The 115343-nt window shown below is 74.1% G+C and carries 88 protein-coding genes, 1 pseudogene and 1 riboswitch (2 of these 90 running past the window's edge); of the genes and pseudogenes, 46 read left to right on the top strand and 43 right to left on the bottom strand.

The features are described from left to right. The 14 genes from ACIOFR_RS04620 to hemC form a co-directional block, all read left to right on the top strand. On the top strand, positions 1-249 hold the 3' portion of the coding sequence (locus ACIOFR_RS04620; RefSeq protein WP_400992396.1) for a hypothetical protein. It extends 609 nt beyond the left edge of the window; only the last 249 of its 858 coding nucleotides appear in the window; its start codon lies off the left edge, out of view; its stop codon occupies positions 247-249. 278 nt (positions 250-527) lie between these two features. Next, the gene (locus ACIOFR_RS04615) at positions 528-1007 is read left to right on the top strand and encodes a hypothetical protein (RefSeq protein WP_400992395.1); all 480 of its coding nucleotides are present in this window, start codon (positions 528-530) and stop codon (positions 1005-1007) included. Next, a complete protein-coding gene (locus ACIOFR_RS04610) occupies positions 1001-1942 on the top strand; it encodes a hypothetical protein (protein WP_400992393.1) in 942 nt (313 codons plus the stop codon). The genes ACIOFR_RS04615 and ACIOFR_RS04610 overlap by 7 nt, the downstream gene beginning before the upstream one ends. A gap of 95 nt (positions 1943-2037) precedes the next feature. Further along, a complete protein-coding gene (locus tag ACIOFR_RS04605) occupies positions 2038-2772 on the top strand; it encodes an SAF domain-containing protein (RefSeq protein ID WP_400992391.1) in 735 nt (244 codons plus the stop codon). Further along, positions 2772-3911, top strand: coding sequence for a hypothetical protein (locus ACIOFR_RS04600; protein WP_400992389.1), 1140 nt, complete (start codon positions 2772-2774; stop codon positions 3909-3911). Before ACIOFR_RS04605 ends, ACIOFR_RS04600 begins: the two co-directional genes overlap by 1 nt. Beyond that, positions 3901-5514 (top strand): CpaF family protein, encoded by a 1614-nt coding sequence (locus ACIOFR_RS04595; protein ID WP_400992388.1) that lies wholly within the window; start codon positions 3901-3903, stop codon positions 5512-5514. The genes ACIOFR_RS04600 and ACIOFR_RS04595 overlap by 11 nt, the downstream gene beginning before the upstream one ends. After that, positions 5514-6503 carry a type II secretion system F family protein gene (locus tag ACIOFR_RS04590; RefSeq protein ID WP_400992386.1) on the top strand — a complete coding sequence of 330 codons (990 nt, stop codon included), beginning with the start codon at positions 5514-5516 and terminating at the stop codon, positions 6501-6503. Before ACIOFR_RS04595 ends, ACIOFR_RS04590 begins: the two co-directional genes overlap by 1 nt. Further along, a complete protein-coding gene (locus ACIOFR_RS04585; protein WP_400992385.1) occupies positions 6500-7384 on the top strand; it encodes a hypothetical protein in 885 nt (294 codons plus the stop codon). Before ACIOFR_RS04590 ends, ACIOFR_RS04585 begins: the two co-directional genes overlap by 4 nt. Before the next feature lie 41 nt (positions 7385-7425). Then, entirely contained in the window at positions 7426-7719 is a 294-nt protein-coding gene (locus ACIOFR_RS04580) for a hypothetical protein (RefSeq protein ID WP_400992383.1), read from the top strand. Next, on the top strand, positions 7716-8126 hold the full coding sequence (locus tag ACIOFR_RS04575) for a TadE/TadG family type IV pilus assembly protein (RefSeq protein WP_400992382.1): 411 nt from the start codon (positions 7716-7718) through the stop codon (positions 8124-8126). The genes ACIOFR_RS04580 and ACIOFR_RS04575 overlap by 4 nt, the downstream gene beginning before the upstream one ends. Positions 8127-8161: 35 nt before the next feature. Then, positions 8162-8563, top strand: a complete 402-nt coding sequence (locus ACIOFR_RS04570; RefSeq protein ID WP_400992381.1) for a TadE/TadG family type IV pilus assembly protein — start codon at positions 8162-8164, stop codon at positions 8561-8563. 21 nt (positions 8564-8584) lie between these two features. Then, complete coding sequence (locus ACIOFR_RS04565; RefSeq protein ID WP_400992379.1) at positions 8585-9076, top strand: hypothetical protein; 492 nt, start codon at positions 8585-8587, stop codon at positions 9074-9076. After that, complete coding sequence (locus ACIOFR_RS04560; RefSeq protein ID WP_400992378.1) at positions 9076-12741, top strand: LysM peptidoglycan-binding domain-containing protein; 3666 nt, start codon at positions 9076-9078, stop codon at positions 12739-12741. Before ACIOFR_RS04565 ends, ACIOFR_RS04560 begins: the two co-directional genes overlap by 1 nt. 66 nt (positions 12742-12807) lie before the next feature. After that, a complete protein-coding gene (gene hemC, locus ACIOFR_RS04555) occupies positions 12808-13743 on the top strand; it encodes a hydroxymethylbilane synthase (RefSeq protein ID WP_400992377.1) in 936 nt (311 codons plus the stop codon). An 87-nt stretch (positions 13744-13830) separates the two neighbouring features. Here the strand turns inward: hemC and ACIOFR_RS04550 are convergent, their stop codons facing one another. Then, positions 13831-14397, bottom strand: coding sequence for a DUF4240 domain-containing protein (locus ACIOFR_RS04550; RefSeq protein WP_400992375.1), 567 nt, complete (start codon positions 14395-14397; stop codon positions 13831-13833). A 105-nt stretch (positions 14398-14502) separates the two neighbouring features. Between ACIOFR_RS04550 and ACIOFR_RS04545 the strand changes: the two genes are divergently transcribed. Both ACIOFR_RS04545 and ACIOFR_RS04540 read left to right on the top strand, forming a co-directional pair. After that, positions 14503-15459 (top strand): zinc-binding dehydrogenase, encoded by a 957-nt coding sequence (locus ACIOFR_RS04545; RefSeq protein WP_400992373.1) that lies wholly within the window; start codon positions 14503-14505, stop codon positions 15457-15459. Between the two features lie 242 nt (positions 15460-15701). Next, positions 15702-17534, top strand: coding sequence for a hypothetical protein (locus tag ACIOFR_RS04540; protein ID WP_400992372.1), 1833 nt, complete (start codon positions 15702-15704; stop codon positions 17532-17534). Positions 17535-17645: 111 nt separating this feature from the next. Here ACIOFR_RS04540 and ACIOFR_RS04535 read toward each other — a convergent pair whose 3' ends face one another. The 4 genes from ACIOFR_RS04535 to ACIOFR_RS04520 form a co-directional block, all read right to left on the bottom strand. After that, on the bottom strand, positions 17646-19040 hold the full coding sequence (locus ACIOFR_RS04535) for a S8 family serine peptidase (protein ID WP_400992370.1): 1395 nt from the start codon (positions 19038-19040) through the stop codon (positions 17646-17648). Between the two features lie 181 nt (positions 19041-19221). Beyond that, complete coding sequence (gene fabG, locus ACIOFR_RS04530; protein ID WP_400992369.1) at positions 19222-19980, bottom strand: 3-oxoacyl-ACP reductase FabG; 759 nt, start codon at positions 19978-19980, stop codon at positions 19222-19224. A gap of 43 nt (positions 19981-20023) precedes the next feature. Beyond that, positions 20024-21211 (bottom strand): thiolase family protein, encoded by a 1188-nt coding sequence (locus ACIOFR_RS04525; protein WP_400992368.1) that lies wholly within the window; start codon positions 21209-21211, stop codon positions 20024-20026. 33 nt (positions 21212-21244) lie between these two features. Continuing rightward, the gene (locus tag ACIOFR_RS04520; protein ID WP_400992816.1) at positions 21245-22393 is read right to left on the bottom strand and encodes an acyl-CoA dehydrogenase family protein; all 1149 of its coding nucleotides are present in this window, start codon (positions 22391-22393) and stop codon (positions 21245-21247) included. 122 nt (positions 22394-22515) lie between these two features. On the opposite strand from ACIOFR_RS04520, the gene ACIOFR_RS04515 reads away from it, so the two are divergent. Then, on the top strand, positions 22516-23160 hold the full coding sequence (locus ACIOFR_RS04515) for a TetR/AcrR family transcriptional regulator (protein ID WP_400992367.1): 645 nt from the start codon (positions 22516-22518) through the stop codon (positions 23158-23160). A gap of 70 nt (positions 23161-23230) precedes the next feature. Here the strand turns inward: ACIOFR_RS04515 and ACIOFR_RS04510 are convergent, their stop codons facing one another. The 8 genes from ACIOFR_RS04510 to ACIOFR_RS04475 all read right to left on the bottom strand — a co-directional run bounded on the left by ACIOFR_RS04510 (position 23231) and on the right by ACIOFR_RS04475 (position 34123). After that, a complete protein-coding gene (locus ACIOFR_RS04510) occupies positions 23231-24532 on the bottom strand; it encodes a phosphotransferase (protein WP_400992365.1) in 1302 nt (433 codons plus the stop codon). A gap of 49 nt (positions 24533-24581) precedes the next feature. Then, positions 24582-25862 carry a nitric oxide synthase oxygenase gene (locus ACIOFR_RS04505; RefSeq protein WP_400992364.1) on the bottom strand — a complete coding sequence of 427 codons (1281 nt, stop codon included), beginning with the start codon at positions 25860-25862 and terminating at the stop codon, positions 24582-24584. Positions 25863-26091: 229 nt separating this feature from the next. Further along, complete coding sequence (locus ACIOFR_RS04500; RefSeq protein ID WP_400992362.1) at positions 26092-27513, bottom strand: sugar porter family MFS transporter; 1422 nt, start codon at positions 27511-27513, stop codon at positions 26092-26094. A gap of 216 nt (positions 27514-27729) precedes the next feature. Then, positions 27730-28701: an L-histidine N(alpha)-methyltransferase gene (gene egtD / locus ACIOFR_RS04495; RefSeq protein WP_400992361.1), complete on the bottom strand. Its 972-nt coding sequence runs from the start codon at positions 28699-28701 to the stop codon at positions 27730-27732. A gap of 128 nt (positions 28702-28829) precedes the next feature. Continuing rightward, positions 28830-29660 (bottom strand): ergothioneine biosynthesis protein EgtC, encoded by an 831-nt coding sequence (gene egtC, locus ACIOFR_RS04490; RefSeq protein ID WP_400992360.1) that lies wholly within the window; start codon positions 29658-29660, stop codon positions 28830-28832. After that, positions 29660-30997 (bottom strand): ergothioneine biosynthesis protein EgtB, encoded by a 1338-nt coding sequence (egtB, locus tag ACIOFR_RS04485; RefSeq protein ID WP_400992814.1) that lies wholly within the window; start codon positions 30995-30997, stop codon positions 29660-29662. The genes egtC and egtB overlap by 1 nt, the downstream gene beginning before the upstream one ends. A gap of 125 nt (positions 30998-31122) precedes the next feature. After that, complete coding sequence (gene egtA, locus ACIOFR_RS04480) at positions 31123-32751, bottom strand: ergothioneine biosynthesis glutamate--cysteine ligase EgtA (RefSeq protein WP_400992359.1); 1629 nt, start codon at positions 32749-32751, stop codon at positions 31123-31125. A gap of 133 nt (positions 32752-32884) precedes the next feature. Beyond that, positions 32885-34123, bottom strand: coding sequence for an aminotransferase class I/II-fold pyridoxal phosphate-dependent enzyme (locus tag ACIOFR_RS04475; RefSeq protein ID WP_400992358.1), 1239 nt, complete (start codon positions 34121-34123; stop codon positions 32885-32887). 376 nt (positions 34124-34499) lie between these two features. Between ACIOFR_RS04475 and ACIOFR_RS04470 the strand changes: the two genes are divergently transcribed. Beyond that, positions 34500-35156, top strand: coding sequence for an antibiotic biosynthesis monooxygenase (locus ACIOFR_RS04470; RefSeq protein ID WP_400992357.1), 657 nt, complete (start codon positions 34500-34502; stop codon positions 35154-35156). 66 nt (positions 35157-35222) lie between these two features. Here the strand turns inward: ACIOFR_RS04470 and ACIOFR_RS04465 are convergent, their stop codons facing one another. Next, complete coding sequence (locus ACIOFR_RS04465; protein ID WP_400992355.1) at positions 35223-35435, bottom strand: hypothetical protein; 213 nt, start codon at positions 35433-35435, stop codon at positions 35223-35225. Between the two features lie 118 nt (positions 35436-35553). Further along, positions 35554-35790 carry a hypothetical protein gene (locus ACIOFR_RS04460; protein ID WP_400992353.1) on the bottom strand — a complete coding sequence of 79 codons (237 nt, stop codon included), beginning with the start codon at positions 35788-35790 and terminating at the stop codon, positions 35554-35556. A gap of 98 nt (positions 35791-35888) precedes the next feature. On the opposite strand from ACIOFR_RS04460, the gene ACIOFR_RS04455 reads away from it, so the two are divergent. Both ACIOFR_RS04455 and ACIOFR_RS04450 read left to right on the top strand, forming a co-directional pair. After that, positions 35889-36653, top strand: coding sequence for a GntR family transcriptional regulator (locus ACIOFR_RS04455; RefSeq protein ID WP_400992351.1), 765 nt, complete (start codon positions 35889-35891; stop codon positions 36651-36653). 430 nt (positions 36654-37083) lie between these two features. After that, positions 37084-39078, top strand: a complete 1995-nt coding sequence (locus ACIOFR_RS04450) for a glycoside hydrolase family 6 protein (RefSeq protein ID WP_400992813.1) — start codon at positions 37084-37086, stop codon at positions 39076-39078. Between the two features lie 175 nt (positions 39079-39253). On the opposite strand, the gene ACIOFR_RS04445 is transcribed toward ACIOFR_RS04450, so the two are convergent. Together ACIOFR_RS04445 and ACIOFR_RS04440 are read right to left on the bottom strand one after the other, a co-directional pair. Beyond that, positions 39254-40420, bottom strand: coding sequence for a winged helix DNA-binding domain-containing protein (locus tag ACIOFR_RS04445; RefSeq protein ID WP_400992349.1), 1167 nt, complete (start codon positions 40418-40420; stop codon positions 39254-39256). Between the two features lie 121 nt (positions 40421-40541). Next, positions 40542-42308 (bottom strand): glycoside hydrolase family 15 protein, encoded by a 1767-nt coding sequence (locus tag ACIOFR_RS04440; protein WP_400992347.1) that lies wholly within the window; start codon positions 42306-42308, stop codon positions 40542-40544. Between the two features lie 172 nt (positions 42309-42480). Between ACIOFR_RS04440 and ACIOFR_RS04435 the strand changes: the two genes are divergently transcribed. The 11 genes from ACIOFR_RS04435 to ACIOFR_RS04385 all read left to right on the top strand — a co-directional run bounded on the left by ACIOFR_RS04435 (position 42481) and on the right by ACIOFR_RS04385 (position 56900). Beyond that, entirely contained in the window at positions 42481-43287 is an 807-nt protein-coding gene (locus ACIOFR_RS04435) for an SAM-dependent methyltransferase (protein WP_400992345.1), read from the top strand. Continuing rightward, positions 43284-45416 carry a putative bifunctional diguanylate cyclase/phosphodiesterase gene (locus tag ACIOFR_RS04430; protein WP_400992343.1) on the top strand — a complete coding sequence of 711 codons (2133 nt, stop codon included), beginning with the start codon at positions 43284-43286 and terminating at the stop codon, positions 45414-45416. The genes ACIOFR_RS04435 and ACIOFR_RS04430 overlap by 4 nt, the downstream gene beginning before the upstream one ends. Positions 45417-45804: 388 nt before the next feature. Beyond that, a complete protein-coding gene (locus tag ACIOFR_RS04425) occupies positions 45805-46635 on the top strand; it encodes a glycosyltransferase family 2 protein (RefSeq protein ID WP_400992342.1) in 831 nt (276 codons plus the stop codon). Then, positions 46635-47945, top strand: a complete 1311-nt coding sequence (locus tag ACIOFR_RS04420) for a glycosyltransferase (RefSeq protein WP_400992341.1) — start codon at positions 46635-46637, stop codon at positions 47943-47945. Before ACIOFR_RS04425 ends, ACIOFR_RS04420 begins: the two co-directional genes overlap by 1 nt. 6 nt (positions 47946-47951) lie before the next feature. Next, positions 47952-49199, top strand: coding sequence for a glycosyltransferase (locus ACIOFR_RS04415; RefSeq protein WP_400992340.1), 1248 nt, complete (start codon positions 47952-47954; stop codon positions 49197-49199). Next, positions 49196-50578, top strand: coding sequence for a lipopolysaccharide biosynthesis protein (locus tag ACIOFR_RS04410; RefSeq protein ID WP_400992338.1), 1383 nt, complete (start codon positions 49196-49198; stop codon positions 50576-50578). The genes ACIOFR_RS04415 and ACIOFR_RS04410 overlap by 4 nt, the downstream gene beginning before the upstream one ends. Beyond that, positions 50575-51543, top strand: coding sequence for a glycosyltransferase family 2 protein (locus ACIOFR_RS04405; RefSeq protein ID WP_400992337.1), 969 nt, complete (start codon positions 50575-50577; stop codon positions 51541-51543). Before ACIOFR_RS04410 ends, ACIOFR_RS04405 begins: the two co-directional genes overlap by 4 nt. Beyond that, complete coding sequence (locus ACIOFR_RS04400) at positions 51540-52364, top strand: polysaccharide deacetylase family protein (protein WP_400992335.1); 825 nt, start codon at positions 51540-51542, stop codon at positions 52362-52364. The genes ACIOFR_RS04405 and ACIOFR_RS04400 overlap by 4 nt, the downstream gene beginning before the upstream one ends. Further along, a complete protein-coding gene (locus ACIOFR_RS04395; protein ID WP_400992334.1) occupies positions 52361-54319 on the top strand; it encodes a glycosyltransferase in 1959 nt (652 codons plus the stop codon). Before ACIOFR_RS04400 ends, ACIOFR_RS04395 begins: the two co-directional genes overlap by 4 nt. Further along, the gene (locus tag ACIOFR_RS04390; protein WP_400992333.1) at positions 54316-55623 is read left to right on the top strand and encodes a family 16 glycosylhydrolase; all 1308 of its coding nucleotides are present in this window, start codon (positions 54316-54318) and stop codon (positions 55621-55623) included. The genes ACIOFR_RS04395 and ACIOFR_RS04390 overlap by 4 nt, the downstream gene beginning before the upstream one ends. 17 nt (positions 55624-55640) lie before the next feature. Continuing rightward, on the top strand, positions 55641-56900 hold the full coding sequence (locus ACIOFR_RS04385; RefSeq protein ID WP_400992332.1) for an ATP-grasp domain-containing protein: 1260 nt from the start codon (positions 55641-55643) through the stop codon (positions 56898-56900). Here the strand turns inward: ACIOFR_RS04385 and ACIOFR_RS04380 are convergent. Beyond that, positions 56869-58080, bottom strand: a complete 1212-nt coding sequence (locus ACIOFR_RS04380; RefSeq protein WP_400992331.1) for an FAD-dependent oxidoreductase — start codon at positions 58078-58080, stop codon at positions 56869-56871. The genes ACIOFR_RS04385 and ACIOFR_RS04380 overlap by 32 nt on opposite strands. A 157-nt stretch (positions 58081-58237) precedes the next feature. Beyond that, a complete protein-coding gene (gene ribA, locus ACIOFR_RS04375; protein WP_400992329.1) occupies positions 58238-58879 on the bottom strand; it encodes a GTP cyclohydrolase II in 642 nt (213 codons plus the stop codon). A 184-nt stretch (positions 58880-59063) separates the two neighbouring features. On the opposite strand from ribA, the gene ACIOFR_RS04370 reads away from it, so the two are divergent. Beyond that, positions 59064-59972 carry an NADP-dependent oxidoreductase gene (locus tag ACIOFR_RS04370; protein ID WP_400992327.1) on the top strand — a complete coding sequence of 303 codons (909 nt, stop codon included), beginning with the start codon at positions 59064-59066 and terminating at the stop codon, positions 59970-59972. Between the two features lie 3 nt (positions 59973-59975). After that, positions 59976-60734: a VOC family protein gene (locus ACIOFR_RS04365; RefSeq protein ID WP_400992326.1), complete on the top strand. Its 759-nt coding sequence runs from the start codon at positions 59976-59978 to the stop codon at positions 60732-60734. A 20-nt stretch (positions 60735-60754) separates the two neighbouring features. Here the strand turns inward: ACIOFR_RS04365 and lnt are convergent, their stop codons facing one another. Both lnt and cobN read right to left on the bottom strand, forming a co-directional pair. After that, positions 60755-62305: an apolipoprotein N-acyltransferase gene (gene lnt, locus ACIOFR_RS04360; RefSeq protein WP_400992324.1), complete on the bottom strand. Its 1551-nt coding sequence runs from the start codon at positions 62303-62305 to the stop codon at positions 60755-60757. 104 nt (positions 62306-62409) lie between these two features. Continuing rightward, positions 62410-66021, bottom strand: a complete 3612-nt coding sequence (gene cobN / locus ACIOFR_RS04355) for a cobaltochelatase subunit CobN (protein WP_400992322.1) — start codon at positions 66019-66021, stop codon at positions 62410-62412. 120 nt (positions 66022-66141) lie between these two features. Continuing rightward, positions 66142-66284, bottom strand: a riboswitch (cobalamin riboswitch). A gap of 95 nt (positions 66285-66379) precedes the next feature. Between cobN and ACIOFR_RS04350 the strand changes: the two genes are divergently transcribed. From ACIOFR_RS04350 to ACIOFR_RS04330, 5 genes are all read left to right on the top strand, one after another. Then, on the top strand, positions 66380-67582 hold the full coding sequence (locus ACIOFR_RS04350; protein ID WP_400992321.1) for a hypothetical protein: 1203 nt from the start codon (positions 66380-66382) through the stop codon (positions 67580-67582). Beyond that, positions 67579-68205: a precorrin-8X methylmutase gene (locus ACIOFR_RS04345; protein WP_400992319.1), complete on the top strand. Its 627-nt coding sequence runs from the start codon at positions 67579-67581 to the stop codon at positions 68203-68205. The genes ACIOFR_RS04350 and ACIOFR_RS04345 overlap by 4 nt, the downstream gene beginning before the upstream one ends. Continuing rightward, the gene (locus ACIOFR_RS04340) at positions 68202-69707 is read left to right on the top strand and encodes a precorrin-2 C(20)-methyltransferase (RefSeq protein ID WP_400992318.1); all 1506 of its coding nucleotides are present in this window, start codon (positions 68202-68204) and stop codon (positions 69705-69707) included. The genes ACIOFR_RS04345 and ACIOFR_RS04340 overlap by 4 nt, the downstream gene beginning before the upstream one ends. Before the next feature lie 387 nt (positions 69708-70094). Further along, a complete protein-coding gene (locus tag ACIOFR_RS04335; protein WP_400992317.1) occupies positions 70095-72092 on the top strand; it encodes an ATP-binding protein in 1998 nt (665 codons plus the stop codon). Between the two features lie 230 nt (positions 72093-72322). Beyond that, positions 72323-73684 (top strand): carotenoid oxygenase family protein, encoded by a 1362-nt coding sequence (locus ACIOFR_RS04330; RefSeq protein ID WP_400992316.1) that lies wholly within the window; start codon positions 72323-72325, stop codon positions 73682-73684. A 70-nt stretch (positions 73685-73754) separates the two neighbouring features. Here ACIOFR_RS04330 and ACIOFR_RS04325 read toward each other — a convergent pair whose 3' ends face one another. After that, positions 73755-73994 carry a hypothetical protein gene (locus ACIOFR_RS04325; RefSeq protein WP_400992315.1) on the bottom strand — a complete coding sequence of 80 codons (240 nt, stop codon included), beginning with the start codon at positions 73992-73994 and terminating at the stop codon, positions 73755-73757. Further along, positions 73987-74454: an ATP-binding protein gene (locus tag ACIOFR_RS04320; protein ID WP_400992314.1), complete on the bottom strand. Its 468-nt coding sequence runs from the start codon at positions 74452-74454 to the stop codon at positions 73987-73989. Before ACIOFR_RS04320 ends, ACIOFR_RS04325 begins: the two co-directional genes overlap by 8 nt. 118 nt (positions 74455-74572) lie before the next feature. Between ACIOFR_RS04320 and ACIOFR_RS04315 the strand changes: the two genes are divergently transcribed. Beyond that, the gene (locus ACIOFR_RS04315; RefSeq protein WP_400992313.1) at positions 74573-75649 is read left to right on the top strand and encodes a Scr1 family TA system antitoxin-like transcriptional regulator; all 1077 of its coding nucleotides are present in this window, start codon (positions 74573-74575) and stop codon (positions 75647-75649) included. A gap of 44 nt (positions 75650-75693) precedes the next feature. On the opposite strand, the gene ACIOFR_RS04310 is transcribed toward ACIOFR_RS04315, so the two are convergent. Beyond that, positions 75694-76485 carry a hypothetical protein gene (locus ACIOFR_RS04310; protein ID WP_400992311.1) on the bottom strand — a complete coding sequence of 264 codons (792 nt, stop codon included), beginning with the start codon at positions 76483-76485 and terminating at the stop codon, positions 75694-75696. Between the two features lie 191 nt (positions 76486-76676). After that, positions 76677-77099 carry a MerR family transcriptional regulator gene (locus ACIOFR_RS04305; RefSeq protein ID WP_400992309.1) on the bottom strand — a complete coding sequence of 141 codons (423 nt, stop codon included), beginning with the start codon at positions 77097-77099 and terminating at the stop codon, positions 76677-76679. A gap of 105 nt (positions 77100-77204) precedes the next feature. Here ACIOFR_RS04305 and ACIOFR_RS04300 point away from each other — a divergent pair, with 105 nt between their 5' ends. Beyond that, positions 77205-78110, top strand: a complete 906-nt coding sequence (locus ACIOFR_RS04300; protein WP_400992308.1) for an NADP-dependent oxidoreductase — start codon at positions 77205-77207, stop codon at positions 78108-78110. Here ACIOFR_RS04300 and ACIOFR_RS04295 read toward each other — a convergent pair. Both ACIOFR_RS04295 and ACIOFR_RS04290 read right to left on the bottom strand, forming a co-directional pair. Beyond that, entirely contained in the window at positions 78097-79194 is a 1098-nt protein-coding gene (locus ACIOFR_RS04295; RefSeq protein WP_400992306.1) for a Fic family protein, read from the bottom strand. The genes ACIOFR_RS04300 and ACIOFR_RS04295 overlap by 14 nt on opposite strands. Positions 79195-79279: 85 nt before the next feature. Continuing rightward, entirely contained in the window at positions 79280-79945 is a 666-nt protein-coding gene (locus tag ACIOFR_RS04290; protein WP_400992304.1) for a DUF6426 family protein, read from the bottom strand. Positions 79946-80142: 197 nt separating this feature from the next. On the opposite strand from ACIOFR_RS04290, the gene ACIOFR_RS04285 reads away from it, so the two are divergent. After that, on the top strand, positions 80143-80652 hold the full coding sequence (locus tag ACIOFR_RS04285; RefSeq protein WP_400992303.1) for a hypothetical protein: 510 nt from the start codon (positions 80143-80145) through the stop codon (positions 80650-80652). 36 nt (positions 80653-80688) lie between these two features. Here ACIOFR_RS04285 and ACIOFR_RS04280 read toward each other — a convergent pair whose 3' ends face one another. The 4 genes and pseudogenes from ACIOFR_RS04280 to ACIOFR_RS04265 form a co-directional block, all read right to left on the bottom strand. After that, the gene (locus ACIOFR_RS04280) at positions 80689-83496 is read right to left on the bottom strand and encodes a LuxR C-terminal-related transcriptional regulator (RefSeq protein WP_400992301.1); all 2808 of its coding nucleotides are present in this window, start codon (positions 83494-83496) and stop codon (positions 80689-80691) included. A gap of 421 nt (positions 83497-83917) precedes the next feature. Next, positions 83918-84016: pseudogene (locus tag ACIOFR_RS04275) on the bottom strand (IS3 family transposase); the annotation flags it as partial. Positions 84017-84239: 223 nt separating this feature from the next. Next, positions 84240-84428, bottom strand: coding sequence for a hypothetical protein (locus ACIOFR_RS04270; RefSeq protein WP_400992300.1), 189 nt, complete (start codon positions 84426-84428; stop codon positions 84240-84242). 265 nt (positions 84429-84693) lie between these two features. Continuing rightward, positions 84694-91368 (bottom strand): RHS repeat-associated core domain-containing protein, encoded by a 6675-nt coding sequence (locus ACIOFR_RS04265; protein WP_400992298.1) that lies wholly within the window; start codon positions 91366-91368, stop codon positions 84694-84696. Positions 91369-91795: 427 nt separating this feature from the next. Here ACIOFR_RS04265 and ACIOFR_RS04260 point away from each other — a divergent pair, with 427 nt between their 5' ends. Then, the gene (locus ACIOFR_RS04260; protein ID WP_400992296.1) at positions 91796-95698 is read left to right on the top strand and encodes a LamG-like jellyroll fold domain-containing protein; all 3903 of its coding nucleotides are present in this window, start codon (positions 91796-91798) and stop codon (positions 95696-95698) included. A gap of 177 nt (positions 95699-95875) precedes the next feature. Continuing rightward, positions 95876-96355, top strand: coding sequence for a hypothetical protein (locus ACIOFR_RS04255; protein ID WP_400992294.1), 480 nt, complete (start codon positions 95876-95878; stop codon positions 96353-96355). Positions 96356-96472: 117 nt separating this feature from the next. Here ACIOFR_RS04255 and ACIOFR_RS04250 read toward each other — a convergent pair whose 3' ends face one another. The 3 genes from ACIOFR_RS04250 to ACIOFR_RS04240 form a co-directional block, all read right to left on the bottom strand. After that, entirely contained in the window at positions 96473-97204 is a 732-nt protein-coding gene (locus ACIOFR_RS04250) for a VOC family protein (protein ID WP_400992293.1), read from the bottom strand. A gap of 263 nt (positions 97205-97467) precedes the next feature. Beyond that, positions 97468-99069 (bottom strand): alpha/beta hydrolase, encoded by a 1602-nt coding sequence (locus ACIOFR_RS04245; RefSeq protein ID WP_400992291.1) that lies wholly within the window; start codon positions 99067-99069, stop codon positions 97468-97470. Positions 99070-99407: 338 nt separating this feature from the next. Next, complete coding sequence (locus ACIOFR_RS04240) at positions 99408-100220, bottom strand: NAD(P)H-binding protein (protein ID WP_400992289.1); 813 nt, start codon at positions 100218-100220, stop codon at positions 99408-99410. Between the two features lie 86 nt (positions 100221-100306). Between ACIOFR_RS04240 and ACIOFR_RS04235 the strand changes: the two genes are divergently transcribed. Then, positions 100307-100801, top strand: a complete 495-nt coding sequence (locus ACIOFR_RS04235) for a winged helix-turn-helix transcriptional regulator (RefSeq protein WP_400992288.1) — start codon at positions 100307-100309, stop codon at positions 100799-100801. A 37-nt stretch (positions 100802-100838) separates the two neighbouring features. Here ACIOFR_RS04235 and ACIOFR_RS04230 read toward each other — a convergent pair whose 3' ends face one another. Then, the gene (locus ACIOFR_RS04230) at positions 100839-101843 is read right to left on the bottom strand and encodes a LysR family transcriptional regulator (protein ID WP_400992286.1); all 1005 of its coding nucleotides are present in this window, start codon (positions 101841-101843) and stop codon (positions 100839-100841) included. 239 nt (positions 101844-102082) lie between these two features. On the opposite strand from ACIOFR_RS04230, the gene snpA reads away from it, so the two are divergent. Then, entirely contained in the window at positions 102083-102730 is a 648-nt protein-coding gene (snpA, locus tag ACIOFR_RS04225) for a snapalysin (protein WP_400992284.1), read from the top strand. A 144-nt stretch (positions 102731-102874) separates the two neighbouring features. After that, complete coding sequence (locus ACIOFR_RS04220; protein WP_400992283.1) at positions 102875-103762, top strand: S41 family peptidase; 888 nt, start codon at positions 102875-102877, stop codon at positions 103760-103762. 41 nt (positions 103763-103803) lie between these two features. Here the strand turns inward: ACIOFR_RS04220 and ACIOFR_RS04215 are convergent, their stop codons facing one another. The 8 genes from ACIOFR_RS04215 to ACIOFR_RS04180 all read right to left on the bottom strand — a co-directional run. Further along, on the bottom strand, positions 103804-106131 hold the full coding sequence (locus ACIOFR_RS04215; protein ID WP_400992281.1) for a bifunctional polysaccharide deacetylase/glycosyltransferase family 2 protein: 2328 nt from the start codon (positions 106129-106131) through the stop codon (positions 103804-103806). Positions 106132-106166: 35 nt separating this feature from the next. Further along, complete coding sequence (locus tag ACIOFR_RS04210; RefSeq protein WP_400992280.1) at positions 106167-106685, bottom strand: hypothetical protein; 519 nt, start codon at positions 106683-106685, stop codon at positions 106167-106169. Positions 106686-106875: 190 nt separating this feature from the next. Then, positions 106876-108558 (bottom strand): LCP family protein, encoded by a 1683-nt coding sequence (locus ACIOFR_RS04205; RefSeq protein WP_400992278.1) that lies wholly within the window; start codon positions 108556-108558, stop codon positions 106876-106878. Positions 108559-108697: 139 nt separating this feature from the next. Further along, a complete protein-coding gene (locus tag ACIOFR_RS04200; protein ID WP_400992276.1) occupies positions 108698-109483 on the bottom strand; it encodes a cobalt-precorrin-6A reductase in 786 nt (261 codons plus the stop codon). Next, positions 109474-110232 (bottom strand): precorrin-4 C(11)-methyltransferase, encoded by a 759-nt coding sequence (gene cobM / locus ACIOFR_RS04195; RefSeq protein WP_400992275.1) that lies wholly within the window; start codon positions 110230-110232, stop codon positions 109474-109476. Before cobM ends, ACIOFR_RS04200 begins: the two co-directional genes overlap by 10 nt. Further along, positions 110229-111479 carry a precorrin-6y C5,15-methyltransferase (decarboxylating) subunit CbiE gene (gene cbiE, locus ACIOFR_RS04190; protein ID WP_400992274.1) on the bottom strand — a complete coding sequence of 417 codons (1251 nt, stop codon included), beginning with the start codon at positions 111477-111479 and terminating at the stop codon, positions 110229-110231. Before cbiE ends, cobM begins: the two co-directional genes overlap by 4 nt. Positions 111480-111990: 511 nt before the next feature. Further along, on the bottom strand, positions 111991-114840 hold the full coding sequence (locus ACIOFR_RS04185) for an AfsR/SARP family transcriptional regulator (RefSeq protein WP_400992272.1): 2850 nt from the start codon (positions 114838-114840) through the stop codon (positions 111991-111993). A 106-nt stretch (positions 114841-114946) separates the two neighbouring features. Then, a protein-coding gene (locus tag ACIOFR_RS04180) for a hypothetical protein (protein WP_400992270.1) crosses the window boundary here: on the bottom strand, positions 114947-115343 show its 3' portion. The gene runs 119 nt beyond the window's last position; the window shows 397 of its 516 coding nt (coding positions 120-516); its start codon lies off the right edge, out of view — the gene reads right to left on this strand; the stop codon is at positions 114947-114949.

The raw sequence follows: 115343 nt of genomic DNA, 5'->3' as shown, positions 1-115343 counted from the left end.
GGGGTGCCCGGGGCGGCGGCCGCGGTCGGTCCGCAGGAGCTCCAGGCGCCGGTGGAGGCGCAGTTGGCGTGGGGCGAGATGGCGGGCGGCACGGCGGCGGCCAGGCTGCTGACCCCGGGAGAGGGCGGGCGGTTGCTGATGCGCAATCGCGCGGCCGTGCGGGGCGCCTTGGCCGGATTGTCGCTTTCTGAAGAACTGTTGGCAGTTCTGTGGCGAGAAAGTGCCCCAACGGATCCACCTTCCGCGTAAGGTCAGAGGGCCCGGGGTGTTGCCGTGCCGGGGTGGGCTGGCGAAGAATCGATGGCCCCGCAGCAACACAGTGGGACGGCGGACGAGTTCTGCGGCCATGGTCACGGATGTGGCGGCCGCGGCGAGGTGGGGCGATGCGGCAGCGCGGAAATGTGTTGCGCCCTGGGGTGGTTGGGGTTGGTGGGATGGCTCTGCTGTTACTGCTGAGCGGGTGCGGCAGTAGCGGTTCCGCCGGTTCCGCGGAACGCCTGGGTACTCCTGTGGCGACTGTTCCCACCGTGAAAGGGGTAACCCCTTCGGGTGGTTCGGGTGCGGAGTCGGCAGCGCCGACGGACGGACCGGAAGGGGCGATCGGCCGGGTCGCCCTGAGGACGTATCAGAGCTGGTGGGCGGCACAGACCGAGACGTTCGGGCGCGCAGATTCGGACAGTTCCCAGCTCCAGGTCTACTCGTCGGGTCAAGCGTTGAGTCAGGCCGTGGCCTCCCTGCACCAGCTGCACGAGGCAAAACTTGTGATGATCGGTGCGCCCCGGAACTCTCCGGTTCTCAAGAGCCTTGATCTGACGAAGGATCCGCAGACCGCGGTGATCGAGGATTGCCTGGACGTGACCGGCTGGCACCAGGCCGATCCCGCCACCGGAGCGACCAGGGATCCCCGGGAACGGCTCTCCCGATATGTCGCGACCGTCGGTCTACGGAAGGCCGACGGCCGCTGGCTGATTGTGGACTTCCAACGCGAAGTGGGTCGGACATGTTGAAGTCGTTCTGGCGGCCGGTCGTCTGCCTCGTCGCCGCAGTCGGATTCCTGACCGCCGGGCTCGTCCCGGCCACGGCCGACGACCCCTCCGGGGAGTCGAACCCCTGCACCGTGCGCGACATCTGCGTGGTGATCACCGAGCCGGGCTCGACACCGAGTCCCGGGCACACCGGCGGCGGCTCCGGGGGCGGCTCGGGCGGGGTGCAGACCTGCAGCTGGAACGGCCAGGAGTGGCCCTGCTGGGACGACGACCTCGGCTGGTTCAGCTCCTCGGACGGCTGCTACTACCGGGCCTCCCAGCCGCAGCCGCCCGCCGGCGACCCGGCCTGGGCCGGCCACCAGCCCGCCGACGGTGCCGTCTACGAGGTGAACTGCCGCGGTGTCGGGGGCCAGCTGTCGACCAAGCCGCTGACCTTCTTCCCGCAGGCCCCCGGCGGAGCACCGCCCGAGACGCCGGCCCAGCTCGGCGCCCGGGCCTTCGCGAAGATCCACTTCGATGCACCCGAACTGCACGCAGCCCCCGAGGGCACCGCCGTGGTGGGCCTGCCGGTCTGGCTCTGGTACACCCCGACGGCGACCACCCGCGGCCCGCAGAGCGCCACCGCCAAGGGGCCGACCCTCACCGCGACGGCGACCGCGACCCTCAAGGAAGTCCGGTGGGACACCGACGACGGCGCCGCCGCAACGGTCTGCAAGGACCCCGGTACGCCGTACCGGGCGGGCGGCGACCCGAACGCCCAGCCGTCCTGCGGTCACGTCTTCCCGACCGGCTCGGCCCGGAAGCCGAACCACTCCTACGCCCTGACGGCCACCCTGGTCTGGCGGGTGGAGATCACCCGCTCCGACACCGGGGGCCGGATCAACGCGTTCGACTACGAGCGCCCCACCGACGTCCCGCTGCCGCTGCGGGTCGGCGAGGTCCAGGTCCTCAACTGAACCTCGGCACAGCCCAGTCCAGCCTCCGTACGAAAGGCCGAAGCCCGGTGGAGAACCGCACCATCCCGACGCCGAGCCCCGGCACCGCAGGGCTCGTGGCTGAGCCCGCGCGTCCGGCGCCGCGCACGCCGTCGCGCAACCTGGGTGCCCGGCGGCGGCGCCCCGCCGTGCTGGCGATGGCCGTGGCGCTGATCGCGGCCGGCGGGCTGGGCGGGGCCGTGCTGTACAACAGCAGTGGCCAGCGGATCGCCGTGCTGGTGGCGGCCCGGGACATCCCGATGGGGCAGACCATCACCGCGGAGGACCTGGTGGTGGCGCACATCGCCGGCGATCCGGTGCTCAAGTCGCTGGACGCCCGGGATGGTTCGCGGGTGGTCGGGCTGCGCGCCACCACGGACCTCCGGCGCGGGGCGCTGGTGCTGCCGGCCGACCTGACGGCCGATCCGGCCGTGCAGCCCGGCCAGCAGACGGTCGGCGTGGCGGCCAAGCGCTCCCAGCTGCCGGCCACCCGGCTGCAGCCGGGCCTCCAGGTGCTGATCGTCTTCACGCCCGCCAAGTCCGACCAGGCGGGGGTCCGCACCCCGGACACGCTGCCCGCGGTGGTCGCCGCGGTGGGCAAGCCGGACACCGACGGTTCCCAGGTGGTGGACGTCGCCGTGGGGCCCGCGGACGGGCCGCGGCTGGCGGCCTGGGTGGCGACCGGGGACTTCCAGGTGATCCTGGCGCCGCGCGGCGGCCAGGGCGCCGCTCCGGCCCAGCCCCAGGGCGGCGCCGGCCCGAGCGCCGGTGCCGGCCCCAGCCCCAGTGCCGGCAAGGGGAGTGGCGCCTGATGGCAGTGATCGCCGTCGTCGGTGGAACCGGCGCGCCGGGTGCCACCAGTACGGCTCTCGCGCTGCTGCTCGCCTGGCCGTTGCAGCACGGCCGGCGGGTGCTGCTGGCCGAGTGCGACCCGGACGGCGGCGCGGTGCTGGCGGGTGCTCTGGAGGGCCGGGTCGAGGCGGTGTACGGGCTGCGCAACCTGGCCGTCGCGGACCGGCGCGGGCTGCTCGTCCAGTCCATCTGGGACCAGCTGATCGACCTGTCGCCGGACGGCACCGGCGACCGGCTGCTGCTGCCGGGCCTGACCGACCCGGCCCAGGCGCCGGGGCTCGCGTACACCTGGGAGCCGCTGGTCGAGGCGCTGCACGCGCTGGAACCGCACGGGTACGACGTGATCCTCGACCTCGGCCGTTCCGGTGCGACCGGAGCCAGCGCGGTGCTGGCCCGGCGGGCCGACGTGGTGGCCGTCACCGCCCGGACGACGCTGCGCGGGCTGAGCGCCGTCCGGCCCCGGCTGGCCGCGCTGCGGGAGGACCTGGCGGCCGCCGGGGCGGGGGCGGACGCGCTGGGGCTCCTGCTGATCGCCGAGGGGCCGTACCCGGTCGCCGACATCTCGCGCGAGCTGGGCGTACCGGCACTCGGGCTGCTGCCGCACGCCCCGCGGACCGCCCGGGTGCTCTCCGACGGCGGGGACACCGCGGACCGGCGGTTCATCCGTTCGGAGCTGATGCGTACCGCGCGCAGCGCCGTCGACCGGATCCAGGACCTGGCGGCCCGGCGCCGCGAGCGGCTCGGCCACGCGGCTGCCGCCCCGGCGGGCGCCGCGGTCCCAGGCCCGGTGCCCGGGCCGGTCCCCGCGCCGGGGCAGGCGTGGGCGCCGCAGCCGCCCGGGTACGGCCAGGGCGCGTACCCGCAGCCCGGCCACCCCCAGCCGGCGTACGCCCAGCCGGCGTACGCCCAACCGTCGTACGCCCAGCCGGTGTACCCGCAGCCCGGGTACCCGCAGGCGCCCGACCCGCAGCCGCTCGCCCATCCGCAGCCGGCCGGGCCGCACATCGCGCCGCCCGCGGCACCGCAGCCGCCGGCCCCCGCGCCGTTCCCGACCCCGCAGCAGCCCGGGCCGTACGGGGAGGTGCTCCGTGCGCGCTAGCCCGCTGAACCCCGGCGTCAACAACGGCGTCAACCCCGGTGTGGGCGCCGGCGTGGGCACCGACCCCGCCGGGCTGCCCTGGGGCGCGCCGCCCCAGCCGCCCAGGCCGCAGCAGACGCCCACCGGCCCGGTGCGGCCCACCGCCCACGTCGCGCCCGCAGGGCCCGCCGCGCCCGCTCCGCACGCGGTGGCCGCGCTCCGCCCGGCCGCGGTCGGGCCCGCCGTCGACCCTCAGGTGGCCCGTGAGCTGAAGCGCCAGGTGGCGGCCGAACTGCACCAGCAGCTCTCCCGGTTGAACGACGGCGCGGCGGACACCGAGGTCGACCGGGCCGGGCGCCGCCAGCGCGGGCGGGCGCTGATCGAGGAGGCGGTCGCCCGCTGGTCCGACGCCTACGCGCAGACCCACGGCATCCCGCCCACCCGCGAGCAGGACCGGGCGCTCGCCGAGGCCGTCTTCGACCTCCTGTTCCGGGCCGGGCGGCTCCAGCCGTACCTGGACGACCCGGAGATCGAGAACATCCTGATCAACGGCTGCGACGACGTGTGGATCTCCAAGGTGCACCAGCCGCTGCGGCAGGTCCCGCCGGTGGCCGACACCGACGAGGAACTGGTCGAACTGCTCCAGGACCTGGCCCGCCAGCACGGCGGCGGCGAGCGTTCGCTGTCCACGGCGAGCCCGACGCTCGCCCTGCGGCTGGAGGGCGGGATGCGTCTGCAGGCGCTGACCGAGGTCACCCCCCGGCCGTACGTGGCGATCCGACGGCACCGGGTGGCCTCCGCGAGCCTGGCCGACCTGGTCGGCCTCGGCACGGTCGACCCGACCCTGGCGGCCTTCCTGGCCGCCGCGATCCGGGCCCGGAAGAACGTCGTGATCACCGGCACCCAGGGTGTCGGCAAGACCAGCCTGCTGCGCGCGATGGCCGCGGAGATCCCGCCGGACGAACGGGTCGGCACCCTGGAGTCGGAGTTCGAGCTGTGGCTGCACACCCTCGGTCACCTGCGCCAGGTGGTCCCGATGGAGGCCCGCGAGGGCAACGGGGAGCGGGTCGACGGCCGGGCGGCCGGCGAGCTGACGATCGGTGAGCTGATCCCGGCCGCGCTGCGGATGACGCTCTCCCGGATCATCGTCGGTGAGGTCCGCTCGGCCGAGGTCGTCCCGATGCTGCGGGTGATGACCAACGGCGAGGGCGGCTCGATGTGCACCCTGCACGCCCGCGGCCCGCAGATGGTGGTCGACCGGATCGCCGAACTCTGCCTGGAGTACGGCGCGCACATGACGGACACCCTGGCGTACCGGCTCACCGCCAACGCCGTCGACTTCATCGTGCACGTCGCGATGGTCGACGAGACGGCGGTCGGCGGGCGCCGGCACCGCTTCGTCTCGCACGTCCTGGAGGTCACCGGCCTCGGCGAGTCCGGCCGCCCCGCGATGAACACCGTCTTCGGCCCGCGCCCCGACCTGGGCGAGCCCCGGGCCGTCCCGCACACCCCGCCGAACTGCCTGGACGACCTGCGCCGGGTCGGCTTCGACGCCGGGCTGCTCCAGTCCGCGTACGGCAGTTGGGGCAGCCCGCTGAACCTGCGGATCGGAGGGCTGCGCTGATGCTGCTGTACGTGCTGTGCGGACTGCTGGTGGCGGCCGGCCTGGTGACCCTGGTGATCGGGCTGCGGGGCACCGCGGTGGAGCCGGTCGAACGCAATCCGCTGGCGGGCCGCGCCCACGTCCTGTGGTACGGCGCGCCCGGCTCCGCGTCGCCGGCGCTCGCCCGGCTGCGCCGGATCCAGCTGGCGGCGGCGCTGGCCGCGGCGCCACTGGGCTGGCTGTACACCGGCATCCCGCTGGTCGCGGTGCTGGTGGTGGCCGCCGTCTTCGGGCTGCCCTGGCTGTTCGGCGCCACCCGCTCCGACACCCGCCGGATCGAGCGGCTGGAGGCGCTGGCCGAGTGGACCCAGCGGCTGGCCGACGTGCTGCTGCTGGGGGTCGGCCTCAACCAGGCCATCCTGACCAGCCGCCGGACGGCGCCGGCGGCCCTGGAGGCGGAGATCTCCGACCTCTCCGCCCGGTTGCAGGCCCGCTGGCGCCCTGAGGACGCGCTGCGCGCCTTCGGTGACCAGCTCGCCGACGCCACCGCCGACAAGGTGCTCGCCGCGCTGCTGCTGCGGGCCGGGGACAGCGGCCCGGGCCTGGCCCGCGCGCTGGCCGACCTGGCCGGCTCGGTCCGCGAGGAGGTCCGGCAGCGCCGCGCCATCGAGGCCGACCGGGCCAAGCACCGGACCACCATCCGCTGGCTGGTCGGCATCATCCTGTTCGTCATCGTGGCGGGCAGCTTCAACACCTCCTACACCCGGCCCTACGGCACCGCGCTCGGCCAGGTGGTGCTGGCGGTGGTCGCCCTGGCCTTCGTCGCGGTGATCGCCTGGATGCGCTCGCTGGCCGCCCACGCTCCGCTGCCGCGGATCCTCGAACCCGACCGCCGCAGCAAGGCCGGCCGCCCCCTCGACGGCCGCCCGGCCGCCGAGCCGGAGCGGACGACCGAGCCCCGACCGAGGGACCCGCAGCACGAGGTGCCACAGCTCAAGGAGTTCCGGTGATCTCGCCCTGGGCCGTCCTGGCCGGTGCCGCCGCGGCGGGCGGCCTCGCGCTGCTCGCCGCCGAACTGCGCCCCGCCCCGCCGGACCTCGGGCAGGCCCTCGACCGGCTGCACCGCACCCCCGACCCCCGGCCGGAGCGCACGCCCGCCCGCGCCGCCTGGTACGACCGGATCGGCGAGGGCTCGCTCGGCCTGTCCTGGGTCCGCATCCCCCACCAGCAGCTCGCACTGATCGGCCGCACCCCGGCCCGGTTCATGGCGCACAAGCTGCTGTTCGCCCTGCTCGGCCTGGTGCTGCCGGGCTACCTCTCGGCGATGGCGGCCCTCGCCGACCTCCAACTGCCGCTCGCCGTGCCGCTGGTGGTCGGTCCGCTGCTGGCCGCGCTGCTCTGGTTCGTGCCGGACGGCATCGTCGGTGGCGAGGCCAAGGAGGCCAGGACGGAGTACCTGCACGGGATCGCGGCCTTCCTGGAGCTCGTCGCCCTGGAACGGGCCGCCGACAGCGGACCGGCCGAGGCGCTGCGCCGGGCCGCCGCCGTCGGCCGGGGCGCCGTGTTCCGGCGGCTGCGCGACGCCCTGGAACGCGCCGCCACCGACCGGCTGCCGCCCTGGGACGGCCTGGACGCCCTCTCCGTCGAGCTCGGCCTGACCCCCCTCCAGGACGTCGCCGACATCATGCGGATCTCCGGCACCGACGGCGCGGCCGTGTACGACACCCTGCGGGCCCGCGCCGAGGGGCTGCGCAGCGAACTCCTCGCCGCCGAACTGGCCCGGGCCAACACCGACAGCGAACGGATGGTGGCCCCCGGCACCGCGCTCACCCTGCTGATGACGGTCCTGATCGTCTTCCCCGCGCTGTACCAGATGCTGCAATCGAACTGACGCACCGTCCACGCACCCGCCCCCGTCCCGGAGACCACGCCATGACCCGGATCAGAATCCCCCTGACACCCCTCCTGACACCGCTCCTCACCGCCCTGCTGCTCCCGCTGCTGCTGCCCGTGCGGCACGGCGCCCCGGTCCTGCGGTACCGGCTCGGCCGGCTGCGCACCGCCCGGGCCGCCGGCGACCGGGGGGCGATCAGCATCGAACTGGCTCTCGCCGTGATCGTCATGGTGGCGATCGCCGGGGCCGTGCTGCTGGCGGTCAAGGCGCTGGCCGACAAGGCGACGGACAACATCCCGAAGGACCTTCCGCTGCCGGACAAAGCGGGATGATCCACCGCCCGCGCCTGTCGCGTCCGCCCGAGCGCGGCGCGGTCGCCCTGAGCCTGGCGATCCTCTTCCCCACCGTGATGTTCATCGTGCTGATGGTGGTCCAGGCGTCGCTCTGGTGGTACGCCAGCCAGGCCGCCGTCGCCGCCGCGCGCGAGGGGGTCGAGGCCGGCCGGGTCCGGGGTGCCACGCCGGCGGACGCGGACGCGCGGGTACGGGAGTTCCTCGGCCGGTTCGACAACCTGGCGCGGTTGGAGCGGGTGTCGCACGACCGCTCGGACGCGGAGAACATGGAGGTCGTCGTGGAGGTCAGGACGCAGTCGGTGCTGCCCTTCGTCGACGGCCGGACCATCACCCGCGCGGCCCGTGCGCCCCGCGAGCGCTTCACTGCGCCGGGAGTCACTCCGTGATCCGGCGGCCCGGCCGGGGTAGCGATCGGGGCAGCGTGGCGGTCGAAGTCGCCCTGCTGGCACCGGTGCTGGTGGCGTTCGTGCTGATCGTGGTGGCGGCCGGCCGGGTGCAGACCACCGCGGGGGTGATCGACGCCGCCGCCCGGGCGGGCGCCCGGGCGGCCTCGCTCGCACGGGACCAGGAGGGCGCCAGGGTGGCCGCCGCCGAGGCGGTGGCCGCGATGCTGGACGAGCGGCAGGTGAGATGCACGGTGGACACGGACAGGTTGCTCACGTACGGCACGATCAGCACCCCGACCGGGGAGGTCGGCACGGTGACCGCGCGGCTCAGCTGCGACGTGGCGCTCGGTGACCTGATGTATGTCGGCAGCGTGCCGGGGAAGACGACCGTGACCGGAACGTTCACCTCGGTGATCGACCGGTACCGCGGCAACTGAGCGGTTCGAGGGGGGATTTCGATGAGGGTCCGGGCCAACCGGACGCGGCGCCGCGGCAGCGGTGACGGCGGTGACGGCGGTGACGGCGGGGCCGGCCGCGACGGCGACCGGGGCGCGATCTCCACGTTCGTGGCGATCACCGCCGCCAGTCTGGTCGTGCTGCTCGGCATCGTGCTGGACCTCGGCGGCCGGCTGCGCACCATGGAGCAGACCGACGCGCTCGCGCAGGAGGCCGCCCGCGCGGCCGGCCAGCAACTGGACCGCCGCGCCCTGCTGGAGGGCCGCGGCTACCAGGTGCTGCAGGCCGAGGCGGAGGCGGCGGCCAACGCCTACCTGGCGGGCCGCAACCTGACGGTGCACGTCGACTTCCCCGACCCCCGGACCGTCTCGGTGCGCATCGACTCCACGTACGACACCAAGCTGCTCAGCCTGGTCAAAATCGACACCCTCCCGGTGCACGGGACCGGCAAGGCCGTCCTGGTGCACGGCGTCACGGAAGCGGAGAACGGCTGATGGCCGCGCGACGAGCCAACCACCACGCCCGCAACGCCGGTTCGGCCCCCGGCGGGCGCAGCCCGGTCCGGATCGGACCGGCCCGCCGGCGGCGTACCGCGGGGTCGGTCCTCGGCGCGTTCGGCGCCCTGACCGCCCTGGTCGGGCTGCTCGGCGCGGTGCCGGCCGTCCTGCTCTACGGCACCCTCGCGGTGATCGGCATGGGGGACCCGGTCGAGGGCGGCGTCGGCACCGTGCTGACCAGCCCGGACGACGGCCGGCTGTTCCTGTGGGCGCTGGTCGCGGTGGGCTGGGCGGCCTGGCTCTGCTTCGCGGGATCGGTGCTGCTGGAGATCCCCGCCCAGCTGCGCGGCCGGGTGGCCCGCCGGATCCCGGCGCTCGGCTGGAGCCAGCGGATCGCCGCCGGGCTGGTCGGCTCGGTGCTGGCCCTGCTCCCGGTGGCCGGCTCGGCCTTCGCCGCCGCACCGGCCCACGTCCAGGCGGTCGCCCCGGCGCAGTTGGCGGCCGCGCCGCAGTACGCGCAGCTGACCGCCGCACCGGCGGCCGCACCCGCCGCCGAACCGCAGGCCGGCTACACCGTCCGCGACGCGCGGCCCGCGGACAGCCTCTGGTCGATCGCCGAACGCCAACTCGGCTCCGGCGAGCGCTGGCAGGAGATCGCCAAGCTCAACCACGGCCGGGTGATGGACGGTTCGGGGGCGCGCTTCGACGCCGACCGGCCGATCCAACCGGGTTGGAAGCTGCTGATGCCGGCCGACGCCAAGGCCGACGACGCGCAGGGCCCGCAGGGCGGTGGGGCGCCGGCCGCCCAGCCGGCCCCCGCCGCGCCGCACGCCGGCGGGTCGGTGACCGTCCACGAGGGCGACACGCTGTCCGCCATCGCCCAGCGCGAGCTGGGCTCCGCCGAGGCCTGGCCGCAGCTGTTCGACGCCAACAAGGGTGCCCAGGCGCCGGACGGCGAACGGCTCACCGATCCGGACGTCGTGGTGCCGGGCATGGTCCTGGCGATCCCGGGCGCCCCCGCGGCCCCGGCGCCCGTCACGCCCCCCGAGGCGCCCGCGCCCACCCCGGCCCCCGCCCCCGAGTCGACGCCCGCGCCGGACCCGGCCCCCGCACCGGCCACCCCGGCCCCCGCGGCCAGCAGCCCGGCCCCGGCCTCCCAGGCCCCCGCCCCGCAGGCCCCCGCGTCCCCGGCCCCCGCCGAGAACGCCCCCGTCCCGGTGGCCGACCAGCACCGCGCCAAGCCCAGCGACGACTACTCGGTGGCCCTCGCCGCCTCCGGGGTCAGCGTGCTGCTGGCCGCCGTGCTGATCGGCTCGGTGGCCCGCCGCCGCGCCGACCAGCAGCGCGCCCGCCGCCCCCGGCACCGGATCGCGCTGCCCGCGGCGCCCGCCGCCGCCTTCGAGGCCGAACTGAAGGCCCGGCAGAGCAGCCCGGCCCTGGACCTCCTGAACCGCGCCCTGCGGACGCTGTCCCGCAACACCGTGCGCGCCGACAAACGGCTGCCCGCCCTGGTCGCCGCCCGGGTCACCCCCGGGCGCACCGTCGAACTCCACCTCGCCGCGCCGGCCGTACCGATCGCCCCGTTCCGGGCCGCGCACGCCCCGAACGTCTGGTGGTGCCCGGAGGACTCCTCCGAGCTGCTCTCCGCGCACCAGGCCGCCAAGGCCTCCTCGCCGTACCCGGCGCTGGTCACGCTCGGCAGCTCACCGGACGGCTCGGTGGTCCTCGCCGACCTGGAGACCGTCCGGCTGGTGCACCTGTCCGGCCACCCCGACGACGCCGGGGACGTGCTGCGCACCCTCGCCGTCGAGCTGGCCCACAGCCCGCTCGCGGACCGGCTCCACCTGCACCTGGTCGGCTTCGGCGGCGAGCTGCCGATCGCCGGGCCCGCCGTCGAACGGGTGCACCATCACGAGACGATGGAGGCCGCGCTGGCCGTGCTCGGCCCTCGGACGGCCAAGGCCCGGGCCACCCTGGTCGCCGCCGACGCGGCCAGCCCGCGGGAGGCCCGCAGCCGCGGTCACGCCGACGAGAGCTGGGTGCCGGAGATCGTCCTGTCGGCGCAGCCGCCGGCCGGGACCGTCCCCACCGAGCTGGGCCGGCTGCTCGACGGCCGCCCGCGGACCTGCTTGGCGGTGATCACCAGGGCGCCCGAACGCGGCGCCGGGCCGGTCGCCCGCTGGACGCTGCCGAGCACCGGCCAGGCCACCCTGCCCGGCCTGCACCTGTCGGTGGAGCTGCAGCGGCTCAGCGGCGAGGAGCTCGGCCACCTCGGCGAGCTGGTCCGCAGCTCCGGGGACACCCGCCAGTACCCGGCGCCGGACTGGACCCTGGACGGGCCCGGCGCCGATCTGGAGCCCGCCGAACTTCCCCTCCCCGTACCGGTGCTGGCCGGTGTCGGTGGCGCCGGGCCCGCTGCCGGGTCCGCGTCCGGCTCGGCGGCCGGGGCCGGGGCGAGGAGCGGCGGTACGGCCGAGGAGACCGGCCCGCGGCTGGTCGCCCGGGTGGTCGGGACCGGCGCCGGTCCGTTCGTGGGCATCGTCCCGGCCGGCCCGGCGCCGGCGCCGGTGACACCGGTGGTACCCGTCGTTCCGGCCGCCCCCGCGGTGCCGCAGCCGTCCCGGCACAGCGTCAACGGCCGCGGGCTGCAGGCCGTCCGCCCGTCCGGACCGGCCGCCGCGCCGCCCGCGCCGCCCGAGAGGCCCGAGCTGCCCGGCCCGGGGGCCGTCCCCGAACCTGCCCCCGAACCCACCCCCACCCATGAGCCCGCAGCCGACTCCGCAGCCGATTCCGGGGCCGCGCCCGCCCCGCAGACCCCGGCGGACCGTCCCGGCGGCACGCGCAGCGACAGCGGCGACCTGCTGGCCATCCTGCGCTCGCCGGAAGCCCACACCCCCCGCACCGCCCCCCGGATCCGCCTGCTCGGCCCGGTCGACGTGCTCGGCGCGGTCGGGACGGCCGAGCCGGCGACCCTCCCGCACCTCACCGAACTCGCAGCCTTCCTGGCGCTGCGCCCGGGAACCGACCACACCGAGCTCGACCGCGGCCTGCACCCGGGCGCCGCCCACCTCGACCCGCACCCCACCGCGGCGGGCCACGCCGTCAACCCGCTGCCGACCAAGCTCGCCGCACTGGCCGAGTGGCTCGGCAGCTCCGCGGACGGCCGCGCCTTCCTCCCCGCCGACCAGGCCGAGGGCTACACCCTGGCCCCCACGGTCAGTTGCGACTGGGACGAGTTCCGCAGCCTCTACCGGCGCGGCATGCGCAGCACCAGCAGCACCGCCGACGCCGCCCTGGCGCACGCCCTCGCGCTGGTCCGCGGCGCGCCGTTCGCCGAGGCCGCGCCCGGCGCCTACGGCTGGGCCGAGGCCGAACGCCAGGACATGCTCGCCGCGATCGTCGACACCGCGCACGAACTCGCCGCCCGCCGCCTCCAGTACGGCGACCACCGCACCGCGGAGGCCGCCATCTTCCGGGCGCTGGCCGTCGCCCCGGAGGTCGAACTCCTGCACCGCGACCTGTTCTACGCCTACGCCTCGGCCGGCGCCCGCGACCAGCTGGTCCGCGCCGTCAACCGGCTGGACGCACTCAGCCGCCGGACCGGGCGCCAGCTCGACCCGGACACCGTCGCCCTCCTGCGTGACCTGCTCTCGGGCGGCTGACCGCGCGGGACCCGCCGCCGACCGGCGGGTTCATCCGCAGCGGATCTGACGGTCTATCATCGCGCCATGGCATCCGCTGAACTGATCCGGATCGTGTCCCGCTCCTCCCCGATGGCGCTGGCCCAGGTGGAGCGGGTACGGGCCGAACTGGCCGCGCTGCACCCCGGGATCGTCACCGAGGTGGTGCCCGTCACCACCTCGGGCGACCGCTGGATGGGGGATCTCGCCGCGCTCGGGGGCAAGGGCGCGTTCACCAAGGAGGTGGACGCCGCGCTGCTGGCCGGCGAGGCCGACCTCGCCGTGCACTGCCTCAAGGACGTGCCCGCCGACCGCCCGCTGCCGGCCGGCACGGTGTTCGCGGCCTACCTGCGCCGCGACGACATCCGGGACGCCCTGGTCCATCCGGGCGGGCTGACCCTGGACGAGCTGCCCACCGGCGCCCGGATCGGCACCTCCTCGGTGCGCCGGATCGCCCAGCTGGCCGCCTCCCACCCGCACCTGGAGTGCGTGCCGATGCGCGGCAACGCCAACAGCCGGCTGGCGAAGCTGGACGCCGGCGAGGCCGACGCGCTGCTGCTCGCCGTCTCCGGGCTGGAACGCATCGAACTGCCGGACCGGATCAGCGAGATCCTCCCCGTGGACGTGATGTGCCCGCCGATCGGCGCCGGCATCCTGGCGCTCCAGTGCCGGGAGGACGACAGCGCCACGATCGGGACGGTCGCCGGGCTCGGCCACCGAGACACCTGGCGCGAGGCGACCGCCGAGCGGATGTTCCTGCACGTCCTCCAGGGTCACTGCAACTCGCCGATCGCCGGGTACGCCAAGGCCGAGCCGGACGGCCGGCTGTCCATGCGCGGACGGGTCTTCTCGCCCGACGGCAAGCGGATCCTGGACGCCCACGAGTGGGCCGGCGCGCTGGACCCGGAGGACCTCGGCACCGCCACCGCCCTGGCCCTCAAGCGGCAGGGCGCCCAGGAGCTGATCGGCGGCATCCCGCACTGACGGCATCCCGCACCGACCGCAACGCCGCAGTGACGGTATCCCGCACCGACCGCGGGCCGGGCGCCCGCGGTCGGGCGAGGGCGTCGCTCACGCGGGCCCGCGCGGCGGGAACAGCGCGGTGAGCCGCGGCAGCGCCGCCGGCCCGGCCGCCGCCGGCTCCTCCTCGGGCTCGGGCCACAGCGGGCTGTCGTCGTCCAGGGCGGCGACGGCGTCCTCCAGCCCCTCCTCCCCGGTGGCCCGTTCGTACGCCTCGGCCGCCGCGTAGTCGAGCACCTCCCACTCGGGCCACTCGTCGTTGGTCCAGGTGTCGGGGTGGCGCCCCGCCAGCCGCCGCACCTCCGGGACGTCGGCGAGCGAGTCCGGGTCGGTGACGGCCCGCCGGAAGGCGTCCCGGCCGAGGCCGACCAGCCAGGCCTGGAAGTACCAGAACCCGTCGTCGGAGCACCGTCCGCCCTGGATCACCCGGGCTGCGGCCAGCAGGCCCGGGCCGCCGGCCGGGACGCGCAGCTCGTCCAGCCTGAGCTGGAAGGCGACGATCTCCTCCACGGGCCGCCGGGCGAGCCGTCCGGCCAACCAGTCGGCCCGCAGGCAACCGACCGGGCTGTGCCGGCGGGCACCCTCGATCAGGGTCCAGAACGCGTTCTCGTCGGTCATACCGGCACTCTCGCCGCAGGCACTGACAGCGGGCACTTGACCTCAACCCGACTTCAGGTCGCAGGATGGCGCACCTGAGTGCCGAACGATCAGGTCGGGAGCGTCATGCGTGCAGTGTGGTTGAAGGAGTTCGGCGGGCCCGGGGTGCTGGCCGAGGGCGAGGCGGCGCGACCGGTGCCAGGACCGGGGCAGGTGCTGGTCGAAGTGGCGTACGCGAACACCACGTTCGTCGAGACGCAGTTCCGGGCGACCGGCCGGGGGCCGTTCACGGGCCGGCCCCCGCTGGTCCTCGGGAACGGCGTCGGCGGGGTGGTCGTCGAGGCCGGGCCGGGTGCCGACCCGGAGCTGGTGGGCCTTCGGGTGATCGCCTCCACCGGGGGCTCCGGCGGGTACGCCGAGTACGCGCTCGCCCCCGCCGACGGGCTGTACGCCGTGCCCGAGGGTCTCGCCCTGGACGCTGCGGTCGCGCTGCTGGCCGACGGTCGGACGGCCGTGCTCCAGCTCGACGCCGCCGCCGTCAAGCCCGGTGACCGGGTGCTGGTGGAGGCGGCGGCGGGCGGGGTGGGCAGCCTGCTGGTGCAGCTCGCCCGGGCCGCCGGCGCCACCGTGGTCGCCGCCGCCGGTGGCGAACGCAAGCTGGCCATCGCCCGGGACCTGGGCGCGGCCGAGACCGTCGACTACCGGCGGACCGGCTGGACGGAGCACCTCCCGCCGGTCGACGTGGTCTTCGACGGCGTCGGGGGAGCGGTCGGCCGGGCCGCCTTCGAGCTGCTGCGGCCCGGCGGACGGATGGTCAGCTACGGCCTGGCGAGCGGCGAGTGGGCCGGGATCGGCGAGGACGCGGCGGCGGCCCGCCAAATCACCCTGCTCAGCCCGGTGCCCTCGCCCGGGCTGGTCCGCCGGGCCACCGCGCTCGCGCTCGGCGAGGCGGTCGCGGGGCGGCTGCGGCCGCTGATCGGGCAGCGCTTCCCGCTTGCCCGGGCGGCCGACGCGCACGCCGCGATCGAGTCCCGGGCCACCCTCGGCAAGACCCTGCTGGAGGTCCGCCCCGGCGCCGTCTGACGGCCGCTCCGCTCCGGGCGGCGGCGCCCGAGCGGCCCACGGCCCGTCACCTCCGGCCGGACCGGGCGGATCCGGGGCCCGTCGGGGACGCCGCCGTCCACCTCGTCCGGGTGATCGCGGACCCGGCCTGGCTCGGTCCCGGGAGGACCCCTTAGGGTGGCGAGCAGGCGTGGCTCGGATGCCACAGTGGACAGCGGGACGTCGCGCGGCGGCGGGCGGGGCGGTGACCGGTAGTGGCGGACGTGACGACGACGCCTGGCGGCGGCGAGTGGCGGCCCTTCGGCCTCGACGAGACCGTGACCGTGCCCAACGCGACCCCTGACGAGCCGTTGGCGGAGCGCACCCTGCCGCTCCCCCCGCCGCAGATCCCGCCGCAGCCGCCGACCGCCCCCGCCGCGGCCGCCTCCACCGGCTGGACGACCACGATGCCCGTCCTCCAGCTCCCGCCGCCGCTCCCGCCGACCGCCCCCGGGCCCGCGCCCGTACCGGGCCCCGCCGGCGCGCCGGAGCAGCCCGGCGGCCGGGCGCCGCGCGGCCGGATCCTGGTCGTCGAGGGCGGTTACGGCGGCGGCCGCCGGCCCTGGGGCCGCGGCGGCTCGGGCCAGGCCCCGGTGCTGTCGGCGATGCTCGCCGCCGTCCCGCCGCAGATGCTGCTCGCCGCCGACGGCGTCGACGCCGTCCACCTGCCCGGTGCCAGCGACCCGCAGAGCGTGCTCGCCCACCTGCGGGCGGCCTCCCGGCACCCCGGCCCGCTGCTGGTGCACCTCGGCGGGCACCTGGTCGCCGACCGCCGCAGCGGCCAGCTGCACCTGACACTGCGGGACGCCAAGGCGGGCGAGAGCCTGCCCTGGCAGGCCCTCGCCGCCGAGCTGCGGCACCGGCCCGCCGAGTGGGACACCCTGGTGATCGCCGACCTGAGCGCCGACCAGGCGGCCATGCCGCAGGTGCAGAGCGCGATCACCCCACTGGTCGACGGCGTCCCGCTGTGGGCCGCCGTCAGTGTCGACCCGGAGCAGATCGGCACCTTCACCCGGGCCCTGATCGAGGCCCTGCACGGCGGCCGGCCCGGCCTCGAAGCGGTGCTGACGCCCGAGCAGGTGCGCCAGCAGGTGCACTCGGTGCTGCGCGCCGACGTGGTGACGGTGACGGCGCACGCGCCCGACCGCCCGATCTTCCGCAACACCGCCCGGCAGATCGGCGGCGGCGAGCCGCGCCCGTACGAGGGCCCGCGGCCGGCGGCCGTCATGCCCAAGCCGCAGACCCGGGTGGTCCGGCCGACGGCCCGCCAGCCCGAGCCGCCCGTGCCGCCGCGGCCCACGCCCGAGCAGGCCCGACGGGCCCGGGTGCCGGTCTCGCTGTTCAAGCCGGACGTGCCGCTGACGCCCCGGCGGATCCGCCCGGTCACCCTGGAGAAGACCGTGGGCGACCCGGCCGCTCCGGCGGTCACGCTCGCCAAGACGGCCGCCGCCGCGGCACCGCCGCCGGTGGTGCGGCTCGACAAGCCCTCGGTGCCGGCGGACCGTGCCGCGGGCCCCGCCGGGGAGCAGGACGCCGAGCGGCCCGCCGACGCGCCGGCGGTCGACCCGGTGGCGGTCTACCGCGAGGAGATCGGCCTGATCGTCCGGTTCGCGGACAACGGTGACCACGCCACGGCCGGCGGCCTCGCCCGTGACCTGGAGGAGCGGGCGGTGGCGGCCTTCGGCGCCGTCGCACCGCTGGTGCTCCAGGTGCGCCAGGTCCGGGCGCACGTCTCCCGGCTCGCCGGCCGCCCGGCCGCGGCCGCCGACCTGTACCGCGAGGTCGCGCTGACCCTGCTGCGCACCGAGGGCCCGGACCACCCGGACACCCAGCAGGCGGCCACCAACGCGGAGGCCTGCTGGCGGGCGATCAGGAGCCCGGCCGAGGCGATCGGCGTGGCGCCGGACATCATCGAGCTGCGGGCCCATCTGCCCGGCCCGGACGGCCGCAAGCTGCGGGCCTCCGAGCGCTACCTGCGCCAGCTGGTCGAGGCCAGGGCGGCGGCCGAGGCGCTGGACGAGGGGACCGCGGAGCCGGCTTCCGCCTTCGGGGACTGACGGCGGTGGGACCGACGGCGGTGGGACCGACGGCGGTGGCTGCGCGGCCTGCCACGGGTGCGCCTGCGGGGCGCGGCCCGGAGTGCTCCGGTCCGCGCCCCGCGGCGTGGCTCAGCGCCCGGCGAGCGAGTGCACGAACCGGTTGCCGTCGATGGTGCCGAGGCCGGACGCCAGGTCGTAGCCCTTCGTGGCCTGGTAGCCCGTCACCACGTCCCAGGAGTTGTCACCGGTGGTGACGTCGGTGATGCCGCTCCACTGCGGGGGCAGCGCCGCGAGCCCGTACAGGCGCCAGTTGAGCTGCCCGAGTCGGTGCCCGGCGAGCTGGTCGGCCAGCGCGACGATCCCGGAGAAGATCGGGGTGGCCTCGCTGGTGCCGCCGGTCAGGTGCCAGCCGACCCGCGCCGGGTCGTAGGACTCGTACGTCCAGGCGGCGCCGTCCACGGCCGCGCTCATGCTGATGTCCGGGGTGCCGCGGTGGTTGCCGGTGACCTTGGCGACGCCCAGCTGGTACCAGGGGCGGGGGAAGACGCCGGAGACGCCGCCGCCCGCCGCGCCGTAGTCGTCGTGCCAGACCTTGTCGGGCGCGGTGCGCTTCCCGTCGTTGTCCAGGGTCAGCTGGGTGCCGCCGACCGAGGTGACCAGCGGGTCGGAGGACGGCCAGGAGTTGACCTTGTACGGGTACAGGTCGCTGCCGTTCTCCATCGCGTCGGTCGCCCCGGCGTCGCCGGAGGCGGCGAGCACGGTGACGTTCCGGTCGGCGGCCGCCTGGAAGGCGTACCGCAGGTCGGTCAGGGACTTGAAGTCGCCCTGGGCGAAGCCGGGGAAGGTGTTCTCGGTGGCGCCGAAGCTCTGCGAGATGACGTCGGCCCGGCCGGACTTGATCAGGGCCTTCTCGGCGTCCATCATCTCGGGCAGGCCGGTGACGCCCTCGGTCTCGGCGACGCCGGTCTCCACCAGGACGATGTGGGCGTCGGGCGCGACGGCGTGCGCGTACTCGACGTCGAGGGTGGTCTCGCCGGCCCAGCCGGTGTGCTCCCCGTTGGTCGGGTCGAAGGGCGGGACGTTGCCCCACTTGACCACCTCGACCTGGGTGTCCGGGATGCCCCACTGCTTGTCGAAGACCTCCAGGTCGTGCTGGATGGTCGGGGAGCCGAAGGAGTCGACGATGACGATGGTCCGGCCCTTGCCGGTGACGCCCTCCCGGTAGAGCGGCCCGAGGTTGTACGCCGTCCGGTACTGCAGCGGCGAGTAGCAGTGGATCGCGAGCTTCGCCACGCAGTCCGAGGTCGATATCGGTGCGGCCAGCGCCGCCCGGCTGATGTGGCCGCTGGAGGCGGGCCGCACGTGGACCGCGGCCCGCCCGGCCGGGCCGGCGGCCACGGTGGCGGTCACGGTCTGCGCGGTGGCGGTGGCGCCGGTGAGGGCGGTGGCCCCGACGGCGAACAGCGCCAGGGCGCGTGCGGTGACGGAGCGTCGGGGACCCGCGGTGGCGGGGGTGATGCCCATGGGACTCCTCGGGAGGGTGGGGCCGGCCGAGCCGGCCGGCCCCCATATCCCATCGGCCGGGGAGCGGGCGTTCCATAGTCAGAGCGGGGCCGTCCGGATGGTCCCAGCAGGCCACGCGATGAGGTAAAGCGCAGCCCTGCACTTGGTAACCGGCCTGCTCAGCCCGTGAGCTGACGATGGATCAGCGAGCGCCGCCGTTCACGTAGAGGGTCTGCCCGCTGACGTACGAGGAGTCCTCGCTCGCCAGGAAGGCGACCACCGAGGCGATCTCCTCCGGCTGCCCGACCCGCCGCAGCGGGGTGCGCTCGGCGACCTGGGCCTGGTGCTCCTCGGCCGACGCGCCGACCCGCTCGGCGGTGGCGGCCGTCATCGAGGTGGCGATGTAGCCGGGGGCCACCGCGTTGACGTTGATGTTGAACGGCCCGAGCTCGATCGCCAGGGTGGCGGTCAGGCCCTGGATGCCGGCCTTGGCGGCGGCGTAGTTGGCCTGGCCGCGGTTGCCCAGCGCGGAGCGCGAGCTGAGCGAGACGATCTTGCCGTACTTCTGCGCGACCATGTACTTCTGCGCCACGTGGCTGCAGTTGTAGGCGCTGGTCAGGTTGACCGTCAGGACGGCGTCCCAGTCGCCCTTGGCCATCTTGAAGAACAGGTTGTCCCGGGTGATGCCGGCGTTGTTGACCAGGATGTGCAGCCCGCCGAGGTCCGCGGCGAGGGCCGCGAAGACCGCCTCCACGGCGTCGTAGTCGGCGACGTCGCAGCCGTACGCCCGGGCGGTGCCGCCCTTGGCGGTGATCGCGTCGACGGTCTCCTGCGCCCGCTCGGCGGTGAGGTCGAGCACGGCCACCGCCGCGCCCTCCTCGGCCAGCCGTCGCGCGGTGGCCGCGCCGATGCCCTGGGCGGCGCCGGTCACGACGGCGACCTTGCCTGCGAAACGAGTCACGGAATTCTCCTTGCTGGATCTGGCTCTGGCAGGATCTGGGGGTTCAGGCGTTCTCGACCAGGACGGCGGTGCCCTGGCCGACCCCGACGCACATGGTGGCCAGGCCGCGCCGGGCGCCGGTGCGGCGCATCCGGTGCAGCAGGGTGGTGAGGATCCGGGCGCCCGAGCCGCCCAGCGGGTGGCCGAGCGCGATCGCGCCGCCGGACGGGTTGACCAGCTCGGGGTCGAAGCCCAGCTCCCGGACGCAGGCGAGTGCCTGGGCGGCGAAGGCCTCGTTGAACTCGGCCTCCTCGACGTCCCCGACCGACCAGCCCAGGCGGTCCAGCACCTTGCGGGTGGCGGGCACCGGACCGATGCCCATGACATCCGGGTGGACGCCCGCCGAGGCACCCGCCGCGTACCGGCCGAGCGGCTCCAACTCCAGCTCGTTCAGAGCGTGTTCACTGACCAGCAGCAAGGCGGCGGCGCCGTCGTTCATCGGTGAGGCGTTGCCCGCGGTGACCGTGCCGCCCGGCCGGAAGGCGGGCTTCAGCCCGGCGAGCCGCTCCAGGGTGGTGTCCTCGCGGATGGACTCGTCCTGGGTGACCGTCACTCCGTCCGGCCGCTCGACCGGCAGCAGCTCGGCGTCGAAGTGGCCGTCCTTGCGGGCCGCCGCGGCCCGCCGGTGGCTGCGCAGCGCGAAGGCGTCCTGGTCCTCGCGGCTGACGCCGTACCGGGCGGCGACCTCCTCGGCGGTCTCGCCCATCGACAGCACGCCGTGCAGGTCCTTCATCCGGGGATTGGTGAGCCGCCAGCCCAGCCGGGTGTCGAAGGTCTCCATGCGGTGCGGCAGCGCCTCGTCCGGGCGGGGCAGCACGAACGGCGCCCGGCTCATCGACTCGCAGCCGCCCGCGACCACGATCTCGGCCTCGCCGGAGCCGATCGCCCGGGCGGCGGTGGTGACCGCCTCCATCCCGGAGGCGCACAGCCGGTTGAGGGTGGCGCCGGGCACCGACTCGGGCAGCCCGGCCAGCAGGGCGGCCATCCGGGCCAGGTTGCGGTTGTCCTCGCCGGCCTGGTTGGCGGCGCCCCAGTAGACGTCGTCGATCCGGGCCGGATCGAGACCGGGTACGGCGTCGAGCAGGCCGCGCAGCACGGCGGCCGACAGGTCGTCGGGGCGGACGGTGGACAGTGCACCGCGCAGCCGCCCGATCGGGGTGCGGCGGGCGGCGGCGAAGTAGACAGGGCGCACTTCTTCGGGCTCCTTATCCGGGCGGGATGGTTCTCAGAACGCGCTGACGCCGGTCAGGGCCCGGCCGATCAGCAGTTTGTGGATCTGGCTGGTGCCCTCGTAGAGGGTCATCACCCGGGCGTCGCGCAGCAGCTTGCCGACCGGGTACTCGTCGATGAAGCCGTAGCCGCCGAAGACCTGGAGCGCGTTGTTGGCGGCCCGGACGGCGGCCTCGCTCGCGTACAGCTTGGCGACCGAGGACTCGGTGGCGTAGGGCAGTCCGCGCTCGATGTGGTCCGCGACCCGCCAGGTCAGCAGGCGGGCGGCGTCGACGTCCACGGCGATGTCCGAGATCAGCTCCTGGACCAGCTGGTGGGAGGCGATCGGCGCGCCGAACTGCTCGCGCTCCCTCGCGTACCCGACCGCCGCGTCCAGGCAGGCCTGGGCGATGCCGACGCAGCCCGCGGCGACCGACATCCGGCCCTTGGCCAGTGCGGACATCGCCACGCCGAAGCCCTTGCCCTCGGCGCCGAGCCGCGCGCCGTCGGGGACCCGGACGGCGTCGAGGTGCAGTTCGGCGGTGGCCTGGCCGCGCAGGCCGAGCTTGCCGTGGATCAGCGTCCGCCCGAAGCCCGGCAGGCCGGTGGGGACGAGGAAGGCGGTGATGCCGCGGTGGCCGGGCTCGCCGGTGCGGGCGAACACCAGGGCGACGTCGGCCCAGGTGCCGTTGGTGATGAACATCTTGCTGCCGGTGATCAGCCAGTCGTCGCCGTCCCGGACGGCGCGGGTGGTGAGGTTGGCGGCGTCCGAACCGGTGCCGGGTTCGGTGAGGGCGAAGCACCCCAGTGCCTCGCCGGAGGTCAGCCGGGGCAGCCAGTGGCGCTTCTGCTCCTCGGTGCCGTGCGCGTTGACCGACTTGGCGACCAGGCCGAGGGTGACCGAGACGATCCCGCGCACCGCCGAGTCGCCGCGGCCCAGCTCCTCCAGGACCAGGCAGTACGCGAGGTGGTCGCCGCCGCTGCCGCCGTACTCCTCCGGGATGGTCAGACCGAGGAACCCCAGCTCGGCCAGCTTGCCGACGACCGCGCGGTCCACGGACTCGGCGCGGTCCCACTCGGCCGCGTACGGGGCGATATCGCGGTCGGTGAAGGAGGCGGCCAGTTCGCGGACGGCGGCCTGTTCCTCGGAGAGTTCCAGGTTCATGGCGGCGGACACCTCGATAAACTAGCGCTGCAAGTTTTATCCGGACTCTAACCCGCGCCGCCCCCGCTGCAAAGGGCCCCTGCCAGAATGTCGACCGACCCACCCGACCGGAGGACGCGAGCGTGGCCCGACCCCGCACACCCCTGCTGAGCCGCGAGCGCATCGTCACCGCCGCGCTCGCCCTGGTCGACGCCGAGGGCCTGGACGCGCTCTCCACCCGCCGGCTCGCCACCCTGCTCTCGGTCAGCGGGCCCTCGCTCTACAACCACTTCGCCACCAAGGACGACCTGCTGGACGCGGTGGTCGACAGCGTCATGGGCGAGGTCGACCTGTCGATGTTCGCCGGCGGCGCCCCCTGGCACACCGCGCTGCGCGACTGGGCCCGCTCCTACCGCGCCGCCCTCGCCGCGCACCCCAACGTGGTCCCGGTCCTGGCCCAGGGCCCCGGCCGGCGCCCCAACGCGCTACGGCTGGCCGACGCCGTCTTCGGCTGCCTGGTCGACGCCGGATGGCCGCGCGGCCAGGCCACCCGGATCGGCGCGCTGATGCGCTACTTCATCACCGGCTCGGCGCTCGGCTCGTTCGCCGCGGGCTTCCCCGAGGACGCCAAGCTCTACGCCGCCGACTACCCGCACCTCGGCGAGGCCCACCTGCTGGCGGAGCACCGGCGACGGATCGACGAGGGCGCCTTCGAGACCGGCCTGGAGGCCCTGCTCGACGGCCTCGACCTGCGCTTCCGGCGGCTGGACGAGGCCGCGTCGGACTGACGGCGGCCCGTGCCGGGTGGTTGCCTGTCCGGGCGATGGCGGATCCGGGTGGTGTGACAGTCGGGAGGCGCTACAGCCGGGTGGACGACGCCAGGGCCGCCCGGATCTCCGAGGCGGGGTCGCCCTCGTGGTAGATCCGCTCGCCGGCCTCGATCCCGTCCAGGAACTCCTGGTACCGCACGGCGTACGACACGTGCATCAGCGGCTCGGCGAGCACCAGCGCCCGCCGCGGATCGCTGCCGGGGACCAGCCCGGACCAGGCGCGCACCCAGGCGTCCCGGACGTCCGCCCACCGCGCGGAGCCGAGGAAGTCGCGGGGGCGCAGCCCGTCGAGGGCCGGGTGCCCGAGGTGTGCGTCCGAGAAGTCGACGGCCACCGTCCGCCGGCCGTCGGAGCGCCAGTTGCCGGGGTGGAAGTCGCCGTGCAGCACCGTCACCGGCAGGCCGCAGGCGTCCAACCGCTCGACCAGCAGGGGAAGTTCGTCGGCGAGCCGGTCGGCGGCGGCACGCTCGGGGTTGGTCAGGCCGGTGGTCGCGCCGGTGGTCGGGCCGGTGGTCAGCAGCTCCCGGAACCGGCCGACCAACGCGTGCGGGGAGCGGTCCGGAAGGCCGGGGATCGCGGGCCCGCCGGCCAGCGCAGCCTGCGCCGCGGCCCAGCGGCCCACCACGGCCAGCATCGCGTCCTGCGGTACGCCCCAGCAGTCCTCGCCGGGGACGTGCTCCAGCAGGATCCGCCGCCCGTCCGATCCCAGCACCACCGGGACCAGCCCCGGGTCGACGGCGCCGAAGGCGGCGATCACCGAGGCCTCGTCCACCGCGAACCGGGGGGTGGTCTTCAACCAGGCCGGCCCCGCCGCGGTCGGGATCCGGAACAGACCGGAGAGGTTCCAGCTCTTCACCTGCGCCACCGGTCCGGTCGCCGGGCGACCGCGGTCGGCGAGCGTCCGGCCGGCCCAGTCCAGGGCCGAGCGCAGCCCGTCCGGGGTGGCCCAGTCGGCCCGCAGCGGGTCCTCCGCGGTCGGCGCGCCGGTCGGCGTACCGGTCGGGGCGTCGGTCGGGGCGTCGGTCGGGGCGTCGGCATCGGTGGGGGTGGCACCGGTCGGGGCACCGGCGCCCGTGGCGGCGGGCCGGTCCGGGCGGCTCAGCGCCTCGGCGTGGTACGTCACCAGTCCGCCGCGGGGCGGCTCGCCGCCCTCCACCGAGAGCAGCCGCAGCACCATCACCGGCACGCCGTACGCGCGCTCCAGACGGACCGTCACCTCCTCGACCTCCGGCCACCGGGCGGACTCCACCGGGAACGGACCGACCACCCCGAACCGCTCGCCCCGATGCGTCACCAGCACCCTCACGGTGCGCCCCGCCGTCTCCGTCACCGGGGCATTCTCGGCCGCACCGGAGGCGGTGGCCACCGATTTACCGCGGTCACCAGGGCTCCCGCGGGAGGAAGGCCGGCCGGAGGTCAGGGTCCACCGGGTCGTAGTAGCGGTGGTAGACGGGGGTGAGACCGCCCGAGACCGGCGGCACGATCCAGCTCCAGTCCGTCGGGGTCGGCCGGCCGAGCCGCTGCTCCTGGGCGATGTGCCTCAGGAAGCGCTCGGACTCGGTGTGGTGGTCCGCCATGGTCACCCCCGCCTCCTGGAAGGAGTGCAGCACCGCGACGTTGAGCTCGACCAGCGCGCGGTCCCGCCACAGCGTCCGGTCGTGGGAGGTGTCGAGCCCGAGCCGTCGGGCCACCTCGGTGAGCATGTCGTACCGGTCGGCGTCGGCCAGGTTCCGGGCGCCGATCTCGGTGCCCATGTACCAGCCGTTGAACGGCGCGGTCGGGTAGGCGATCCCGCCGATCTCCAGGGTCATGTCGCTGATCGCCGGGACGGTGTACCAGCGCAGGCCCAGCTCCGCGAACCAGCCGTGGTCGGGGTGGCTCAGCCACACCTCGCGGACCGCGTCGTCCGGCAGTTCGTACCAGCGGGGTTCGGTGCCCGGCCCCGGCTGGATCAGCAGCGGGAGCACGTCGAACCGGCCCTCGCCGCTCTTCCACTCCACCCGCTTCGCCCGGTCGGTCAGGTCCGCTCCGGCCGGATCGCCGACCACCGTGCCGTCGGGTCGCCGGTGCCCGGCGTAGCGCACCAGTTGCTGGTTGAGGATGCGGGGCGCCGGACGGCCCGGCCGGTCCGGCGCGAACACCGAGATCACCGGCCGGATCCGGCCGCCGTTGCCGGCCGCCCTGAGGTGCTGGAAGCACTGCTCGGCCATCTCGTCCGGTGAGTCGACGTGCCGCAGGTCGCGCACCAGCAGGCTGCGCCAGTAGAGCCGTCCGATGCAGCGGGCGGAGTTGCGCCAGGCGACCCGCGCGCCGAAGGCCAGCTCCGCGGGGGTGTGGCGGTAGCCGCCGGTGCGGTCGATCTCCGCCAGCACCTGGCGGATCCGCTCCTGCGGGTCGCCCGAGGCGGGCTGCTCGTGGTGGAACCGGCGGACGAACTCCGTCGCCTCGGCCGCCAGGCGAGCCGGGCCGTGGGGCGCGGGCGAGCCGTGGGGGTTCGGGTTGCTGGTGGGGCCGGTGGGGCCAGTGGGCCCGCCGGGGCTGCTGGTGCCGCTGGTGCCGTCGGGGCCGGGACGGAGATCGTGGCCGTCGTGCCGGGGGTGGGCGTAGGGGCAGACCCCGCCCGGAGCTGACTTGCGCGTACGAAGCCGACTGAAGATCAAGAGCACATCCCTCCTGACCACATGGGTACCGGATGTCCGTTCCCGGCCGCACCGAGTGAGCGATTCGGCCCCGCCCGACGCCCCTGCGGCGCTAGGCTCCCCGGACGCGGGCCGTCCGGCCCGGCCGGAGCGGGGACGCCGAAGGGCGCCCGCCGACCGGCGAGCGCCCCCGGGGCCCGTCCGCGGCCCCTCCCTGGTTTCGGGTTCGGGCCGGGTGCCGGCCGCGGCGTCAGCCCATGTCCTCCAGCCGGACGCCCTTGGTCTCCTTCACGAACCTGGCGACGAAGAACACCGATCCGAGCGCGAACGCGGCGTAGATCGCGTAGGTCGCCGAGAGGTTCCACCGCGACAGCGACGGGAAGCTGACGGTGATCACCCAGTTGGCGATCCACTGCGCCGAGGCGGCCACGGACAGGGCCGCGGCCCGGATCCGGTTGGGGAACATCTCGCCGAGCATCACCCAGACCACCACGCCCCAGGAGAGCGCGAAGAACAGCACGAAGGCGTTGGCGGCGACCAGCGCCACCGTGCCCTGGAGGTCCGGGACGGAGACGTCGTCCCCGCTGCCGGTGGCGTAGGAGAAGGCCCACGCCGCGGTGGCCAGCGACACCGCCATGCCGACCGAGCCGACCAGGGCCAGCGGCTTGCGGCCGATCCGGTCGACCAGCAGGATCGCGATCACGGTGCCGACGATGTTGATGATCGAGCTGGAGAAGCTGATCAGCAGCGAGCTGCTCTGGTCGACACCGACCGACTGCCAGAGGATCGACGAGTAGTAGAAGATCACGTTGATGCCGACCAGCTGCTGGAACACCGACAGGCCGATGCCGGCCCAGACGATCGGCAGCAGGCCGAACCGTCCCCCGAACAGGTCGCGCAGCTGCGGGCGGTGGTCGGCGGCGATCAGCGCCTGGATCTCCTCGATCCGGGCGTCGGTGTCGATCGCGCCGCCCTCCACCTCGCGGAGCACCGAGCGGGCCTCGTCCAGCCGTCCGGCCGAGATCAGGAAGCGCGGGGACTCGGGGATCAGCGCGGCCAGGACGAAGTAGGCCACGGCCGGTACGACGCAGATGCCGAGCATCCACTGCCAGGCCTCCAGCCCCAGCAGCTGCCCGCGGGTGTCACCGCCGGCGGCCTCCGCGAGCACCCAGTTCACCAGCTGGGAGATGGCGATGCCGAGCACGATCGCGGCCTGCTGAAAGGAGGCCAGCCGCCCCCGGTAGCGGGTCGGGGCCACCTCGGCGATGTAGGTGGGGGCGATCACGGACGCGATGCCGATCGCCGCGCCGCCCAGCACCCGCCAGCAGGCCAGGTCCCAGGCGGCGAACGGCACCATCGAGCCGACCGCGCTGACGCCGAAGAGCACCGCGGCCGCCTTCATCACCCGGATCCGCCCGTACCGGTCGGCGAACCGGCCGGCCAGAGCCGCGCCCACCGCCGAGCCCAGCAGCGCCGAGGAGACGATCAGACCGGTCACCCCGTCGCCGACGGCGAACCGGCCCTGGATCCCGGAGACGGCACCGTTGATCACCGAGCTGTCGTAGCCGAACAGGAAGCCGCCGAGGGCGGCGGCGGCCGTGATGAAGATGACGAACCCGAGCCGGTCGAAGGGCTGGGCCTCCGCCTTCACGGACTGTTGGGTGACGCTCACAATGCGACTCCTGAGTACTCAACATTGAGCTTGGCATCGAGAGCGTAGCCCGTGATGATTCAACTCATGCACTCAGGATCGGGATTTTAGGGGTCTATCGGCGGTGTGCTTGTTCAAGGCTTGAAGGGGTAGGCGACCCCGGCGGGGTCCGGCCAGGGGCTTCCGGGCTCGGGAACCTGCGTTCGGGGCCGCCTACCGATCAGAGCCGGATCCCGTTCAGTTCGGCGTGGCCAGGGACAGTCCGAACCGGCCCTGCTCGTCCGTCCACCACTCGGACAGCCGCAGGTCGGCAGCCGACAGCTCGTCCGCCACCCGGGTCCGGCGGAACTTGGCCGACACCTCCGTCCGCATCTCCTCGCCCGCCTCGAAGTGCACCGCGAGGTCCAGTGCGCGGATCTTCACGCTCTGCGCGCGGGTGGAGCGCAGCCGCATCTCGATCCACTCCTGTCGGGCGTCCCAGAGTGCGACGTGCTCGAAGTGCGCCGGGTCGAAGTCGGCGTCCAGCTCCCGGTTGAGCACGGCCAGGACGTTCTTGTTGAACGCGGCCGTCACCCCGGCCGAGTCGTCGTACGCCGCCACCAGGACCTTCGGGTCCTTGACCAGGTCCGTCCCGAGCAGCAGGAAGTCGCCGGGCTCCAGCATGCCGCGCAGCCCGGTCAGGAACTCGGCCCGCTCGGCGGGCAGCAGGTTGCCCAGCGTGCCGCCCAGGAAGGCCACGATCTTGGGCCCGGGACCGGTCGGCAGCTCCAGGCCGTGGGTGAAGTCCGACACCACGGCGTGCACCGCGAGCGCCGGGAACTCGACCGCCAGCGCCTTCCCGGCCGCGTCCAGCGCGCTCTCGCTCACGTCCACCGGGACGTAGGTCCGGAGCGTCCCCAGTTCCCGCAGGGCGCCCAGCAGCAGCCGGGTCTTCTCGGAGGAGCCGGAACCCAGCTCCACCAGGGTGCCGGCCCGGGTGATCGCGGCGATCGCCCGCGACCTGCTCATCAGGATCTCCCGCTCGGCCCGGGTGGGGTAGTACTCGGGCAACCGGGTGATCTCCTCGAAGAGCTCGCTGCCCCTCGCGTCGTAGAACCACTTGGGCGGCAGGGTCTTGGGACTCGCCGTCAGACCGTGCTGCACGTCGTGCCGTAGTGCGTGGCTGAAGTGGTCGGCGGGCAGGAAGCGGGTCAGATCGTAGGAGCTCACGCCGGATCGTCCTCTCAACTTGTCACTCATTTCTCGTCACTCGCCTCTCGCCGTTCACGTGCCGATCGGTCTCGCTTCCGGGTACCCGGAACCCGGCTCCCGGAACGCGCCCATCCGTGCGGCGCTGGTCAATTCGGTCTGATCGGTCGGATGTCGACACCGCTGCGGTCGGCGGTCAGCAGGGACCCGTCCGGTACCGGTGTCCAGCCCGGCCCGTCGTCACCGGGCTCCGAGGCGACCAGGACCGTGCGGCCCCCGCCGGGCCCGGTGCCGTGCGGTTCGGCGCGGTGGGTCGTGGTTCGGGTTTGGGCTTGGGTGTGGTGGGGCTCGCTGCGGTCGGGCCCGGTGCGGTGGAACAGGGTGTCGCCCCAGCTCGTCGCGGCGATCGCGACCCCGTCGGTCAGCAGCAGGTTGAGCCGGGCCTCGCCGTACCGGGCGAGGGTCCGGACGGTGTCGTCCAGGGCCTCGCCGGGGGTCGCCCCGGCCCGCAGCCGGTGCAGCACCAGGGCCCACACCAGGGCCGAGTCGCTGCGGGCCTCCAGCGCGAGCAGCTCCGCCGGCGGCAGCGAGGCGGCGGCCTTGTCGTACCGCTCGGGCCAGCCGGGCAGCGCGCCGTTGTGGCTGAACAGCCAGCGCCCCTCGGCGAACGGGGCCGCCGCACCCTCTCCGGCCGCACAGCCCGCGGTGGCCGAGCGGACGGCGGCCAGCAGCGCCCCGGTGCGGACCACCCGGGCCAGGTCGGCGAACGACGGGTCGGCCCAGATCGGCCCGGCCCGCCGGTACCGGGCGGGGACGGCGTCGCCCTCCGCGTACCAGCCGACGCCGAACCCGTCCACGTTCACCGTGCCGTAGCGCTGCGAACGCGGCGCCCAGGACTGCCGGTACAGCCCGAACGGCGGATCCACCACCAGCTCCTGGATCGGCACCGGATCGCCCAGGTAGGCGAGGTGGCGGCACATCAGCTGCCACCCCGGGGCCCGGCCGGTGCCCCGTCGTCGACGGAGCGGGCGGTGCGGAAGCCGGCGAAGATCTGGCGGCGGATCGGGTAGTCCCAGTTCCGGAAGGTGCCGCGGCAGGCCACCGGGGCCACCGCGAACGAACCGCCGCGCAGCACCTTGTACTCCGGCCCGAAGAAGACCTCCGAGTACTCCCGGTACGGCCAGGCCCGGAAGCCCGGGTACGGCAGGAAGTCGCTGGCCGTCCACTCCCACACGTCACCCATCAACTGCCGTGCACCGCAGGGGGACTCGCCCGCCGGGTAGCTCCCGACCGGGGCGGGCTGGAGGTGGCGCTGACCCAGGTTGGCGTGTTCGGGCGCGGGGGAGGCGTCGCCCCACGGGAACCGGCGGGACCGGTCGGTCGCCGGGTCGTGCCGGGCGGCCTTCTCCCACTCCGCCTCGGTCGGCAGCCGCCGGCCCGCCCACCGGGCGTACGCGTCCGCCTCGTACCAACTCACGTGCAGGACGGGCTCGTCGGGCGGGACCGGCTCCACCGTGCCGAATCTTCTGCGCAGCCACTGACCGCCCTCCCGGGTCCAGAACAGCGGCGCGACCAGCCCGGTCCGCATCCGGTGCTGCCAGCCCTCGGCCGTCCACCAGCGCGGCTCCCGGTACCCGCCGTCGGCGATGAACCGCTGGTAGGCGGCGTTGCTGACCGGAGCGGTGTCGAGGTGGAAGGCCGGCAGGTCGACCCGGTGCGCGGGGCGCTCGTTGTCCAGCGCCCACGGCTCGGTGTCGGTCCCCATGGTGAACGGCCCGGCCGGGACGAGCACCTCGGCCGGCAGGCTCCCGGTGTCCGCGGGGGCGGCGGGCGGCGGCGCGGTCAGCGCGACCGGGCCGCGGCGCAGCTGATGGGTGATCAGCATCGTCTCGTCGTGCTGCTGCTCGTGCTGCGCGATCAGGCCGAACGCGAAGCCGTCCGTGAGCAGCGGTGTGCCCTCCAGGGGGCTGGCCGCCAGCAGGTCCAGCACCCGGCCGCGGACCTCGTGCGCATAGGCGCGCGCCTCCTCGGGCGGCAGCAGCGGGAGTGTGGGGCGCTCGGAACGGGGGTGCTCGAACGCGTCGTACAGCGGGTCGATCTCGGGGTGCATCGGGTCGCGGCCGCCGACGTTGCGCAGCAGCCAGAGCTCCTCCTGGTTGCCGATGTGGGCCAGGTCCCAGACCAGCGGCGACATCAGGGGGGAGTGCTGGGCGGTGAGGTCGTGGTCCTCGACGCAGTCGGTCAGCCCGGCGGTGCGGTCGCGGGCGGCGATCAGCTCGTCGGCGATCAGGTCGCGCAGCGCGGCGGGGGTGAGGATGCCGGTGGTGCCGGCGGTGGTGCTGGTGCTGGTGGCGGTCGGGTCGGGGGTGGGGGTGCCGGTGGTGGTCGGGTCGGCGGTGGTGCTGTCGGCCGCCGTCGTGGTCGGCCCGGGTCGGTCGGTGTTCAGCACGGTGCGGCCTCCTCGGGTACGGGCAGGGCACCCGTTCGCAGGGCGTCCAGCTGGTCGTCGGCGGGGCAGCGGCCGCGGGCGGGGTAGCGCTCGGCGAACGCCGTCAGGCGGTCCCGCAGCAACTCGGTGCCCTCGCGCCGGGCGAGCGCGCGTTCGGCCGCCCCGAAGCAGGCGAGGGCGGCGCGGCGCAGTTCGGGGTCGGCCATGCCGAGCACGGCGGCCCGCTGCCAGAGGGCGTTGCGGGGGGCGTTCACGGTGTAGTCGACATGCGCGGCGGCGCGAGCGTTCACGGATCCCCGGACGTTCGCGGAGCGGTGACCGTTCACGGGGTGGTGAATGCCTGCGGAGGAGTGAACGTTGCGCTGGTCGTGAGCGTTCGCGGGCGGCCGGCCGTTCACGGTGTCGGAAGCGTTCACGCTGCCGGGAGCATTCACGCCGCCGCGATCGTTGCCGGCTGCGCGATCGTTCACGCTGCCGCGACCGTTCACGCCGTCGCGATCGTTCACCCCGCCGGGAGCGTTCACCCCGGCTCGACCGTTCACGCCACCGCCAGCGTTCACGCCGCCGCGCGCGAGCCCGCCACCGCGACCGTCGTCCACCGCGGCGAGCGAGTGCAACCGCTCCAGCGCGGCGAACGCCTCGTCGGCGGCGACCGGGTCCTCCAGCAGCGCGCCGACCAGCGCCAGCGGGGTCAGCCAGCCGTCGCCGGGCTGCGCGTCCAGCATCCGCAGCTCCAGGTGGCCGCGCGGCCGGACCGGAGGGAACAGCGTGGTGCGGTGGTAGTCCAGGTCGGCCAGCGTGGCGGGCCGGTCGCCCGCGCCGCGCAGCCAGTCCCGGAAGGTCAGCCCGGTCGGCGCCGTCCACGGCTGCCCGTCCGGCCGCTGGACGCACAGCACCTGGGCGTCCAGCACGTACCGCGCCCATGCGGCCCGCGGGTCACCGTCCGGCGGCGGGGCCAGGGTGCGGCTCGGGTCCATCCGCGACCAGACCATCTGCCGGGTCGACCGGTAGCCGGTCGGGCGGCCGTCCAGCAGCGGGGAGTTGGCGAACGCGGCGACCAGGACCGGGCCCAGCTGGTGCACCAGGCGCCAGCGGTCCGCCAGGGCCTGCGGGCCGGTTTCGGTACCGGCGTCCACGCTGACCTGCACCGATGCGGTGCCGCACATCATGATCCGGCCCCACGGCCCGGCCCGGTCGAAGTACTTCTCCATCGCCACGTACCGGGGCTGGGCGAGCTGCATCCGCCGTTCCCGGGCGAGCGGGTCGGTGCCGCTTCCGGTGAGCCGGAGGTCCTGGGTGGCGAAGGCGGCGCGGAGGGCGGCCTGGTCCCGCAGCAGATCGTTCGCGCAGCGGGCGGGTCCCTCGGCGGGTAGGGAGCTCAGCTCGACCTGGCCGCCGGGTTCGTGTGTGAGGTTGGCACCCGCGGGAAGCAGCGGGTTGTCGGGAGTGCCGGGCAGGGCCGCCACGGCGGCAGCCGTCCGGCCGGGGTCGATCGGGGCGTCCGGACATCGGCTGTCATGGACGAACCACTCGGTCTCGACCCCGATCAGCCGGGGAGGACCGATCTTGAAACAGATGCCGGCCAGATGTTCTTCGGCCGACGCCTCGGTCAGCGGTGTCACGCTGAGTGGCGGTTCTTGCTCCGCCGTGACCTGGTGCGGGCGTGCGGGTATCACCGGACTCACCATCCTCGGTTCGCGGTTTGCGGCCCGGTTGTTCCTGCTCAGTCTGCAACGGGGCAAACCTCGCCGCCCCTCAGAGTCTTTCCGTGCAGGTCAGCCGGGTGAGTGCGAGCCGCAACCGGCCCAGCGGCAGCGCGTAGTTCAGTCGGAGGCCGCCGAGACCGGCTCGGCCGAACTCGGAACCGTCCGACAGTTCGACGTCACGTTCGGTGAGCAGCTGCTCCCGGACCCCGGCGGCCGTCCGGCCCTCCGACCCCGCTGTCCGCCCCGCCGTCCGCCCCTCCTGCCCGGCCGACCCGCTCTCCGGCCCCGCCGCCCAACCGTCCAGTCCCGCCGCCCGGGCCAGTCCGGCGCCGTCCAGCCACAGCAGGTACGAGGCCTGCGGCCGGACGGTCACCGCTCCACCTAGTGCGCCGACGGCGAGCTCGCGGGCCTCCGTCAGGTGCTTGAGGAGGCCGTCCAGCCATTCCTCGCCCTCGGCCAACGCGGCCTGCTGGACCGTCTGTTCCAGCAGGCCGCCCTCCCAGAGGCCGTGGCCGGCCATCACCGCGGTCAGCCGTTCGCGCAGGCCCTCGTCCGGGACCAGGGCGAAGCAGGAGGGGATGCCGGAGGTGTTGAAGGTCTTGCCCACCGAGTTGAGGGTGACGGTGTGCCGGGCCGCTCCGCCGGCCACCGCGACGGCGACCGGATGCCGGGCGCCCGCGTCGGGGTGGGTCAGGTCGCCGTGGACCTCGTCCGAGATCAGCAGGCCTCCGGACTCCGCGGCCAGTTCGGCCAGCGCCCGGATCTCCGTGTGCTGCCAGAGCTGCCCGGACGGGTTGTGCGGGCTGCTGAGCAGCACGACCCCCGGCCGGGGCCGGGCGAACTCCGCCAGCGGCAGCCGGTAGCCGTCCGCGTCCCGGGCGTACGGCACCTCGCGGTGCGCCAGCCCGGCCGCCCGGCACAACTGCCCGAACCCACCCCACTCCGGCGACCCGAACACCACCGGTGCGTCGGGCGCCGCCTCCAGCAGCAGCCGGACGGCCGTCCGGGGGCCGAACGGCAACAGCATCACCCAGTCCGGATCGACCTCGACGGCGTGCCGACGGCGGTACCAGTCGGCCACCAGCCGCCGCCCGCCCGGGTCGCAGACGGTGTACCCGAACGCCCCGTGCCGGGCCCGCGCGGCCAGCGCCTCGCCGATCGCGGGCGGGCCGGGGAGGTCCATGTCCGCGAGGCCGAGTGCGATCCGGCCGGCACCGGCGCGGGCCCACTTGCTGCTGCCCGTACCGCTGCGGTCGAACGTCCCGAACATCCCGAACGCCTCGAACACGGCTGCTCCCTCCGGTCGGTGCCCTCGCCGGGCTCACGCTACCCGCGCCTACCCGGACCAGCGGGGACGCACGCGCGCGTAGGGCATCGCGGCTCCCCCCGTACCCAGGCGGGCCTCCCGCACGGCGGTGACCGCGAGCGCGACCCGTGACCCGTGAACCGCGACTCGCGACCCGTGACCCGTGAACCGCGACTCGCGACCCGTGACTCGCGACCCGCGACCCGCGACCCGTGAACCAAGACCGTCTGCCGGACGCCGACGGTGCGGGACCGCGCGAGCGCGTACCCTGCCGGTCTGATCGGGCCGGGGCCGGGCACGGCCCCGGCCGGCCGGTGGACTGGCCGGGTGGACGATCGACCGGATGCGGGGGAGTGGCATGGCCGTGCTGGAAGGTGTCGAGAGCGCCGCGGGCGACGAGGTCACCCTGTTCGTGGCCCGGCGGGTGGACGCCGGGCACGAGGACGCGTTCGAGCACTGGGCCCGGGGCATCCTCGGCGCCGCGTCCGACCACCCCGGCAACCTCGGCACCGGACTGCTCCGGCCTGCCGAGCCGGGCGCCCCCTGGCACCTGCTGCTGCACTTCCGGGACGCGGACTCGTTCACCGCCTGGCAGCGCTCGCCCGCCCGGGCGGCCTGTTTCGCCCGGGTGGACGGTCACCACGTCGAGGTGGCCAGGCGTGAACTCCACGGTATGGAGGGGTGGTTCGCGACGACTCCGGCCGGGGCGCGGCGCACGCCCCCGGCCCGCTGGAAGATGGCGGTGGACCTACCTCGCCCTGCCGGCGGTCACCCGTCTGCTCCGGCGCTGGCTGTTCCCGGCCTGACCCCGGCCCCACCCGCACCACTCACACCACCCGCACCGCCCCCCGCACCTCCAGCCCCACCTCCAGCCCCACCTCCGGTCCCAGCCCCGCCCCGCGCCCCGACGAGCCCGGCCCGCCGACGGCGCCCCCGCCCGCCGCCGCAGCCCCGGTGCCCGTCGACCGCCTCCGCCCGGTCGTTGATCGGCCCGACGGGGCGCCCGAGCACGTAGTCGCCGCAGTCGACGCAGTACCCCATGGTGGGTGCGGGGACGTTCGGCGCGCCGGCGCCCTTCCGTTCAGGCACGGGGCCGCCCCTCGTCGACGTACCGGCGGGCGCGGATCCACTGCTCGGCGCTGCCCCGGAGCGGGTAGCGCTCCAGTTCGCCGGCGGTCTCCACCCAGGCGCCGTCCTGGTGCAGGTCGCGAATGCCCCACATCCGGCGGCCGCGTTCGTCGGGTGGGAGCCGGTCGACCTGATACCGGCCGGGTTCCCAGCGCTGTGGGGTCATGGCGTGCCTTCCGGGGTCGATCCGGCGACGGCGTGGACGGAAGGGGCGTGGACGGAAGGGGAGTGGACGGGCGGGGCGTGGACGGGTGGGGAGTGGACGGGTGGGGAGTGGGAGACGGTCATGAGTCCTCCTGGATCTCGACCCAGATCTGGGTCGGGCCTGCGGCGTCGGTCGCGCCCCACCGGTCGGCCCCGGCGACGGCGTTGAGGATGTCGGCCCAGCGTTCGGGGCCGCAGCCGACGGGGACGGGGGCACTGATGCGCAGGCCGGTGCCGACCGGCTGCGCGACGGCGATCTCCCCGGTGGCCTGCTCGATGGCGCTCCGCAGCGCGGCCGCGCGCACACTGATCTCCACCGCTCTCCCCTATAAGTACGGTCAAACCGTATCGATAGAGTAGTCCTACTCGCGCTACCGTGTCACCCAGGTCAGACCGATGCAGTAGAGAGGACGCCGTGACGGACACCCCGCCGTACCTCCGTATCGCGGACGAGCTTCGCGCCCGGATCGTCGACGGAGGCGTCGTCGCGGGTGAGCGACTCCCGTCGATCAGCGAACTGGCCGAGGAGTACGGCTACTCGGGCGGTGTCGCCCAGCGGGCGTACGGCATCCTGATCGAGGAGAACCTCGTGGTCGCCCGGCCCGGCGCCGGGTACTTCGTCCAGTCGCAGGAGGCGCCCAAGGTGCTGGTGCGGCATCAGCGGGTGGGCGCGGGGCAGGGATCGCCCGTCAAGGCGATGCTCGCCGAGCAGGGCGTGGCCGCCACGCGGCGGACCGAGTCGGCCACCGCCAGGGCGGACGCGGCGATCGCCGCCCGGCTCGGCATCGCGGTGGGCGACCCGGTGGTGCACACCGGCTACGTCCACCTCGCGGACGGTGTGGCGGTGCAACTCGCGGACTCCTGGGAGCCGATGGCCGTCACCGGCAACAGCCTGATCGTCCTGCCGGAGGCCGGTCCGCACGGCGGCATCGGCGTGGCGGACCGGATGGCCGTCATCGGGATCGAGGTCGGCCTCCCGGTCGAGCGGGTGAGTGCCCGTCAGGCCACCCGTCAGGAGGCCCAGCGGCTCGGCGTCCAGCCGGGCGCGGTGGTGCTGGCCGTCGAGCGCACCCACTACGACCGGGCGTCCGGCCGTCCGGTGGAGACGGCCGACATCGTGCTGCTCGGTTCGCGCTGGATCGCGGAGTACGGCAGCCGGCCCCGGCCCGGTACTTCCTGATCCGGGCGTTCCGTCCGCCGGGCGGCGGATCGATGGGGGAGCGCTCCCACTCCCGCAAAGGCTTCATTTCCTGAACTCTGCCGCACCACTTGACGATTGACTGCGTGCATGGCTTGATAAGCCATGAGCTCGGGACCCCGTCCGGGCTGCGGAAGCGCGTCGCACCGCAGTCGGACGAAGCGTCAGTCCCGTGCTCACCCCGACCGGTTGACGCCCGGTTGTCGGGCGAAAGTGGGAGCGCTCCCACGCCCTGAGCCCCACACCCCCACGTCCACGCCCCCACGCCCCCACGCCCCCACGGCACAGCGCCACCACGGCACAGCGCCACCACGGCACAGCGCCACCACGCAGCCCACCGCACAGCCTGGATCCACCCCCACCCGAAAGGATCCCGTACGTGCCATCCCACCTCCTGCGCGGACTCCGTTCCGTGCTCGCCGTCTCGGCCCTCGCCGTCACCGCCGCAGGCCTCGCCCCGGCGGCCACGGCAACCGGGCACGCCGCCCACGCCGCCCAAGCCGCGCACGCCGTCCAGCCCGCCCAAGCCGATCGAGCCGCCCAACTCGCCGCCCGCGTCGACAACGCGTACGCGGGCGCCGGCGTCTACGTGAACCCCGAGTGGTCCGCCCACGCGGCGGCCGAGCCCGGCGGCAGCGCCGTGGCCGGCCAGCCGACGGCCGTCTGGCTGGACCGGATCGCCGCCATCCAGGGCGGGCCGGGCGCCATGGGCCTGCGGGCCCACCTCGACGCCGCCGTCACCCAGGCGGCGGGCCGGCCGTTCGTGGTGCAGCTGGTGATCTACGACCTGCCGGGCCGCGATTGTGCCGCCCTCGCCTCGAACGGCGAGCTCGGTCCCACGGAACTCCCGCGCTACAAGGCGGAGTTCATCGACCCGATCGCGGCGATCCTGGCCGACCCGGCCTACGCCGGGCTGCGGATCGTGAACACCGTCGAGATCGACTCGCTGCCCAACCTGGTGACCAACGCGGGCGGCACGGCCACCGCCACCCCGCAGTGCGACACCATGAAGGCGAACGGGAACTACGTCAACGGCGTCGGCTACGCGCTCGGCAGGCTCGGCGCCGTCCCCAACGTCTACAACTACATCGACGCGGGCCACCACGGCTGGCTCGGCTGGGACTCGAACCTGGACCCGACGGTGCAACTGCTCCACCAGGCGGCCACCTCGGCGGGCAGCACGGTCGCCGACGTCCAGGGCTTCGTGGTCAACACCGCCAACTACTCGGCCCTCAGGGAGCCGAACTTCACCATCGACGACTCGGTCAACGGGACGTCGGTGCGGCAGAGCAAGTGGGTCGACTGGAACCGGTACGTCGACGAGTTGAGCTATGCGCAGGCCTTCCGGCAGCGGGCGGTCGCGGCCGGCTTCGACGCCGGCGTCGGCATGCTGATCGACACCTCGCGCAACGGCTGGGGCGGTACCGCCAGGCCCGCCGGGCCCGGTCCCAGGACCAGCGTGGACGGCTACGTGGACGGCGGACGGATCGACCGCCGGTTCCAGTCCGGGAACTGGTGCAACCAGTCCGGCGCGGGTCTCGGCGAGCGTCCGGCGGCCGCCCCGCAGCCGGGGATCGACGCCTACGTCTGGGTGAAGCCGCCGGGCGAGTCGGACGGCGCCAGCTCCCCGATCGCCAACGACGAGGGCAAGGGCTTCGACCGGATGTGCGACCCGACGTACACCGGCAACCCCCGCAACGGGAACCAGATGTCCGGCGCGCTGCCGAACTCCCCGCTGGCCGGGCACTGGTTCTCCGCCCAGTTCCAGGAGCTGGTCCGCAACGCCTACCCGCCCCTCGGCGGCAGCGGCGCGGACACCACCGCGCCGAGCGTCCCGGCCGGGCTGCGCTCGACGGCGGTCACCGCCTCGGGCGTGTCGCTGGCCTGGACGGCCTCGACCGACAACGTCGGGGTGACGGCGTACGACGTCTACCGCGGCGGGGTGCTGGTTGGCTCGACCGCCGCCACCTCGTACGGTGACACCGGCCTGAGCGCCGCCACCGCGTACGGCTACACCGTCCGGGCGCGGGACGCGGCGGGCAACGCCTCGGCGCCCTCGGCGGCCCTCGTGGTCACCACCTCCGCGGGCGGTGGCGGCGGCAACGCGGGCTGCTCGGCGAGCTACGCCGTCAGCAGTGACTGGGGCGCCGGGTTCAACGCGAACGTCACCGTCACCAACACCGGCACCAAGGCCGTCACGTCCTGGCGGGTGACCTGGAGCTGGGGTGGGAACCAGCAGGTGACCAACCTCTGGAACGGCGGGCTGAGCCAGAGCGGTCAGGCGGTCACCGTGGTCGACGCGGGCTACAACGGCGCGATCGCACCGGGCGCCTCGGCGGGCTTCGGCTTCGGGGCGAACTACTCCGGCGCCAACGCGGCCCCGACGCTCACCTGCACGGCGAGCTGACCCACCGCACCGGCCGACCGCACCACCGCACCGCACCACCGCCCCACACCGCCCCACACCGCCGCACCACCGCCCCACACCGCCGCACCGCCGCACCACCGAAGGACGGCCCGGTCCCGCACCCCGCGGGACCGGGCCCCGGCCGTCACGCCCCCCCGTCACGCCCCGCCCCCCGTCACGCCGACAGCCGGCGCTCCAGCGGCGTGCGGAACCGGGGCGTGATCCGGGTCGTGCCGACCCAGGCGCCCAGCCGGGCCGCCTCCGCCCCGATGGCCGACTCGGCCTCCCTGCCCACGGGTTCGAGCAGTTGCCAGGTGATCTCGCCGTCGGGCCGTTGGGCCCAGCCGCCGACGATCCGGCCGTCGGACCACACCGTCGGGCCGATGTTGCCGGAGCGGTCGAAGAGTTCGCCCTGGTGCTCGTCCGGCAGGAACCAGTGCCGGTACCGGGTGCCCATCGGCGCCGGGTCGAGGGCGGGCAGCAGCGCGACCCAGGGGGCGGGTTCGGCGATCGGCGCGGTGTCCTCGGGCAGGACGAAGCCCTCGCCCTCGGTGAGGCCGACCGGCACCGCCCCGCAGGCCGCGAGCGCGGTACGGACCTCCCGCAGCCCCCAGCCCGTCCACCAGCGGAGGTCCTCGACGGTGGCCGGGCCGTACGCGGCCAGCCACTGCCGGGCCAGTTCGGCCTGGGCGTCGGGCACGGGCCGGTCCGGGTACGGCTGCTGGGTGGCCCAGAGGTGCTGGCCGCTGGTCCAGCCGCCCAGCGGGCGGCGGCGCACGACCGAGCCCTCCATGCCGAGCACCCGCAGCATCCGCATCCCGATGGTCTGCCTGGCCTCGTACGGCTTGCCCGCCGCGACCGTGATCTCCTCGCGCAACCGGGGTACCAGCGCGCCGAGTTGCGATCCGGTGACCTCCCCGGCCCGGTGCAGCGCGGCGAGTGCCTCGCGCTCCGCGTCGGCCAGCCAGTCGGGGTCGAAGCCGCCCGTGGCCGCGAAGGCGGTGTACCCGCTGCGCTCCTTGGCGGCGACCTTGACGGTGGTGGACGCCTGGACGGTGGCCGCGAGGCCGGCCGGGACGACGAACAGGGTGCGCCGCATGCCGTGCATCCGGACCAGCGTGGCGTCCTGGTACAGCGCCCGCTCGACGGCCGCCACGGGAGCCGGGTCGGCGAGCCGGGCCGCGGTGGACAGGAAGACCGAGGCCGGGTCGGAGGCGTGCAGCGCGATCACCGCCTGCGCGACCTGTTCCGGCGTGCCGGCGCGGTGCTGCGGGGCCAGCAGTTGGCGTACGCCGAGGCGGGCGCGGCGCTGGGCGTCGTCGATGTGCGGGCGGGCGGTCATCCGGTCCTCCGGGTGGGCCTGGGGGCGCTCTGTGCGGCCGGGCCATTGTCCGCCGCCCCACTGACACCGACGTCCGGGCGGAAGGCCCGGGCCCGTCCAACGCCCTCCACCTCCCGGGGTGTCAGGGCTCGGCCAGCGTGAACGCCGAGTTCACCAGCGCCACATGGGTGAACGCCTGCGGCGTGTTGCCCAGTTGCCGCCCCTCGCCCGGGTCCCACTGCTCGGAGAGCAGCCCGAGGTCGTTGCCGAGGGCCACCACCCGGGTGAACAGCTCCCGGGCCTCGTCCCGCCGCCCGATCGCGGCGAGCGCGTCGGCCAGCCAGAACGAGCAGGCCAGGAAGGCGCCTTCGGTACCGGGCATGCCGTCGGTGCCGGGGCCGGTGGTGTAGCGGCGGACGAAGCCGCCGTGGTCGAGGTCGGTGCGGACGGCCTCGACGGTGCGTGCCACCCGGGGGTCGTCCGGCGGGAGGAAGCCGGTCTTCGCGATGAACAGGGTGGCGGCGTCCAGCTCCTTGCCCCCGTAGTGCTGGACGAAGACCCCGCGCCCGCGGTGGTAGCCGTTGGCGCAGACGTCCGCGTGCACCTGGTCGCGCATGGTCCGCCAGCGGTCGACCGGGGCCGGCAGGCCGGTCATCTCGGCCATCCGGACGGCGCGGTCGGCGGCGACCCAGGACATCACCTTGGAGTGGACGAAGTGCCGCCGCTCGCCGCGGACCTCCCAGAGCCCCTCGTCCGGGTCGGTCCAGTGCTGTTCGAGGTAGGCCATCAGGCTGCGCAGCAGGCTCCAGACCTGACGTTCCATCGGGATGCCGGCCAGCAGCGCGAGGTGCAGGGTGTCCACCACCTCGCCGTAGACGTCGAGTTGGAGCTGGTGGACGGCGGCGTTGCCGAACCGTACGGGGGTGGAGTCCTGGTAGCCGGGCAGCCAGCTCGCCACCGTCTCGGGCAGCCCGCGCTCGCCGGCCACGCCGTACACGGTCTGCAGGTCGCCTGGGTCGCCGGCGATCGCGCGCAGCAGCCACTTGCGCCAGGCGGCGGCCTCCTCGCGGAACCCGCTGCGCAGCAGGGCGGACAGGGTCATGCTGGAGTCCCGCAGCCAGCAGAACCGGTAGTCCCAGTTGCGTTCGCCGCCGATCTCCTCGGGCAGCGACGCGGTGGGTGCGGCGACGATGCCGCCGGTGGGTTCGTACGCGAGGGCCTTGAGGGTGATCAGGGAGCGCAGGACGGCCTCCGGCCACTCGCCCTTGTAGCGGCAGTTGGAGGCCCAGTCGCGCCAGCCGGCGACGGTCCGGTCGAGCGCCCGCAGGGGTTCGGTGCGGGGGGCGTTGTGCAGGTGCGAGGGCTGCCAGGTGAGGACGAACGGCACCTGGTCGCCCTCGGTGACGGTGAACTCGGAGACGGTGGCGCCGTCGTGGCCGAAGGTGTGGACGCCGGGCGGCACCCGTAGCCAGGCGGAGTCGGGGCCGGCCACGGCGACCCGGTGGTGCTCGGTGCGCCGCACCCAGGGGGCGACCCGGCCGTGGTTGAACCGCAGGCGCAGTTCGGCCCGGACGGGGACGCTGCCGCGCAGCCCCTCGACGATCCGGATGAGCTGGGGGACGCGGTCGCGGTGCGGCATGAAGTCGGTGACCCGCAGGGCGCCCTGGGGGGTCTCCCAGTCGCTCTCCAGGATCAGCGTGTCGGCCCGGTAGCGGCGGGCGGTGCAGCGGCCGCTGCCGGCGGGGGAGAGCCGCCACGCTCCGTGCCGGGCGTCGCCCAACAGGCCGGCGAAGCAGGCGGGGGAGTCGAAGCGGGGCAGGCAGAGCCAGTCGACCGAACCGTCCCTGCCGACCAGGGCGGCGGTCTGGAGGTCACCGATGAGGGCGTAGTCGTCGATCTGTCCGGCCATCGTGATCCATTGTGCGTCGTCGGCGGCGGATGCGCGTCTGCGGCGGAGGGCCGCGGCGCCCGACGGGTGTGCCGACGGGGTGTCGGCAGGTGGACCTGACTTGCCAAGAATGTTCGAAGATAGGAAGATCTTTATGGCCTATTGTCTTTTCCTGACCGGAAGGGGTGCCGTGATGCGGCAACCGAACTGGGTGCCCGCCGGAACGGATCTCGACAAGCCCAACGCGGCCCGGGTGTACGACTACTACCTGGGCGGTTCGCACAATTTCGAGGCCGACCGCGAGATGGCCCGCAAGGCCGTGGAGCTCTGGCCCGACCTGCCGCAGATCATGCGCGCCAACCGGGCGTTCCTGCGCCGTGCGGTGCACGTCCTCGCCGAGCAGGGCTACACCCGGTTCCTGGACATCGGCTCCGGCATCCCGACCTTCGGCCCGGTGCACGAGGCCGCCCGCGACGTCCGGCCCGACGCCCGGGTGGTCTACGTCGACCTCGACCCGGTCGCGGTCGCGCACAGCCGGCTGATCCTCAAGGACGACGAGCTCAGCTCGGTGGTCGAGGCCGACCTGCGGGACGTCCCCGACCTGCTGTCCCGCCCCGAGGTGGCCGAGCTGCTGGCCCCGGGCGAGCCGGTGGTGCTGCTGCTGGTCGCGGTCCTGCACTTCATCGGGGACGAGGACGAGCCCGAGAAACTGATCAGCCGGCTGCGGGACGCGCTCCCGCCCGGCAGCGCCATGGTGCTCTCGCACGCGTCGCTGGAGGGCCGCCCCGACCAGGCGGGTTCGCACCAGGACCTCTACAAGCGGACCCCGACCCCGCTGACGATGCGGCCGCTGGAGCGGATCGCCGGATTCTTCGAGGGCTTCGAGGTGCTCGAACCGGGTGTGGTCTACCTTCCCGAGTGGCGCCCGGACCGGCCCGAGGCCGTCGGCGCCAACCCCGAGCGGATGACCGGTGTGGCCGGCGTCGGACGACTGCCGTGACCGGGGAGCTGTCGGAGGCGGGTGCCGACAGCGGATCCGCCTTCCACGACGCCTGGGCCGGGCTGCTGCGCGCCGGCCAGGGCAGCGCCGTGCATCCCGGCACGCTCAGCCGGATCGTCGGCCGCAGCGCCGACCTGCTGATCCGCGCCCGCCAGGACCAGCCCTTCGACCGGCACCTCGCCGAGCAGGCCGGCGCCATGCTGGTCGACGCCCACTTCACCGACCCGGTGGTGCTCGCGCACGCCGTCGAGCTGCTCCAGGAGCACTCCGTGCGGGACGGCCGCGGGCCGGCCCTGTGCGGGGCCTTCGCCGCGGGCTGGGCGGCCGCCCTGCGGGAACGCACGCTGCGCGAGCAGGAGGCCATCCGGCTGGCGGCCGACACCGCGCGGCAGGAGGTCGAACGGGCGCTGCGCTCGTCCGAGGCGCGGTTCCGGGCGCTGTTCGAGAGCGCCGCGATCGGGATCGGCCTCGGCGACACCGAGGGCAACATCCTGGCGGTGAACCGCGCCCTCCAGGAGATCTTCGGCGCCAGCCCCGAGGACATGCGCGGGCGCCGGGTCAACGACCTGGTGCACCCCGAGGACACCCCGGGCGTCTGGGAGACGTACGAGGAGCTGATCAGCGGGAAGCGGGACTACTTCCAGTTCGACAAGCCGTACTACCGCCACGACGGCGAGGTGGTGTGGACGCACCTGACGGTCTCGCTGATCCGTGACGACGACGGCGTGCCGCAGTACCAGGTGGCGATGCTGGAGGACATCACCGACCGCTACCGGCTCCAGGAACGGCTGCGCCACCAGGCCACCCACGACCCGCTGACCGGGCTGCCCAACCGGGCGGCCTTCTTCGAACGCCTGGAACGGCTGTTCGAGGAGCCGGAGCCGGGTGCCCGGTTCGGCCTGTGCTACGTGGACCTGGACGGTTTCAAGGTCGTCAACGACAGCCTCGGCCACGACATGGGGGACCAGCTGCTGACCGCCGTGGCGGGCCGCCTGGACGCCGCGCTGACCCCGCTCGGCCACATGGTCGCGCGGCTCGGCGGGGACGAGTTCGTGGTGCTGCTGGAGAACTGCCGGGGCGAGCAGGAGGCGGTCGCCGCCGCCAAGACGGTGCTCGCGGCACTGGCCAAGCCGGTGCTGATCGGCGATCACAAGCTGGCCGTCGGCGCCAGCGTCGGCGTGCTGGAGCGGCGGATCGCCACCACCACGCCGGGTGCCGCGGTGCGCGCCGCCGACCTGACCCTCTACCGGGCCAAGGAGGCCGGCCGCGGCCGGTGGACCCTGTTCGACCCGAAGGAGAACGCCCGGGCGGTCAGCCGGTACGCGGTGTCGGTGCGGATGCCCTCCGCGCTCGACCGGGGCGAGTTCTTCATCGACTACCAGCCGATGGTCGACCTCGCCGGCGGCTCGCTGGTCGCGGTGGAGGCGCTGGTGCGGTGGCGTCACCCGCAGCTCGGCGTGCTCGGCCCGGAGGAGTTCGTCGGGGTGGCCGAGGAGACCGGCCTGATCATGCCGCTCGGACGCTGGGTGCTGGAGCAGGCGTGCGGTCAGGCCGCCGACTGGGTCGCGAGGTTCGGTGACCGGGCCCCCAAACTGAGCGTCAACCTGGCGGTCCGTCAGGCCCGCAACGCAGGCCTGGTCGGGGACATCGACCGGATCCTGCGCAGCACCGGACTGGACCCGGCGATGCTCCAGCTGGAGATCACCGAGTCGACCGTGGTCGGCCCGGAGGACGAGGCGCTGAAGGCCCTGCACGCGCTGGTCGACATGGGCGTCTCGCTGGCGGTGGACGACTTCGGCACCGGCTGGTCCAACCTGGCGTACCTGCGCGACCTCCCGGTCTCCGGGCTGAAGATCGCCGGCTCCTTCGTCGGCGACCTGCACGACCCGGCCAAGGACACCCACCTGGGCTGGCGGATCGTCAGCGGGCTGGTCTCGCTCGCCCACACGCTCGGACTGACCGTCACCGCCGAGGGCGTGGAGAGCCGGGCGGACGCCGAGCGGCTGCGGCTGATGGGCTGCGACTGGGCCCAGGGCTGGCACTTCGGCCGGCCGGTGCGGCCCGGCGAGATCGCCCGCCGGATCGCCGAGGCGGACCTCCCCGAGCCGGACCTCGCCCGCGAGAACTAGGCCCCGTGCGGCCGGCCGGGACCAGGACGGTAGCCGGCCACCGGAACCGGCCTCCGGCCGGCCGCGGGAGCCGCCCCGGCGCGACGTTCGTAGCGCAAAGTAAGAAAAATCGGACAAATCCCCTTGACGTGTCGCGTCCGTGCTGATGTGATGGGGCTCTGGCACCGCCTTAGGGCGGACGTACATTCGCCAGTTGCTGTTCGAGTCGGCGCTTCGGCGCCCGAGACCGACCGGCGCGGGAGTGAGGGGCTTCGGGGGACCGAAGGTCGAGAAGCCCGTAGCGCCGTGGTCCGTGTCTCCCTTCCCATCCGGGGCCCCTGCCCGCCCCGTCCAGGTACCCGCGTGCCGGGCCTCTGTGTGTCCGGTGCCTTCTTAGGGACTGCCCGCGATGAGCACCACGCTGCCTCCTGACAACGTTCTTCCCTACACCGACCGTGACGGCCGCCCGATGCGCCGTGCCGGCGACCGGGCCCCCGCCCGGCCACCGATGCGCCGGGCCACCGACTTCTCCACCACGCACAGCGTGAGCCTGGTCGTCCCCGCGCACAACGAGGCCCGCAACATCCCCTGGGTGTTCGAGCAGATCCCGCGCTGCGTCGACGAGGTGATCCTGGTCGACGGCGACTCCAACGACGCCACCGTCTCGATGGCCAAGCACTGCCTGCCCACCGTCCGCCACGTCGATCAGGACGGCCCGGGCAAGGGCAACGCGCTGCGCACCGGATTCGCGGCCGCCACGGGTGAGTTCATCGTCATGATGGACGCCGACGGCTCGATGTGGCCCGGCGAGATCCCGCACTACCTGCACTTCCTCTCCAACGGCTACGACTTCGTCAAGGGCTCCCGCTGCATCGCCGGCGGCGGCTCGCTGGACTTCACCCGGGTCAGGTCGCTCGGCAACCGGGCGCTGCTCGCCGTGGTCAACCGGCTCTACGGCGCCCACCTGACCGACCTCTGCTACGGCTTCTGCGCCTTCCGGCGCAGCTTCCTGGACGAACTCGACCTGCGCTCCTCCGGCTTCGAGATCGAGGCCGAGATGGTTGCGCACGCCCTCCGCTCGGGCCTCCGCCTCGCCGAGGTACCGAGCCTCGAACTCCCCCGCCGCAACGGGCGCTCGCACCTGCACGCCGTCTCCGACGGCAAGCGGGTGCTGCGCACCCTGATCGCCGAACGTCCCGGCGCCAGGGCGGCGACGCCTGCTGCCGCAGGGGAGCGATGATGAATGGCTCCGACCGGCGCACCGCAGCTGCCTGCCCCTGCCCCGTCGCCCGCGACTCGCTCTACACCCCCGTACGGGTAGTCGAACTGGACCTGGACGAGCCGGGCGCGCTGCGCTCGCCCGGCGGTCTCGGACCGGCCGACCCGGACGGCCGCGTGTTGGCGTTGGTGCGACTGCACGGACACCCGCTCGGCCTGGTCACCGCCACCGGAACAGCGGGCGGGTCCGCCGCGCTGTGCCGGGCGCTGGTCGATGCCGCTCATCGCGAACTCCACGTGCCCTCCCTCTCCACCGCGACCGCCGGCAGCCTCCCCGACCGCACCGGCCGGGCCCGGGCCGCCGCCGAGCCGCTGGTCAGCGTGATCGTCTGCACCCGCAACCGGCCCGGGCTGCTGCCGCGCTCACTGGACTCGCTGCTGCGCACCGGCCACCCCCGGGTGGAGGTGATCGTGGTCGACAACGCGCCGTCGGACGACGCCACCGAGCAGGTGGTCCGCTCCCGCTACGGCGGCCGGGTCCGCTACCTGCGCGAGCCGGTGCCCGGCCTGGCCCGGGCCCGCAACACCGGCCTGGCCGCCGCCCGCGGCGAGCTCTGCGCCTTCGCCGACGACGACCTGGTCGTCGACTCCGGCTGGGTGTCCGCGATGGTGGCGGCCTTCCGCTCGGACGACCGGATCGGCTGCGTCACCGGCCTGGTGATGCCCGCCGAGCTCGACACCGAGGCGCAGATCGCGCTGGAGGAGTACGGCGGCTACGCCCGCGGGTTCACCGCCCGCAGCTGGTCGCTGCGCGAGCACCCCGAGGACCCGCTCGTACGGTTCTCGGTCGGCCGGTTCGGCTCCGGCGCGAACATGGCCTTCCGCACCGACCTGCTGCGCCGGATCGGCGGCTTCGACACCGCCACCGGCGCCGGCACCGCCGCCCGCGGCGGCGAGGAGCTGCTGGTCTTCTTCCGCGTCTTCAACGGCGGCCACACCGTCGCCTACCAGCCGGACGCCATCGTCTGGCACCCCCACCCGCGCAGCATGGAGGCCCTGACCAGGCAGGTCTTCAACTACGGCGTCGGCTTCGGCGCCTACCTGGCGGCCGCGGTCTCCCACCAGCCCCGGGTCCTCGGCGGCCTGGTCCGGCTCCTGCCGTGGGGCGTCTGGCGGTGGCTGGCGGCGCGGCGGCAGCGGGCCCAGACCGCGCCGGTCGCCCGCGACTCGCTGGCCGGCCTCGGCCGGCTGGAGTTCGGCGGCCTGCTGTACGGCCCCTTCAGCTACCTGTTGAGCGTCTGGCACCAACGCGGTGTCCGGACCGGAGAGTAGTCCGTGATGACCTCCCCTCCCCCCGTCGTCCCGCTCGCCGCACCCACCCGGGTCGTCGAACTCGACCTCGCGCGGCCCGACGAGATCCGCACCCCGGGCGGGCTGCGCCCGGCGCCGACCGGCCGGGTGCTGGCGCTGGTCCGCCGGCACGGGCACCCGCTCGGGCTGGTCACCGCCACCGGCCCGGTCGGCGACCCGGCCGCGCTGCCCCGGGTCGTCGCCGAGGCCGCCCGCAGCCAGCTGGGCGCCGCCGCCGCGGCGGACCCGGCCCCGGAGCCCCCGGCCGCCGCCACCCCGGTCAGCGTGATCGTCTGCACCCGTGACCGCGAGGACCTGCTGGAGCCCTGCCTCGACGCGGTCCTGCGCACGACCCACCCGCGGACCGAACTGATCGTGGTGGACAACGCACCGTCCGACGACGCCACCGAGCGGCTGGTCCGCTCCCGCTACGGCGGCCGGGTCCGCTACCTGCGCGAGCCGGTGGCGGGCCTGGCCCGGGCCCGCAACACCGGCCTGGCCGCCGCCCACGGCGAGCTCTGCGTCTTCACCGACGACGACGCCCTGGCCGACCCCGGCTGGGTGCCGGCGATGGTGGCGGCCTTCCGCGCGGACGACCGGATCGGCTGCGTCACCGGCCTCGTCCTGCCGGCCGAGCTCGACACCGAGGCCCAGGCCGCGTTCGAGCGGTACGGCGGCTACACCAAGGGCTTCACCGCCCGCACCTGGTCGCTGCGCGAGCACCCCCGCGACCCGCTGCTGCCGCTGCGGGTCGGCGGCTTCGGCACCGGCGCGAACATGGCCTTCCGCACCGACCTGCTGCGCCGGATCGGCGGCTTCGACACCGCCACCGGCGCCGGCACCCGGACCTGCGGCGGGGAGGACCTGCTGGCCTTCTTCGCCGTCCTGGAGGGCGGCGGCACCGTCGCCTACCGGCCCGACGCCATCGTCTGGCACCGCCACCGCCGCACCATGGACGGCCTGGCCGCCCAGGTGTACGGCTTCGGTGTCGGCTTCGGCGCCTACCTGGCCGCCGCCGTCGCCCGCCGCCCCGCCCTGCTGGGCACGATGGTGCGGCACGCCCCCCGGTGCGCCGGCGAGATGGTCCGCCGGCGCCGCACCCGCGCCGCCCGCAACGGCGGCCGGGCGCCCGGGGAACTCGGCCGGCTGGAGCTCCGCGGGATGGTCCGCGGACCGCACACCTACCTGCTCAGCCGCTGGCAGCAACGCGGCAACCGGGTCGGCGAGCCGTCGTGACCGCCGGTCTCAGCGCCCGCGCGGGCTCGACCAGGGTCACCCGGCCCTGCTCCTGCCCCGAGCCGCTGCCCTGCCAGTGCTCGTACCTCACCCTGCTCCGGGCCCGGGTGCGGGCGGCCAGGGTGGTCCCGGTGCGCGAGCCGCTGCTGCGCAACGGGCACATCCTGGTGGCGAGCACGGTGCTGGCCGCGGCGCTGGGATCGCTCTTCTGGATCTGTGCCACCCGGTGGTACAGCCCCGCCGTGGTCGGCCGCAGCTACGCGGCGCTGTCCGCGGCCACGCTGCTGTCCGCGCTCGGCAGCTTCAACCTGGGCAACGTGCTGGTGCGGTTCGTCCCGGCGGCCGGGCGGCACACCCGGGGGCTGGTCCTGCGGTGCTACGCCGTCAGCGCCGGGGCGAGCGCGCTGGCCGCCGCCGTGTTCCTGATGCTGATCCCGGTGATCGCACCGCGACTCGGCTACCTGCGGGAGCCGGTCCTGGCGGTGGCGTTCGTCGCGGCGACCGCCGGCTACTCCGTCTTCGTCCTCCAGGACGGCGCGCTGACCGGGCTGCGCCGAACCGGCTGGGTGCTCGGCGAGAACGCGCTGTTCGCGGTCGCGAAGACCGGGGTGCTGGCGCTGAGCGCGCTGCTGGCGATCGGCACCGGCATCCTGGTCTCCTGGTCCGCCGGCCTGGTCGTCGCCATCGTGGTGACCAACGTGGTGCTGTTCCGCCGGGCCGTGCCCGCCCAGCACCGCGCGGACCGCACCGGGGCGCCCGCCCCCACCCGGGTGATGCGCTACGCGATGGCGGACTACCTGGGGAACCTCTCCACCATCGCCGCCTACAGCATCGTCCCGCTGATGGTCCTCAACCAGCTCGGCGCCGAGCAGAACGCCTTCTACTCGCTGGCCTGGATCATCGCCGACACGCTCTACGTCGCCGCGTTCAGCATGGGCAGCTCGCTCATCGTCGAGGCGGCCCGGGCACCCGAGCGGCTGGCCGAGCACGCGCGGCGGATGCTGCGCCACACCGGTCTGCTGCTGCTCGTCGCGACCGCCGTGGTCATCGTCGCGGCGCCCTGGATCCTCAAGCTGTTCGGCCCGGGCTACTCGGAGAGCGGCACCACCGTGCTGCGGCTGATGGTGCTCTCCGCCCTGCCCAACGTGGTGCTGAGCGTGGCGATCGACGTGTGCCGGGTGCGCCGGGCACTGCGTTGGCTGATCGCCCTGCAGCTCACCTTCGCCGTCCTGGTGATCACGATGGTCGCCGTCCTGCTCCCCGCGTTCGGACTGACCGGTGTCGGCCTCGCCTGGCTGATCACCGGATGTGCGATCGCCCTGCCGCTGCTGGTCGCCCTCCCGCGCTGGCTGCCCTCTCCCGACCGGAGGTCGACATGATCACCCGAGGCGACGACGGCCCGACCCTGTCGGTCGTCATCTGCGCGTACACCCTCGACCGGTGGGACGACATCTGCGCCGCGGTCGCCTCCGTACGCGACCAGCGCGTGCGCCCCGGCGAACTGCTGCTGGTGATCGACCACTGCCCCGAGCTCGAACGGCGCGCCACCGCGCAGCTGCGCGACGCGCGGGTGATCCCCAACTCCCGGACGCGCGGCCTGTCCGGCGCCCGCAACACCGGGGTCGCCGCCGCCACCGGAGAGGTGATCGCCTTCCTCGACGACGACGCGGTGGCCGACCCGCAGTGGACGATGCGGCTGCTGGCCGGCTACCGCGACCGCTGGGTGCTGGGCGTGGGCGGACTGGTCCGCGCCTGGTGGGAGAGCGGCCGCCCGCGGTGGTTCCCGCCCGAGTTCGACTGGGTGGTCGGCTGCTCGTACCACGGCTCGCCCCGGACGCCGTCCGCGGTGCGCAACTTCACCGGCGCCAACATGTCCTTCCGGCGTGCGGACATGGTCGCCGCGGGCGGCTTCCGCCAGGACCTCGGCCGGGTCGGCACCAAGCCGCTCGGCTGCGAGGAGACCGAACTCTGCCTGCGGATGGCCGCCCTCAACCCGCACGCCGAACTGCGCTTCGAGCCGGGCGCCGTCGTCCGGCACCACGTCCCGCCGACCCGCACCACCTGGGCCTACTTTCGGGCCCGCTGCTACGCCGAGGGCCGCTCCAAGGCCGTCGTCGCACGGCACGCGGGCAGCGGGCCGGCGCTGGCGGACGAGCGCCGCTACGTGCGGCGCACGGTGCCCGTCGCCGTCGTCCGGAGCGTTCTGCACGCCGAGTTCCGCGCCGCGGCGACGCTGTGCGCGGGCGTCGGCATCACGATGTTCGGCTACACCTCGGGCCGGGCGCGCAGCTTCCTTGCCGGATCCATCGCATCCGCAAGGCGACCGGTCAGGAGCCCGGCATGACCCCGGTACCCGTCTTCCTCTACCACTCCGTGTCGGACGACCCGCCGTCGTGGATCGCCCCCTACACGGTCACCCCGCGGGTCTTCCGCGAGCAGCTCGAACGGATCATGGACAGCGGGCTGTCGGTGGTACCGCTGCGCCGACTGGTCGCGGCCATCCACGGCGGACCGCCGCTCCCGCCCAGGGTCGCCGTGCTCACCTTCGACGACGGCTTCGCGGACTTCTACTGGACGGTCGCCCCGATCCTCTCGGACCTCGGACTCTCCGCCACGCTCTACGTCACGGTGGGGGCCCTGCACCCGCCGGGCGGCACCGGCACCGGGAGCCTGCTGCCGCCCGCGCAGATGCTGAACTGGCGCCAGGTCAACACCCTGGACGCGCTCGGCGTGGAGATCGGAGGCCACACCCAGACCCACGCCCAGCTCGACACCGTCTCCGGCCAGAAGTGCGCCGACGAGGTCGTCGGCTCCAAGCGGCTGCTGGAGGACGTGCTCGGCCACGAGGTGACGGCCTTCGCCTACCCGCACGGCTACTCCAGCCCCGCCGTCCGCCGGCGGGTCCGGCAGGCCGGCTGGACCTCGGCGACGGCGGTCGAGAACAAGTTCAGCTCCGCCGCCGACGACCCGATGCGGATCTGCCGGCTGATGGTCCGCCACGACACCCCGCAACACGTCTTCCAGGACTGGACGATGGGCCGCGGACCGGTGACCGGTCCCGTCCCGGAGAGCCTCTACACCCGGGGCTGGCGCGCCTACCGCCGGCTGCGGGCCGCCGTCGGCAGCCCGGTGGGCGGTCCGCCGCAGGAGGAGCCCCAGTCATGATCGAGCCGCTGAGCGGTGCCGACCCGGCCGACCCCACGACGGCCGACCGACGGACCACGGACGCCCCGGAGCCCCTCGCGCCCCGGCCCGCCGTCGAACCGGTCCCCGCCACCCGTCCGATCGGCCGGATCCACCGGCTGCGCGCCCGCTTTCCCGGCCCGGACGGCCGGTCCGGCTGGGTGATCCGCGTCCTGCTGCCGCTCGGGCTGGCCCTGTGGCTGGTGTCGCTCACCGGCGTGCGGATCGACCGGATGGGCGCCCTCGGCCTGATCCAGGCCCTGCCGCCGCTCTACTGGGCCGCCGTCGTCGTCCTCACGCTGGGCTTCGTCGCGGTGCTGCGCGCCCCGCGGCTGCCCCAGCGCTGGGCCGGCGGGTACGTGGTGGGCCTGATCGCGGTCATCCACGCGACGCCCAGCATCCTGTACCCCGAGCTGCGCTACGCCTGGGCCTGGAAGCACGTCGCCATCATCGACGCGATGATGCGCCACGACGGCGCGGTGCCCGGCTCCTCCGACATGGACGTCTACGACCAGTGGCCCGGCTTCTTCCAGCTCAACGCGCTGTTCCTGCGCGCCACCGGCCTCCACTCGGCGCTCGGCTACGCCTCCTGGTACCCGCTGCTGGCCAACCTGCTGCTGCTCGGCCCGCTCCTGATGATCTACCGGACCTTCACCAAGGACCCCCGGCTGGTGTGGGGCGGTGTCTGGCTCTACTTCTCGACCGCCTGGGTCGGGCAGGACTACTTCTCGCCGCAGGCCTTCGCCTACTTCCTCTTCCTCACCGTGCTGGCGCTGGTGTTGCGCCGACTCGCGGACCGGCGGGCGGCCGACCCCGCCGCGATGCCGCCGGGCGGGGCCAGGGCGCTGTCCAGACCGGCCGAGGAACCGCGCCGGGCGGGCTGGCGGCCGGTGCCGTTCGTGCTGGTGACGCTGCTGATCGCGGCCATCGTCTGCTCCCACCAGCTGACCCCGCTGATGCTGATCAGCTTCCTGGCGATGCTGTCGATACCGCGCCGCAACCGCCGGGTGGTGCTGCCGGTCCTGGCCGTGGCGGTGGTGCTGACCTTCCTGTGGAACGCGACGGTCGCCCGGCCGTACATCTCGGCCAACCTGAACAGCCTGATCTCGGCGCTCAGTTCGCCCGACCGCAACGCGCTGCCCAACCTGTCCCGGCTCGGGACGACCGCGCCGCAGCAGGTGATGGCGTCCTGGGTGGACCGCGGGCTGACCGCGTCCGTGCTGCTGCTGGCCGTGGTGGCCCTGCTCTGCCACCGCTGGGCGCGCCACAGCCCGTTGCCCTGGCTGCTGGTGGCCCCGCTGCCGCTGCTGCTGGCCAACAACTACGGCGGCGAGATGATCTTCCGGGCGTACCTCTTCGCGCTCCCGGCGGCCGCCTTCCTGCTGGCCACCCTGCTGGTGCAGAGCCCGCCGCGGCGGGGGATCCGGGTGTGGATCTCCACGACCGTGATGCTCGCCCTGCTGGCCGGCCTGTTCGTCGGCTACCTCGGCAAGGAGTCGATGAACCGCTTCACCTCGCAGGAGGTCGCCGCGACCCGGTTCGCCACCGAGGACACCCCGCCCGGCTCGCTGATCGTCTCGGCCACCGGCGACCTGCCCGGCGGGGAGATGCGCTACGACGAGCTTGAGCGGATCGTGTTGTCCCAGGGCAGCCTGCCCGACCGGCGACTGCTGCTGAGCGACCCGCTCACGGCGCTGGAGGACACCATGAGCAACCCGCAGGTGACCGGCCCGTCGTACCTGGTCCTCACCCGGTCCCAGGCGGTCGACTCCGACCTGACCGGGCTCTTCCCGGCCGGCACCGTCGAGCGGCTGAACGAAGCGGTGGCCGCCTCCCCGACCTTCGAGGCCGTCTACGCCAACCACGACGCGGTCGTCTACCGCTACATCCCCACGGTGCACGGCCCGCAGCCGACCAGAGAGGACCTCCAGCCGTGACCGGGCCCCGGCGTCCGAGCCCGGTGCGGCTGCTGCTCGGCCTCTCCGGCTGGTTCGCCCTGCTCACCACGCTCCTGCCGCCGGCCGACCCGGCCCGGGTGGCGGTGACCGGCGCCTTCCTGCTGGTGTGCCCGGGTGCGGCCGTCCTGCTCGCGTCGCCGCCCCGGATCCGCGCCGCCACCGACTGGCCCGACCGGCTGGCGACCGCGGCCTTCGCGGTGGCGCTCAGCCTGGCGATCGCCACGGTCACGGCGGTGGCGCTGTTCCTCGCGCACGCCTTCACCCTCGGCCGGGCCCTGGGCGCGCTGGCGCTGCTCACCACCCTCCTGGTGCTGCTGCCGGGCGGCCGCCCGACCGCTCCCGGCGGGGGACGGCCCGAGCCGGACGGGCCGCCGGCGGCCCGCACCGGCGACGCCGGCCGCCACCGGCGGCTGCATCCCCGGGCGGTGGCCGTCGCCGGGTCCGGCGTGCTGCTGCTGACCGCGGCCTGCGGCGGCCCGTCGGCCGCGCCCGGTTTCGCGGTCGCCCAGCCGAGGGCCGAGGCGGCCGGACCGTCCGGCGCTGACCAGCCGGCCGCCCCCGGGCCCTGGCGCCAGGTGTTCCGGGACGACTTCAACGGCACGGCCCTGAACGGGGCCGACTGGGTGACCTGCTACGACTGGAACCGCGCCGGCTGCACCAACGCCGGCAACCACGAGGAGCAGTGGTACCAGCCCGGCCAGGTCTCGCTCGCGGGAGGCTCGCTCGTCCTCGACGCCGAGCGCCGGGACACCGCGGGCAGTGACGGCAAGACCTACCCGTGGACCTCCGGCATGGTCAGCACCGGCCGCGACACCTGGACCGGCACGCCGCGGCACACCTTCACCTACGGCTACTTCGCGGCGGCGATCCGGCTGCCGGCCGCCCCCGAGGGCTTCTTCCCGGCGTTCTGGCTGATCCCGGCCGCGACCCGCGGCACCCCGCCCGAGCTGGACGTGGCCGAGTTCCCCGGCACCGACGGCTTCGTCGACATGAACGTGCACTGGCGCACCCCCTCCGGCGGCGACGACCGGGTCGGCCACCGCTACCAGCCGCCCGGCGGCTTCGGTGGCGGGACGCGGGTGTTCGCGATGGACTGGGAGCCGGACGCGGTGACCTGGTACGTGGACGGGGTCCAGCAGTTCCGGGTCAGCGACGCGTCGCTCGTCCCGAACGTCGCGATGGAGCTGGTCCTCAATCTCGCGGTGGGATACCCGGACTCGCCCCCGTCGTCCGTCGACTCGGCGCAACTGCGGGCCGACTGGGTCTCCGTATGGCAGCACTGAACATCCCGGGAGCCGGTGTGGACACCGAACAGTCCCCGCTCGGTCTCGACCGTGCGGTCCCCGTCCTGCTGGTCAAGGTGGGCCACTACCCGCAGTCGCACAGTGCGGTCGGGGCGGTCCGCACGTTCGGCCGGCTCGGTGTCCCCGTCCATGCGATGGTCGAGGACCGGCTGACCCCGACCGCCGTCTCCCGCTACCTGACGCGGGCGGTGGTGGCGCCCAGCACCGGGTGCGAGCCGCCCGGGCAGCTGGTCGCGGCGATCCGGGAGGCCGCCCGGGCGGTCGGGCGGCGCAGTGTCGCGGTGGCGACCGACGACGAGGCGGCGGTGCTGCTCGCCGAGCACGCCGAGGAGCTGGCGCCGTTCCTGCTGCTGCCGCCGGTGCCGCCGGGGCTGCCGCGCCGGCTGGCGGACAAGGGCGAGCTGGCCCGGCTGTGCGCGGCGCACGACATCCCGACGCCGCGCGCGCTGGCCCCCCGCGACCTGGACGAGCTGCGGGCGTCGGCGCGGGAGTGGGGTTATCCGGTGGTGCTGAAGAACGTCGGGTCGTTCAGCCGGCTGCGGCGTCCGGCGGTCGGCGCCACCACGGTGGTGTCCGACGAGCGGGAGCTGCTGGCGGTCTGCCCGGCGGGCAGCGTCCCCTCGGTCCTGGTGCAGGAGTACCTGCCGCCGGAGCACGCCGAGGACTGGTTCACCCATCTGTGCTGCGGGCCCGGTGGCGAGCCGCTGGCGGTGTTCACCGGGCGGAAGCTGCGGTCCTGGCCGCCGGGGGCCGGCATCACCACCCGGGCCCGTGCGGTGGCCAATCCCGAGCTGGCCGCGCTGGCCGCCCGGCTGTGCCGGCAGATCGGCTACAGCGGCGTGGCGGACCTGGACTGGCGGCTGGACCTCCGTGACGGCCGGTACAAGCTGGTGGACTTCAACCCGCGGGCGGGGGCGCAGTTCCGCCTCTTCGAGACCGCGGACGGCGTGGACGTGGTGCGGGCGCTGCACCTGTCGCTCACCGGGCGTCCGGTGCCGCGGGGCGCGCAGCTCGCCCGCTCGTTCGGGGTCGGTCAGGTGGATCTGCTGTCGGTCGCCGTCACGGCCTGGCAGGAGCGCCGTCCGCCGCGCGGGTCCGGGCCGCGGCGCGGCACCGAGCGGGCCTGGCTGTGCCGGGACGACCCGGTGCCGGCGCTCGCCGAGGCCGTCCGGTTCGGCGGCCGGGTGGCGGTGGGGCTGTCCCGCCGCGCGGTGGGCGGTGCGGTCAGCGGTGTGCGTCGGCCAGGGCGCCGCTGATCCGCCGGGCGGCGAAGCCGGTGCCGGCGACGAACCGCAGCAGCGGCCCGAAGCTGTCGGCGGCCGACAGTCCGGAGAAGTACAGGCCCGGTACGGAGGACTCGAAGGTGGCCGACAGTCGCGGCGCGCCGTGCGGGGTGCGCCGGACGGCCAGCCGGACCCGTTCGTCCAGGAGGGCGATCCGCTCCACGTCGACCTGGTAGCCGGTGGCGGCCAGGACGTGGTCGGCCTCCAGCGTCCGCGTGGCGCCCCTGAGCCGCAGCAGGGCGCCGCCCTCCCGCACCTCGGCGCCCTCCAGGCTGTGCCCGGTGAGCACCGGGAACCGGCCGTCCACCCGGTCGCGGAGCCACCAGGCGCCGGCCGGTCCGAGGACGGTGCGCACCGACCTGGCCCGGCGGCCGTCGGGCAGGTAGCGGAAGGCCGCCGGGATCCGGCTGTAGGCGAGCAGTCCCCAGCCCGGACCGAGGGTGGAGCCGGGGCTGGTGAGGCGGGCGGTCAGCGGGCGGTCCCGGGTGAGGTCGGTCTCGGGCGGGACGCCGAAGAGCAGTTCGTGCGTCCGGGCGATCACGGTGGGCCGGGCGCCGGCCTCGTGGAGCAGGGCGGCGCTCTCCAGCGCCGACTGGCCCGCGCCGATCACCGCGACCCGCTGCCCGGCGAAGGGGCCGAGGTCCGCGTGGGCGGCGGGGTGCGAGGCGAGTCCTGCGGCGGTCAGGGCGTCCAGGAGGGACGGCACCGTGGCGTACGGCTGGAGCCCGGTGGCCAGCACGACGGCGCCGCTGGTGAACGACTCGCCGGTGTCCAGCAGCAGGTGGAACAGCCCGGCCTCGTACCGGACGCCGAGCACCGACGCCCGCTCGACCTCGGGCACGCAGGTGCGTTCGAACCACTCGCCGTACGCGATGAACTCGTCGATCGGGATGGGGTGCTGGTCGCCGCCGTGGGCCCGGCCGGTGGCCGTCCGGAAGTCCTCCAGGCGGTGGCGGTGGGCCGGGTCGGAGATCGAGGAGGCCCGCGGGGTGGACTTCAGGAACATGCCGACCGGCATCCGGGAGCGCCAGCTGTCCATCGGCTCGCCCAGGATCCGCAGCGGGACCCGGTGTCCCTTGAGGTGTGCCGCGACGGCGAGGCCGTACGGTCCTGCTCCGATGACCGTCACCGGGACGGACGCGTCGGCCCTCACGGCCGTCTCCGCCGGGGCGCGGTGCGCCGGTCGCCGGCGCGGGGTGTGCGGTGCGGCGTCATCGGGCCACCTCCTCAGGGGGGCGCGGGAGCCCCGACTCCCAGGGTGCACCGTGGCTCCGGGCCCGGCACGTCCGGCCGGAGCGGATGCGCCCTGGTCAGCCGACCAGGCGGGCCAGCGGGATGGAGTGCCCGGTGTGCTCGACCTTCGCCCGCAGGTAGTGGATGTTGCTGGCGGAGACGTGCACGCCGGTCGGGACGCGCTCGGCGACCTCGATGCCCAGCCGGGCCAACTGCTCTGCCTTGTCCGGGTTGTTGCTGAGCAGCGTGACGGTGGTGATGCCGAGGCCGGCGAGCATCTGGGCGGCGGCGGTGTAGTCGCGGCCGTCCTCGGGCAGGCCGAGGGCGGTGTTGGCCTGGTAGGTGTCGAGGCCGGTGTCCTGGAGGGCGTAGGCGTCGAGCTTGTTGTAGAGGCCGATGCCGCGGCCCTCCTGGCGGAGGTAGACCAGGTAGCCGCCGGCCCGGGCGATCAGCTCGACCGACTCCCGCAGCTGCGGGCCGCAGTCGCAGCGGTCGGAGCCGAAGACGTCGCCGGTGAGGCACTCGGAGTGCAGCCGGACCAGCGGGGTGCCGCCGCGGGCGTCGCCGAGCGCGAGGGCCAGGTGCTCGGCGCCGTCGGCCAGGCCGTGGAAGGTGAAGACCTCCGCCTCGACCCGGAAGCCGTCGGGGAAGGTGAGCGGGATGCGGACCCGGGAGCGCACGGTCGCGGGCGGCTGCTGCTGGGTCTCGGTCTGCGTCATGCCCGGCCTCCGGCGATTGGTTCAAATTCGAACTGCGTCTTCCGGTGCCGACCGTACACCGTGGTTCCAATTTGAACAACAGGTGTCCCGGGAGACCACTTTCGGCCCACCATCCCCAGCCGCCACGGACGGGCACCGCGCAGAGTGGGCAGGGGGCGCAGCCAACTCCGACGAGGGATCACCCATGTCCAAGGCATTCGGATTCACCGACTACGGCGGCCCGCAGCACCAGATCTTCCTGGACCGGCCGGTCCCGGTGCCCGGCCCCGGCCGGCTGCAGATCGCCGTCCGCGCCGCCGGGGTCAACCCCGTCGACTGGAAGATCCGCCGCGGCCTGACCGGCAAGGGCCTGGAACTGCCCGCCGTCCTCGGGGTGGAGGCGTCCGGCGTGGTCGAGGCCGTCGGGGAGGGGGTGACCGGCTTCGCCGTCGGCGACCACGTCTTCGGCACCGCCGCCACCGGCGGCTACGCCGAGCACACGCTGCTGGTCGCCGCGGTCAGCGCCCGCAAACCGGCCGGCGTGGACTTCGCCCGGGCCGCCGCGCTGCCGGTGGCCGCCGCCACCGGGTACGACGGCGTGGAGCACATCGGCCTCAAGGCGGGCCAGACCCTGCTGATCCTCGGCATCGCCGGCGGGGTCGGCAGCGCGGCCGCGCAGATCGCCCGGGAACGCGGCATCCGGGTGCTGGGCACCGCGAGCGAGGCCAACCGGGCGTTCGTCGCGTCGCTCGGCGCCACCCCGGTCCGGTACGGCGACGGGGTGCTCGACCGGATCCTGCTGGCCGCCCCGCAGGGCGTGGACGGCATCCTCGACCTGGTCGGCGGGGCGGACGCCCGGGCGGCGGCCGGGGCGCTGGCCGACCGCAGCCGCCTGATCGCCACCTCCGACCCGGGCACCGCCGCCGAGCTCGGCGGTTCCTTCGTCCGCCGCAGCGGCACCGGCGCCACCCTCGCGGTCCTGGCCGAACTGGTCGCCGACGGCCGGCTCGATCCGCACATCACCGCCACCTACCCGCTCGCCCGGGCGGCCGAGGCACTCGCCGAGGTCGAGTCCGGACACGCCCGCGGCAAGCTGATCCTGGAAGTGAGCTGAACCGTGAAGATCACCACCCCGACCGTCGGCGCACCCTGCTGGGTCGAGCTGTCGACCGTCGACCCCACCGCCGCCAAGGCCTTCTACACCGAGCTGTTCGGCTGGCGCGCCGAGGAGGACCCCAACCCGGAGGCCGGCGGCTACACCGTCCTGTCACTGGGCGAGGCGGCGGTGGCCGGGCTGACCCCGCTCCAGCAGCCCGAGCAGCCGACCGCCTGGTCGGTCTCCTTCGCCACCGCCGACGCCGACGCCACCGCGGCCGCGGTGGTCGCCGCCGGCGGCCGGCTGCTGCTGGAGCCCTCCGAGGTGCTCGACCTCGGCCGGTTCGCGATCGCCGCCGACCCGGGCGGCGCGGCCTTCTCGATCTGGCAGGCCCGCTCCTTCAACGGCGCGGCCGTCATGAACGAGGCGGGTTCGCTGGGCTGGGTGGAGCTGACCACCCGCGAGGTCCACAAGTCCAAGGAGTTCTACCCGCGGGTCTTCGGCTGGAGCGTGACGGTGGGGGAGATGTACACCCAGTGGGGCATCGCCGGCCACGACTTCGGCGGGATGGCCGACATGGCCGACCAGTTCCCCGACGGCACCCCGCCCTACTGGATGCCGTACTTCGCCGTGGTGGACGTGGACCGCACGGCCGAGCGGGCCGCGGCGCTCGGCGCGAGCGTGCTGCTGCCCCCCACCGACGTCCCGGACGGCCCGCGGCTGGCCGTCCTGCGCGACCAGCAGGGGGCGGTGTTCGGCGTGCACGTGGTCGGCGCGTAGCGCCCGGCGGGCGCCGCCGGTCAGGCGTTGGCCTGCTCCTCCTCGGTGGGGGCGGGTGCCGCCGGCGGCACCGCGGCCTTCCGGCCCGGCCGGTAGGCGACCCCGGCCGCCACCAGGGTGATCAGCACGGCCGTCGGCGGCAGCCAGTCGCCGAGCCGGTCGTACCAGGTGAGCGAGGACGGCGCGGCCAGTGGCAGCCGCACGGTCACGGAGCCGGTGGTGCCGGTGTCCAGACGGACCAGCCGGCGGCCCTGGCGGTCGTACGCCACCGACTCGCCGGTCAGCGCCGCCTGGACGACCGGACGGCCGGTCTCGGCGGCCCGGATCGCGCCCAGCGAGGCGTGCTGCGCCGGGGCCCAGGTGTCCTGGAAGGTCGAGGTCGCCGACTGGTAGACGATCATCCGGGCGCCCTGCTCGGCGGCGGCCCGCGACATGTCGGGGAACGCCGACTCGAAGCAGATCAGCGCGCCGACCGGCATCGGGGCGCCCTCGCGGTCCGTGGTCGGCAGCAGGTGGAAGGAGGTGCCGGGGGCGCGGTTCTCGCCGGCCGCGGCGCTCACCCCGGCGATCCAGCCCAGCAACGGGCGCAGCGGGATGTACTCGCCGAACGGCACCAGCCGGATCTTGCGGTAGCGGTCGCGCACCCCGTCCGGGCCGACCAGCACGGCGTCCTTGGAGATCCGGCCGTCCGCCTTGCGGGCGTCCTCGCCGACCAGCAGCTGCGCGCCGATCAGCGCCGACAGCGCCCGGACGTCGCTCAGCGCGGCCGGGTCGCGGTCCAGGTCAGCGGTGGTGCTGCTCTCGCCCCAGACCACCAGGTCGAGCGGCTCCCCGACCAGGCCGCGGCTGATCCGCACGCCGGCGTCCAGCCGGGCCGCCTCGTTCGCGGTCTGGCCGGGCTGCACCAGGGCCACCGTGGCGAAGCCGTCCGGCGGGTCCTGGCGCTGCGCGGCGAACAGCAGCGGGCCGGCGACCAGCGAGGCGACGACCACCCCGGCCGCCAGTGCGCGGGCCGGCAGGCGGTGCGCCGTCAGCAGGATCAGCACACCGGTGTTGGCGGCCACCACGGCCGCGCTGACCAGCCAGACCCCGCCGACCGAGGCCAGTCCCAGGATCGCCGGGTGCTGCCACTGGCTCGCCCCGAGCAGCGCCCACGGCCCGCCCAGCGCGTGCCAGGACCGGGCGAACTCGGTGCTCACCCACACCGCGGGGACGACCACCAGGGCGAGCGCCGCGCGCGCCGGGGTGAGCGGCGGGTGGAGGGTGCGCCACACCGCCAGGCCGAGCGCCGCCTGCAGCGCACCGAACAGCAGGGCCAGCAGGATCAGGCCCGGCCCGATCGACGGGATCAGCCAGTACATCGCGACCAGGATGAACCCGGCGCCGAACCACCAGCCCCGGACCATCGCCTCCCGCGCACCGGGCGCCCGCTGCATCGCCAGCAGGCCCGGCACCAGGGCGACCCAGGCCAGGGCGGCCAGACCCACCCCCGGGAACGCCAGCACGGGCAGGGCCCCGGCGGCGAGGGCGCCGTAACGGGCGGGCTGGGACAGGCCTGCACGAAGGGTCATGCGGTGATTCTCCGCTCATCGAGGCCGTCCCACCTCATTCGCGGGTCACCCGCGTGGCGGACCGGAGGTGAAGATCTCGTGCACCCCCGGCCCGCCCCGCGTTCTCAGCCCTCGCCCTCCAGGTCGCCCTCGGTCTCCAGGAACGCGGTGCGCAGCGCGTCGATCAGCGCCGGGTCGGGCTCGGCCCACAGGCCGCGCTCGGCCGCCTCCAGCAGGCGCTCGCTGATGCCGTGCAGCGCCCAGGGGTTGGCGCCGGACAGGAAGTCCCGGTTGACCGGGTCGAGGACGTACTCCTGGGTGAGCTTCTCGTACATCCAGTCGGCGACCACGCCGGTGGTGGCGTCGTAGCCGAACAGGTAGTCCACCGTGGCCGCCATCTCGAAGGCGCCCTTGTAGCCGTGCCGGCGCATCGCCTCCATCCAGCGCGGGTTGACCACACGGGCGCGGAAGACCCGGGCCGCCTCCTCGGTGAGGGTGCGGGTGCGGACGGTCTCCGGGCGGGTGGAGTCGCCGATGTACGCCGCCGGGTTCTTGCCGGTCAGGGCGCGGACGGTGGCGACCATGCCGCCGTGGTACTGGAAGTAGTCGTCGGAGTCCGCGATGTCGTGCTCGCGGGTGTCGGTGTTCTTGGCGGCGACGGTGATCCGCTTGTACGCCGTCTCCATCTCCTCGCGGGCCGGGCGGCCGTTCAGCTCTCGGCCGTACGCGTAGCCGCCCCAGACCGTGTAGACCTCGGCCAGGTCGGCGTCGGTGCGCCAGTCCCGACTGTCGATCAGCTGGAGCAGACCGGCGCCGTAGGTGCCCGGCCGGGAGCCGAACACCCGGACGGTGGCCCGGCGTTCGTCGCCGTGCACGGCCAGGTCCGCCTGGACGTGGGCGCGCACGAAGTTGTCCGCCCCGTCCTCCTCCTGCCGGGCGGCGAGGCGCACCGCGTCGTCCAGCAGGGCGACCACGTGCGGGAAGGCGTCCCGGAAGAAGCCGGAGATCCGCAGCGTCACGTCGATCCGGGGGCGGCCGAGCTCCTCCAGGGAGACCGCCTCCAGGCCGGTGACCCGGCGCGAGGCGTCGTCCCAGACCGGCCGCACGCCCAGCAGCGCGAAGGCCTCGGCGATGTCGTCGCCGGCGGTGCGCATCGCGCTGGTGCCCCACAGCGAGAGGCCGACCGACGGCGGGTAGGCGCCGTCGTTGTCCGCCCGGTAGCGCTCGATCAGCGAGCCGGCCAGCGCCTGGCCGGTCTCCCAGGCCAGCCGGCTCGGTACGGCCTTCGGGTCGACGGAGTAGAAGTTGCGGCCGGTCGGCAGCACGTTGACCAGGCCCCGCAGCGGCGAACCGGACGGGCCGGCCGGCACGAAGCCGCCGTTCAGGGCGTGCAGCACCGCGTCCAGCTCGTCGGTGGTGGCCGACAGCCGGGGGACCACCTGGCGGGCGGCGAAGTCGAGCACCTCGCGGACGGCCTCCGGGTGGCCCGCGGCGACCTTCTCCACCGCCTCCGGCGCCCAGTCCTGCGCCTCCATCGCCTCGACCAGGGCGCGGGCCTGCGCCTCGGCGGCGTCGGTGGCGCCGAGCGTCAGCGCCGCCTCGTCCAGGCCGAGCGCCTCGCGCAGGCCGGGCAGCGCGCTGACCCCGCCCCAGATCTGCCGGGCCCGCAGGATGGCCAGCACGATGTTGACCCGGTCGGTGCCCTGCGGCGCCTGGCCGAGCACGTGCAGGCCGTCCCGGATCTGGGCGTCCTTCACCTCGCACAGCCAGCCGTCGACGTGCAGCAGGAAGTCGTCGAAGCCGTCGTCCTCGGGCCGCTCGTCCAGCCCCAGGTCGTGGTCGAGCCGGGCGGCCTGGATCAGCGTCCAGATCTGCGCGCGGATCGCCGGCAGCTTGGCCGGGTCCATCGCCGCGATGTTGGAGTGCTCGTCCAGCAGCTGCTCCAGGCGCGCGATGTCACCGTACGAGTCGGCCCGGGCCATCGGCGGCACCAGGTGGTCGACCAGGGTGGCGTGCGCCCGGCGCTTGGCCTGGGTGCCCTCGCCCGGGTCGTTGACCAGGAACGGGTAGACCAGCGGCAGGTCGCCGAGTACGGCGTCCGGGCCGCAGTCCGCGGACAGCGCCGCGGTCTTGCCGGGCAGCCACTCCAGGTTGCCGTGCTTGCCGAGGTGCACCACGGCGTCGGCGCCGAAGCCGCCGTCCTCCTGCGCGGCCGCGATCCAGCGGTAGGCGGCCAGGTAGTGGTGGCTGGGCGGCAGGTCCGGGTCGTGGTAGATGGCGACCGGGTTGGCACCGAAACCGCGCGGCGGCTGGATCAGCACCAGCAGGTTCCCCGAGCGGATCGCGGCCAGCACGATGTCGCCGTCCGGGTTCTGCGAGCGGTCCACGTACAGCTCGCCGGGCGGCGGGCCCCAGTGCTCCTCGACCCGCCCGCGCAGGCCCTCCGGCAGGGTGGCGTACCAGCGGCGGTAGTCGGCGGCCGGGATCCGGACCGGGTTGCGGGCCAGCTGGTCCTCGGTCAGCCAGTCCTGGTCGTAGCCGCCGGCCGCGATCAGCGCGTGGATCAGCGCGTCGCCCTCGTGCTGGTCCTCGGACGCGTCGTCCAGGCCGGGCAGGCCGGTGCCGAGGTCCATGCCCTCCGCGCGCAGCCGCTCCAGCAGGCGCATCGCGCTGGCCGGGGTGTCCAGGCCGACGGCGTTGCCGACCCGGGCGTGCTTGGTCGGGTACGCCGACAGCACCAGCGCCAGCCGGCGCTCGGCCGCCGGGACGTACCGCAGCCGGGCGTGCCGCACCGCGATGCCGGCCACCCGGGCCGCCCGCTCGGGGTCGGCGGCGTAGACCGTCAGGCCGTCCTCGTCCAGCTCCTTGAAGGAGAACGGCACGGTGATCAGCCGGCCGTCGAACTCCGGCACGGCGACCTGGGTGGCGGTGTCCAGCGGGGACAGGCCGTCGTCGCTGGCCTCCCAGGCCGCCCGCGACCAGGTCAGGCACAGCGCCTGGAGGATCGGCCGGTCCAGTGCGGCGAGCGCGCCCGCGTCCCAGGCCTCCTCGTCACCGCCGGCCTGCGCGTCGGCCGGCCGGGTGCCGCCGGCCGCCAGCACGGTGGTGACGATCGCGTCGGCGGTGCCCAGCCGCGCCAGCAGCTCCGGCTCGGCGCCGCGCAGCGAGGAGCAGTACAGCGGCAGCGCCCGGGCGCCGTGGTCCTCGATCGCCCGGCAGAGCGTCTCGACGAAGCCGGTGTTGCCGCTCATGTGGTGGGCGCGGTAGTACAGCACCGCGATCACCGGGCCCTCGGTGGTCCGGGCGGTGCGCTCCAGCGGCCCCCACTCGGGCGCGGACGCCGGCGGCGCGAAGCCGTGGCCGGTCAGCAGCACCGTGTCGGAGAGGAAGGCGCCCAGCTCGGCGAGGTTCGCCGGGCCGCCGTGCGCGAGGTAGGCGTGCGCCTCGGCGGCGATGCCGGCCGGGACGGTGGACAGCTCCATCAGCTGGGCGTCCGGGGCCTGCTCACCGGTCAGCACGATCACCGGGCGCGGGCCGGCCAGCAGCGCGTCCAGGCCCTCCTGCCAGGCGCGGCGGCCGCCCAGCAGCCGGACGACCACCAGGTCGGTGCCCTCGGTCAGCGCGGGAAGGTCCTCGACCGTCAGCCGGGCCGGGTTCCCCAGCCGGAACGGCACCGGGCCCTCGGAGGCCCGGGCGCTGAGCAGGTCGGTGTCGGAGGTCGACAGCAGCAGGATCATGCGAGGGGCCTCCCGGCCTCGTCGGAGAACGGGCGGGCGGCCCAGGACATGCGGCAGCGCACAGGTCAAGCCTTCCTCGGGGTCCGCGCCCCGTGGCGGTGCCCCCCGGCCGCGGGCCGGAGGGTCGGTCTGAGAGACGGCAGGAGTTCCTGGCTCCCACGGCGGTGAACCGTGGTCACAGTGGCGGGACCGCACCGGGTTTGCACCGGTTTCCTCCCCTTGCGCCGTCGCTGGCACGGGCGGCCCGCAGGGCCACCCGCGCAGCATCGTACGGGGTGCCGACCGGCCGCGGAGCTGCTCCGGGACTGTGATCTAGGAGACCGAGGCAGCCGTTCGGACAATCTGTATGCTCGCCGCCATGCCACCCGAACCCGCCGCCCCAGCGCCGGGCCCCGCCCTGCCCGACCGGGGGCAGGCCGACGCCTGCCCCGGCGCACTGCGCCTGCACCCGGCCGACGACGGCGCGCTCGCCCGGATCCGGGTGCCCGGCGGACTGCTCACCGCCCGTCAGGCGCTCGTGCTGGCCGAGGCCGCCGAACAGCTGGGCGACGGTGAACTGGAGACCACCTCGCGGGGCAACGTCCAACTCCGCGGGCTCGGTTCGGACGCCGGCGCCGAACTGGGGGCCCGGCTGCGCGCGGCCGGCCTGCTGCCCTCCGACACGCACGAGCGGGTCCGCAACGTCGTCGCCTCCCCGCTCGCCGGCCTGGACGGCCGCGGCCACGCCGACGTGCAGGCCTGGGTCCGCGAGCTCGACGCGAAGCTGTGCGCCGCCGGCTGGGCCGTCGGCCTGTCCGGCAAGTTCCTCTTCGCCCTCGACGACGGCCGCGGCGACACCGCCTCGCTGGACGCCGATGTGACATTGATCGCAAGGCCCGCCGGCGACGCGCTGCTGCGCCTCGGCCGGGCCGCCACCGCCCGCGCCGTGCCCGCCGGACAGGCCGTGGACGCCGCGCTCACCGCCGCCCGCGACTTCCTGGCCGCGCTGAACGCCACCGGCACCCGCGCCTGGCACCTGCGCGAGGCACCCCACCTGCTCGACCCCGGCCCGCTGCCGCTGCCCGCCTTCACCGACCCGCACCCGCCCCTGGGCGCCCTGCCCGGCGGCCTGTCGGTCGGCCTGCGCTTCGGCCGGGCCTCCGCCGCCGGCTGGCGGCTGCTCGCCGGGGTCGCGGCGGACGGCCTGCGGCTGACCCCGTGGCGCGGCGCGGTCCTGCCCGGCGCGGACGCCGCCCTGCTGCCCCGGCTGGCCGCGGCCGGCTTCCGGACCGAGCCCGGCACCCCCTGGGACCGGGCCACCGCCTGCACCGGGACGCCGGGCTGCGCCAGGTCGCTCGCCGACGTGCGGGCGCACGCCGCCCCGGCGCTCGACGCCGCCGGCCGCCCCGGCCTTCCGGTGCACTGGTCGGGCTGCGAGCGGCGCTGCGGACATCCGGGCGGGGACTGGGTGGACGTGCTCGCCACGGGGCAGGGCTACCGGGTGACCCGAGGCGAGGCCTCGGTGGAAGTGACGACGGAAGAGATGGCCGAGGCGGTCGCCGAGGCCCGGAGGACCACGTGATCGAGTACGAGAAGGACGGCGCCGAGATCTACCGGCAGTCCTTTGCCACCATCCGGGCCGAGGCCGACCTGGCCGCGCTGCCCGCCGACGTCGCCCAGGTCGCGGTGCGGATGATCCACGCCTGCGGCATGACCGACCTGGTCGAGGACCTGGTGTACTCGCCGGGCGTGGTCGCGCGGGCCCGCGAGGCGCTGCGCGCCGGCGCACCGATCCTGTGCGACGTGAACATGGTGGCCAGTGGCGTCACCCGCAAGCGGCTGCCGGCCGGCAACGAGGTGATCTGCACCCTGACCGACCCCTCGGTGCCGGAGCTGGCCGCCAGGACGGGCAACACCCGCAGCGCCGCCGCCATGGAGCTGTGGCTGCCGCGGCTGGAGGGTGCGGTGGTCGCCGTCGGCAACGCCCCGACCTCGCTCTTCCGGCTCCTGGAGATGGTCGAGGCGGGCGCCCCGCGCCCGGCGGCCGTGATCGGTGTCCCGGTCGGCTTCATCGGCGCGGCCGAGTCCAAGCAGGCACTGGCCGAACACCCGGCCGGCCTGGAACACCTGGTGGTCCGGGGCCGGCGCGGCGGCAGTGCGATGGCCGCCGCCGCCATCAACGCGATTGCGAGCGAAGTGGAATGACGGAACGCCAGTCAGGCCGGCTGTACGGCGTCGGGCTCGGCCCCGGCGACCCCGAGCTGGTCACCGTCCGGGCCGCCGGGCTCATCGGCAGGGCCGACGTGGTCGCCTACCACAGCGCCCGGCACGGCCGCTCGATCGCCCGCTCGATCGCCGAGCCCTACCTGCGCGGCGACCCGATCGAGGAGAAGCTCGTCTACCCGCTGACGGTGGAGACCACCGACCACCCCGGCGGCTACCGCGGCGCGCTCGACGAGTTCTACGAGGAGGCCGCCGCCCGGCTGGCCGCCCACCTGGACGCCGGCCGCGACGTGGTGGTGCTCGCCGAGGGCGACCCGCTGTTCTACGGCTCCTACCAGCACATGCACAAGCGCCTCGCCGACCGCTACCCGACCGAGGTGGTCCCCGGCGTGACCTCGGTCAGCGCCGCCGCCGCCCGCCTCGGCAAGCCGCTGGTGGAGGCCGAGGAGGTGCTCACCATCATCCCGGGCACCCTGCCCGAGGAGGAGCTGACGGCCCGGCTGGCCGCCACCGACTCCGCCGTGGTGATGAAGCTCGGCCGCACCTTCCCGACCGTCCGGCGGGCGCTGGAGCGGTCCGGTCGGCTGGCCGAGGCGCAGTACGTCGAGCGGGCCACCATGCCGGGGGAGCGCACCGCGCCGCTGGCCGAGGTCGACCCGGACTCGGTGCCGTACTTCTCGGTCGCCGTGCTGCCCAGCCGGATCGACCGGACCGTGCCCGAACACCCGGACGGCGAGGGCGAGGTGGTCGTCGTCGGCACCGGACCGGCCGGGCCGCTGTGGCTCACCCCGGAGGCCCGCGGTGTCCTCGCGAACGCCACCGACCTGGTCGGCTACACCACCTACCTGGACCGCGTCCCGGTCCGGGCCGGCCAGCTGCGGCACGGCTCCGACAACAAGGTCGAGGCCGAGCGCGCCGAGTTCGCCCTCGACCTGGCCCGCCGCGGCCGCCGGGTCGCCGTGGTCTCCTCCGGTGACCCGGGCGTCTTCGCGATGGCGACCGCCGTCCTGGAGGCCGCCAGCGCCGACCCGTACCGCTCGGTGCCGGTCCGGGTGCTGCCCGGCATGACCGCCGCGCACGCCGCCGCGTCCCGCGCGGGCGCCCCGCTCGGCCACGACTACGCGGTGGTCTCGCTCTCCGACCGGCTCAAGCCGTGGGAGGTGGTCGCCGAGCGGCTGCGCGCCGCGGCCGGCGCGGACCTCGTGCTGGCGCTGTACAACCCCGGCTCGCGCAGCCGCACCACCCAGGTCGGCCTGGCCCGGGACCTGCTGCTCGAACACCGCGCCCCCGACACCCCGGTGGTGATGGCCCGGGACGTCGGCGGCCCCACCGAGCGGGTCCGCACCGTCCGCCTGGCGGACCTCGACCCGACCCAGGTCGACATGCGGACGATCCTGCTGATCGGCTCCTCCCAGACCCAGGCCGTCGCGCGCGACAACGGCACCGAAGTGGTCTGGACCCCGCGCCGCTACCCGCCGGTCTGACGGCAGCGGCGGGCGCCGGCTCCCCAGGGGGCCGGCGCCCGTTCCCATTCTCGCCGGCGGGTGCCGTCGGGGCCCCGCGTCCGGTGAAAGGCCATCAGTTCCGCCACACCTCAAGGCCGTTGGGATCTCCGGCAGTTCGGCAAACCCGACGGGAATGCGCAGCGGCCCCGCGGGTGGGGGCATTCCGTAAATCCGCCGGTTCGGAGAATGCCCCGCCGGGTGCTTGAATCGCTCTGATCACGTGGCGAGGCACGGGCGCCGAACGGGGCGACGAGGGGCGACCGGGCCGCCGCCGCACGTGCCCGCGCCGGCGCCCCGCCGCCGCCGCGCCGCACGGAGGACTCCGGGCAACGGTGCCCGGTGCCGCACCTGGGGAGGGGAGCCGCCATGGCGTCCGTGGGAGAGCGACTGAGCAGCGCGCGACAGCGTGCCTTCATAGGCCGGGAGGAGGAACTCGACCGCTTCGGCGAGGCCCTGGCCGGCGATCCCCAGGCACCGTTCGCCTTCTACCTGTTCGGGCCCGGCGGCATCGGGAAGTCCGCGCTGCTGCGCTGCCTGGCGGACCGCGCCCGGGCGGCCGGACGGCCGCTGCTGGAGCTCGACGGACGCTTCGCCAGCCTGGACCCGGACGACTTCGAACGGGCGGCCGCCGGCTTCCTGGACGTCCCCGGCACGGTCCTGCTCGTCGACTCCTTCGAGCACTGCCAGTGGCTGGAGAGCTGGCTGTGGCAGCGCTTCCTGCCCCGCGCCGCGGACGGTGCGCTGGTCGTCCTGGCCGGCCGGACCGCACCGCAGCCGCAGTGGACCGCCGACCCCGCCTGGGACGGCGTCCTGCACGTCGCCGAACTGAAGTCGTTCTCCGAGGAGCAGGCCCTCAGCCTGCTCACCACCGCCCGGCTCCGGCCCGAACTGCGAGACCGCGTCCTGCGGTTCGCCGGCGGCAACCCGCTCGCCCTGTCGCTCGCCGCGGCCGCCGGAGCGACCGGCTGGAGCAACGAGCAGATCTGGGCGCCCTCGGCCGACATCCTGCGCACCCTGCTCGCCGGACTGATCGGCGAGGTGCCCACCGCGGCCCACCGCCGGGCCCTGGAGGTCGCGGCCCAGGCCCGCTCGACCTCCGAGGAGCTCCTCACCACCGTGCTCCCCGAGGAGGACGCCCACCTGCTCTTCGGCTGGCTGCGCGACCTGCCCTTCATGGAGTCCACGCACCGCGGCCTGCACCCCCACGACGCCGCCCGCGAGACCCTCGCCGCCGACCTGCGCTGGCGAGCCCCCAACGCCTTCCTCGCGATGCGCCGACGCCTGGAGGAGGAGTACCTGCGCCTGCTGCGCGAGGCCCCCGACGAGCGCGTCTGGACCGTCACCGACGAACTCTTCTACCTCTTCCGCGAGACCGAGACCCTCGCCCGCACGCGCACCTGGTCCCGCGAGGAGGAGGTCCACGACCGCCCCCTGCTCCCGGACGACCTCGACACCGTGCTGCGGATGGCCGAGGAGACCGAAGGACCCGCCTCCGCCGAGCTGGTCCGCTACTGGGCGCAGCGCCAGCCCCAGGCGTTCAGCGTCTACCGCCTCGTCAGCACCGGCCGCACAGTCGCCTTCACGGCCCGGCTCGCCCTGCCCGCCCCGCCCGACCCCGAGGACCTGGCCACCGACCCCGTCGTCGCGGCCGCCTGGGCGTACACCGAGGCCAACGGCCCGGTCAGCCCCGGCGACCACATCGGCGTCAGCCGCTTCTCGGTCTACCCCGAGCAGTACCAGGTGCCCTCCCGCGTCATCGACCTGAGCAGCTCCCGCGCCCAGGCGGAGTCCGCCCGGGCCCGCGGCCGTGCCTACGGCTTCGCCGTCTACCAGGACGCCGAGACCTGGGCCACGCGCGTCCGGGGCACCCTCACCGACACCGGCGCCCGGCCGCGGGTCGGCGACCACACCTACGGCGTGTTCGGCGTCGACTGGCGCGGCGAGCCCGTCGAGGCCTGGCTCCGCCGCTTCACCGCCCCCGAGGTGCCCGCCGAGGCGGGCCCGTCGGGCACCTCCCGCACGGCCTTCGACCAGGCCGTGCGCGAGGCCCTGCCGCACTGGCGCGACCCGGTCGCCTTCGCCGCCTGCGCCCTGATGCGCACCCGCCTGGTCGCCGACGCCACCGACCCGGCCGGCGAACTGCGCGCCCTGCTGCGCCAGGCCGTCGAGGACCTCGCCCGCGACCCGCGCGGCGTGCGGGCCCGCGAGGCCCTGACGGCCGGCTACTTCTCCGGCGCGCCCACCCAGGAGGCCGCCGCCCGCCGGCTCGGCCTGCCGTACGGCACCTACCGGCGCCACCTGCGCCAGGGCCTGGACCTGCTCTCCGAGGCCCTGTGGCAGCGGGAGCTGCACGGCCCCCGGTAGCGGGTTGCCGGGCCGGCCCCGCCGGCCCGGGTGGACAGCCTTGGACAGGAGTGGACAGTCCCCGTCCCCGCCGGGCCTGGAAAGTGGACACCGATCGGTACCAGGCTGCGGACCATGGACCTCCGACCGACCCGGCGGGACCGGGCAGCCCGGCTCCCCGTGGCCCTGGGCCGCGCCGGCGCCGGGCTGTCGGGCCCGGCCCAGCCGTCGACGAGATCCAAGGACCCGACATGACCAGCAAGCCCTACCTGACCGGCCACTACGCCCCCGTCGCCGACGAGATCACCGCCACCGGGCTCACCGTCGAGGGCACCCTGCCCCGCGAGCTGACCGGCCGGCTGCTCCGCAACGGCCACAACCCGAAGCCCGGCGTCACCCCGACGCACTGGTTCAAGGGCAGCGGCATGGTGCACGGCATCCGGCTGCACGAGGGCCGCGCCGAGTGGTACCGCAACCGCTGGGTGCACACCCCCGCGCTGGACGGCGCGCCCTACATGACCGAGCACGGCCCCGACCTGGCCGCCTCCACCGCCGGCACGCACATCATCGAGCACGGCGGCCGGCTGCTCGCCCTGTGCGAGGCCAACCTGCCGTTCGCGCTCACCTCCGAGCTGGAGACCGTCGGTGCCTTCGACTTCGACGGCAAGCTGCGCACCGCGATGACCGCGCACCCCAAGGAGGACCCGGTCACCGGTGAGCTGCACTTCTTCGGCTCCTCGCCGTTCCCGCCGTTCCTGACCTACCACGTCGCCGACGCCAAGGGGCAGATCACCCACAGCGCCGAGATCCCCGGCGCCACCGCCTCGCTCAAGCACGACTTCGCGATCACCCGCCGGCACGTGGTCTTCGTCGAGGGCAACGTCACCTTCGACCCGAACGAGCACTCCGGCATCCCGTACGGCTGGAGCGACACCCAGCCCTCCCGGATCGGCGTCATGCCGCGCGGCGCCGACGGCGCCCGGCAGATCCGCTGGTTCTCCATCGAGCCCGGCAACATGCTGCACGTCTCCAACGCCTACGAGGACAACCAGGGCCGGATCGTCCTGGAGGGCCCGACCGTGGACCGCGAGGGCTTCCGGCTGTCCTGGAACTGGTGGGTCGGCGCGCCCGGCCGCGGCTCCGAGCCCAACACCCGCTCCTACACCCGCCGCTGGGTGGTCGACCTGGCCGACGGCAGCGTCGACGAGCAGATCATCGACGACCTCGCGGTGGAGTTCCCGACGCTCAACGAGGAGTACCTCGGCTCCGAGAACCGCTACCAGTACGCCATCTCCTTCCCCGACGAGAAGGGCTACGGCGGCTACGGCGTCGTGAAGTACGACCGCGTCACCGGCGCCCGCCGGATCCACCAGGTCGGCGACGCCCGGCTGCCCGGCGAGGCCGTGTTCGTCGCCGCCGCCGGAGCGACCGGCGAGGACGACGGCTACCTGCTCACCGTCGTCAGCGACCTCAAGCAGGACGCCTCGCAGCTGCTCGTCCTGGACGCCTCCGGCCTCGACCGGATCGCCACCGTCCACCTGCCCCGGCGGGTGACGGCCGGCATCCACGGCTCGTGGGTCCCGGACAGCGCCCTGGACGGCAGCGCGCGCTGATCGCCACCCCCACCGGGGGGCACGGCACCGGCCGTGCCCCCTTCGGTGTGTTCGGCATGTGACGGGCGGTTCAGTCGAGTTCGGCCCAGACCGACTCGGCCTGCGCCCGGTTCCGGTGGCCGAACCAGTCCGCCTGACGCAGCAGCGCCACCACCCCGGCCTGGGCCTCCCCGCCCAGGCCGGGCGGGAGCGGGGCCTCCACCCGGAAGCCGCCCGCCGCGCCCAGGGTCACCCGGGCCCGGGTGCCGGTGGCGCCGGTCAGCCGCACGGCCAGCGCGAACGCCTCGGTGTACGGCGTGGGGCTAGCCATCGCGGCCGTCGGTGGTGCTGGGACTGTCAGGGGCGTGGCGGTCGGTCCGCGGCGCGAGCGTCGCCCAGACCACCTTCCCCGGCCCGTCCGCCCGCGGACCGACGCCCCAGGCCTCCGCCAGCGCCCCGACCAGGTGCATCCCCCGCCCCGACTCGTCGAGCCGGTCCACCTCCCGGGCGTGCGGCACCACCGCACTCCCGTCGTGCACCTCGATGCGCAGCCGCCCGAACTCCAGCCCGAACCGGATCCGGATCAGCGGACCTGGCGGCACCCTGGCATGTGTCACCGCGTTCGCGACCAGCTCCGAGAGCAGCAGGTCGGCCTCCCAGTCGAAGTCCCCGCCGCCCGGGGTGGCCGCCAGGAAGGTCCGCAGCAGCCGGCGGGCCGCGGCGGCCGACCGGCCGTGACGCGCGAGCCAGAAGGACACCCCGCTCGCCGTGTCGGAGGGTCTGTCGAGCATTTCGGGCATGGCGCAGCGGCCCTTTCGGGATGGTGACGCGCGGTGAGCTTGTTGCTCCGTTCCGCTACAAAGGATCGCCGCTCGCGGGTACCGTGGCGAGCGATCCAACTTTCCAAACGTGCTGACACAACCGGGGGTTGCCATCAACCGTCGCAAGGGCCTGACCAGCCCGATCACCTGTTCCCCCGCGATGTTCGGCTCCGAGCTGCTGTTCGCCCGCGAGGCCGCCGGCCTGAGCCAGCACGAGCTGGGAGCCCGGGTCCACTGCACCCCCGGCCAGATCAGCCGCATCGAGGGCGCCACCCGCAAACCGACCCGGGAGTTCGCGGAGCTGTGCGACCGGGCGCTGGGGACGGGGCAGCTGCTGGCACGGATCTGGTCTCGGGTGGACTGGGACGGCGCGGTCGGCCACCCGGGGTGGTTCCGCCGGTACGCGGGGATGGAGGCGGAGGCGACGATCATTCGACAGTTCCAGGTGCAGCTGGTGCCAGGCCTGTTGCAGACACGGGACTACGCCCGAACGCTCTTTCGCGCGAAGGAGCCGTCGGCTTCGCCGGACCGAATCGAAGAACTCGTCGCAGCACGGCTCGATCGGCAGCGCATCCTGGCTGGCGGGGACCCACCGCGCTTGCTGATCGTCCTCGATGAGGGGGTGCTGCTCCGTAACTATGGTGGCGAGGCAGTGATGCGCGCACAGCTGGCGCACCTGCTTCGCATGGCTGAGGCACCCCACATCGTGCTCCGTGTGGCGCCACTCTCGCTGGGGGCGGTTGCGGCCTTCGATCACAGCTTCACACTGTTGACTCTGCCTCAGGAACCTGACGTCATCTACGTCGACGGTATCCACCGGGGCCAGCTGGTTGACGATCCAGTCCGGTTTCGTGACTGGGCGTACGCATATGATCTCTTGCTAGGTGATTCCATGTCAGAGGAAGCTTCACTGGCCAGGATTCGTTCGGCGATGGAGGGACTGCGCACCATGAACACCGCACGCAACTTGGATGATGCCTCGTGGCGTAAGAGCACCTACAGCACTGGCGACGGCGGAAACTGCATCGAGGTCGCCGACGGCTTCGAGGGCGTCATGCCCGTTCGTGACTCCAAGGACCCCGACGGTCCGAAGCTGGTCTTCCCGGCGGCCGCCTGGCGTTCCTTCGTCGCCGGCGTTCGCGCCGGTGAGTTCCCGGGCTGCTGACGGTTCGGTCCGCCGCCCCTTCCGGGAGGGGCGGCGGTGTGCCGTCAGCGCCAGGCGTGCGGGTCCAGTCGGTGCAGCGTCCAGTCGGGGAAGAGGACGAAGACCCCGGCCAGGCAGCTCTTCAGTTCCGGGTTGAGGTCCGTCACGATCTTGGCCTGGAGGTTGGCGGCGATGGTGGCTCCGTTGAAGTTGGGCGCCGCCCCGTTGTAGAGGGACGGGTTGTCGCAGGCGTCCATGAAGACGGTGACCTGCTTCTTGGGGTACGCCGCGAGCTTGCCCGTGACGCCGCTGTAGAGGCCGGCGAGCAGGTCGGGGGCGGTCTTGGTGCCGCCGACCTTCAGGCTGTCGCCGACCTCGGTGCAGGCGTCGTAGAAGGTCACGGCGGTGTGGTGGGCCGGGTCCGGACAGTGGCCGCGGACGGCGAAGTCGGGCTTGAGCTTGGCCTCGTCGAAGGGCCAGGGCAGGAACTCCGTGTGGCCGTTGAGCCACAGCGTCTTGGCGGCGACCAGTTCCAGCACCACGGTGTAGCTGGGCAGCGGGAACCGGCTCGGCAGGCGGAACCCGCCGTTCGCCGCCGTGCCGGGCGGGAGGTTGTTGACCGCCGCCAGGTTGGGGACGGCGTCGTTCATCGCGACCAGGATGGCCTTCGCGGCGTGCGGTCCGGCGTGGGGGTCGAGCAGGCTGGCCACCAGGTTGGCGGGCTGTCCCACGATGGCCGGATCGGCGGTGATGTTCTTGAACAGGGAGTTCGTCGGGCCGAGGACGCTGTTCCCCATGGTGATCGACGTGATCTCGTGCTGCCACTCGCCGGGCCAGGTCGGGACGGCGGACGTCATGTGCACCAACTCGCTTCGCTTGTCGGCGGGGCATGCCGCAGCGGCGCCCCCGTGCAACGAGGCTCCCCGAGAATCTGACGGACTGTCAATCGCTGGATTGGCGTGTTGATGTGCGGCGCGCGACGTGTGTACGGCGCCCGGCTCGACGGCTGCGTGACCTGGCGGCGGTGCGACCGGTCCGGCCGGCACGATCAGGCCGCGTGATCGCGCCCTTCCGCGGGTCGATCGGCAGGTGCTGGGGTGACCTGTTCCGGATGGTGGGTGCACTCGGGCGGGGGGTTGCGAGTGTTGGCGATCACTGCGTCGAGCCGGTCGCGTGCCGCGGTGAGGTCGGTGATGCGTTCGCTGATGCGGGCGCGTTCGGCCTCCAGGTGGTCCAGGAGGCCGGGTGCCGCTGTGCCGGAGTCCACGCAGGGCAGCACTTCGCGCACGGATCTGCTGGACAGCCCGGCGGCGAAGAGCTGCTGAATCAGCCTCACCCGGGCCACCGCCGAGTCCGGATAGTGGCGCTGCCCTCCGCTGCTGCGTTCGGCGTGCAGCAGCTCCTGCTCTTCGTAGTAGCGCAGGGCGCGCACACTCACGTCGGCCTGCCGGGCCACCTCACCGATGCGCACGGGGCCTCCGATCCACTCGTCCGACTTGCACCTGACACTGACGTCAGGTTTTAGCGTAGCTGACGCCAAGGCTTACCAAGCCACCGCGAGGAAAGGCGGAACACCATGCGCGCAGCGCGCTACCACGAGTACGGCGGCACGGAGACCCTCGTCGTCGAGGAGGCACCGGACCCGCAGCCCGGCGTCGGAGAGATCCGCATTCGCGTCGCGGCAGCCAGCGTCAACCCCATCGACTGGAAGGTGCGCAGCGGAGAGTTGCGCGACGTCATCCCCGTGGACCTGCCGGCCATCCCCGGCCGCGACGCCGTCGGCCTGGTCGACGGGATCGGGGAAGGAGTGGACGGGGTGGGCGTGGGCGACCGCGTCTTCGGGCTGGGCGGGGTCACGGGAGCGACGGCGCAGCTGGCCCTGCTCTCGGCCTGGGCCCCCGCGCCCGAGGCGTGGAGCGATGCACAGGCGGGCGGGGCCGGACTGGCGGCCGTGACGGCGTTGGGAGGGCTGAAGGCGCTCGGATCGCTGGCGGGGCGCACGGTGCTCGTCGAGGGCGCCGCCGGCGGTGTCGGCAGCGCGGCGGTCGAGCTCGCGGTCGCCCTGGGGGCCACCGTGATCGGGACGGCCGGCGAACACAACCATGCGTACCTCTCCCACCTCGGTGCCCTTCCCACGACCTACGGCACGGGCCTCGCCGAACGACTCGCGGACCTGGCCCCCCAGGGGATCGACCTCGTGCTCGACACCGCCGCCTCCGGGTCCCTCGCGGACCTCGTCGAGATCGCCGGAAGCCCGGACCGCGTGGTGACGGTCGCCGACCACATGAATGCCGCTCGCCTGGGCGTCCGCATCGCCAATGCGGTGAACGACCCCGGGCTCCTCGCCGAAGCCGCCCGATTCGGCGCGCAGGGCCGTTACACGCCGCGCGTCGAACAGACCTACCCCCTGGAGGAGATCGCACGGGCCCACGCCCACTCCGAGCGCGGACACGCCCGGGGAAAGATCGTCACTCTCGTCTAGGTCCGGCGACTTCGGGCGCCTGGTCGCCGAACGGCTCGTCCAGCACCGCCAGCAGTCGCGGGTGCACCAGGGCGCCGGGCAGCCGCGGGTGGGGGGTGAGCACTCCGGCCGAGCGCAGGCGGCTCAGGGCCGGTCGCGGGTCGCCGGGAATCCGTTCGCCCAGCCAGTGCGCGGACACCGCCGGGCTGGAGCGGAGCTGGTCCAGCACCTCGGCCGCCTCCGGGTCCCCGGCCGCGGCCGTCCGGTCGACGGAGGCCTCCAGCACCCGCCGGTAGGCGCCGATGGCGGCGGTCCGGTGCCGGGCGGTCTCGGTGACGGCGCGGGCGAAGACGGCGCCCCACCGCGCCCAGTCGCCGTCGGCCGCCGCGACCACGGCGAGGTCGTGCTCCTCGCGGTTGCCGTCGACCCAGCCTTCGAGGTCCAGCAGCAGACCCGGCAGCAGCCCGGCCCCCACCAGGTCGCACTGGGCCAGCAGGCGGGCGATCCGGCCGTTGCCGTCCGGGAACGGGTGCACGGTGAACAGCCGCAGCATCCCGAGCGCCGCGACGTCCAGGTCGGGGGAGTCGGTGCCGGTGGTCCACCGGTACCAGCGCTCCAGGTGCCCGTGCAGCGCCCGGCCGGGGGCGACCGCGATGACGAAACGGCTCCCGTCGGGCCAGGTCACCCGGGCGGTGGTGCGCCGGAAACCGCCCCCGCCCGGGATGTTGGGGTCCCCGGCCACCAGCAGCCGGTGCAGGTCGGCGAGTGCGTCGGGGGTGAAGCACGGCCGGCGCCCGGGCCGTTGGCGCAGCTCCTCCCGGACCGAGCCGACCGCCAACAGGCCTGCCGCCACCCGCTGTTCGGCGGCGGCACCGAGCTGCTCGACCAGCAGGGCCGGGTCCGCCCCGCCGACCCGTCCGTGGTGCAGCTTCGCCCGGAGGCGCGGGCGGTGGAACAGGTCCGGATCACCCAGGTACCGTGCGGCCTCCCGCAGTTCGGCCAGCGCCGCCAGCGCCTGGGCCCGGGCCCCGGCGGGGACGGCCTCGGCGCCCGGAGGCGGGACGACGGGCCGGATCCGGTGCGCCGCCTCGGTCATGGACTTCATGGTGACTCCACAGAGGGGGTGGGAGGACAAGGCCGGTGCGGCGGGCCCACCGAGGGGGATCGGTGGGCCCGCCGCACCGTCGCTGTCAGCAGCTGCCCGTGACGATCCGGCCGGTCGGCTGGCTGACGGTCACGTACTCCACCGAGGAACCGAGCCAGCTGGAGCTGGTGATCGCGTACTCGACGGTCTGGTACTCCACGTTCAGCGCCCAGGTGCCGTGCGGCGCGATGGTCGCCTCCACCTCGGTGCTCTCCGAGCTCGACGTGTTCAACTCGTGCCCGACGGCGAGCTTCAGGGCGTTGAACGCCTCCAGCCCCAGGCTGGTGCTCACCTGGTACGACACGCTGTACGTGACCGTGCTCTTGAACGTGGTGGCGTGGTCGCCGGTGTTCTCGACGCACTGCTTGCGCACCAGGCGCGCCGGGCCCTTCTGGGTCGGGACGGCCTTGGTGCCGGGCGCACCCGGCGCACCGCCGCCCGACGGGAAGCCGGCCTCCGGCGGCGCCGGCGCCGGGTCCGGCCGGGCCACGCCGATCACCCGGATCACCTCGTCGTCCGGGAACGGGGTGTCGCCGACCCGGCCGTTGTCCACGTCGAAGACGAAACCGTCGTCGGTGTAGTCGTGGTCCCAGGGGTCGCACGAGGTGTAACAGTCGCTGGCGAACGCGACCTGCGGGACGACCAGCGCGGGCGTCGCGGTGAGCACGGTGACGCCGAGCGCGACGGCGCTCAAGGCGGTCCTGAGCTTCATGTGTTCTTCTCCACGGAGGATGCGAGGGCGGGGGGAGCGAGCGAACGCGGCCGCGTCGCGGACGAGTCTCGCGCCCGGCCCCGCCCGCGGACATCCGTAGCCGTACGCAAGAGGGGTACCCGGTTCCGTCGGAAGCGTCTGCTGTACTTCCCCGTGTACGTCCCCGGACGTCCCGAACCGCTGAGCAGGAGGCACCCATGGGCGTACTGACCGACTACTTCCGCGCGGCCGACGCGGCGACGGTCGTCGAGCGGCTCGAACGCACCGACGCCGGCCCGCCGGTCGGCCTCCCACGGGCCGGCGCGGGGGACGCGGCCGTCGACGGGGTCGAGGCCAAGGGCGTCGACCCGACGGTCGTCCTGGGCCGGCTCGTCGCCGCGATCCGCCGGATCCCGTGGGACACGGACCTGGTGAAGGACCGGGCGGTCTGGCCCGCCGTCCCGCAGCCCGGCCCGCAGGGCCCGCAGGGCGAGGACGACCCCTGGGCGACGGGCCCGTGGGTGTTCGAGCTCGACACGGCGGTCCGGGACTGCCTGGCGGCGGTCGACGACACCGACGTGCCCGCGATCGTGGGCCGGTGGGCGCAGGCCGAGGAGTTCCACGGCGCACCCGCCGAAGCCCTCCGGCCGACGGCCGAGGCCCTGATCGGGCTCGCCCGACGGGCCCGCGCGGCCGGCGACCGGCTCTACTGCTGGGTCTGCCTGTAGCGCCGCGCAGGGCCGTTCAGGGCTGTTCGGGTCCGCTCAGGCCGGGTCGTCGAGGTTCGCCGAGTGCCGTACCAGGCGGCTCAGCGCCAGCCGGGAGGACACCCCGAGCTTGCGGTACACGCTGCCGAGGTGCGCCTCCACCGTGCGGGGGCTCAGCACCAGCCGCTCGGCGATCCGGCGCGACGCCAGCCCGGCCGCGGCGAGCTCCGCCACCTCCCGCTCGCGTCCGCTCAGCGCGTCGAAGGGCCCGGCGGCCGCCGGCGCCCCCGGGGCGCCCGCCGCCAGCGCCGCCCGCACCCGGGCACCGTCCTCGCACAACCGCAGCGCCCCGCAGGCCTGCGCCTGGGCCAGCGCCCGGTCCAGCGTGCCGAGTGCCGCCGCGGGGCCGTGCACCAGCGCCAGGGACGGCGCGGCGGCCAGCACCGTCCACGCGTACGGCACCGGCATCCGCAGCGACCGGAACGTTTCTGCGGCCCCCAGCGCCAGCTCCGTCGAGCGGACCTGGTTGCCCTCGGCGAAGGCGAGCGCCGCGCCCGCCCGGTCGGCGTGCGCCTGCTGGAAGGCCGGCCGCCCGAGCCCGGCCGCCGCCGCATCCGCGGCGAGCGCGCTGCGACGGGCCAGACCGAGATCCCCGCACAGCGTCGCCGCCGTGGTCATCAACGCGAACAGCGAAGGCCGGGAAGGCGGTTGCAGCCGTTCGAGGTCCTCGCCACCGCCCTCCAGCAGCGTCCGCAGGCAGTCGGCGGGATCCCCGCCCACCAGCCGCGCCACCGCCAGCAGCCCGAGCGCCGCACCGGCCCACCAGCCGGTGCCGGGCACCGTGTGCCGCAGCCCGGCCTCCGCCAGGGAGAGCGCCTCCGGCGTCCGGCGCCGCGGCAGCGCCCACAGCATCGCCGAGGCGCGCATCGCCATCGCCAGCCCGACGGCGTCCGGCGCGCCGAGCTCCCCCGCCAGGCCCTCCGCCCTCCGGGCGTGACGCTGCGCCAGATCCAGCCGGCCCGCCCACTGGTCGAGCTGTGACAGACCGAGCAACTGGTTCACCGCGAGATGCTTGTGGGCGCCGCCGCTGCCCGCCGACAGGCCCCGCCGCAGATGGCGACGGGCATCGGCGAAACGCTCCAGGTACAGCTCCGCGCAGCCGAGCAGCGCCAGCACGTCCGGGGCGCGGCCCGCCACCGTGTCGGGCCGGGCGTCGACCAGTTCGCCGCACCGGACGACCTCCGGCCCGGCCTGCGCGAAGTCACCGACGTAGCTGTCGCAGAACGCCGCCAGCACCCGCAGCGCGGTCCGCCCGTCGGCGTGCCCCTCGGTACCTGCGGAAGCCTCGTGCACCAGCCCGCGGACCTCGGCCGCGGTGCCCCGCACGGCGTGCAGCAGGCCGTACTCGAAGACCAGCTCGGCGGTCTCGGCGGGCAGCGGGGACGGCAGCGGGCGGGGCAGCCGGTCGACGACCGTCCGGGCCATCGCCTCGGCCTCCTCGTACCGTCCGAGCAGGCGCTCCACCCCGGCGCACACCGCCAGCGCCGCCACCCGCAGCCGCTCGGGCAGACCACCCGGCGTCCGCAGCACCTCGTGGCCCAGCGCCCGGGCCTGGCCGAGCCGGCCGGCGGCGGTCAACGCCCGGCAGCGGTCCAGCGCGAGGGCGATCCGCGACTCGGTGCCCGGCCCGTCACCCGGCGCCGACTCCAAAGCGACCCGCAGCCAGCGGGCGGCGGTCGCGGGCCGCTCGGCGAACGCCTCGGCGGCGCCCTCGATCAGCACCGCCACCGCCGCCGAGGGGTCCTCACCGGCCAGCAGGGTGTGCTCGGCGTGCCGGGCCCGCGCGGCGGCGCCGGCACCGCGCGCCTCCAGCAGGGCCAGCGCCCGGCGATGGGCCTCCAACCGGCGGCCGGGACCGGTCCGGTGGTGCACCAGCCGGCCCAGCACCGGATGCCGGAACACCAACTCCCCGGCCGGACCGCCGGGCCGGACCAGATCGACGCGGGCCAGCTCGGCGAGGGCGACGGCGGTGCGGTCGACGGTATGACCCGTCACCTGCGCCAGATCGCCGAGCCGGAACGGCTCACGCAGGACGGCCGCGGCGGCGATCACGTCCCGGGCGTCCTCGGGCAGGGCGTCCAGCTCCGCGAGCAGCGGCGCGGCCGCCCGAAGCAGCGGGCCCACGGCGGCGTCCGCGGTGGCGTTCCGGGGGCCCGCCGCCAACAGGATCCGCAGGATCCGGGGATTGCCCCGGGCCGCCGCCCGCAGCGCCTCCGCCTCGGTGCTGCCGTCGGACGGACCGCCCGCGTCCGCGATCACCGCCGCCACCGCGGCGGCATCCAACGGGCCCGGCTCCACGCTCACCAGGGTGCCCGCCTGCCGGGCGTCGTCCAGCGCGGCCAGCAGGGCGGGCGGCGTCTGCCGCGGACGGTGCGCCAGCACCAGCAGGTACGGGCGCGGGCCGGGCTCCCCGATCAGCCGCTCGGCGAGGCGGGCGGAGGCGGGGTCGCAGTGGTGGAAGTCGTCCAGCACGACGACCGCGCCCGCCCACCACGTACGCAGGGAGCGCGCCAACTCCCGTTCGGAGCCCGCGTCCCAGACCGGCCCACCCGGACCGGCCGGACCGGTCGCCTCCCACGCATCCCGGAACACCTGGTACGGCTTCCCACCCTCGGCGTCCGCCCGCGCCCGCAGCACCACGGCGCCCCGCTCACCGGCCACCCGGGCGAGCACGTTCAGCAGGCCGGTCTTCCCGATCCCGGGATCACCCACGACCTCCAACACCCCGCCCCGCCCGGCGCCGAGCCCCTCGACGGCCCGGGCCAGCACCACGACCTCGCCCTGCCGCCCGACTAACGCCCCCACCGCTCCCCTCCTCACCGGGTGCCCCCGGGAGGCAGCTCCACAAGCGATGCTAGCGATCTTCACAATCACGTGACAAGAGCCGCCCGCCGGCTTGCTGCCCCGTCAACTGCCGCTCCAATCGACAGCCATGGCCACCCGATGCACACGGTACGAACAAGCCGCTGAGCGGGCGCGTCATGTGGATCCCCGAGCCCGGATACGGGCCGCCACCTTCCTCGTACCCGCCCTTGATCGGTGAATGGCTTCATCCGAGTAGCCATAACGGAGGCGGCCTTCTCATGGCCCGTCAGGCTATCCCGGGTATGTTCCGCACCGTGAGGTGCAGGGAGCGGCGGTGACCGGCGTCCGTGCGACGCGGTCCGGAGGCGGACTGGACAATGTGGCGTGCTGAGGCTTCCCCCGGGACGTGGACAGCGGAGTTTCAGGCGGCGAGGGCGATCTCACGGGACGTCGCTGTCTGCTGTTCGAACTGGATCGGGCTGAGATAGCCGAGCGTCGAGTGGCGTCGGCGGAGGTTGTAGAGCGAACTCGAAACCGACCTGCGGCTCTACCGCTACTGGCCCGAAGAACGCCGCTCTCCGGGCCCCGTGGAGGCCCTGCCCTAGCTGTGACCAGGAGGGCATTCGGATCTACTCGTCCAGGGGAACCGCGTGTTGGTTCCCACCGCGAGAGCGCCCCGCCCGACATCCCGGACAGGGCGCTCTCAAAGCAGGATCAGCCTCACCGCATGCGCGGAGTCTGGGCTACTGCCGGACGAACGGCTCCTGGCCGGCTTCGGAGACGGTCATCTGCAGTCGCTCCTCACCCTGGTATTTGAAGTAGACGAAGAACCGCTCGCACGTCAGATCCCCTGTGACGGACGTCAGCTTGACGAGTGCGCCGGGTCCGGCGTCGTCGAGCCTGTCGTGCCGCCAGGTCCCAGTGAACTTCACCGCGGTCGGCGATGACGCGCCACGGCACGAGGCAGGGGGCAGACTCACTTCTCCGAGCGTTCCGCCGTCCAGGAGCTCGATCGTGCCGGCACTGGACTTCCATGACCCGACGACGGGCGCCTCACCTTCGCCTCCTGACGTGGTGCACGAAACCGCCAATGGCAGGGACAACACCAGCGAAACGGCGACGACGCGCAGCCCACCGCGGACACGCACCCGTCCCGCCCTTAAGGACCTGATCACCGTACTTCCTCTCCAAATCGTGCTACTCGAAGTCACCGGGACGGCCGAAGTCCCCGCTAGCTAGGTACTTCCGGGCCTCGGCGATGACCACACCCCTCAGCTGCGACTGCGAGGCTCCCTGGTTCGCCGCGGCGATCTTCTCCCCCATCTTCCGACCGTACTCATTGTTCACCAGGTCAGATTTGTGGTCGGCGTACTTCTGGCCTTCTCTTTCGCCGTAGGCCTCGTGAGCGTCTGCCACCATCTCGGCCTCCTCACGGCCGTACTTGGCGGTGATCATGGCTTGCCAGATGAAGTGTCGGAACGCGTTCACGTTTTCGTTCTCCGCTTGGCCGGGGTACTCATGCTGTTGGGCCTCCGCGGCCCATCCCGTGATCAGCTTCACGTCGTAGCAGTCGGACACGCCGATGTAGGCGCAGACCATCAGCTCTGACCTCTTGGTCTGACCTGTCGCGAGGCTGTCGTACGGCTCCGCGCCGGGGACCTTCAGCTGGCCCGGCACCGTGTCGTACTTGAAGTTGGTGTTCTCCAGGTACTTCTTCTCCAACTCCTCGCCGTAGGCCCTTCGCGCCTTCTTCTTCTCGTCCTCGATGCTGGACGGCAGGCTCCCGGCCCATCCCGCACCCGGCTGAAGGCCCTTGGCCAGCAGGAACCTCACGTACCCGGCCTGCCGGGCAGGCTGTGCGGCCTTGACCTCCTGGACTACCTGCTGATACCTCGGACCATCACCCTCGATCTTGGTACCCATGTTGGAGCATCTGGCCATCCCACTCGCGCACTCCTCCAGGGCCATGCCTGTCGGGTCGGTCATGTTGACCGGGTTGTTGTCGCTGTATGCGTAGCCGTTCCACTGTTGCGGGTCTGCGGGCATGATCAGAGGGTCCGGACTGAGGAAGCGCCCGGTCAGGGGCTGGTACTGGCGGGCGCCGAGGTTGGTGAGTCCGGTGGTGTCGTCCTTGGTGCCTGCGACGAAGCCTTTGTCGCCGGCCCAGCTGCCGGGAGGGGGTAGGGTGCCCCGGGGGTTGCCGAACGGGTCCGTAGCGCGACGGGTTTCGGCGAGGGTGGTGGTCTCCAGGGACAGGTTGCCGGTGCCGTGCTGGTCGTTGACCTGGTAGGTCAGCTTGGTGCCCTGGCGTACTGCGGTGAGGCCCGCGGGAATCGGGTACGACCGCGTGCCGGTCAGGGTCTTGGCGGCGGTGTCGTAGACGAGTTCGTCGCTGCCGAGGTTGACAGTGGTCTTGCCCGGGTTGCGGCGGATGAGCTGGTTGCCGTCCGCGTCGTAGACGTAGGTGGTGTCGCCGGCGCTGCCGGTCTTCGCGTAGGCGGCGAGCTTGCCCTCGGTGTTCCAGGTGAGAGTCGCCGTGCCGGAAGTGTCGGTGACGCTGGTGGTGTTGCCCGCCGCGTCGAACTGGCTGGATGCGCCGGTCGTTCCGGTCGGGCTGGTGGTGGTGGAGGACAGCAGGGCGTGCGGTCCTCCCGTTCCGCCGCCGGTGATGGGCGCGCTGGTGGGGTTGTTGGTGGTACCGGGAGCGGGGAAGGCCTGGGTGGTGGTGGTGTCCTTGGTGACGTCACCGCCCGGGTCGTGCCGGACCAGGGACTTGCGGTTGCCGGTCAGGTCGTAGGTGTAGGTCTGCCAGTAGGGTGCAGGGCCGCCGACGGTGGACTTCTCCGGAGACTGGGCGCCGCTGGTGGGGCCGGCGTTGGCGCAGCCGCCACGGCCGCCGACGGTCGATCCTCCGATGGTCGTGAGAGAGCCGGTGTCCGTCCAGGCGTCGGTGAGCCGGCTGAGGTAGTCGTAGCCGAAGCACTGCAGGTCGGTGTCGGCAGGGCTGTTGTCGGGGATGGTGCGGATCGCCGAGAGGCGGCCCGAGGGGTCGTACGCGTAGGTGGTCTGCTGGACGGCGCCGGTGGACGCGGTCTGCTTGTCCACGTACTGGGTCAGCTGGCGGCCGGTGGATGTGTCGTAGGTGTTCGTGACGACGATCTGGGTGCCCCAGGGGTTGACCGTGGAGCGCGTCGGGTGGCCGTAGGCGTCGTAGCCGTTGGACAGGTCGTAGTTGACCGAGCTGCCGTAGCCGAGGAGCGGGCCGGAGGACTCGTACCGGTAGTCGATGGTCTCACCGGGCACGTCACCGACGTCGGGGCGGGTGTCGGAGGTGAGTTGGCCGGAGATCGGGTCGTAGGTGGCCGTGTAGGCGTAGGTGAACGGGGTGGGCAGACCGACCTCGGAACCGGGGATGGTCAGGGTTGTACTGGTGGGGTGGTACGCCGTGTCGTACGAGAGGATCGCACTGGTGTAGGCGTCGCCGTTCGCGCCGTCGGTGTAGCGGGTGGAGGTCGCCGGCCGGCCGGGAAGCACCGTGTCGTAGGTACGGGCGGTGAGCTGCTTGGCCGCGTCGACTGCGGTGCCGCTGTAGGTGGCGGTCGGGCGACCGAGCAGGTCGTAGGTTGTGGTGGTGCTCTGCTGACGGCTGTCGGTCGCGGTTGCCAGTTTTCCGGCGGAGTTGTACGTGCTGGTGCTGGTACCCGTGTCGGGGTCGGTGGCGGATACCTGGCGTCCACGCAGGTCGTACACGTAGGTCCAGGTGTTGCCGGCAGGGTCGTTGCGCGATGCGGGCTGGCCGGTCGCCGTGTACGTGTAGCTGGTCACGTCCGCGTCGGCGGAGTTCCCGGTGGCCGTGGGCGTCCTGTACTGCCACAGCTTCGCGGTTCGGCCGCGTGCGTCGGTGACGGTGGACGTCGGCGTGGTGCCCGCCGGAGGACTGACGTCCGTGCGGTCGACGCCGGGGTAGACGGTCGACGTGGTGTTCTGCACGATGCCGTAGGCCACGAACTCGCTGGTCACTGCTCGGCCGAGGCCGTCGTACACAGTGTGGGTCTGCGCCGGGACGGAGTTGGTCGCGGACTGGTAGAGAACGGTGCCGGGTGCGGAGCTGCTGTTGTACCAGGCACTGTTGGCGCGGGTCGCCCGCCCCTGTGAGTCGTAGGCGGTGTCGGTCAGCAGGCGGCCCGAATAGGCCGATACGGCCGGGCTGGACTGGGTCTGCACCGGGCGGCCGGTACCGTCTGCGATCGCGACGCTGATGGCGTAACTCTGGCTCTTGCGCAGTGTGGAGGTGGTGACGGCCGGGGGAACGGCAGTGCCGTTGACCACTCCGAGCAGGGAGTAGGCGTACTTCATGCTTGCGCTCTTGCTGGTGTCACGGCCGGGAAGCCACACAGCCGTCATGCGCCCGAGCGCGTCGTACGCCTGTGTGGTGGTGCGGTTGTTCGGGTCGGTGGTGGTCTTGGGCAGTGCGCGCGCGTTGTCTAGGGAGGTCGTCGACACCCGGCCGCTCGCAGTGTCTGAAGCACCGGCTGGCGCGGGGGTTGTCAGCCTCAGGGCGTTCGGCAGTTCGCCCGGCTTGGCAGCGATGTAGGCGGTGGACGTGGTGGCCCCGCCTGGGTGGGCGGAGTCGGTGGAGTTGGGGTCGGTCGTGGTCAGCTGACGCCCGTAGACGTCGTAGGTGAGGATCGAGCCGGTGGTGAACCTGGCGGTGCCACCCTCGAAGCGGTCGACGCCCTCGGCGCTCGTGGGTTCCGCCTTCGTACCTGCCACGCCGAGCGCCTGACCGTCGTAGTACTGGCGGGTCCACGACATGATGTTGGCGGCAGTGGGAGCGGCCGTGCAGGCTCCAGGTCCGAAGACACCGATGGTTTCGAGTGGAAGCCCCGTCACCTGGGGGTTCGGGGCCGCGGCGTAGGTCATCCGCACACAGCTGTCGGGCAGACCGTCCGCCGATTCCAGAGTGCTGACGGCCCGGTTGGCGTTCGCCGGGTCGTGCGTCACCGATGTCGAGGTGGACTGCCAGCCGCCGTCCGCCTTGAGCGCCTTGTGCACCGATGTGGAGGTGACCGCCCCGTAGCGGGCGACCAGGGACGGCAGGCCGGACCGGTTGTGAGTGGCGGTGACGGTCGGACCCGACCCGGAGCCGATCGTGTAGGCGACGATGCTGCCGCCGGCGGCGTCGTAGGTGTCCTCCTCCAGCGTCTGGCCGGAGAGCCAGTCGGAGTCGGTGACCGGGCCGCTCTTCGGGCCCGCGACGGTGACGCTCCGCGTGCCGGACGTGGTGATGTCACCGTCCATGCCCTGGTGGAAGGTCAGGGTCTTCTGGGACTTGGGACCGTCCTGGCCGCTTCCGGCGACGCTGGTGACGCTGGCGTAGCCGCGGAACTGGTCCCAGGTGCGGTCCTTGTTCTCGGTGAACGGGGAGTCGTTGCGGTGCCAGGCGGCGCTTCCGTAGCTGTACGCGGTCGCCATCGGGACGGACCCGGCGATGTTCGGGTTCACCGTCACGGTGCTGACGGGGTAGCGCTGGAACCAGTCGTCGATCGGATCCGCGTTCGGCTGCTCGGTGGTGGGATGCCACTTGACGTTGTAGCAGGACCGGGTGTCGGTATCGGCGGCGGCGGGCATCACGCCGGTGACGCGCGAGCAGTCGGCGCTGTAGTAGTCCACACCGACGGTGCCGCCGGTCTCGGTGGTGATGAGCTGGATGCGGGGCCGGTTGTAGGCCGGGCGGGAGGGCACCAGGTTGGTGCCGTCGACCCGGTTGGCCAGCAGCATCTCGGTGAACGTCACCGGCGGCAGCGTGACGGGCGTGGCCGAGGCCTGGGTGTCCTTGCCCGTCCGGGTGACGGAGCCGAGCCAGGGGACCTGGGTGCTCTCAGTCGTGTTCTGGACGTTGACGAACCGGTGGGCCAGGTCGTACAGGTCGACGTCCTGCCAGGCACCGTTGCTCCGGACCCGGGTGGTGATAGAGGTCAGCCACTTTGTGGTCCAGAACGTGGGCCCGTAGGTGCTGCAGGTACCGCTCTGGCCGCAGTTCTGGTCGAGCGGGACATCGGGCCAGTTCGCGGCGTTCGCAGTGGTGCGCTGGGCCGGGTCGCAGGCGGACGGCGAGGTGACGCAGCGCTCGTCGGACTTGAACTCGATCTTCGCGGCGGGCTCGTAGGCGCCGTTCGCGGTGATCTGGTCGCTCAGCAGCTGGCCGTAGGCGATGGTCTTGAGGACGCCGCCGCGGGTGTACGAGTGGTTCTCACCGGTGCCGTGGTTCTGGCCGCCGCCCATGGCGTACCAGTTGGCCTCGGGGGCGTAGGAGTAGCTGGTGAGGTTGCCGTGGAGGTCGACGACGTAGTCGAGGTTCCACCGCCACGCGGTCTGGCACCAGGAGGCGTTGCCCTTGGCGCTGTCGTAGCAGGGGTCGCCGGCCTTCGGGGAGTACACCGGGACGGTCCACGCGGAGCCGCTGTCGGGCCCGACCGCGCTGGGGGTGCCGTCGGCCTTCGGCAGGTGGTTCAGGCCGAAGTAGTAGACGATGCCGCCGGTGTCGGTGACCTTGATGTAGGACCCGTTGAAGGTGCCGTTGGTGGCACCGGTCAGGAACTGGACCTTGGTACCGTCGTCGCCCTTCAACCGCCAGGTGCAGTTCGACTGCTCGGTGTCTCCGGGGGCGTTCTGCTGGCAGGACGCGTCGTCCGGGACGAGCTCGCCGGAGTGACCGCCGAGCGAGATGGTGGCGTTCGCGCCGCCCCAGCACAGGTCGCCGGAGCCGGTGATGCCGGACTTGGTGCACGGCCTGTAGGAGCGCTCGACGAAGCCTGCGCTGTAGTCCCAGCCGTCACCGATCCACGACGCCTGGGCGTTGGTCGAGGACGTCCTTCCGTCCACAGACGCCGAGTCGTACGAGAGCGCCACCGAGGGTGCCGCGCCGCCGAGGGCGGGTGGGGCCTGGATCGGGTAGGAGTAGTTGAACGCTCCTGACGACGACCCGGCAGTCCAGGCCTGCGACGGGTTGAGCGGTGTGGCAGCGTAGGTGCCGGCGCCGCTCGTCGTCCCGGACACCGCGGCGAGCACCATCGCACTGCCGGAAGGAGCTGCTGCCGGCGCGGCTGCGGACAAGGACTGGATGCTGGTCCGCGGAGTCGGGTCAGCACCGGTCAAGGTGATGTCGGCGACGAGTTTCCTCGCTGCCGGATCGAAGTGCGATGTCACCGGAGTCCGGTCGAGGCACCCCTTCACCTCGGGGGTGGTCAGTGAGCAGGCCGGCAGCTCGACCAACTGTGCGCGTTCGGCCCAGCCCGCACCGAACCGGGCGCCGAGCCTGGTGGTGTCGATCGCGACCCGCACGGGCCGCGCCTCGGCGTTTCCGTCCCGGGACAGCCCGACCGCCAGTCCGGGGATACCCGCGGCACCGGCCGTCCGGTCATCGGCGATGTCGACATGGACGGTCTGACCCGCCACGTCGCCGGCGCCGGGCAGCGGCGCCAGGGAGACGGGCAGCGAGCCGGCAGGCGTCTCCGTGCCACTGGCCGGCGCTCCGGCGGCCGGTGCCTGAAGCCCCTTCGTCCCGTTCTTGGTCGCGCCCGCCGAAGCCGCGCCGAGCACAACGTCGGCACGGCCGCGCGGGACCGCGGTGGCCTTGGCGTCCTTCGGTGGTGTCCAGGCCGGCGGCACCTCGTGGGCGGGCTTCGGCACCGCCGTGGGCGGTACGTCCTTGCCCGTGACCGAGGGGGTGTCCTTGAGTTCGGTGTTCGGCGGCGTCCACAGCCGCGAGTAGTCCGGTCCTGCGGCGGCCGCGACGGCGGTCGGTACGAGGAGTGAGCCTGCGAGCGCCGCGGCGCTCACCACGGCGAGTCTGCGGTGGAGCCAGGACACCCCGCGGGTTCCTGGCTGATGGTCGGCACTCCCTGGGAGTGGCACAGAGACCTCCGTTGTGGGCCGGCGCGCCAAACCGGAGAACATCTGGCGCAAAGTCCTGAACCTATCGGCGGTCAAAGGACCCGAGTCAATGCCTGATGGCCAGTCAGGCGAGGTGATGCACGTCACTGTTGATGACATTCGTGGTCGACGTGACCAAATCTGGACAATGTGAGTAGAAATCAATTGCCGGAGAGAGGTCGTCGACGGAAGAGTGGGCCCGACCTGCGCCTTGATGGACCGTCAGGCAGTCTCTCACTCCCCGAGGAAGTCCACCGTGAAAAGATCGCACCGATTCCTGGGTGCATCGCCCGGGGCTGTGGCGGCAGTGACCGCCCTGGCCATTTCCAGCACTCTCGCTTCAGGTTCGATCGCTTCCGCTGACGTGCAGTCAGGAACTATTTCCCGGAGCCAGGTCGAGGCGATCGACGCGCAGCACGCGAAGCACCCCGCCACTGAGGCCGACAAGGCGGTCGAGCGGGCGACGGCGACCGGAGCCAAGGTACCCGTGGAGTCGCTGACGACGGAGTTCAGCGAGACGTCGGCGACTCCCGAGGGGCACCTGGCGCTCACCCGGCATCCGGACCAGCAGCGGGTCAGGCGGGCCGGCGTGTGGGTGGCGCTGGACGCCTCCCTGACGGCCAACCCCGACGGATCGTTCTCCCCGAAGGCGTCTCCGTCCGGGCTGGTGCTGTCCAAGGGCGGCAACGGTCCGCTGGCCACCATGACGAGCCCGGACGGCAAGAAACTCGCGCTGAGCGCACCGTTCGTGCTGCCCGCCCCGCGGGTGGAGGGCGACAGCCTCACCTACCCGTCGGTGGCGCCCGACACGGACCTGAAGGTCACGGCGACCAAGGCCGGCGGCATGACCACCGTCCTCGTCCTCAAGACCCAGTCGGCTGCCGACAATCCGGCCATCCGCAACCTGCACTTCGCCACCATCGCCGACGGGGTCGCGGTGAGCACGGACGCCACCGGCAATCTCACCGCGAAGACCGCTGACGGCTCCATGCGCTGGTTCGCACCCGCCCCGCAGATGTGGGACAGCACCACCACCCGGACACAGCCGGCTTCCGCGGCCAAAACCGTTCAGGGCCGCGCCGCCTCGGCTGCCCTCACGTCCGGCGAAGCCTCCGCTCCTGCCCCCGCCGCGGACGGTACCGGCGCCGAGAAGGCTTTTCCGCTCAGCTCGCCGGCCGGCCCCGGAGAGGGTGCCAAGGTCGTCGCGATGCCGGTCACCGCCGACGCCAAGGGCGTCGACCTCAAGCCCGACCAGGACCTGCTGGCGCACGGCACGGCCCCGTACTACATCGACCCGGCGTGGGTCCCGTGGGCGCCGTCGGCGAACGCCTGGACGCAGGTCCAGTCCGCCTACCCCGGCACCTCCTACTGGAACATGAACGGCAGCGGCGAGACCAGCTTCCCCGGCGTCGGCCGCTGCGGCTACTACGCGGCCGGCGGCAGCTGCTCACCCGCCTCGACATACCGCACGTTCTACCAGTTCGACCTCAGCGGCCTGCGCGGCGCCGTCGTCAAGCGCGCGTACATGGACCTGCAGGAGTACGTCTCCGCGGACTGGTCCTGCACCACCAAGTATCCCGTCGACCTCTATCACGTCGGCGCGATCAGCGACTCCACCACCTGGAACAACCAGCCCGGCCAGATCGGCGGCTCGCTCGGCAGCAGCCCCGTCCCCGGCTCCGGCCACGGTGCCTGCCACGACAACGTCGGCTTCAACTACGACATCACCGGCACCGTCCAGCAGTACGGCACCAGGCCCGACACCACCACCCTCACCTTCGGCGTCTACGGCAACGAGACCAACGTCAACGCGTTCAAGCGCCTGACCCGCCAGCCCTCCCTGTACATCGAGTACGACCGCGTGCCCGGGCAGCCGCAGGACCCCAAGGCCCTCCCCGAGCCGCGGACCGCCGATCCGGCGAGTACCAACCAGGCCTGTGGTGTGGACGACCCCAACAAGTGGGCGTGGGTCGGTGCCGGGAGCGATCAGGCCGGTGCCGTCTCGCTGACGGCCGTCGTCAGCAGCCCAGTTCAGGCGCAGCTGTACTCGTGGACGCATCTGTGGGACTACGACATCCCCGGAGCTCCGGACGTCGACGGCGGCTGGTCCCCGCTCGTCGCCAACGGCGGCCGGGCCGGCTGGCAGGTCAAGGCCGGCGCTGTCAAGGACGGTCACTCCTACGGTTTCGGGATCTTCGCCGGCGACCAGATCGTCGACTGGTCCCCGTCCACCCCGACCTGCCACTTCAGGGCCGACCTCACTCCGCCCACCGTCACCTTCCCGACCACGGTGAGCAACCCGAACACCCAGTTCCCGCCCTCCGGCAACGGCCAGACCACCACTCTCACCACGGAGACGGAGGGTGGTATCCCGTTCACTGCCGCGGACAACCCCGGCGTGGGGGCGCCCAGCGCCTCCGGCCTGGCCTGCCTGCGCTGGTCCTGGAATCCGCAGTTCAACACCCCGCTCTCCAACCCCGGCGACGGCTGGCGTTGCGGAAGCACGATGCCCTCGGGCCAGATCACGGTGAAGCCGGCCCACTGGGGCACCAACATCCTGTACGTCCAGGCACAGGATCAGGCCGGAAACCTCTCCGTCGTCGCCCAGTACGCCTTCTACGCCCCCTGGAACCCGAAGGGCCCCGCACCGATCTTCGGTGACGTGACCGGTGACGGTGTCGCCGACATCCTCACCGGTGACGGTGACGGCAATCTGCGGGCCTACACCGTTCCCGGCAACTCCGCGGCTGCCGTCCCGACGCCGGCCATCGCGGCCCGACCCGCCAACACCCCGGGAGACCTGGCCTCGGGCGTCCAGCCCGGTAGCGAGGCCTGGAACCCCGATTCGGATCCGAGCCTGTACCAGATCACCCACCGCGGCAGCGTCCTCGGCGGCACGAACGTCGACGATCTCATCGTGCACCGCCGGGCCGCATCCCAGCTCTGGTACTACACCAACCCCGGGAACGACGGACTCTCCGGCGTCTTCGACTCCCACGAGGAAATCGCCAAGCCGACCTGCGGCGACCCCGCACAGCGACCCGCCTGCGCCGGCTACGCGGCTGACTGGTCCACCACCACGCAGGTCATCTCGATCGGTGACCCCGCCACCAGCAACCTCTCACCCGAGAAGAGGTTCCTCAACAGGTCCGGCCTCATCACCGTCGAGACCGGTTCCGGCGGCAGGGGAGCGCTCTGGTACTACCCGACAGTCGGCTACGCCACGCTGGGAACGCCGGTTCGGCTCGCCGCGCAGGACTGGGAGAACCGCGACCTCGTCCCCTCCGGTGACTGGGCCGGACAGGGCCACCCCGGAATGTGGGCACGCCTGCCCAACGGCGACCTGTGCGCGTACACCTTCTCCTACACCCCCCCGTCGACCGCCACTCCTTACCCGGTCGTCACCGGCATCGCGAGCAGCACGATCATCAAGACGGGCGTCACCAAGGAGTCCTGGCCCCGCATCGGCTCCGACGGTGATCTCACCGGAAGTGGCAATCCCAGCCTGTGGGGCATCACCCCCGGCAAGGACATCCAGGTCTGGACCGGGCACCCGACCGGCACCACGGTCCCGGGCTACACCTTCGACACCGTCCCGGCCACGGTTCTGAAGGTGAAGGTCGGCGCCGACAGGTGGCAGATGAACAAGGCCTCCTTCGACCCGCAGAGCGGGGCCACCGACACCCTGGGAACCAACGCCGCCGGCGCCACCGGAACCGTCTCCTGGAGCGCGGACCACGCGAACACCGCCGACGGCGCCACCAACCTCAACGGCACCTACTTCAAGACCGCCGCACCCTCCGTCGACACCAGCAAGAGCTACACCGTCGCTGCGTGGGTGAAGGTCGACAACCTCGGGACCTACCAGACGTTCGTCACCCAGAACGGCAACGAGCGAGGGTCCTACTACCTTCAGTACTCCGCCGCCTACCAGACCTGGGCCTTCGTCGCCCCCGGCTCCGATCAGGAACAGACCAACTACTACTACCACGCGCAGGCCGCCACGGCCCCGCAGACCGGCGTCTGGACGCACCTGGTCGGCACGTACGACGACACGACCCGGGTCATGACCCTGTATGTCAACGGCCGGTACTCAGGCGCCGGGTCCAACCCCACACCGTGGAACGCCACGGGCTCCACCACCATCGGAATCGCCGCCACAGCCAGGTTTCCCGCCGACAGCGCGGCCAGCGGTGCGGTCAGCGAGGTCCGCACCTACCCGTACGCACTCACCGCACAGCAGGCCCTCGCCCTGTACACCGGCTGAGATCCAGACACCGAGTGATGAGGCCAGTGCCCGGACGTCAGGTCCGGGCACTGGCCTCAGCCGTGGTTCCGCAGGATCGGGACTCCCATTGCGCGTTCCTGCGCGCCGCGTCGCCGAGGCGCCTGCGGTCGGGCCAACTCCTGGCGTGGCGGCGCCATTTGGGCCAGGCTGCACGGCATGGACTGGATGCCCCTGCTCTCCACACTGGCCGGTGCCGCGATCGGAATCGCCGCGACGCTCTTCGCCGACCGCAACCGCTGGCGCCGCGAGGAGGCGCGGCACAACCTTGAGGTGCGGCGCGAGGTGTACACCGCGTACGTCTCCGCCCTCAAGACGGCGGGTGAGGAGATCCGTGCGGTGGCCCTCGGCGACCACCTCTCGGACGCGGCGCGGGGCACCGCCGTCCGCGAGGTGTTCCGTGCCGCCGGCCTCTACACCGCGAGCGAACGCCTGTGGCTGATCGGTCCGCCCGCCGTGGTCGCGGCCGCCAACGAGGCCTTCCACTCCCTGCGCCACCTCCGCGACGCCTACGCCGCCGGTACCCCGGTCGGCACCCCGACGGACGCCCCGCTGATCGCCGCCCGCCGTACGGCCATGGCGCGGATGCGCGAACTCATGCGCCAGGACCTGGGCGTCGGACCGCTGGGAATCGACTGAACGAATCGACTGAACCCGCCCCGCCGGCGGTTGAGTTGCGCGGATGCCGGACACCAGATGTGGAACCGCTTCGGGCGGCCCGGGCACCGCGGGGACCGGAGCCGTGCGGATCCGGCGCTACCGGTGCCGGTGGACGGAGAACTCGTTGCCGTCGGGGTCGAGCAGCAGGGCCCGGCCGGGGCTGTTCGCTCCAGGGCCGCTGCGGGTCGCGCCGAGGGAGAGCAGGCGGTCGAGTTCCGCAGCCCAGTCGGCGTCGGCGGGGAGGGCCAGTTCGAAGGACAGCCGGTTCGGGCCGGTCTTCGGTGCCACCGGGGGGCCGCCCCAGGTGAGTTTGGTGCCGCCGTTGGGGGACTGGATCGCGGTCTCCTGGTCCTGGTCCCAGACCAGGGGCCACCGCAGTGCCGCGCTCCAGAAGTAGCCGACCTCCTGGGTTCCGTCGCAGGCCAGCGCGCCGATGAAGCCGGTGTCGGCGAGGAACCGGTTGCCGGCCTCGATGACGCAGAACTCGTTGCCGTCCGGATCGGCGAGCACCACGTGTCCCTCTTCGGGGAGTTGACCGACGTCGATGTGCTTGCCGCCGAGGTCCAGGGCCCGGGCCACCGTCTGCTGCTGGGCCTCGGGGGAGGCGCTGGTCAGGTCGAAGTGGGCCCGGTTCTGGCCGGCCTTCGGGGCCTGGCCCGGCAGGAAGCGGATGCGGAACCCGGCAGGGTCGGGCGGCAGGATCGCCGCGCACTCGTCGTGGGCGGCGTCGGCGTCGGTCAGCTCCCAGCCCAGCAGCCCGGACCAGAACCGCGCCAGGTCCGACGGCGAGGGCGAGGTGAAGCAGATCGCGAACAGCTGGCTGGTCATACCCCGTGCATCTCCGTTCCGCTGACGGCTGGTCCGGCGCCCCGTGTGCGCGTGAGCGCAGCCTAGGGCGGCCGGGACGGCGCCGCATCCGGGTTTGGCGGGTGCCTGGCGAGCCCCTGTGGTGGCGGGCCGGGCGGATTTTGGGCGGGAACCCGAGCGACCGGCTGATCGCGGTGATGTGCCGGTTCGCGACGGTGCCGGACGCTCGGGTTCAGGGCGATGACGGGCGAGTTCTAGGGCAGTTGACGCCTACGGTTCCCGCGTCACGCCGTGCAGCGGGTGCCCGCCGCCGGTACGGTGCCGGAGACCAGGTAGGCGGTCAGGGCGGTGTCGATGCAGGCGTTGCCCCGTCCGAAGGCGCCGTGGCCCTCGCCCTCGCGGGTGAGCAGGGTGGCGTTGGCGAAGCCCTTGGCGAGCTTCTCGGCGTCGGCGTACGGGGTGGCCGGGTCGCCGGTGGTGCCGACGACGAGGATCGGGGCGCTGCCCTCGGCGCGGATGGTGTGGGCCTTCTCCGCCGACTTGAACGGCCAGTTGGCGCAGGTGGCGCCCAGCAGGTCGTCCGGGCTGGTGCCCTTGGCGGTCAGGGGGGCCTGGGCCTTCAGCTTGGCCGACTGCTCCTTCAGCTTCTCGGGGGACGGGGTGGCGGCCCCGCCGTCGGCGCAGGTGATGGCCCGGTTGGCGGCGACCATGCCGTCGTAGTGGCCCTGCTCGTCGCGGCCGTTGAAGGCGTCGGCGGCGGCGAGCAGCAGGTCGCCGTGCTGCTGGGTGATCGCGGCGGTGAGGGCCTCGCGGAGCCGCGGCCAGGAGGTCTGTGCGCTGCCGAAGAGGAAGGCGTCCGTGGCGGACCGGCCCGTGCTGCTGGTGAGCCGGCGGCCGTCGGTGGTGTTCAGCGGGTGGTTGCGGAGTCCTTCGAGGAAGTCCTCCAGCTTCTGCGGGGCGGTGGCCGGGTCGCTGCCGAGGGGGCAGTCGGCGGCGTGGGAGCGGGCGCAGTCCTCGGCGAAGCGCCGGTAGGAGGACTCCATGCCGATGGCCGAGGTGATCGCGGACTCAAGCTGGTCGGCGGCGGGGTCGATCGCGCCGTCCAGGACGAGGCGTCCGGTCTTCGTGGGGAACTCCTCGGCGTAGAGGGCGCCGAGGTAGGTGCCGTAGGAGATGCCGAGGTAGTTCAGCTTCGGGTCCCCGACGGCCTGCCGCAGGACGTCGAGGTCGCGGGCGGTGTTGCGGGTGCCGACGAAGGGCAGGATCCGGCCGGACTTCGCCTGGCAGGCGGCGGAGAAGGCCTTGTCGGCGGCGTCCGTGGCGGCCTTGCGCTGGGCCGGGTCGCGGGGGGTGTCCTGCTGGTGCAGCAGGTCGAGCTGCTGGTCGTCGAGGCACCGGACGGGCGAGCTGGCGCCCGTGCCGCGCGGGTCGAAGCCGACCACGTCGAAGTGGTCGTGGAGGGCGCCGTCGAAGCGGGCCGTGCTGCCGCGGACCATGTCGACACCGGACCCGCCGGGGCCGCCGGGGTTGACGATGAGGGATCCGACCCGCTGGGTGGGCTGCGCGGCGGGCAGCTTGATCAGGGCCAGGTCGAGGGCCTCGGTGGCGGGCTCGGTGTAGTCGAGCGGGACGTGGAGCCTGCCGCACTGCAGGCCCGGGACCGCGTCGGGTTCGGCCGGGTCGGCCGGGCAGGGGGCCCAGGTGATCTGCTGGGCGTAGAAGGCGGCCAGTGCGGGGTTGTCCGCGCCCGCGGGCCCGCTGGGGGCGGATGCCGTGGGGGCGCCGGCGGTTGCGGACGGGTCCTCGCAGCCGGTGGCGAGCAGCAGCGCCCCGGCGGCGAGGGACGCCAGGAGCAGGCGGGGGCGGGTGGGGCGCGGTGAGGTCACGGTGGTTCCTGTTCGGGCGGGGACGGAGGTCGGCGGACGCAGGTCCGCGGACGGCGCCCACGGGAGCCGTCCCGCCCGCCCGCAGCCGCGCCGGTCCGGGTACGGCACGGGCCTCCCCGGACGGCACGCACGGCCCCATACGATCAAGCGGGGCCGCGGACCGACAGCGAAGTACCGCGCCCACGAACGGATCTCTCGGTCCCCCGTCCGAAACCCTTCGGCCATCCCGCCCGCCCCGCCCGCCCCGCTCGCCCCGCCCGCCCCGCCCGTCCCGCTCGCCCCGCTCGCCCCGCTCGCCCCGCTCGCCCCGCCCGTCCCGCTCGCCCCGCCCTCCCCGGCTACCCGACGGCCGCCGCGAGGGCCGAACGCGGTGCGCGGCCCAGCAGGTCGCGCAGGTCGCCACCGGTCGCGGCCAGGAACCCCGCGGCGATGGCGGAGCAGGTGCCGACCAGCATCGGGATCTGGAACGGCTCGGCGCCGAAGCCGGCCATCAGCGCGCGGGCCTGGGCGAGCGTTCCCGGCTGGTAGCTGACGTGCGGGCCGTGCGCCTCCGCCAGGTCGGCGCCGCCGATGGCCTGTTCGCCGACGAGTTCGTAGCTGCGTCCGGCGTGGGCGGGGGCGTCGAGGGCCACCCGGACGGCGGCCTCGGCGAGGTCGGCGCGGGCGACGGCGGCGAGCCGGCCGTCGCCGAGCGGGGCGGTGATCCGGCCGTCGGCCGCGGGCGCGGCGATCTGGCCGAGCAGTTCGGCGTAGAGGCCGTTGCGCAGGATCGTCCAGTCCATGGTGCTCTCGCGGAGCCGGCGTTCGGTCCAGCGGTGGGGCAGGGCGTACGGGAGGTGGTCGCCGGCGGCGGTGAGGCTGGTGTAGACGACGTGCCGCACTCCCGCCTTCTCGGCGGCGTCGAGGGCGGCGGCGTGCCGGGCGATGACGGTGTCGTCCTCGCCGTATCCGGCGGAGATCATCAGCAGCACGTCCACGCCGTCGAATCCGGCGGCGAGGGTGTCGGGGTGGTCGAAGTCGATGCGGCGGGCGCGGGCGGGGTCGGCGGACTGCCCGGGGTCGCGGGTGCCGAGGACGATGTCCTCACGGCCGGTCAACTGCTGGGCGATGAGCGTGCCCAGGGCGCCCGCGGCGCCGGTGACGAGGATCATCGGGGTTCTCCCTGCTCGGGTAGGTTCTGTTCGGTAACCGTCACCATCCTGCGGTTTCGCACCGGGGCGCATAAGGAGGCACTTCCATGTCGGTCGGGCACACGGAGGTAACCGTCGTAGCCGTCGAGCCGGTCGAGCCGGTCGAGCCGGTCGAGCCGGTCGAACCGGTCGAACCCGTGAAACCCGTGGATCCCGCGGCACCCGTGGTCTCCTGCGGCGACGAGCACGAGGACTGCGGGATCCGCGACGTGCTCGACCGGATCGGCGACAAGTGGTCGGTCCTGGTGGTGGTCGAACTGGCCCAGGGCGTACGGCGGTTCCGGCAGTTGCAGCGCGCCGTCCCGGGCATCTCGCAGCGGATGCTGACGCTCACGGTGCGCCGCCTGGAGCGGGACGGGCTGGTCGCCCGCACGGTGTACCCGACGGTCCCGCCGCAGGTCGAGTACCGGCTGACGGAGACCGGCCGCAGCCTGACGCACCTGGTGCGGGCCCTCGCGGAGTGGTCCGCGGAGCACCGTGACTCGATCGCCCGCTCGCGCCGGGCCTGGGACGCCGAGCACCCGGACGCCGGCATCCGCTGAGCCGCCCGGACGACCGGAGCGGCCCCGCCGGCGATCGCTACATCGCGGGCTGCGCCGCCACCGGCCGTACGGGTGCCGGGTCCAGCAGGTGCGGGAGCGAGCGGTTGTGCCGCAGCAGCCAGGCGACGTACGTCGGGTTGACCCGGGCCAGGTCGAGGTAGGCGGCGCGCAGGTCGCCGAAGAGGGCGTCCAGGGCGGGGGCGCTGAGTGCCCGGGACCGCCAGGTGAGCAGCAGCCGGACGCCCAGCGGGTCGCCCTGCACGGGCCGGACGACGGTGCCGGGGCCGGCCAGGGAGGTGGGCTGGCAGGGGCGGACGGCCTCGCCGGAGGCGACCAGTTCGGCGGCGGTGGCGTTGTCGCGGACCTGGAGCACCCGGGGGTCGAGGCCTGCGGTGCTGAAGACCCGCCGCATGGCCGCGTACTCGTGGTCGGCGGTCGGGTCGACCATCCAGGTGTCCTCGGCGAGGTCGGTGAGCCGGACCACCGGCTGTCCGGCGGCGGGGTGACGGACCGACAGGGCGACGAACTGCGGTTCGCGAGCCATCAGGACGCGGCTTCCGGCGTCGGACGGCACGCGCAGCGGGAAGCCCTCGCTCTCGTGGACGAAGGCGATGTCGAGCTGGTCGGTGGCGATCATGCGCAGCAGGGCGATGGCGGAGATGTCGACGTGGATGGTGGTGTCCGTGTCGGGCAGCCGGTCGTGGACCTTGCGCAGCCAGGCGGGTACGGCGCGGCTGCCGACGCTGCCGAGCCGCAGCCGGCGCTGTTCGGCGCCGGCGGCCTCCTCGCGGGCGGCGGCGACGAGGGTGGCCATCTCGGTGATGATCGGTCTGGCGCGGGAGAGCACGGAGTGGCCGAGGGCGGTGGGGTGGCTGCCGGTCTGGTGCCGGTGGAACAGCCGTCCGCCGATGGTGCGTTCGATGCGGTGGAGCTGGGTGGAGAGGGCGGGTTGGGTCATGCCGAGTTGCAGTGCCGCCTTGCGCACGCTGCCGGTGTCCGCGATGGCGCACAGCACGCGCAGGTGTCTGACGTCGAGCTCCACATCCGGAGCATAACGAAGCGGACATTTCTTTGCCAGGGCCATGTCAGATGTTGGACCCGTGAACCCCCGTGAGCGCCGCCCCTGAACGCCCGTGCCGGGTAGGGGGATTGCGGCGGGCTATCGCCGGTTGACATCCTCCGCAGGCTCCCCGGTCTGGCCGAAGCTCTGTGCATCACCAGTTCACCCGGTGTTCCACGGCACCCCAACGGCCGTGGGACTCGCGAACGGAGTACCCCCACATGAAGCGTTCCGTCCTTTCGCTCACGGCTGCCGTCGGCCTGGCCCTGGCGGCCGGCATCGCCGCCGTGCCCGCGTCCGCGGCGACCGTCGACTCTGCTCCCCGGCAGGGCTACACGGCGTCCTCGTACGCCGGTTCGTCCGAGGAGGCGGCGAACAACCAGGCGTTCTACGACGCCGTGATGAAGTCCGCGCTGGCCAAGCAGGCGGCCAACCCCTTCGTCAAGGTCGTCTACGTGACCTACGACGCCAGCAGCGCGCCGACGTTCCGCAACACGATCGCCAGCAGCGCCTCCATCTGGAACGGCTCCGTGCGCAACGTCCAGCTCCGTAGCGGCACCAACGCCGACTTCCGCTACTACGAGGGCAACGACTCCCGTGGCTCGTACGCGAGCACCGACGGCCACGGCCGGGGTTACGTCTTCCTCGACTACCGGCAGAACCAGCAGTACGCCTCCCTGCGCGTGGTGGCGCACGAGACCGGCCACGTGCTCGGCCTTCCGGACCACTACTCGGGCCCGTGCAGCGAGCTGATGTCCGGTGGCGGCCCCGGCACGTCCTGCACCAACGCCTACCCGAACTCCGCCGAGAAGAACCGGGTCAACTCGCTCTGGGCGAGCGGCCTGGCGGCCGTCTCCGCGGCGCGCTAGCCCCCGGTTCGGCCCGCCGGCCGGCCTGCTGACCGACCGGCCCCCCGACCGGCCCGTCCGCGCGCACCGAGGCCCGGCCCCGAATCGACCTGACGGGGCCGGGCCTTCGCACTAGCATCCGGTCGCATGACAACCGTGACCAGCATGACAACCCATCACGCCATCCTCGACGACGCCCTCGGCCGGATCACCGACGGCTACGTGTTCCCCGAGCGCGCTGCCGAGGCCACCGCCGCGATCCGCCGCCGCCTCGCCGCCGGGGAGTACGAGGGCCTGGCCGGCGCCGACCTGTGCGCCGCGGTCACCGGGCACCTGCACGAGGTATGCCCCGACAAGCACCTGCGGCTGCTCTGGAGCGACGAGCCGCAGCCCACCGAGGCCGGCGCCGCCGAGCCCGACGAGGTCCGCTTCGAGGAGCTCTGCCGGGCCGAGAACTTCGGTGTCCGCCGGGTCGAGCGTCTGGACGGCAACATCGGCTACCTCGACCTGCGGCTGGTCGCCACCCCTGGCACCGCCGCCCCGGTCTTCGCCGCGGCCATGCAACTCCTGGCCCGCACCGAGGCGTTCGTCCTCGACCTGCGCAACTGCCGGGGCGGCTCGCCCGAGGGCGTCGCGCTGTGGTGCAGCTACTTCTTCGCCGACGGCTCGGTGCACCTCAACGACATCTACGACCGCCGCAGCGGGCTCACCCAGCAGTTCTGGACCTCCACCCACCTGCCGGCCCCGCGCTACCTCGACCGCCCGGTGTACGTGCTGACCAGCGCCACCACCTTCTCCGGCGGCGAGGAGATCGCGTACAACCTCCAGGCCCAGCGCCGGGCCACCCTGGTGGGGGAGACCACCCGCGGCGGCGCGCACCCCACCGACTGGTACCCGATCACCCCGCACGTCGCCGTCACGGTGCCGACCGCCCGCTCGATCAACCCGGTGACCGGCACCAACTGGGAGGGTGTCGGCGTCGTCCCGGAGATCGCCGTCCCGGCCGACACCGCCCTCGACGAGGCGCTCGTCCACCTCGCCCGGGCCCGTTAGGCCGGCACGCGCCGGCGAACACGCCCACCCGGCCTCCGTCGTCAGCCCTGACCACGCCGCGTCGGAGGCTCGGAGCCCGGGCCGTACCACGGGGCGGCGGCCCACGGCGAGCCGCCGCCCGGCCCGGTGCGCAGACCGCCGCCCGACGCGGCCGGCGCGGCGGCCTGGGCCTCCTCGATCCAGGACTCGGCCAGTTCGAGCCCGGCCGGGACCGGCCGGGGGACCGGACCCGCCGGCGCGCTCTCGCGCGCGACCGGCAGGCTGCCGTAGCGCTCCATCCGCTGCCAGCGCAGACGTGATCCGGCGACGGCGGTGAACACCGACTGGACCACCACCAGGTACATCAGCTGCCGGTAGACGAACTGCTGCAGCGGCAGGCTCCAGAGCGGACCGGTCCGTTCCCCGTCCAGCCGGAACGCGTAGACGCCCATGAGCACCTGGAGCAGGAGGAACGCACTCCACAGGCCGAGGATGCGGACCGGGTCCAGGAAGACCAGGCCGTAGACCGCGAAGACGTCCACGACCGGGGCCAGCAGCGGGAGCAGGACCTGGAAGGTCAGCAGGTAGAGCAGTCCGCGCCGGCCGAGCTTCCCGGCCTGACCCCGCTGCACCAGGGCGCCGCGGTGCTTCCACATCGCCTGCAGGGTGCCGTAGCACCAGCGGTAGCGCTGCTTCCACAGCGCGCCGAGCGAGGCCGGGGCCTCCGTCCAGGCCTTCGCCCGCTCCTCGTAGACGACGCGCCAGCCGTCCCGGCACAGCGCCATGGTCAGGTCGGTGTCCTCGGCCAGGGTGGTGTCGCTGACGCCGCCGACCCGCAGCAGCGCGCCGCGGCGGAAGGCGCCGACCGCGCCGGGGACGGTGGGCATGCACTCGGCGAGGTCGAACAGACGGCGGTCGAGGTTGAATCCGACCACGTACTCGATGTGCTGCCACCGCCCGAGCAGACCGCCGCGGTTGACCACCTTGGCGTTGCCGGAGACCGCGCCGACCCTGCGGTTGGCGAACGGCTGGACGATCATGCGGACCGCATCGGGCTCGAACACCGTGTCACCGTCGACCATCACCAGCAGCTCGTGCGACGCCGCCGCGATACCGGTGTTGAGGGCGGCGGGCTTGCCCGCGTTCTGCTGCCGGATCACCCGGACGCCCGGCAGCCGCAGCGCCTCGACGATGTCGGCGGTCCCGTCGGTGGATCCGTCGTCCACCACGATGATCTCGACCGGGTGGTCGGAGGCCAGCAGGGAGCGCACCGCCGCCTCGATACCCGCACTCTCGTTGTAGGCGGGGACGATGACGCTGACCGGTTCGGTCACCGGCGCGCCCCACGGCCGGCGGCGCATGCGGACGTGCCGGCGGGCGGCGACCAGCACCGCGACGGCCCGCAGCACGCTCACGGCGCCGGCCGCCCACAGCAGCCAGGACAGGACGGCGAGGACCTCGTCACTGGCGCGCAGCGCCGTGATGAGGGCGACGCCCTGCCAGTGGTCCGCGGCCGCGGACGGCCTGACCGGGTCGGGGAGCCGGACGGCGGCACTTACCGTGGTGAAGCTGAAGCCCGCGGCCTTGAGCCGGGGAATCAGCTGCTCCAGGGCGGCGACCGTCTGCGCGCGGTCACCGCCGGCGTCGTGCATCAGCACGATCTGGCCGTCAGCGTTCTGCGGGGTGGCGTTCGCGACGATGCTGTCGACGCCGGGCCGGCGCCAGTCCTCGCTGTCCCGGGTGGTGAGGACGGTGAGGTAGCCCTCCTGTCCGGCCTGGACGACGGCGTCCCAGTCACGGTCGGTGAGGGCGTCGCTGGTCGAGGAGTACGGCGGTCGCAACAGCGAGGTGGTGACACCGGCCGCGCCCGCCAGGGCGAGCTGGCTCTCCCGCAGCTCCAGGGAGCGTCGCCAGGCGGCCGCCGCGCCGAGGTCGGTGTGGGTGAAGGTGTGGACGCCGATCTGGTGGCCCTCCGCGACGATCCGCCGAGCCAGTTCGGGGTGCTCGGAGACCTGCGTTCCCACGGTGAAGAAGGTGGCGTGCACGTCGTTGGCGCGTAGGACGTCGAGGATTTTCGGCGTCCAGACCGGGTCCGGACCGTCGTCGAAGGTCAGCGCGACCGTCCTGGGCGAGGGCCCGGCGGTCCGGCCGGCGGCGCCCTCGATCACCGGACCGCCGGACGTGACCTGTGCCGGCACCGCGAGCGCCGGGCCCCCGGCCGTCCGGGCGCCGTCGGCGGTGCTGTCGAACATGTGCCGGGTGTAGCCCTGGAGCAGTAGTGCGGCGGACAGGGTCAGGACGAGGGTGGTGAGCAGCAGCCAGTGCGTGCGCAACGGGACGGTGCGCGCCGAGCTGTGGCGACCTGGCGCGCGGCGGCGGTTCTTCGACAACGGAGGTGCTTCCTGCCTGCTGCGGTGGGGAGGGGTCACGGGTGCGTGCTGGGCTTGCCGGACTTCCCCGGGGCGGACGAGGAGCGGCCGTGGCCCGGATCGGCCGAGGGCGACGGATCGGCGCTCGTCGTGGCGGACCCGGACGGCACGGGTGAGGCGTCGGAGGGACCCCCGCGGCTCGCCGTCGCCCTGACGGAGGCGCCGCCGCCGTTCGCCGCCGGGACGGGCGTCCGCCGCGGAGCCGGTGTGCCGGACACCTCGGCGGTGGGGCCGGGAGACTGCGGCGCGGCGGACGGGGCCGGTACGGGCTGGGGCGCCTGCGCGGCGGGCAGCAGGGGCGAGTGCACGGTCGGTCCGCCGAGCAGCGTGCTGACCAGCAGTACGACGTACCCGGCGGCGGGTATGACCAGTAGGCGGCCCAGCCGGCGGACCAGCCGCTGGCGCCGGCCGGAGGAGTCCACGAACACCGGGCTCGGCGGCCGGGGGGCGGCGAAGGCCGCGTCCGGGCGGCCCGGCGCCGCGGTCGGGTGCTCGGGTCCCTGGTGGTTCTGCATCGCTGGGCGGCCTCTCCGGAAACCGGCGCGCTGCCGGACGGTCGAGGAGCCGGCCGGTCGGTGGCCACAGGGGAGCCCACCGGCCGTCCGGCGTCCTGGGACTGCTCGTCCCGTGTCCTTCAGCGTCGCAGCCGCCGTCCGTGTCACACCTGTGTGGGGTGCGCCGGCGGGCGGTGCCCAGGGGAGCGGCTCAGTAGGTGTAGCGCCCGCCCTGCGGGACGACCTTCATGCAGCTCTTGTCGTTGTTCGCGCTGTCGGCCTCCACGGAGGACGGGAGCGCGGTCGGCGCGGGCTCCGCGGCGGCCGCGGACCCGGTGAAGGTGGTCCCGGAGGCCCAGTCCGCGCCGATCACCAGCGAGAGCGTCCGGCTGCTCCCGGACTCCTTCAGCGCGCTGTCGGGCAGGTGGAGCGCTGCGGCGAGCACCTGGGCGTCGGCGAGCCGGCCGCTGCCGTAGGTGAGCTGGGTGGTCGTCCGGCTGCCGCCGCCGGGGGCGGTGGTGGCCTTGCTGAAGCCGGCCTCGACCAGGGCGTTCTTGACGGCGGAGGCCCGTTCGGGGGTCTTGGTGCCGTTCTGCACGGTGACCGCGACGGTGTCCGGGGCCGGTCCCTGCGGCGCCGCGGGGGCCGACGGGGCCGTCGGGCTCGGGGCCGCGGCGGGGCTGCTCGCGGCGGCGTCCGGCTTGCCCTGGCCGTCCAGCGGGGTGTCGCTGAGCAGCATCTTCCAGATCCGTGAGGTGTCGGGCTGCGTCATGACCAGCCGGTTGTGGTCCCGCGGGTCCTCCAGGACGGGCACGGTCAGGGTGCTGGTGCGCTCGGGCGGCACGGCCTTGAGGTCGTCGCCGAGGTCGTAGAGCTTCTTGATGTCGGCGAGCGGCTTGTCGACGCTCAGCGACTTGGTGGCGGCCTCGGCCAGGCCCATCAGCTTGCCGGGGTCGGTGAGCGAACCGCTGCTCTTGAGCTGGCGCATCAGCGCGCCGAGGTACATGTGCTGGGCCTGGGCGCGGCCGAGGTCGGAACCCCAGGCGTCCCGGATCCGCAGCCACTGCAGGGCCTGCTCGCCCTTGACGATCGACGTCCCGGCGGGCAGCTTGAGGCCGGTGCCGCCGATGCCCGGGATCTGCCGGTCGTACATGTTCATGTTGACGCAGACCGGAACGCCGCCGACGGCGTCCGCCATCCGCACCACGCCGGCGAAGTCGACCATCATGTAGTGGTCGATGTTGAGGCCGGTCAGCGAGATCCAGGTGCCGACCACGCAGCCCGGACCGCCGCGCAGCAGCGCCTCGTTGATCTGGACGTGCTTCTCGGCCGGGTAGGTCTTCTTGCCGTCCTCGCTGCGGCAGGACGGCATGTCGACCATGGTGTCCCGGGGGATGCTGATCATCGACGCGTTGCTGCGGTCGGCGGAGATGTGCAGCAGCATCTGGACGTCGGCCAGGCCGGCCCGGTCCGAGTCCGCGGCGCCGCCGCCGAGCGCCACGTTGGCCTCCGAGGCGCGGCTGTCGGTGCCGATCATCAGGATGTTCAGCGGGGTCTGCCCGGCCGCGTTCGGCGCGGTCTTCGCGCCCTGCGCGTCGCTGAGGTTGTTGGTGCCGGCATGGAAGTTGCCGTTCAGGTGCTGGTAGTAGAGGTACGCGCTCCCGCAACCCGCGACCACGGTCAGCGCGACCGTGATCCCCAGCGGCTTCAGCCAGCGCCGCGCGCCGGTCTTCTGCTTGCGGCGGCCGCTGCGCCCGGCCTGCTGCCGTGCGGCCCGGCGTGCACCCGGGACGGACGGCGAGCCGGTGTCGGACGAACCGGTGCCCGACGAACCGGCGTCGGTCGCGCCGCGGTCGGACTGTTCGTCGGGTATCGGTTCGGCGTTGCGGATCATGGTAGGCGTTCCCCCTCTCGCGCTCGACACGTTTCGGTCGAACGTTCGGGAACCTACCCGCTGCCGTCCACGGGAGACGAATTTGAGTGATCATCACACCTGTGGTTGGTGTCACACCGGGTGCGGTGGGCCCCGTGGTTCAGCGGTACGCGCGGTCCAGCCAGGCCACCGCGGACGCCACGTCCGGGGCCGTCGCGACCCCCGCCGGAGCATCGGGACGGCGGACCACCACCACCGGCAGCCGCAGCTCGCGGGCGGCGGTGAGTTTCGGGGCGGTGGCCGCGCCGCCGCTGTCCTTGGTGACCAGCACGTCGATCCGGTGCCGGCGCAGGACGGCGCGCTCGCCCTCCAGCGTGAACGGCCCCCGGTCCAGCAGCACGGCGAGGTCGGCCGGCAGCGGCGGCGCCGGAGCGTCCACCGACCGGGCCAGGAAGTGCAGCCCGTCCAGGTGCGCGAAGCAGCCGAGGCCCTGGCGGCCGGTGGTCAGGAAGACCCGTCGGCCGAGCGCGGGCAGCACGTCCGCCGCCTCGGCGAGCGAGCCGACCGGGTGCCAGTCGTCCCCCTCCCCCGGCTCCCAGCCGGGCCGCCGCAGCGCCAGCAGCGGGACGCCCGCCGAGGCGGCGGCCTCGACCGCGTTGCGGCTGATCCCGGCCGCGAACGGGTGGGTGGCGTCCACCAGCGCGTCCACCCGGTGCTCCCGCAGCCAGGCGGCCAGCCCGGCCGGGCCGCCGAAGCCCCCGATCCTGACCTCTCCGGCGGGCAGCCGGGGCTCGGCCACCCGGCCCGCCAGCGAACTGGTCACCCGCAGCCCGGCCCCGGTCGGCCCCGGACCCGAAGCTCCGCCGACCAGCTCGGCGGCCAGCTGCCGGGCCTCGGTGGTGCCGCCCAGGATCAACACATGGCGGCCCGCCGGCGTCACGCGCACGGCTCGTGCGGGCGCTCGCGCTCCGCCGAGTACAGGTGGCTGTCGCGGAACTGCTCGGCGCCCAGCGTCCGGCCGACCAGGATGACGGCGGTCCGCAGCACCCCCGACTCCCTGACCTGCCCGGCGATGTCGCCGAGGGTGCCGCGCAGCACCAGCTCGTCCGGGCGGCTGGCCATCGCGACCACGGCCGCCGGGCAGTCGGCGCCGTAGTGCGGCAGCAACTCCTCGACCACGCTGTCCACGTACCGGGTCGCCAGGTGCAGCACCAGCAGCGCACCGCTGCGGCCCAGGGTCGCCAGGTCCTCGCCCTCCGGCATCGGGGTGGCCTGCCGGGCGACCCGGGTGAGGATCACGGTCTGGCCCACCGTCGGCACGGTCAGCTCCCGCTTCAGCGCGGCCGCCGCGGCGGCGAACGCGGGTACGCCCGGTACCACCTCGTACGGGACACCGGCCGCGTCCAGGCGCCGCATCTGCTCGGCGACGGCGCTGAACACCGACGGGTCGCCGGAGTGCAGCCGCGCCACGTCCAGGCCCTCGGCGTGCGCCGCGGTGATCTCCGCCACGATCTGGTCGAGGTTCAGGTTGGCGGTGTCGACCAGCCGGGCGTCCGGCGGGCACTCCGCCAGCAGCTCGCGCGGCACCAGGCTGCCCGCGTACAGGCACACCCCGCAGGCCGCCAGGGTGCGCTGGCCGCGCACGGTGATCAGGTCGGCGGCGCCGGGGCCGGCCCCGATGAAGTAGACGGTCACTGCTGCTCCTTCTGTTCCGTTCCCTTGACCACCGACCACTGGGTGACCGGCATCGCCTGCCGCCAGCCGGTGAACCCGCCGACCGGCACGGCGTGCGCCACCGCGAGCCGCAGCAACTCGCCGCCGTACCGCCGGTACCACGTGGTCAGCAGCGCCTCGGACTCCAGCGTCACCGTGTTGGCGACCAGCCGGCCGCCCTCGGGCAGCGCCTCCCAGCAGGCGTCGAGCAGGCCGGGGGCGGTCAGGCCGCCGCCGATGAACACCGCGTCCGGGACGGGCAGGTGGGCCAGCGCGGCGGGCGCCGGCCCGGTCACCACCCGGAGCCCGGGCGCCCCGAGTGCCGCCGCGTTGCGGGTGATCCGTTCGGCCCGCACCGGGTCGCGCTCCACACTGACGGCCCGGCAACTGCGGTGCGCCCGCAGCCACTCGATCCCGATCGAGCCCGAGCCGCCGCCCACGTCCCACAGCATCTCGCCGGGGGCGGGGGCGAGCGAGGCCAGGGTGGCGGCGCGGACGTGCCGCTTGGTCAGCTGCCCGTCGCTCTCGAACGCGGCGTCCGGCAGCCCGGGCACCAGCTGGGCCCGGAGCGTGCCGGGCTCGGCCGCGCAGTCCACCGCGATCACGTTGAGAGGGTCGCCCGGCGGGTGCGGCCAGCCGTCGGCGGCGCCCTCCAGCACCCGTTCGGCCGGGGTCCCGAGCTGTTCCAGCACCCGCAGCCGGCTCGGACCGTAGCCGCGTTCGGCCAGCAGGACCGCCACCTGCCCGGGGGTGTGCGCGCCGGCGCTCAGCACCAGCACGGTGCGGCCCGGGAAGAGCGCGCCGGCGAGCGAGTCCAGCGGACGGCCGACCAGGCTGACCACCTCGGTCTCCTCGACCGCGCGGCCCAGCCGGGCGCAGGCGTACGACACCGAGGAGGGGTGCGGCAGCACCCGCAGCGCCTGCGGTCCGGCGATCTCGGCCAGGGTGCGGCCGATGCCGAAGAACATCGGGTCGCCGCTGGCCAGCACCGCGAGCCCGCGGCCGCGGTGGGCGGCCAGCAGACCGGGGACGGCCGGGCGCAGCGGCGAGGGCCAGGCTAGGCGCTCGGCCGTCACCTCGGCGGGCAGCAGGTCGAGCTGGCGCGGGCCGCCGAGCACCACCGAGGCGTCGTGCAGCGCCTGGCGTCCGGCCGGGGCCAGGCCGGCCCAGCCGTCGGCCCCGATCCCGACCACGGTGATCGCCGGTTCGGGCGCAGGGGCGGTGGTCAACGGGACTCCTCGCAGGTGGGCGGGCGGCAGCGGCAGCCTACCGGGCCGCGGCGGCACCCCGGCCGTGAGCTCGGCCACCCCCCCCGCCGCGCGCCGAGCTCGGTCACCCCCGGTCGCCGAGATCGGCCGCCCCGGGCCCCGAGCCCGGCCGCCCCGGGCGAACGGTGTTCCGTTGGTGCTTCGTTGGTGGCCGCTCGCAGACTTCACCCCGGGCCCGGGGCGGGCCGACGGACGGACACACGAAGGACGAGGGACGGCTGCGGTGACGGGGACACGTGGGACCGGCGGTATCGGTGGCGGCGACGGCACCGGTGGGGCCCTCGGTGGGACGGAGCGTACGGCGGTGCCGGCCGTGGTACGGCGGGACTCGATCTGGACCTGAGCGGGGACGGGGGACGGGCGGGGCAGGCCGAGGGGGATCGGCAGGGAGGGGGCGGGCGGTGTCCGCGCAGGGGACGGGGGTCTCGGCGCGGGTGCCCCCGGCCCGGCCGGCCCGGTGCTCAGTCCGCGTTCAGCCCGCGCCCGGACGGGGCGTGCGGCCCAGGACGGCCGCCGCGGCGTCCACCACCGCGCCGGCGGTGAGCACCTGGGCGCCGCTCAGGCCGGCCGCGGCGGCAGCGGCCCGCTCGTACGCCTCCTCGGCGGCCTCCCGCTGCCCGGTTCCGGCGAGGGCGATCGCCAACTGGGCGTGGCCGACGACTCCGGTGAACAGGGCGCCGGCGGCCGCGGCGAGGTCGAGGGCGGACCTGATCAGCGGCACGGCCGAGGCGGGGTCGCCCAGCCGCACGTGCGCCACCCCGAGCGAGATCATCGTCTCGGCGTCGGCGGCGATGTCACCGAACTCCTCGCTGAGCTCCAGCGAGCGTTCGAGGTGTTGCCGGGCCTCGGCGTGGTTGCCGAGTTCCAGTTCGGCGCGGCCGAGGTTGTTCAGGACGGTCGTCTCGTGCTTGCGCAGCTCCGGTGGCCCGGCGAAGCGCAGTGCCCGCCGGAAGAACTCCCGTGCCTCCGCGTGCCGGTTCTGGATCTGCAGGACGATGCCGAGGGTGTTGGTGGTGGTCATCTGCCCGGAGATCTCACCGGTCTCCTCCCGGATCACCAGCGAGGCCTCCATGTGCTCCTGCGCCTGCGCCCAGTGCCCGAGCTGCATGAACGCGGCGCCCCGGCAGGTGAGCATGGTCGACTCGCCGGCCCGGTCGCCCGCGCTGCGGGCGCTGTCGAGGCCGGCCTCGGTGGTGGTCAGCCAGTCCTGCCACAGGCTCCGGAGGTTGAAGTACGACCAGCCGTGCCCGGGGATCCGCCAGGCGACCTGGTGGAACCCGTACGCCGAGGCGGCCGAGGTGGCACGGACGAGGTTGACCCGCTCGGTGTCGCACCAGCGCAGCGCGTCGGTGCGCCCGGCGAAGCCGTGCGGTCGGTACGAGGGGTCCTCGGGCAGGCGCTCCGGGCGGCCGCGGCCGGGGTAGAGCGCGGCGTCGGCCTCGACGAGGCTGTCGAGGTACCAGCGGACGATCCGGCCGACGGCCTCCCGGCGGGCCTCCGGGCTCTCCTCGGCCTCGGCCCGCTCGGCGGCGAAGTCCCGCAGCAGGTCGTGCAGTTGGTAGCGGTCCGGGCCGGTGCTGTCGAGCAGGCAGGCGTCCACCAGGTGTTCCAGCACCTGTTCGGTGTGGCCGGGCGGGCGGTCCAGCAGCGCGGCGGCGGCCCGCAGGCCGATGTCCGCGCCGGGCGCCAGCCCGAGCAGCCGGAAGGCGCGGGCCGGTGCGAGGTCCTCCGGGCCCTCGGGGGAGGGGAGTTGGGCGTAGCTCATCAGGAAGCTGGCGCGGACGGCGAGGTCCTCGACCCGTAGTTCGTCCAGCCGGCGGGTGTGGTCGGCGAGCCGGTCGGCGAGGGTGGCCACCCGCCAGGACGGGCGCCCGGCCAGACGGGCGGCGGCGATCCGCAGGGCGAGCGGGAGTCCCGCGCAGTGGCGTACCACCTCGGCGGTGGCCTCCGGTTCGGCGGCCGCCCGCCTGCGTCCGGCGACGGTGACGAAGAGCTCGTGCGCGTCCCGGTCGCCGAGGGTGGTCAGGTCGAGGTGGACGGCCCCGGCCAGGCCCGGCAGCCTGCGCCGGGCGGTGACCAGGGCGGCGCAGCCGGCCGAGCCCGGCAGCAGCGGACGGACCTGGGCGGCGTCCCGGGCGTTGTCCAGCACGACGAGGACCCGGCGGTCGGCCAGCAGGCTGCGGTAGCGGGCGGCGCGGGCGTCCTCGGTGAGCGGGATCTCGTGCTCGGGCGTGCCCAGGTCGCGCAGGAAGCCGGCCAGCACCTCGCCGGGCTCGGCGGGGGCGTGGTGGACGCCGCGCAGGTCGACGTGGAGCTGCCCGTCCGGGAAGCCGTCGGCGACCCGGTGCGCGGTGCGGACGGCCAGGGTGGTCTTGCCGATCCCGCCGGGGCCGCTGACGGCCACCACCCGCAGCGTCCCCGGCCCGGGTGTGCGGTCGGGGGCCAGCAGGGCGGCCAGCCGCTCCAGTTGGTCCCGTCGTCCGGTGAAGTCGGCTACGTCCCTGTGGAGTTGTGCCGGGGTGCCGGACGCGCCCGTCGGACTCGCCTCGAAGGTGGCCGCCGGATCGGCCTCGGGCGGGGCGAGGATCTCCCGGTGGGCGGCCCGGGCGTCGGCGCCGGGCTCGACGCCCAGCTCCGCCACCAGCCGACGGCGCAGCCGCTGGAACACCCCGAGCGCCTCGGCCTGGCGCCCGGAGCGGTGCAGCGCCAGCATCAGCTGCCGGTGGAAGCCCTCCCGCAGCGGGTGTTCGGCGGTCAGCGCGGTCAGCTCGGCGACCAGGGCCTCGTGCCCGCCGCCGCGCAGATCGGCCTCCAGGCGCCACTCCAGTGCCTGGAGCCGTGACTGCCGCCACTGTTCCAGTTCCGGTTCCAGCCGGGCCGCCGCGGGCTCGGCCAGCGCGATGCCGGTCAGCGGGTCGCCGCGCCACAGGGCGAGGGCGGCGCGGGCCCGGCTGCCGACGGTCGCCCAGTCGCCCCGGCGGCGGGCGGCGTCCGCCGCGGCGACCAGGCCGGTGAAGACCAGCGCGTCCACCTCGTGCTCCCCGGCCTCGATCCGGTAGCCGGGTGGCTCCGCCCGCAGCCGGGCCGGTCCCTCCTCGCCGAGTGCGCGGCGCAGCCGGGTCACGTGGTTGTGGACGGAGGCGGTCGCGCTGGCCGGCGGGTGCTCGCCCCACAGTGCGGACTTCACGGTGTCCAGCGACACCGCCCGGTTCGCCCGCAGCAGCAGGACCGCCAGCAGCGCCCGGTTCTTCGGTGCGCCGAGCGCCCGTTCGCGCCCGTCCGCGTCGTGCACCGTCAGAGCTCCGAGCAGGCCGAACCGCATCCGCGCCCCCGTTTCCGAGGCGGCCGGTGTCCGCCGGCCGCCGATCGAGTCCGGCGTCATGCTATGGCTTGCCGGACGGCGGCCGGACGGCGTGGTCGTCCGTCGGTCAGGCCTGCCAGTGCGGCTTGCCGCTGACCATGCGGCAGGTGAGCATCCGGCCGTTGGCGTCGTGGGTGCTGCGGCCGAGGTCGGCGTCGCGGCAGAACTGTCCGGCCTTGTAGCAGTTGCCCGCGTTGGAGACGATCTCGCAGCCGCCGGCCGGGGCGGGGTCGCTGGGCGGTTCGGCGGTCCTGGTGGTGGTCTTGGGCGTCGGCGCCTTGGTGGTGGGCCGGGCGGCGGCCGGGGTGGTGACGGCGGGTGCGGCGGGCGGCGGGGTGGTGGCCTCGGGGGTCGGGGTGGGGCTCGGGGACGGCGTCGGTGACGGTGACGGCGACGGGGACTCGGAGGGTGACGGCGAGGGTGACGGCGAGGGGGATGCCGCGGCGCTGGACGGGGCGGCCGCC

The organism is Kitasatospora sp. NPDC088346, assembly GCF_044740765.1.
In the GTDB taxonomy this organism is placed as follows: domain Bacteria; phylum Actinomycetota; class Actinomycetes; order Streptomycetales; family Streptomycetaceae; genus Kitasatospora.
This window is presented reverse-complemented; position numbering and strand designations above follow the sequence as displayed.

Coding starts and splice junctions, on each gene's coding strand:
- ACIOFR_RS04610 (WP_400992393.1), top strand. CDS start 1,001: ATGTTGAAGTCGTTCTGGCGGCCGGTCGTCTGCCTCGTCGCCGCAGTC.
- ACIOFR_RS04600 (WP_400992389.1), top strand. CDS start 2,772: ATGGCAGTGATCGCCGTCGTCGGTGGAACCGGCGCGCCGGGTGCCACC.
- ACIOFR_RS04590 (WP_400992386.1), top strand. CDS start 5,514: ATGCTGCTGTACGTGCTGTGCGGACTGCTGGTGGCGGCCGGCCTGGTG.
- ACIOFR_RS04580 (WP_400992383.1), top strand. CDS start 7,426: ATGACCCGGATCAGAATCCCCCTGACACCCCTCCTGACACCGCTCCTC.
- ACIOFR_RS04575 (WP_400992382.1), top strand. CDS start 7,716: ATGATCCACCGCCCGCGCCTGTCGCGTCCGCCCGAGCGCGGCGCGGTC.
- ACIOFR_RS04565 (WP_400992379.1), top strand. CDS start 8,585: ATGAGGGTCCGGGCCAACCGGACGCGGCGCCGCGGCAGCGGTGACGGC.
- ACIOFR_RS04560 (WP_400992378.1), top strand. CDS start 9,076: ATGGCCGCGCGACGAGCCAACCACCACGCCCGCAACGCCGGTTCGGCC.
- hemC (WP_400992377.1), top strand. CDS start 12,808: ATGGCATCCGCTGAACTGATCCGGATCGTGTCCCGCTCCTCCCCGATG.
- ACIOFR_RS04550 (WP_400992375.1), bottom strand. CDS start 14,397: ATGACCGACGAGAACGCGTTCTGGACCCTGATCGAGGGTGCCCGCCGG.
- ACIOFR_RS04545 (WP_400992373.1), top strand. CDS start 14,503: ATGCGTGCAGTGTGGTTGAAGGAGTTCGGCGGGCCCGGGGTGCTGGCC.
- ACIOFR_RS04535 (WP_400992370.1), bottom strand. CDS start 19,040: ATGGGCATCACCCCCGCCACCGCGGGTCCCCGACGCTCCGTCACCGCA.
- ACIOFR_RS04520 (WP_400992816.1), bottom strand. CDS start 22,393: ATGAACCTGGAACTCTCCGAGGAACAGGCCGCCGTCCGCGAACTGGCC.
- egtC (WP_400992360.1), bottom strand. CDS start 29,660: ATGTGCCGCCACCTCGCCTACCTGGGCGATCCGGTGCCGATCCAGGAG.
- ACIOFR_RS04470 (WP_400992357.1), top strand. CDS start 34,500: ATGGCCGTGCTGGAAGGTGTCGAGAGCGCCGCGGGCGACGAGGTCACC.
- ACIOFR_RS04465 (WP_400992355.1), bottom strand. CDS start 35,435: ATGACCCCACAGCGCTGGGAACCCGGCCGGTATCAGGTCGACCGGCTC.
- ACIOFR_RS04445 (WP_400992349.1), bottom strand. CDS start 40,420: ATGACCGCCCGCCCGCACATCGACGACGCCCAGCGCCGCGCCCGCCTC.
- ACIOFR_RS04440 (WP_400992347.1), bottom strand. CDS start 42,308: ATGGCCGGACAGATCGACGACTACGCCCTCATCGGTGACCTCCAGACC.
- ACIOFR_RS04435 (WP_400992345.1), top strand. CDS start 42,481: ATGCGGCAACCGAACTGGGTGCCCGCCGGAACGGATCTCGACAAGCCC.
- ACIOFR_RS04425 (WP_400992342.1), top strand. CDS start 45,805: ATGAGCACCACGCTGCCTCCTGACAACGTTCTTCCCTACACCGACCGT.
- ACIOFR_RS04420 (WP_400992341.1), top strand. CDS start 46,635: ATGAATGGCTCCGACCGGCGCACCGCAGCTGCCTGCCCCTGCCCCGTC.
- ACIOFR_RS04415 (WP_400992340.1), top strand. CDS start 47,952: ATGACCTCCCCTCCCCCCGTCGTCCCGCTCGCCGCACCCACCCGGGTC.
- ACIOFR_RS04405 (WP_400992337.1), top strand. CDS start 50,575: ATGATCACCCGAGGCGACGACGGCCCGACCCTGTCGGTCGTCATCTGC.
- ACIOFR_RS04400 (WP_400992335.1), top strand. CDS start 51,540: ATGACCCCGGTACCCGTCTTCCTCTACCACTCCGTGTCGGACGACCCG.
- ACIOFR_RS04395 (WP_400992334.1), top strand. CDS start 52,361: ATGATCGAGCCGCTGAGCGGTGCCGACCCGGCCGACCCCACGACGGCC.
- ribA (WP_400992329.1), bottom strand. CDS start 58,879: ATGACGCAGACCGAGACCCAGCAGCAGCCGCCCGCGACCGTGCGCTCC.
- ACIOFR_RS04370 (WP_400992327.1), top strand. CDS start 59,064: ATGTCCAAGGCATTCGGATTCACCGACTACGGCGGCCCGCAGCACCAG.
- lnt (WP_400992324.1), bottom strand. CDS start 62,305: ATGACCCTTCGTGCAGGCCTGTCCCAGCCCGCCCGTTACGGCGCCCTC.
- cobN (WP_400992322.1), bottom strand. CDS start 66,021: ATGATCCTGCTGCTGTCGACCTCCGACACCGACCTGCTCAGCGCCCGG.
- ACIOFR_RS04350 (WP_400992321.1), top strand. CDS start 66,380: ATGCCACCCGAACCCGCCGCCCCAGCGCCGGGCCCCGCCCTGCCCGAC.
- ACIOFR_RS04340 (WP_400992318.1), top strand. CDS start 68,202: ATGACGGAACGCCAGTCAGGCCGGCTGTACGGCGTCGGGCTCGGCCCC.
- ACIOFR_RS04335 (WP_400992317.1), top strand. CDS start 70,095: ATGGCGTCCGTGGGAGAGCGACTGAGCAGCGCGCGACAGCGTGCCTTC.
- ACIOFR_RS04330 (WP_400992316.1), top strand. CDS start 72,323: ATGACCAGCAAGCCCTACCTGACCGGCCACTACGCCCCCGTCGCCGAC.
- ACIOFR_RS04325 (WP_400992315.1), bottom strand. CDS start 73,994: ATGGCTAGCCCCACGCCGTACACCGAGGCGTTCGCGCTGGCCGTGCGG.
- ACIOFR_RS04320 (WP_400992314.1), bottom strand. CDS start 74,454: ATGCTCGACAGACCCTCCGACACGGCGAGCGGGGTGTCCTTCTGGCTC.
- ACIOFR_RS04310 (WP_400992311.1), bottom strand. CDS start 76,485: ATGACGTCCGCCGTCCCGACCTGGCCCGGCGAGTGGCAGCACGAGATC.
- ACIOFR_RS04300 (WP_400992308.1), top strand. CDS start 77,205: ATGCGCGCAGCGCGCTACCACGAGTACGGCGGCACGGAGACCCTCGTC.
- ACIOFR_RS04295 (WP_400992306.1), bottom strand. CDS start 79,194: ATGAAGTCCATGACCGAGGCGGCGCACCGGATCCGGCCCGTCGTCCCG.
- ACIOFR_RS04290 (WP_400992304.1), bottom strand. CDS start 79,945: ATGAAGCTCAGGACCGCCTTGAGCGCCGTCGCGCTCGGCGTCACCGTG.
- ACIOFR_RS04285 (WP_400992303.1), top strand. CDS start 80,143: ATGGGCGTACTGACCGACTACTTCCGCGCGGCCGACGCGGCGACGGTC.
- ACIOFR_RS04255 (WP_400992294.1), top strand. CDS start 95,876: ATGGACTGGATGCCCCTGCTCTCCACACTGGCCGGTGCCGCGATCGGA.
- ACIOFR_RS04250 (WP_400992293.1), bottom strand. CDS start 97,204: ATGACCAGCCAGCTGTTCGCGATCTGCTTCACCTCGCCCTCGCCGTCG.
- ACIOFR_RS04240 (WP_400992289.1), bottom strand. CDS start 100,220: ATGATCCTCGTCACCGGCGCCGCGGGCGCCCTGGGCACGCTCATCGCC.
- ACIOFR_RS04235 (WP_400992288.1), top strand. CDS start 100,307: ATGTCGGTCGGGCACACGGAGGTAACCGTCGTAGCCGTCGAGCCGGTC.
- snpA (WP_400992284.1), top strand. CDS start 102,083: ATGAAGCGTTCCGTCCTTTCGCTCACGGCTGCCGTCGGCCTGGCCCTG.
- ACIOFR_RS04220 (WP_400992283.1), top strand. CDS start 102,875: ATGACAACCCATCACGCCATCCTCGACGACGCCCTCGGCCGGATCACC.
- ACIOFR_RS04210 (WP_400992280.1), bottom strand. CDS start 106,685: ATGCAGAACCACCAGGGACCCGAGCACCCGACCGCGGCGCCGGGCCGC.
- ACIOFR_RS04205 (WP_400992278.1), bottom strand. CDS start 108,558: ATGATCCGCAACGCCGAACCGATACCCGACGAACAGTCCGACCGCGGC.
- ACIOFR_RS04185 (WP_400992272.1), bottom strand. CDS start 114,840: ATGCGGTTCGGCCTGCTCGGAGCTCTGACGGTGCACGACGCGGACGGG.